Annotated in this window: 71 protein-coding genes and 8 pseudogenes; 29 read left to right on the top strand and 50 right to left on the bottom strand. The window is 47.8% G+C overall.

The window, feature by feature from the left end:
* The first annotated feature begins 561 nt into the window (after window positions 1-561).
* Window positions 562-1,488 carry a magnesium transporter CorA family protein gene (locus DW083_RS13120; protein ID WP_122332671.1) on the top strand — a complete coding sequence of 309 codons (927 nt, stop codon included), beginning with the start codon at window positions 562-564 and terminating at the stop codon, window positions 1,486-1,488.
* Between the two features lie 60 nt (window positions 1,489-1,548).
* On the opposite strand, the gene DW083_RS13115 is transcribed toward DW083_RS13120, so the two are convergent.
* The 6 genes from DW083_RS13115 to DW083_RS13090 all read right to left on the bottom strand — a co-directional run bounded on the left by DW083_RS13115 (window position 1,549) and on the right by DW083_RS13090 (window position 6,947).
* Window positions 1,549-1,914 carry a type II toxin-antitoxin system HigA family antitoxin gene (locus DW083_RS13115; RefSeq protein WP_122332670.1) on the bottom strand — a complete coding sequence of 122 codons (366 nt, stop codon included), beginning with the start codon at window positions 1,912-1,914 and terminating at the stop codon, window positions 1,549-1,551.
* 10 nt (window positions 1,915-1,924) lie between these two features.
* Entirely contained in the window at window positions 1,925-2,218 is a 294-nt protein-coding gene (locus DW083_RS13110) for a type II toxin-antitoxin system HigB family toxin (protein ID WP_122332669.1), read from the bottom strand.
* 115 nt (window positions 2,219-2,333) lie between these two features.
* Window positions 2,334-3,545 carry a hypothetical protein gene (locus tag DW083_RS13105; RefSeq protein WP_122332668.1) on the bottom strand — a complete coding sequence of 404 codons (1,212 nt, stop codon included), beginning with the start codon at window positions 3,543-3,545 and terminating at the stop codon, window positions 2,334-2,336.
* Window positions 3,546-3,885: 340 nt separating this feature from the next.
* On the bottom strand, window positions 3,886-4,941 hold the full coding sequence (locus DW083_RS13100; RefSeq protein ID WP_122332667.1) for a winged helix DNA-binding domain-containing protein: 1,056 nt from the start codon (window positions 4,939-4,941) through the stop codon (window positions 3,886-3,888).
* An 11-nt stretch (window positions 4,942-4,952) separates the two neighbouring features.
* Window positions 4,953-6,245: a serine dehydratase subunit alpha family protein gene (locus DW083_RS13095; protein ID WP_122332666.1), complete on the bottom strand. Its 1,293-nt coding sequence runs from the start codon at window positions 6,243-6,245 to the stop codon at window positions 4,953-4,955.
* Window positions 6,246-6,284: 39 nt separating this feature from the next.
* Entirely contained in the window at window positions 6,285-6,947 is a 663-nt protein-coding gene (locus tag DW083_RS13090) for a glycine zipper family protein (protein ID WP_115497736.1), read from the bottom strand.
* A gap of 135 nt (window positions 6,948-7,082) precedes the next feature.
* On the opposite strand from DW083_RS13090, the gene DW083_RS13085 reads away from it, so the two are divergent.
* From DW083_RS13085 to cysK, 4 genes and pseudogenes are all read left to right on the top strand, one after another.
* Window positions 7,083-8,996, top strand: coding sequence for an AAA domain-containing protein (locus DW083_RS13085; protein ID WP_122332665.1), 1,914 nt, complete (start codon window positions 7,083-7,085; stop codon window positions 8,994-8,996).
* Window positions 8,997-9,068: 72 nt separating this feature from the next.
* Entirely contained in the window at window positions 9,069-10,301 is a 1,233-nt protein-coding gene (locus tag DW083_RS13080) for a Cof-type HAD-IIB family hydrolase (protein WP_122332664.1), read from the top strand.
* Window positions 10,298-11,354: pseudogene (locus DW083_RS13075) on the top strand (isochorismate synthase). Before DW083_RS13080 ends, DW083_RS13075 begins: the two are co-directional and overlap by 4 nt.
* Window positions 11,355-11,380: 26 nt before the next feature.
* The gene (gene cysK, locus DW083_RS13070) at window positions 11,381-12,331 is read left to right on the top strand and encodes a cysteine synthase A (RefSeq protein ID WP_122332663.1); all 951 of its coding nucleotides are present in this window, start codon (window positions 11,381-11,383) and stop codon (window positions 12,329-12,331) included.
* An 82-nt stretch (window positions 12,332-12,413) separates the two neighbouring features.
* Here the strand turns inward: cysK and DW083_RS13065 are convergent, their stop codons facing one another.
* A complete protein-coding gene (locus DW083_RS13065; protein ID WP_115497741.1) occupies window positions 12,414-13,328 on the bottom strand; it encodes a ThuA domain-containing protein in 915 nt (304 codons plus the stop codon).
* Between the two features lie 92 nt (window positions 13,329-13,420).
* Between DW083_RS13065 and DW083_RS13060 the strand changes: the two genes are divergently transcribed.
* From DW083_RS13060 to DW083_RS13035, 6 genes are all read left to right on the top strand, one after another.
* The gene (locus DW083_RS13060) at window positions 13,421-14,281 is read left to right on the top strand and encodes a hypothetical protein (RefSeq protein WP_122332662.1); all 861 of its coding nucleotides are present in this window, start codon (window positions 13,421-13,423) and stop codon (window positions 14,279-14,281) included.
* 32 nt (window positions 14,282-14,313) lie between these two features.
* The gene (locus DW083_RS13055) at window positions 14,314-15,855 is read left to right on the top strand and encodes a ClC family H(+)/Cl(-) exchange transporter (RefSeq protein WP_122332661.1); all 1,542 of its coding nucleotides are present in this window, start codon (window positions 14,314-14,316) and stop codon (window positions 15,853-15,855) included.
* Between the two features lie 178 nt (window positions 15,856-16,033).
* A complete protein-coding gene (locus DW083_RS13050; RefSeq protein WP_122332660.1) occupies window positions 16,034-17,164 on the top strand; it encodes a sensor histidine kinase in 1,131 nt (376 codons plus the stop codon).
* The gene (locus DW083_RS13045; protein WP_122332659.1) at window positions 17,161-17,910 is read left to right on the top strand and encodes a LytTR family DNA-binding domain-containing protein; all 750 of its coding nucleotides are present in this window, start codon (window positions 17,161-17,163) and stop codon (window positions 17,908-17,910) included. Before DW083_RS13050 ends, DW083_RS13045 begins: the two co-directional genes overlap by 4 nt.
* Window positions 17,911-17,976: 66 nt before the next feature.
* Window positions 17,977-18,627 (top strand): DUF2490 domain-containing protein, encoded by a 651-nt coding sequence (locus tag DW083_RS13040; protein WP_122332658.1) that lies wholly within the window; start codon window positions 17,977-17,979, stop codon window positions 18,625-18,627.
* Window positions 18,628-18,738: 111 nt separating this feature from the next.
* Window positions 18,739-19,425 carry a queuosine precursor transporter gene (locus DW083_RS13035; protein WP_115497747.1) on the top strand — a complete coding sequence of 229 codons (687 nt, stop codon included), beginning with the start codon at window positions 18,739-18,741 and terminating at the stop codon, window positions 19,423-19,425.
* Window positions 19,426-19,481: 56 nt separating this feature from the next.
* On the opposite strand, the gene DW083_RS13030 is transcribed toward DW083_RS13035, so the two are convergent.
* From DW083_RS13030 to DW083_RS12980, 11 genes are read right to left on the bottom strand one after another with little or no spacing between them, the layout of a single operon-like run.
* Window positions 19,482-20,513, bottom strand: coding sequence for a zinc ribbon domain-containing protein (locus DW083_RS13030; RefSeq protein ID WP_122332657.1), 1,032 nt, complete (start codon window positions 20,511-20,513; stop codon window positions 19,482-19,484).
* Window positions 20,514-20,535: 22 nt separating this feature from the next.
* A complete protein-coding gene (locus DW083_RS13025) occupies window positions 20,536-21,057 on the bottom strand; it encodes a zinc-ribbon domain-containing protein (protein WP_122332656.1) in 522 nt (173 codons plus the stop codon).
* Window positions 21,058-21,114: 57 nt separating this feature from the next.
* The gene (locus tag DW083_RS13020) at window positions 21,115-21,645 is read right to left on the bottom strand and encodes a zinc-ribbon domain-containing protein (RefSeq protein ID WP_233552196.1); all 531 of its coding nucleotides are present in this window, start codon (window positions 21,643-21,645) and stop codon (window positions 21,115-21,117) included.
* A gap of 45 nt (window positions 21,646-21,690) precedes the next feature.
* A complete protein-coding gene (locus tag DW083_RS22115; RefSeq protein ID WP_158582114.1) occupies window positions 21,691-22,185 on the bottom strand; it encodes a zinc ribbon domain-containing protein in 495 nt (164 codons plus the stop codon).
* Between the two features lie 51 nt (window positions 22,186-22,236).
* Window positions 22,237-23,037 (bottom strand): hypothetical protein, encoded by an 801-nt coding sequence (locus DW083_RS13010; protein ID WP_122332655.1) that lies wholly within the window; start codon window positions 23,035-23,037, stop codon window positions 22,237-22,239.
* 36 nt (window positions 23,038-23,073) lie between these two features.
* On the bottom strand, window positions 23,074-24,369 hold the full coding sequence (locus tag DW083_RS13005; protein WP_122332654.1) for an OmpA family protein: 1,296 nt from the start codon (window positions 24,367-24,369) through the stop codon (window positions 23,074-23,076).
* A 2-nt stretch (window positions 24,370-24,371) separates the two neighbouring features.
* Entirely contained in the window at window positions 24,372-24,884 is a 513-nt protein-coding gene (locus tag DW083_RS13000) for a hypothetical protein (RefSeq protein WP_122332653.1), read from the bottom strand.
* Window positions 24,885-24,905: 21 nt separating this feature from the next.
* Entirely contained in the window at window positions 24,906-25,202 is a 297-nt protein-coding gene (locus DW083_RS12995; protein WP_122332652.1) for a hypothetical protein, read from the bottom strand.
* A complete protein-coding gene (locus DW083_RS12990; RefSeq protein ID WP_122332651.1) occupies window positions 25,199-26,227 on the bottom strand; it encodes a hypothetical protein in 1,029 nt (342 codons plus the stop codon). The genes DW083_RS12995 and DW083_RS12990 overlap by 4 nt, the downstream gene beginning before the upstream one ends.
* 1 nt (window position 26,228) lies before the next feature.
* Window positions 26,229-26,903: a DUF3108 domain-containing protein gene (locus DW083_RS12985; RefSeq protein WP_147382139.1), complete on the bottom strand. Its 675-nt coding sequence runs from the start codon at window positions 26,901-26,903 to the stop codon at window positions 26,229-26,231.
* A gap of 30 nt (window positions 26,904-26,933) precedes the next feature.
* Complete coding sequence (locus DW083_RS12980; RefSeq protein WP_122332649.1) at window positions 26,934-27,353, bottom strand: AraC family transcriptional regulator; 420 nt, start codon at window positions 27,351-27,353, stop codon at window positions 26,934-26,936.
* Between the two features lie 298 nt (window positions 27,354-27,651).
* Here DW083_RS12980 and DW083_RS12975 point away from each other — a divergent pair, with 298 nt between their 5' ends.
* The 4 genes from DW083_RS12975 to DW083_RS12965 are packed head-to-tail and all read left to right on the top strand — an operon-like array spanning window position 27,652 to window position 30,157.
* The gene (locus tag DW083_RS12975) at window positions 27,652-28,911 is read left to right on the top strand and encodes a tetratricopeptide repeat protein (protein ID WP_233552195.1); all 1,260 of its coding nucleotides are present in this window, start codon (window positions 27,652-27,654) and stop codon (window positions 28,909-28,911) included.
* A gap of 41 nt (window positions 28,912-28,952) precedes the next feature.
* The gene (locus tag DW083_RS12970) at window positions 28,953-29,531 is read left to right on the top strand and encodes a sensor histidine kinase (protein ID WP_122332647.1); all 579 of its coding nucleotides are present in this window, start codon (window positions 28,953-28,955) and stop codon (window positions 29,529-29,531) included.
* A gap of 12 nt (window positions 29,532-29,543) precedes the next feature.
* Entirely contained in the window at window positions 29,544-29,672 is a 129-nt protein-coding gene (locus DW083_RS23380) for a hypothetical protein (protein ID WP_255419826.1), read from the top strand.
* Entirely contained in the window at window positions 29,621-30,157 is a 537-nt protein-coding gene (locus tag DW083_RS12965; RefSeq protein WP_122332646.1) for a response regulator transcription factor, read from the top strand. Before DW083_RS23380 ends, DW083_RS12965 begins: the two co-directional genes overlap by 52 nt.
* 39 nt (window positions 30,158-30,196) lie before the next feature.
* Here the strand turns inward: DW083_RS12965 and DW083_RS12960 are convergent, their stop codons facing one another.
* The 6 genes from DW083_RS12960 to potA form a co-directional block, all read right to left on the bottom strand.
* Entirely contained in the window at window positions 30,197-31,174 is a 978-nt protein-coding gene (locus DW083_RS12960; protein WP_122332645.1) for a FimB/Mfa2 family fimbrial subunit, read from the bottom strand.
* A gap of 90 nt (window positions 31,175-31,264) precedes the next feature.
* Entirely contained in the window at window positions 31,265-31,879 is a 615-nt protein-coding gene (locus DW083_RS12955; RefSeq protein ID WP_122332644.1) for an HAD family phosphatase, read from the bottom strand.
* A 38-nt stretch (window positions 31,880-31,917) separates the two neighbouring features.
* Window positions 31,918-33,195 carry an ABC transporter substrate-binding protein gene (locus tag DW083_RS12950; RefSeq protein ID WP_122332643.1) on the bottom strand — a complete coding sequence of 426 codons (1,278 nt, stop codon included), beginning with the start codon at window positions 33,193-33,195 and terminating at the stop codon, window positions 31,918-31,920.
* Window positions 33,196-33,262: 67 nt separating this feature from the next.
* Window positions 33,263-34,051, bottom strand: a complete 789-nt coding sequence (locus DW083_RS12945; protein ID WP_122332642.1) for an ABC transporter permease — start codon at window positions 34,049-34,051, stop codon at window positions 33,263-33,265.
* Complete coding sequence (locus tag DW083_RS12940) at window positions 34,048-34,821, bottom strand: ABC transporter permease (protein ID WP_115497752.1); 774 nt, start codon at window positions 34,819-34,821, stop codon at window positions 34,048-34,050. The genes DW083_RS12945 and DW083_RS12940 overlap by 4 nt, the downstream gene beginning before the upstream one ends.
* A gap of 16 nt (window positions 34,822-34,837) precedes the next feature.
* The gene (gene potA / locus DW083_RS12935; protein ID WP_122332641.1) at window positions 34,838-36,247 is read right to left on the bottom strand and encodes a polyamine ABC transporter ATP-binding protein; all 1,410 of its coding nucleotides are present in this window, start codon (window positions 36,245-36,247) and stop codon (window positions 34,838-34,840) included.
* 184 nt (window positions 36,248-36,431) lie between these two features.
* Between potA and DW083_RS12930 the strand changes: the two genes are divergently transcribed.
* From DW083_RS12930 to DW083_RS12910, 4 genes and pseudogenes are all read left to right on the top strand, one after another.
* Window positions 36,432-37,559, top strand: a complete 1,128-nt coding sequence (locus DW083_RS12930; protein ID WP_122332640.1) for a 6-bladed beta-propeller — start codon at window positions 36,432-36,434, stop codon at window positions 37,557-37,559.
* Window positions 37,560-38,188: 629 nt separating this feature from the next.
* The gene (ispE, locus tag DW083_RS12920; protein WP_122332638.1) at window positions 38,189-38,998 is read left to right on the top strand and encodes a 4-(cytidine 5'-diphospho)-2-C-methyl-D-erythritol kinase; all 810 of its coding nucleotides are present in this window, start codon (window positions 38,189-38,191) and stop codon (window positions 38,996-38,998) included.
* Window positions 38,995-39,579 carry a bifunctional 2-polyprenyl-6-hydroxyphenol methylase/3-demethylubiquinol 3-O-methyltransferase UbiG gene (locus tag DW083_RS12915; protein ID WP_122332637.1) on the top strand — a complete coding sequence of 195 codons (585 nt, stop codon included), beginning with the start codon at window positions 38,995-38,997 and terminating at the stop codon, window positions 39,577-39,579. Before ispE ends, DW083_RS12915 begins: the two co-directional genes overlap by 4 nt.
* 12 nt (window positions 39,580-39,591) lie before the next feature.
* Window positions 39,592-42,082: pseudogene (locus DW083_RS12910) on the top strand (prolyl oligopeptidase family serine peptidase).
* A gap of 85 nt (window positions 42,083-42,167) precedes the next feature.
* On the opposite strand, the pseudogene DW083_RS12905 reads toward DW083_RS12910, so the two are convergent.
* The 3 genes and pseudogenes from DW083_RS12905 to DW083_RS12895 all read right to left on the bottom strand — a co-directional run bounded on the left by DW083_RS12905 (window position 42,168) and on the right by DW083_RS12895 (window position 44,010).
* Window positions 42,168-43,168 (bottom strand): annotated as a pseudogene (locus tag DW083_RS12905) (malate dehydrogenase).
* A 160-nt stretch (window positions 43,169-43,328) separates the two neighbouring features.
* The gene (locus DW083_RS12900) at window positions 43,329-43,529 is read right to left on the bottom strand and encodes a helix-turn-helix transcriptional regulator (RefSeq protein WP_115497760.1); all 201 of its coding nucleotides are present in this window, start codon (window positions 43,527-43,529) and stop codon (window positions 43,329-43,331) included.
* Window positions 43,522-44,010: a hypothetical protein gene (locus tag DW083_RS12895; protein WP_115497811.1), complete on the bottom strand. Its 489-nt coding sequence runs from the start codon at window positions 44,008-44,010 to the stop codon at window positions 43,522-43,524. Before DW083_RS12895 ends, DW083_RS12900 begins: the two co-directional genes overlap by 8 nt.
* Before the next feature lie 172 nt (window positions 44,011-44,182).
* Between DW083_RS12895 and DW083_RS12890 the strand changes: the two genes are divergently transcribed.
* From DW083_RS12890 to DW083_RS12880, 3 genes and pseudogenes are all read left to right on the top strand, one after another.
* Window positions 44,183-45,988, top strand: coding sequence for a YgiQ family radical SAM protein (locus DW083_RS12890; protein ID WP_122332636.1), 1,806 nt, complete (start codon window positions 44,183-44,185; stop codon window positions 45,986-45,988).
* Between the two features lie 17 nt (window positions 45,989-46,005).
* A pseudogene (locus tag DW083_RS12885) lies at window positions 46,006-46,649 on the top strand (GNAT family N-acetyltransferase).
* Between the two features lie 21 nt (window positions 46,650-46,670).
* Window positions 46,671-46,856, top strand: coding sequence for a hypothetical protein (locus tag DW083_RS12880; protein ID WP_115497762.1), 186 nt, complete (start codon window positions 46,671-46,673; stop codon window positions 46,854-46,856).
* Between the two features lie 119 nt (window positions 46,857-46,975).
* Here DW083_RS12880 and DW083_RS12875 read toward each other — a convergent pair whose 3' ends face one another.
* The 14 genes and pseudogenes from DW083_RS12875 to DW083_RS12810 form a co-directional block, all read right to left on the bottom strand.
* Window positions 46,976-47,356 carry a RidA family protein gene (locus tag DW083_RS12875; protein ID WP_122332634.1) on the bottom strand — a complete coding sequence of 127 codons (381 nt, stop codon included), beginning with the start codon at window positions 47,354-47,356 and terminating at the stop codon, window positions 46,976-46,978.
* A 22-nt stretch (window positions 47,357-47,378) separates the two neighbouring features.
* Window positions 47,379-48,128 carry a 23S rRNA (guanosine(2251)-2'-O)-methyltransferase RlmB gene (gene rlmB, locus DW083_RS12870; protein WP_122332633.1) on the bottom strand — a complete coding sequence of 250 codons (750 nt, stop codon included), beginning with the start codon at window positions 48,126-48,128 and terminating at the stop codon, window positions 47,379-47,381.
* A gap of 65 nt (window positions 48,129-48,193) precedes the next feature.
* Window positions 48,194-48,634: a hypothetical protein gene (locus tag DW083_RS12865; protein WP_122332632.1), complete on the bottom strand. Its 441-nt coding sequence runs from the start codon at window positions 48,632-48,634 to the stop codon at window positions 48,194-48,196.
* A gap of 3 nt (window positions 48,635-48,637) precedes the next feature.
* Window positions 48,638-49,441, bottom strand: a complete 804-nt coding sequence (locus tag DW083_RS12860) for a hypothetical protein (RefSeq protein ID WP_122332631.1) — start codon at window positions 49,439-49,441, stop codon at window positions 48,638-48,640.
* Window positions 49,442-49,508: 67 nt separating this feature from the next.
* On the bottom strand, window positions 49,509-51,173 hold the full coding sequence (gene recN / locus DW083_RS12855) for a DNA repair protein RecN (protein WP_122332630.1): 1,665 nt from the start codon (window positions 51,171-51,173) through the stop codon (window positions 49,509-49,511).
* Window positions 51,174-51,185: 12 nt separating this feature from the next.
* Window positions 51,186-52,091 carry a DUF4835 family protein gene (locus DW083_RS12850; RefSeq protein ID WP_122332629.1) on the bottom strand — a complete coding sequence of 302 codons (906 nt, stop codon included), beginning with the start codon at window positions 52,089-52,091 and terminating at the stop codon, window positions 51,186-51,188.
* A pseudogene (gene coaBC, locus DW083_RS12845) lies at window positions 52,088-53,298 on the bottom strand (bifunctional phosphopantothenoylcysteine decarboxylase/phosphopantothenate--cysteine ligase CoaBC). Before coaBC ends, DW083_RS12850 begins: the two are co-directional and overlap by 4 nt.
* Window positions 53,299-53,443: 145 nt before the next feature.
* Window positions 53,444-54,595 carry an iron-containing alcohol dehydrogenase gene (locus tag DW083_RS12840; protein ID WP_122332628.1) on the bottom strand — a complete coding sequence of 384 codons (1,152 nt, stop codon included), beginning with the start codon at window positions 54,593-54,595 and terminating at the stop codon, window positions 53,444-53,446.
* Window positions 54,596-54,600: 5 nt separating this feature from the next.
* Complete coding sequence (locus DW083_RS12835) at window positions 54,601-55,371, bottom strand: 3'-5' exonuclease (RefSeq protein ID WP_115497771.1); 771 nt, start codon at window positions 55,369-55,371, stop codon at window positions 54,601-54,603.
* A 10-nt stretch (window positions 55,372-55,381) separates the two neighbouring features.
* Window positions 55,382-56,506, bottom strand: a complete 1,125-nt coding sequence (gene dnaN / locus DW083_RS12830) for a DNA polymerase III subunit beta (RefSeq protein ID WP_122332627.1) — start codon at window positions 56,504-56,506, stop codon at window positions 55,382-55,384.
* 135 nt (window positions 56,507-56,641) lie between these two features.
* Window positions 56,642-56,803 carry a DUF4295 domain-containing protein gene (locus tag DW083_RS12825; RefSeq protein ID WP_122332626.1) on the bottom strand — a complete coding sequence of 54 codons (162 nt, stop codon included), beginning with the start codon at window positions 56,801-56,803 and terminating at the stop codon, window positions 56,642-56,644.
* 14 nt (window positions 56,804-56,817) lie between these two features.
* Window positions 56,818-57,006, bottom strand: a complete 189-nt coding sequence (rpmG, locus tag DW083_RS12820; RefSeq protein WP_005642977.1) for a 50S ribosomal protein L33 — start codon at window positions 57,004-57,006, stop codon at window positions 56,818-56,820.
* A gap of 19 nt (window positions 57,007-57,025) precedes the next feature.
* Window positions 57,026-57,265 (bottom strand): 50S ribosomal protein L28, encoded by a 240-nt coding sequence (rpmB, locus tag DW083_RS12815; RefSeq protein ID WP_005638129.1) that lies wholly within the window; start codon window positions 57,263-57,265, stop codon window positions 57,026-57,028.
* Window positions 57,266-57,436: 171 nt separating this feature from the next.
* Complete coding sequence (locus DW083_RS12810) at window positions 57,437-58,699, bottom strand: glycosyltransferase family 39 protein (protein ID WP_122332625.1); 1,263 nt, start codon at window positions 58,697-58,699, stop codon at window positions 57,437-57,439.
* Window positions 58,700-58,864: 165 nt separating this feature from the next.
* Here DW083_RS12810 and DW083_RS12805 point away from each other — a divergent pair, with 165 nt between their 5' ends.
* On the top strand, window positions 58,865-59,467 hold the full coding sequence (locus DW083_RS12805) for a nitroreductase family protein (protein ID WP_122332624.1): 603 nt from the start codon (window positions 58,865-58,867) through the stop codon (window positions 59,465-59,467).
* Between the two features lie 25 nt (window positions 59,468-59,492).
* Here DW083_RS12805 and DW083_RS12800 read toward each other — a convergent pair whose 3' ends face one another.
* Window positions 59,493-60,470, bottom strand: coding sequence for a helix-turn-helix domain-containing protein (locus DW083_RS12800; RefSeq protein ID WP_115497775.1), 978 nt, complete (start codon window positions 60,468-60,470; stop codon window positions 59,493-59,495).
* A gap of 400 nt (window positions 60,471-60,870) precedes the next feature.
* On the opposite strand from DW083_RS12800, the gene DW083_RS12790 reads away from it, so the two are divergent.
* The 6 genes from DW083_RS12790 (at window position 60,871) to DW083_RS12765 (ending at window position 69,013) form a co-directional block, all read left to right on the top strand.
* Window positions 60,871-62,412, top strand: a complete 1,542-nt coding sequence (locus tag DW083_RS12790; protein ID WP_122332622.1) for an Mfa1 family fimbria major subunit — start codon at window positions 60,871-60,873, stop codon at window positions 62,410-62,412.
* A 110-nt stretch (window positions 62,413-62,522) separates the two neighbouring features.
* Window positions 62,523-63,548, top strand: coding sequence for a FimB/Mfa2 family fimbrial subunit (locus DW083_RS12785; RefSeq protein WP_122332621.1), 1,026 nt, complete (start codon window positions 62,523-62,525; stop codon window positions 63,546-63,548).
* Window positions 63,549-63,568: 20 nt separating this feature from the next.
* The gene (locus DW083_RS12780) at window positions 63,569-64,945 is read left to right on the top strand and encodes a hypothetical protein (protein WP_122332620.1); all 1,377 of its coding nucleotides are present in this window, start codon (window positions 63,569-63,571) and stop codon (window positions 64,943-64,945) included.
* Window positions 64,946-64,975: 30 nt separating this feature from the next.
* Window positions 64,976-67,216, top strand: a complete 2,241-nt coding sequence (locus tag DW083_RS12775; RefSeq protein ID WP_122332619.1) for a DUF1566 domain-containing protein — start codon at window positions 64,976-64,978, stop codon at window positions 67,214-67,216.
* A gap of 586 nt (window positions 67,217-67,802) precedes the next feature.
* On the top strand, window positions 67,803-68,705 hold the full coding sequence (locus DW083_RS12770; RefSeq protein ID WP_122332618.1) for a DMT family transporter: 903 nt from the start codon (window positions 67,803-67,805) through the stop codon (window positions 68,703-68,705).
* A gap of 38 nt (window positions 68,706-68,743) precedes the next feature.
* Window positions 68,744-69,013, top strand: a complete 270-nt coding sequence (locus DW083_RS12765) for a hypothetical protein (protein WP_199659177.1) — start codon at window positions 68,744-68,746, stop codon at window positions 69,011-69,013.
* Between the two features lie 275 nt (window positions 69,014-69,288).
* On the opposite strand, the gene DW083_RS12760 is transcribed toward DW083_RS12765, so the two are convergent.
* The 8 genes and pseudogenes from DW083_RS12760 to DW083_RS12730 form a co-directional block, all read right to left on the bottom strand.
* On the bottom strand, window positions 69,289-70,584 hold the full coding sequence (locus DW083_RS12760; RefSeq protein WP_122332616.1) for a TolC family protein: 1,296 nt from the start codon (window positions 70,582-70,584) through the stop codon (window positions 69,289-69,291).
* 1 nt (window position 70,585) lies between these two features.
* The gene (locus DW083_RS12755; protein WP_122332615.1) at window positions 70,586-73,627 is read right to left on the bottom strand and encodes an efflux RND transporter permease subunit; all 3,042 of its coding nucleotides are present in this window, start codon (window positions 73,625-73,627) and stop codon (window positions 70,586-70,588) included.
* A gap of 11 nt (window positions 73,628-73,638) precedes the next feature.
* Window positions 73,639-74,688: an efflux RND transporter periplasmic adaptor subunit gene (locus DW083_RS12750; protein WP_115497814.1), complete on the bottom strand. Its 1,050-nt coding sequence runs from the start codon at window positions 74,686-74,688 to the stop codon at window positions 73,639-73,641.
* Between the two features lie 127 nt (window positions 74,689-74,815).
* Window positions 74,816-75,823 (bottom strand): DNA/RNA non-specific endonuclease, encoded by a 1,008-nt coding sequence (locus tag DW083_RS12745; RefSeq protein WP_122332614.1) that lies wholly within the window; start codon window positions 75,821-75,823, stop codon window positions 74,816-74,818.
* A gap of 130 nt (window positions 75,824-75,953) precedes the next feature.
* Window positions 75,954-78,166, bottom strand: a pseudogene (locus DW083_RS12740) (alpha-L-rhamnosidase C-terminal domain-containing protein).
* Window positions 78,167-78,189: 23 nt separating this feature from the next.
* Window positions 78,190-78,450 (bottom strand): alpha-L-rhamnosidase C-terminal domain-containing protein, encoded by a 261-nt coding sequence (locus tag DW083_RS23635; RefSeq protein ID WP_370039115.1) that lies wholly within the window; start codon window positions 78,448-78,450, stop codon window positions 78,190-78,192.
* A 51-nt stretch (window positions 78,451-78,501) separates the two neighbouring features.
* Window positions 78,502-80,342 (bottom strand): annotated as a pseudogene (locus tag DW083_RS12735) (family 78 glycoside hydrolase catalytic domain); the annotation flags it as partial.
* A 443-nt stretch (window positions 80,343-80,785) separates the two neighbouring features.
* Window positions 80,786-82,533: pseudogene (locus DW083_RS12730) on the bottom strand (alpha-L-rhamnosidase C-terminal domain-containing protein).
* Between the last annotated feature and the right edge of the window lie 205 nt (window positions 82,534-82,738).

The following is an 82,738-nucleotide window of genomic DNA, read 5'->3' as shown; positions in this document are numbered from 1 at the left end:
GTCCTAATTTCCATTGCGACCGTGCTAATAGGTAGTGCACTCGGCACCTCACGAAGATTAGGACGGTCGTAATGGCGATTTGCACGGTCGTAATTGAAAAGAGGACCGTCTTTAGGGCAAAAAAGCACCTGAATTTCCTTGCGATATTTGGGACGCCGTCCGTTTTATTTTTAAATATTCGATTCTCCGGGAGTTAAGCTTTATCACTTTGTCGCTGTTTCCGGTTTTCGACAAACAAATTGCATACTTTTTGGAATGGGTTCGGCAGCTCATTTTCTCTGTTGTCAGCCGGAGAGGTTAAAACCGTGAAAAGAGTCAATCCAAAATCGATCAAGATTTCGGACGAAATAGAAAAACGGCTGAAATAGGGGGTTATTGTAATCTTTTTATTAGCAATAAGGTTCAGTATTGCCGATTTTTTCTATCTTTGCAGCCGTAAAAAGTAATTATAAATTATGGACGACAGTATTCCGCGAGAAACAAAAACAGTAAGTAACAAGTAACGTCGGAGAGGTTGTAGCATTGCCTCTGCGCGTTGTAAAACAACGAAAGGAGGCAATAATGAGATCATTTCTTTATTGTGAAGCCGGTTTTGTGGAAAAAGACCAATGGCTTCCAAACAGCTGGATTAATGTAGAATGTCCCACACCGGAAGATATCCATTACCTGACAAACGAATTCAATGTTCCCGAATCTTTTTTAAGTGATGTGGCCGATACGGACGAACGCCCGCGTATCGAATACGAAGGTAACTGGTTACTGACGATTATCCGTATCCCGGTACAAAGCCAGGAGCACGGCATCCCTTTTACGACTATTCCTTTGGGAATCATGACTAACAACGAAGTGATCGTTTCTGTCTGCTATTACAAGACGGAACTGATCCCCGATTTCATTCGCTATACACGTCGTAAGGAAGTGGTGGTACGCCATAAATATGATTTGATCCTGCGACTTATCCACTCGTCTGCCGTCTGGTTCCTGAAGTATCTGAAACAGATCAATAATGAGGTGGCACATGCTGAGAAAGCCCTGGAAAAAAGTATCCGGAATGAAGACTTGCTTCGGCTGATGAAACTGGAAAAAAGTATGGTTTATTTCAACACTTCCATTCGTGGCAATGAAGTGATGCTTACCAAACTGCAAAGTATTTTCCAGGAGCCGATCTATATGGATAACGAGCTATTGGAGGATGTGGAAACCGAGTTGAAACAGGCGCACCTGACAGTCAATATCTACAGTGATATCCTGACCGGTACAATGGATGCTTTCGCCTCCATCATTTCCAACAATGTGAACACCATTATGAAGCGCATGACCTCGATCTCTATCATCCTGATGGTTCCCACTCTTATCGCCAGTTTCTACGGGATGAACGTCCCGGTTTATGGTGAAGGTATGCCCCACGCCTTTGCCCTGATCGTCCTGGTATCGATCGCATTGTCTGCGTTGTCGTTCCTTATTTTCAGAAAGATCAAATGGTTCTAAGAACAATCTATTTTTGATTACCAATATGGTTTAGGCTGTATTGGTAATCAATTCCAACAATTACACTCCCAACACAATATTAGCATCAATATTCAGTTTCCGGCTTATCTCCCTGGCAACTTTCAAAGTCGGTTCACACTTACCGGAAACATAATCACTAAGTCGGGAAGGGCTGACTCCTATCAAAGTAGACAACGCTTTCTGGGTTAGTCCCATTTCATACATACGAAGTTTCAAAACATCCACAAGAGTCGGTTCTCCCATTGCAAAATGCTCATCCGAATAATCAGCAACAAGGTTTGATAAAAGTTCCAACTCGATACTATTCGGATCATTCAGAGGAGTTTTGTCATCGACCAACGGAAGAAGCTCCTCTACTCTTTTTACCGCCCATTCATACTGAGCTCGATTTTCGATCTTTGTCATAAGTCCAATTTTAAATCCTCGAACAATCTATTTTATCATATTCTTTATGAGTACCAATGAAACGGATATAAACAAACTTAATGGTAAATTTTATCACAACAACCAAACGATAGTTATTACCTTTGATATTGAAGACATAATGCTGATTACCAACATTATCCACACTATTAAAAGTCTTCTTCACATCTGCAAAGCATACCCAATCACTCTTTTTGACTATTGTAGCCCATTCTTGTAAAGCGACCTTTGAATCAGGATGTTCTTCAGAATATTCTTTTATCGCTTGTTCCGTAAATATTCTCATTGTTACTCACTTTTATAGACACAAAGATAAGAACGCAATTCTACTTTTCAAAATAATATTCCATTATTTACAATCATCATAGTAAAATAGCAGATCAAATGGTTCTAAGATCAATCTACTTTTGATTACCAATATGGCTCGAACCGTATTGGTAATCAATTTCGATGTTCATGCCGCTATATCTTTTGTATTTTATTTGTCTGGTAACCCAAATACCTTGAAACATTAAAATATACTGAAGCGATACATCGTCCACGCGGGTAAAAAATTTAATGGTCATTTTCGTATCTCCACTGACCTTTGCGATACCCAATGGGACATCTGTTTCGCTAATCCCCGCTAAAGAGCCGTTGACAGAGGCTAAAACTTTGTATAAGGATTTAGTTGTATATTCGCAATCACTGTCTATCAGCCCCGGATAAGTAGAATAATAGGAATCCATATCAGACGTAATCTCCCAGCCCATTTTTTGTTTTGACATGATCTCGACCTCTTTGGCAAACAAACTACCCAAGTTATCGATGACCACCTCTCCCGCACTTTCGAAAGATGTTAGAATAGTGTCCACCTCTAATTTAGGCCCTATCGAATGTATCGCATAAGAGGACTGTATAGTCGCCTCATGAATATTACGCAGCCAGTTAAAAGTTCCAATCGTTCCCGCCATCTCTTTCCATTGCCCGTCCACTTCTACGCAATGCACAAGCTGTCCGACGTGCAACAGAGGGTTCGCCTGGTTTATTATTTCTACCGGGAGCGTTTTCTCCGGCCCGGACACTTCCAGATCAAAGGTAACCAAACCAGCATGCTCGATATCTACCATAGGACCGTTGATAAACTCTGTTGCAGAAACATCTATCGGTTGATCGGATATACCGGCGGGGAATATAATGGAAGTCAGTTTATCCGCCCCCGGATAAACAATAACCGTATCCCTGGACGGATCAATCGTAATAACAGGATTCTTTTTTGCCATCTGCAAGGGAAGTGCCACACTGCTTCTGGTTTGCATTTCTTCCGGTATCGAGACTGTTGTAGTAATCGGAATATACCCTTCTTTCATATACGAAACGGTACATTTTCCCTTTTGGTTTACAGGCAATTGATACCATCCCTCGTGTGAGGTTTCAACCTGGGTGCCGGAAGAACTCACCACTACACCTTCAACAGGGCTATTTTCCTCTTTTATTTGCCCGATAATATAATAGACTTCTTCTTCTAACGGGTTATTCACGATCTCCGGCCTATAGCCTCTGTTACAAGATATAAACCCCATGCCTGCCACAAGCACAGATATGATAGCCATTATTAATTTCTTGAATTTCATATTAGATTTATTTATTCTGTAAATGTAGTAAAAAAACGGTAGCAACCCCTTGTTTTTCAATAAAAAATCCGCTTTACCTTCACAGGCGAAGCGGATTTAATCGATAAGCTTTTTCTAATCAAATATCTAATCAGAAAACAATATCTCGGGAAGGATAATATCTAATTCTGATAATAATAAAACAAAGAGTGTGCCGGAAGCAGGCAAGGAGATTCCATATATACATCAACAGATTGAAATACAATACGATAAAACATAATTAAAGGAAACTGAGGAAATAAGAAAAGTGTGGAGTAAATTGTGGAATGTGTGTAAAAATTCCACACTCTATGGGGAATGCTTATCCTTTAGCGTAGAAATAACAATAGCGGTCAACCGCTTTTTTCAGCAACTCTTCCGGAATATCGGGAACATCATTGAAGAAAGAGACTTCAGGCGCCAGAGCTTTTTTCTTTACAGCCTTTTTCCAGTTGCCGATGATGCGGCCATTATGGAGGATAACCGGATAAAAAATGCCGAAAGTATTGAACGCCTTGGGATGATGCTCCCGGAGCAGGACGGTTGTCCGGTCTTTGTAGCTGATCAGATATTCGTCGTAGGATGGCAGCAGGTGGAGCACTTGCCGGCAACGGGCTTTCAGGTCACAGGAAGTATGCAGGTAGAAAATTTCCGAATCATACCGTTCCGTAAACAAAACGCATTCGATCAGGCCGACCGCATGGCGGGCGTCGGTCGTTGTCAGGCCGGACCACCAGATAAAATCGGCTAACGTAGCAGGGGAATGGCTTTGGAAATAGAGGGTAGCCAGACGGGCAAGCGCCTCTTCCCGGTGCAGCTCCTTTACCGGCGGCACCCGTTCATCCAAGAGGGCATAAGTAGGCTTTTTCCCTTTGTCGACACCGCTGCAAACAAGTCCATCCACTTCTGCACGGATCAAGAAAAGATGCATGGGGTAATTGCCGGCCTCAAGTCCGGATCGTGCAAACTCCTCTCCCAGCTCTTGCTTGGTTAAGCTCTTATTGCCAGCCAACAGCTTTTCCAAAAGATTATTGCTCTGGATATAAAGACTTTCAGGGATTTCAATTTTATTGCTTCTGGCATACGACTCAAAAGCCGTCTTTATCCGCCCACCGGACAATTGCAGCATCCAACGGATATCCCCGGCAGCAACAAAATGCCAGGTCGGACGCAAGATATGGGTGCGCAAGATTTCGCCTTTGGCAAGTGCATCGTCTACAGCCTGCAACGTGGCAGACTTCAAACGGCAACCGACCGCCCATTTCGCCATTGTGTACTCCTGAGCCTGGATAGCGCCCATCCAGGCAACCACCTCTTCAGGAGTTTTGAACTTTGGTTTTGCCAATTGATGGCTTAACAGGCGGATATCGGTCAGCATATTTCTTTCTATTAGCAGGATTTGCCGGTCATAATGTCCAACACCAACTTATCGGTCGCTTCCATCCCTTTGGAACCGATAGAGGTCAGATTGATGATCGATTTGTCTACATCTTCGTCGATAATGCCTTCAACGGGAGTGACGACTTTGTTTTCCATCGCCATCAACGCAGACAGCATGGCGGTAGAGACACCACTGGACACCTTCATGGCGCAACTGGGCTTTGCGCCGTCGCAGATCATGCCGGTAATGTTACCGATCATATTCTTGATAGCATAAGAAATCTGCACCTTATTACCTCCCATCAGATAGGTAATCCCGCAACTGGCTCCCGTAGCCGCCACCACGCATCCGCAAAGGGCGGACAGACGTCCTAAGCTTTGCTTGATATAAATGACCATCAAGTGGCTTAACATCAGGGCGCGGATCAACTGCTCTTCCGAACATTCGATGTCTTCGGCAAAAGAGAGAACGGGAAGCGTCGCTGCAATTCCCTGGTTACCGCTGCCGGAATTGCTCATTACCGGGATCATCGCCCCGTCCATGCGGGCATCGCAGGCTGCAGCGGTCATAGCCAGCATATGCGTATAGGCGGAATCGCCCATATATTTCCGTCCGTAGGCACCGGAAACAGTCTTGCTCACCGTATGGCCGAAATTACCTTTGAGCGAAGCTTCAGCTGCTTTCCGGTTCAGGTCTGCAGTTTCCAGGATGAAACGGATCTCGTCGAGCGGCATCTCCATCGCAAACTCATAGACGGTCGAGAAAGAGAGTTTCAATTCGTCTTCTTCGGCGGAAGCATCGCAGGTGACACCTTCCTTCCGCAAGTCGGTCAGAACCGAACCGTTCTTCTCCACATAGACGATATTCGTATGCTCGTGGCAGATAATCACCCGGGAAGTTTCGTCTCCGGCAGAACAGAGCACTTCGATATACAGCTTGTCTACATTCTCCTTTAAAGCAATATGAATACATTTATCTTCAATCATCTGCTTACCGTCAGTAAGCGCTTCCGGCGTCAGGTCGCGCAAGACTTCAAGACCATAGGCCGATTTGCCGATCAACGTACCCAAAGCAATCGCGATCGGCAACCCGACCATTCCGGTTCCGGGGATTCCGACACCCATTGCGTTCTTCAGGATATTGGCACTCAGGAATACTTCCGTCTTTTCCGGACGGCACCCTAAAACTTCGGCAGCTTTGGCAGCAGCCAGTGCGACAGCAACAGGTTCCGTACAGCCGATAGCCGGGATTACTTCCTGATGTATAAGCTTGATGATTTGTGTTTGAGTTGTTTTGTTCATGGACTTAGAGTTTTTTCCTTAATTATCCGGCAAAGATAGTTATTTATCATTATTGCCTGCGGTTTCGACGGTGAAAGTTTCTTCATCCGTGCCGTTGCCGCGTCCTTCCAGAAGGCGGACACTGAAGACGGCTTCGCCGGTACGCAACTTCGGTGATGCCTGTACGGTAACGTTGTATGTGATACGGTCTTCACGCGTGATCTTCGCTATCCGCACCGGATCGGACAGTTTGATGTTTTTCCCCTTCTTTACTTTCACTACCGGTTCGACATCCAAAGCATCCTGAAAGCTGTTGTTGACAATCACTAAGGAGATATGGCAGGTTTCCCCGGCATCGATCTTTTGGTTACGGGCGGTGCTGTCTTCCACCAGGAAGATATCTTCTATCTGCAAATCGGGAAGAAGGACATGCGACGAAGGCGTATAGTTTCCGGGCTCTCTTTTCTCTACCTTCACTTCGCCTGCATTGGCGGCAATCGAAGCGCCGGCGATTCCTCCGACAGCTGTCCCGACAAAAGAGCCGATGTCAGCCCCTACTTCGTCGTCAATAGCATATCCGACAGCCCCGCCAAAAAGCCAGCCGACAAACGATCCTATCTGCGCACCAAAGCCAACCCGGTCTTCCCGGCTCATGTTCTTCATCGATCCACAACCCGTCAGAATCAACAAAGACAACGATATAGACAGTACTTTATTTTTCATATTTTCCTATTTTAATCCTTCTTATTCCATGAACAAAGATAATCATCTGTTCGACTTTATGACACCGGAAAGGGCGAAAACCCCTATCCGATTGCATTTTTTTATGTAAGTTTGCGCCCGATTAAAACGAGAATAATGACAATTCAATATAAGACTCCATCCGCAGACTTGCAGCATCAGTTGGATCTTCTGCAAAAAGAATTCGACTATGAAAAGGAGATGTACAGGGAACAGACCGAGCGGACCGGAATACACCGGCGCATCCAGCAGGGACTTTGCTGGTATCCCGTCTTGCCGGGAAGGAGTTACTATAATTCACTTAACCAACTCGTCATCGAGATCGAACGGCGGGAAGACAAAGAGATAGAACACAACTTCGAATACGGACGCCCGGTTTGTTTCTTCACAACGGGCGCAAACGGGAAACCGGAATACCTGAACTTCTCGGCAGTTATCAGCTACGTGCAGGACGACCGCATGGTTGTAGTATTGCCCTCGCCTTCCGCCCTGTTCGACATTCAGGGGAAAAGCGAGATCGGCGTACAGCTCTATTTCGACGAGACCAGCTATAAGACGATGTTCAGCGCCTTATCCGCCGTTATCGGTGCCAAAGGAAACCGCCTGGCTTACCTGCGCGATGTGTTATTAGGAAAGACACCTGCCGGCAGGCGCACGCTTTTCCCGATCCGCTTTCCCTGGCTGAACGGGTCGCAGGAAGAGGCTGTCAACCATGTGCTGGCGGCCAAAGACGTTTCGATCGTACACGGCCCTCCCGGAACCGGAAAGACAACGACTTTGGTAGAGGCGATCTACGAGACTTTGCATCGTGAAAACCAGGTGATGGTCTGTGCACAGAGTAATACGGCCGTAGACTGGATCGCGGAGAAGTTAGTGGACCGCGGCATAAACGTCCTGCGTATCGGCAATCCGACGCGGGTAAACGACAAGATGCTTTCCTTCACCTACGAACGGCGTTTCGAATCGCATCCCGACTATGCCGAACTGTGGGGCATCCGCAAGGCGATCCGCGAGATACAATCCAACCTGAGGAAGAAAAGCCACAGCGAGAAAGAGACGGCACGCAACCGTCTTTCCCGCCTCCGCTTCCGGGCAACGGAGTTAGAGGTGAAAATCGATGCGGAACTGTTTGCCGAAGCGCGCGTCGTTGCCTGCACACTGGTCGGCTCTGCCAACCGGGTGCTGATGAACCGCAACTTCACCTCCCTGTTTATCGACGAAGCGGCACAGGCACTCGAAGCAGCCTGTTGGATCGCCATCGGAAAGGCGGACCGCGTTATCCTGGCCGGCGACCATCACCAGCTCCCGCCTACTATTAAATGTATAGAGGCGGCACGGGGCGGACTGGACTGTACGCTGATGCAAAAGGTAACGGACAGTAAACCGGAAGTTGTCTCGCTGCTGAAAACACAATACCGGATGCACGACGACATCATGCGCTTCCCCTCCCACTGGTTCTATAACGACGAGTTGCAGTCGGCGCCGGAGGTGAAACATCGCGGCATCCTGGAATACGATACGCCTGTCGTCTGGCTCGACACGGCGGACTGCCATTTCACGGAAGACCAGCTTGCCGACAGCATGAGCCGTATCAATAAAGACGAAGCGAACCTGCTGGTCTCGACCTTGCAGACTTATATAGAGAAGATCGGAAAAGAGCGCGTCCTGGACGAGAGCATCGACTTCGGATTGATTTCCCCTTACAAATCCCAGGTGCATTATATCCGGGGACTGATCAAACGCAATGCCTTCTTCAAACCTTTCCGCCGTCTGATCACCGTCCACACGGTAGACGGTTTCCAGGGGCAGGAACGCGACGTGATCATGATCAGCCTCGTCCGTGCCAACGACAAAGGACAGATCGGCTTCCTCGGCGACCTGCGCCGCATGAACGTAGCCATCACCCGCGCCCGGATGAAACTGATAATCTTAGGCGATGCACCGACGATGACGCGGCATGCTTTCTATAAGGCGCTTTTCCAATATATCCGGCAGAACGGGCAAGTGATAACGCTTACACCTGAAGAATAGTTCGCCCGGCAGGAAGGAAGGGAAATAAATTTTCCCTATATTTGTATCATTAACAAAAAATACAGAGAGGCCATGAAGTATAAATTATTAGTTCTCGACGTAGACGGGACGCTGCTCAACAATAACAAAGAGATCAGTCCCCGTACCCAAGCTGCCCTGTTGAAGGTACAGCAAATGGGCGTACATATCGTATTGGCATCAGGAAGACCGACAAATGGCGTCATGCCCATCGCTGAAAAGCTGGAACTGAATCATTACGGAGGTTATATCCTTTCCTACAACGGCGGTCAGATCATCAACGCGCAGACCGGCGAACTTCTATTTGAGAAACGTATCGATCCGGAATGGATTCCCTATTTCGAGAAGAAAGCGAAGAAAAACGACTTTGCCATCTTCACCTATCACAAGGACTTTATCCTGACGGATAAGCCGGACAACAAGTATGTCATCCAGGAAGCAAACCTGAACAAGATGCAGATTATCGGTGTCGATAACTTTGCCGAAGCCGTCGACTTCGCACCCTGCAAATGTATGCTGGCAAGCGATGACGAAGAGGCGCTGGTAGGACTGGAAAACCATTGGAAGAAACGGCTGGACGGAGTTTTGGAAGCTTTCCGCTCGGAACCCTATTTCCTTGAGGTCGTGCCCCAGTTTATCGACAAAGGAAACACGTTAGGCGTGCTGATGACCAAATTGGAGATTCGCCCGGAAGAGGTGATTGCCATGGGCGACGGCGTTTGCGACGTAACGATGTTGCAGTTGGCCGGTGTCGGTATCGCAATGGGCAACGCACAAGATTCGGTGAAGGCCTGTGTGGACAAAACGACGCTCACCAACGAAGAAGACGGTGTTGCCTTTGCCGTAGAAAAAGCAATCCTGGCAGAAATACGTCCGACCGAAGTTCCGCTCGACCAGCTTAATATGCGCGCCAAGCATGCCCTGATGGGAAACCTCGGCATCCAATACACCTACGCATCGGAAGACCGTGTGGAAGCAACGATGCCCGTGGACGAACGGACCCGCCAACCTTTCGGAATCCTGCACGGCGGCGCAACGCTTGCACTGGCTGAAACGGTTGCCGGACTGGGTTCGATGATCCTGGCAAAGCCGGACGAGATCGTTGTCGGCATGCAGGTCAGCGGCAACCATATGTCGTCCGCCCACGAAGGAGACACGGTCCGCGCCGTCGGAACCATCATTCACAAAGGTCGCTCCTCGCACGTATGGAATGTGGATGTCTTCACATCAACCGACAAACTGGTATCATCCATCCGCGTGGTCAACAGTATATTAAAGAAGAAATGACTCCCGACGAAATCAGCACTTGCCATATAATAGACGCATTAATCAACGAGAACCGGAGTTTTGCACTCTGGCGGATACCGGGAGAATCACCCTGTTTCGCCATGCAGACCTCCGGTTCTGCACGTCTTCTCTATAACATCGAGGAACTGGACGGGCAAAGCGGTTTCGTCATCGCTCCGTTCCATGTCAGCGAACAGCATCCGATTGTCCTGATCCGTCCCGACACAACCGTTGTGCCATCGGCATGGCACAACCGTGCCAACAGTGGGAAATGACAAGGAAGACTACGCATATCGCTTCAACCTCTTTATCGAACCGCTCCGCAAGAAGGCATTCGACAAACTCGTCCTGTCGCGCCATCAGGTCGTGGACGGACAGCCGCTCTCCTTCTCGCCTGCCGCCACGTTCTACGAGGCTATCAAGCGGTATCGGTATTCATATGTCTACCTTTGCCATACGCCGGCAACAGGAACCTGGCTCGGCTGCACGCCCGAAATCATCCTCTCCGGGGAAAAGGGCGAATGGCACACGGTGGCCCTTGCCGGGACACAGCCGCTTCAAGACGGAGAGTTGCCGACGGAATGGGACGACAAAAATAGAGAAGAACAGGAATACGTGGCATTCTACATCCGCAAACAGCTACACGCATTAGGCATCAAGCCGGAAGAGTCAGCACCGTCTCCGGTTCGCGCCGGGGAGTTGGCGCATCTGAAAAGTGATTTCAGCTTTCCCCTGCCCGACAATAGAAAGCTGGGCGACCTGTTGAAACGACTACATCCCACACCGGCAGTCTGCGGATTACCAAAAGAAGAAGCATATCGTTTCATCCGGGAGAATGAGGGCTACGACCGGAGCTACTATTCCGGTTTTATCGGCCTCCTGGCTCCCGAAGGCAGAAGCGACCTGTATGTAAATCTACGCTGCATGAACATCCTTGCCGATACGCTTGTTTTGTATGCAGGCGGCGGCATTCTCGCCTCTTCCGAGCCGGAAAGCGAATGGCTGGAAACAGAAGCGAAAATGCAAACCATGAAACGGTTGCTCGATTCTTAATTCTTAATTTTTAATTCTTAATTTATATGGCACACATAGCAAAAAAGCTGACCGACCTCGTCGGTAACACACCGCTGTTGGAGTTCTCTAACTTTAACGCAAGTAAAGGACTGAAAGCAAAAGTAATCGGCAAGCTGGAATATTTCAATCCGGCTGGTAGCGTGAAAGACCGCGTGGCGCTGGCCATGATAGAAGATGCAGAAGAAAAAGGGCTCCTGAAACCAGGCGCTACCATCATAGAGCCGACCAGCGGAAACACGGGTGTCGGACTGGCTTTCGTCTCGGCGGCGAAAGGTTACAAGCTGATCCTGACAATGCCCGAAACCATGAGTCTCGAGCGGCGTAACCTGTTGAAGGCATTGGGTGCAAACCTCGTTCTCACTTCCGGAGCGGAAGGAATGAAAGGTGCTATCGCGAAAGCGGAGGCTCTGCGCGACAGCACACCGGGCTCCATCATCTTGCAGCAGTTTGAGAACCCGGCAAACCCGGCACAGCATGTAAAAACGACTGCACAGGAAATCTGGCGCGACACAGACGGCCAGGTCGATATCTTTGTGGCCGGTGTCGGAACGGGCGGAACTGTCAGCGGTGTCGGCAAAGGCCTGAAAGCCCACAATCCGAACATCAAGATCGTTGCCGTCGAGCCAAGTGACTCGCCTGTCCTCTCCGGCGGCAAACCGGGACCGCATAAGATTCAGGGAATCGGCGCCGGCTTTATCCCCAAAGCTTATGACGGTACGGTTGTCGATGAGATCATACAAGTAGAAGGAGACGATGCGATCCGTACATCCCGCGAACTGGCACAAAAAGAAGGTCTGCTGGTTGGCATCTCATCCGGCGCTGCTGTATATGTTGCTCTCCAACTGGCCCGGTTGCCGGAAAATGAAGGAAAAACGATTGTCGCATTACTGCCCGATACGGGAGAAAGATATCTTTCGACGGTCTTATATGCGTTCGAAGAATATCCGCTTCTTTAATTGACAATGGACAATTGACAATTGACAATTTGAATAACTTTGATGATCGTTTCTTTAATTGTCAATTGTCCATTGTCCATTATCAATTCTCTTTGTAGTTCTTACGAAGAGAGCAACTTGTCTCCGTCGGGAAGTCTTTCGGGACTTTCTGTGTCACCTTGCCGGTGGCAGCCCATTCGGCACCGCGAAGCAAAAGGACCTGGAAACCGGTGCACTGCATGGCGATGTTGTCTTCCGGCGTCGGACCGGCATGGCCGAGCATCGTGTGGAAAATACGGGCGTTACCGTAATCGACCGTAAAGACCAGCGGTTCTTCGCGTCCGGAGCCATTCGTTTCTTTCTCCGAATAAGCGGTGTATAGAATATCCTGGATATTGCCGGGGCCACGCATGCGGTCGTAGAGTTCGTCCTGGGCATGACGCCATTTCACGGGCAGGCCTTTTACGATCGGATGTACTTTGTTACGGCCGTTCAATACATATTCATGCTGACGCCCGTGCGAACCGCCTACGCCTGCCGAACTGTCCTTAATCAATTTGCCATCCTGCCAATAGACATAAGGACCTGCATTCTCATTACGGCCTTCCCAACCGCCCAGAGCGCAAATCTTATTAAATTCCGGCCATTTGGAGAAAGCATTATCGGCGGCATGGTAAATCACGACGCCTCCGCCGTTCTGCACAAACTCCAGAAAGCGTCGGTTTGTTTCTTCCGGCCACGAATCGCCGTTATAATCCAACACGACTAACTGGTAAGGGGTGAAATCGAGCACAAAACCGGACATATCTTTTCCCTGCCCGGGAGAGACTGCAAAGTCGACGTCAAAACGGCCGGAGTTCTCCAATATCTGCTTTAACACGACATGGCTCACTTGCCAGTTATGGTTGTTTTGTCCGGTGATTAATAATGTTTTAATCGGTTTACGCGCTGAAACCGTACAGGCTAACAGAAGGGAAAAGACTACTAATAAGAGCTTTCCTAAGTGTAAATGTCTCATGGTATTTTATGGTTTAAAGATTTGTATGAGACAAATGTAGTAAATCAATATGAAATATGTACTTTTGTTGCCGAAAGAAAAGAACCCTCTATATGAAATATCTATCTCAAACACTACTGATTGCACTTGTAATTCTATTTTCAGCACTTGATTGTCATGCCGATGATTGGCGCGACAAAACAAAACTGCTTATTTACTCCCCTCGTTATTTCGGTCCGAATGCATTCCCGATTCCGGAAATGAGGGACGGACAGGTCAGCCAGCGCTATGAAGTGGAAGTGCGGGGCGAATATCATTATTATACAGGCGATAAGACCTCGGATATAATAGGACGCGCCCTGTTGCCGTTCTTCCGGGGACGTGCCGGAATAGAAGTTAACTGGTGCTTTAAAGAAAAATATAAGATGACGCCGGAGACACGCGACGAACGTTTTGCCGTAGAGACGGAAAGCCCAATCAAATATAATGGCGATATCGTCATCAGTTCCTTCTTTCAAGTCCTGAGTAGTGAGAAATGGGTGGATGCTGTTGTCAGCGCCAATATCAAGACAGCCAGTGGCGGACGTTTGTGCGATGCCCGCTTTACGGATGCCGCCTCTTATTGGTTCGATGTAAACGTCGGACGAAACCTCTGGAAAAGCACAGACGGAAAGGCGTCGATCCGTATGCAGGCATTGGCTGGCTTCTACTGCTGGATGACGAACGACATGGTACACCGGCAGAACGATGCAATCTCATACGGAGTCGGTTTCACAGGCAAGTACCGGGGATTTACGCTCGCAACCAACCTGGCAGGTTTCTACGGATATGAAAACAATGGCGACCGCCCCATCCATTGGCGAAACAACCTGAGATATGAGATCAAGAAGAACATTATCTCTTTCCGCTACACACACGGGATGAAAGACAACCTCTATGAAACCTATTCGTTAGGATATATCCGCTGCTTCTAAACCAACCGGAACGCTCCCTTGTTTAAAGGGGAATGAAGGTTAATCGGATAGTAAAGCTGAAACTGGTAGACGCCAGGCTCTATTTCGTGAGCCTGATCGTGGGGCTGCTGACCGGACTGGTGGCAGTGCCCTATCACTATTTGCTGCAACTATTCTTTGATATGCGGAAAGAGTTCTTCCGCTCTTCCCCTCCCTGGTATTATCACGTCGCCCTGTTCCTTGCCTTGTGGGGAATACTTTGCTTTGTCGCCTGGCTGGTCAGGCGATGGCCGTACATATCGGGCGGAGGTATTTCCCAAACACGCGGGGCCATCAACGGACGGATCGAATATAAGCATTCCCTCCGGCAATTGCTGGCCAAATTTACAGGCGGCGTCCTGACACTCAGCAGCGGATTGTCGATGGGCCGTGAAGGCCCTTCCGTACAGATGGGTTCCTACATCGGAGATCTGGTTAGCAAATGGGGACATATCCTAAGCGGAGAACGCAAACAGCTTCTTGCGGCAGGCGCAGGTGCCGGGTTAGCTGCCGCTTTCGCAGCTCCTCTTGCGGCAGCCACCTTGGTTATCGAGTCGATCGAACGTTTCGATGCACCCAAAACAGCCATTACAACGATTCTGGCAGGTGTCGTCGCCGGAACGATTGCGAGCACTATCTTCCCGATCAACCCGTATCACGAGATACAAGCCATTGTCCCTGATCTTGCGTTAGGGCTACATATAAAGCTGTATCTACTCTTTGCGGTTATCGTATCGGTTTTCGGTAAGTTCTATTCCCTCCTGATGCTCTATGCCAAACGTATGTATCCGGCTATCCGGCAACCGGAATATATCAAACTGTTGGCCCTTCTGGTCATGGCTTACGTCATCTCGCTGACAATAACCGACCTGACGGGCGGAGGCGAACAGTTTCTGATGCAACAGGCGGAAGGGGGCAACAACAATATTTACTGGATTGCAGGCATGATGCTCCTTCATATGGTGTTTACCGTTTTTTCCTTCTCTTCGGGACTGCCGGGAGGAAGTTTCATTCCGACACTGGTGACAGGCGGACTGATCGGCAAACTGTTCGCCCTCGTGTTGGTGCAGCATGGCGTGATCGGGATGGAGAATGTAAGCTATGTCATGCTGATCGGAATGGCTGCATTCCTAATCGCCGTCGTCCGTACACCTATCACGGCAATCATACTTATCACGGAGATAACTGCACATTTCGAGGTGTTCTATCCTTCCATCGTGGTCGGAGGCCTCACCTATTATTTCACGGAACTGCTGGAGATAAAGCCGTTCAACGTCATGTTCTACGAAGAGATGATCAATAAGCCGGTCTTCCGTGAACAGAAACGACTGATCCTGAATATCGAAATCATGGCAGGCGCTTACTTCGACGGGAAAGACGTTAACACACTCGAACTGCCCAACCATTGTGTAATCCAAAATATCCACCGCGACCATAAAGACATCTCTCCCGCCGGGCAAACCATTCTCCCCGGCGACCAGCTCACGATCGAACTGGATGCCCAGGATATAGAGAAGCTGTATGAGCCGTTAGTGAGTATGGCTAATATCCACTAAAGGCTTTCTACAGGCAAAAAGTCCCCGTTCATTGATTTGTTTTTCTCTTCTCGCAATAAGCCCCTACATTCGTTTCCGGCAAAATATTAGCGAACGGCTTATAGTGCCCGGTGTGTTTTTACGTACCTTTGCAGGATACGGACAGAGATACCGGTTACCCGTATAAATTCTGACAGATATGGAAAGACAGGAACGCAGGCTCCGGCTATTGGAAAATCTCATCTACCTGATTATTTGGGTAGTGGTGCTGGTCGCGCCTATATGGGATTTTAATGCGACAGAAAACTCATCCGGAATTGACTGGAAAGCGACTATTTATGCATGGAAAATGGTCTGCCCGCTCCTGATATTATTCCTGGTTAACAACTACATCCTGCTCCCGTTCCTGCTGATCCGTAAGAAATCATGGCTATATTTGCTGTTCACCCTTTGTGCGATCGCATTGACTGTGACCGTCTGTGTCTATAACAGGCCTAACCGGGATATGCCCAATCGTCCTCCCTGGGAAAACCGGCAACCGGAACAAATGATATCGGGACAGCGTCCTCCGGCTCCATCCATGCTGGCTCCCCAGTTCAGGCCGGAAGACCGCCCGATGCGGGGATTCTGGTTTCCTCTACTTTTCCATTTCCATATTCCGACAATCCTGTTGATTATAGGACTGAACGTGGCAATTAAGTTCCTCTTCAAGTCCATCCGTGACGACCATCGGATGAAGGATTTGGAAAAACAGACCTCGGAGACGGAACTGGCTTATCTGAAACACCAGATCAACCCGCATTTCTTCATGAATACGCTGAACAATATTCATGCACTGATCGATATAGACAAGGAAAAGGCCCAGCAGACCGTTTTGGAATTATCGAAGATCATGCGATATGTCCTATACGAGGCATCCCTTCCTTCCGTCCCACTCGAGAAAGAGATTCATTTCCTCTCGAATTACATCGAGTTGATGAAGATCAGATACACGAAACAGGTCGATATCCGTGTCTCCCTGCCCGAACAGATCCCGGATGCACAAATCCCGCCGCTGCTCTTCATCTCGTTTTTGGAAAATGCTTTCAAGCATGGCATCAGCTACCAGAAAGCCTCTTTTATCCACCTCTCGATGGAGATAAAAGAGCTGGAGTTGCATTGCCTGTTCGTAAACAGTAACTTCGATACGCAAAAGGCACAGGAGGCAGGCTTCGGATTGGAAAACACCCGCAAACGTCTCCATCTGCTTTATAATACGAATTACACATTGCACATAGAGAATAAAGACAATCAATATCGCGTACTTCTGATAATCCCCATACAATTATGATACGATGCATAACTATTGACGACGAGCCCCTGGCACTCATACAGCTGACAGGATATATACAGAAAGTTCCTTTCCTGGAACTGGTCAAGGCCTGCAACAGTGCGCTTGAAGCACTCGACCTGTTGGCACGGGAACCTGTCGACCTGATCTTTGCCGACATCAACATGCCCGACCTGAACGGGGTCGACTTTGTCAAGTCGTTAGTGAACCGGCCTATCGTTATCTTTACAACCGCTTATACGGAGTATGCCATAGAAGGATTCCGGGTGAATGCCCTCGACTATCTGCTGAAACCATTCGGTTACAACGAATTTCTTACGGCTGCCAACAAAGCGTTGCACCAGTACGAGCTTCAGTCGAAAGTACAGCTTCCTTCCACGCCCTCCGCTCAGGAAACACCGGCTGAAAAAGAAAGCCTCAATCTGTTTATCAAAGCTGACTATAAAATGATCCGGCTGGACATGAATAAGATTATCTATATGGAAAGCCAGAACGAATACATCCGTATCTTCCTGGAAGAACAAAAACCGATCATGACGTTGCTGAGCATGAAGAAACTGGAAGAGCGGCTTCCGGCAAGCCAGTTTATGCGCGTCCACCGTTCCTATATCGTCAACCTCGAAAAAATAACGGCCGTAGCGAACAACCGCATCATATACGGCAAGGATACTTACATCCCCATCGGCAATCAATACAAGGATAAGTTCAACGAATACCTGGAAAAACATTATTTAGGGAAATTATAAGGCAACTATAGGCATTGACTCCATTATTTTATACTTTTGTCAGAATAACAAACGCCATATGCTGCCATGAAAGTATTTATTTGCTGTTTCACCCTTCTGCTCCTGTTCCTGTTTCCCCCGCTTTTTGCCATAGAGGGCGCCGGTGTCGCTTTTAAGGTCAGCTTATCCGGGAAAATATACAAACGGTTTTCATTCCTGCTGGAAGAAGATGTCCGTCCCCGTGATGATTTCCGGGAAGCCGGCTGGTTTCTCTCCACAGGGGAAATTAATTACCGTATCCTGCCGAACCTGCGGGCGGGTGCAGGTTATATGTCGCTGGTGCGGTATAAGGCTTCGGAAGAGGTACGCAACCGTTATTACCTGTATGCATCCGGCTCACACCGGTTCGGGGCATTCAAGATCGCCCTTCGGGAACGCTTCCAAAGCACTTATAAAAAGGGATGCCTGCATCCGACCAACTACCTGCGCAGTATGCTCACACTTTCCTATCGCATCGCCTCTTCAGGATTCGAGCCGTTTGTCTATATCGAGCCATTTAATAATACGGGTTATAAAGGAAAGATGCGCGCCGACAAAATTCGTTACTCTACAGGTTGCGACTACCGGATGAACCCCAAAAACAATTTGCAGCTGTACTACCGTTACCATACATTTAACGTATATGATCCGGTCAACTACCGCCACGCGATCGGGCTGACCTATTCACACAGGTTCTAATATTGCGATCAATCAGGAAATAAATTACTATCTTTGCCGCCTGAAAAAGCAATCCTTTTTCTTATTATTTATTCACCGAGTGCTTGATAAACCTCGTTAAAAACAAGAATTATGCAGAAGACATCTACTGTAACCGTACCGTTCATGCTGTTGGGCATCCTGTTCAACATCTGCCTGGTAGCTTCCAACCTGTTAGAAACCAAAGTAGTCCAGGTATTCGGGATCACCGCTACCGCCGGACTGATCGTATTCCCGATTTCCTATATCATCAACGACTGTATTGCCGAAGTGTGGGGATTCAAAAAAGCGCGTCTGATTATATGGAGCGGATTCGCCTCCAACTTCCTGGTAATCGGGTTTGCACAACTGGCCGTCATGTTGCCGGCAGCCCCGTTTTGGGAAGGCGAAGAAGGGTTTAACTTTGTATTCGGCATGGCGCCGCGTATCGCTATTGCCAGCCTGATAGCCTTTTTGGTCGGTTCGTTCCTGAATGCTTATGTGATGAGCAAAATGAAAATTGCTTCCGCCGGAAAGAATTTCTCGTTGCGTGCCATCGCCTCTACGCTTGTCGGTGAGAGTGCCGACTCATTGATCTTTTTCCCGATTGCTTTTGCCGGACTAATTCCTGCAGGTGAATTGTTTATTATGATCGGGACGCAGGCAGTCCTGAAATCGCTCTATGAAGTAATAATCCTTCCCGTCACCATCCGTGTAGTGAAATACATCAAGAAGGTAGACGGGAATGATGTGTACGATGTGGGGACATCATACAATATATTGAGGGTAAAGGATATATAAAAACGTTAAAGAGAGGCTTCACCTTCTGCTTTTAGTAGCGCGGGGGGCTTATTTGCTCACACTACCTGTCCTCCGCAATTCCCGCAGAACGGCTTGCCCGCTGTTAGCGGAGTGCCGCATAAGGGACAGAAGTGTGGCTGCTCTATTGCTGCTGCGGGTTGCACCAGGCTGTTATCCGACTTTGGGGAGGAAGCCTCGCCGCTACGCTTGAACAGTTCGCGAAACTTTCCGGATAACCCGCTCAGTTTGCCATACAGGTCGAACGTGATTACCGTGGTTGGAGCCACCTGCATATAGCTGCACATCATCTTTACCAGGATCCAACTGTCGATAAAGGCGTACTTCACCGTCCATGCCAGCAGCAGGGAGAGGATGAACGCCACGAATCCGCTCCATCCGAAGAGCCGGAACAGTCCGCCGAAGAGGACGAATGCCACCAATGTTACCACCGTCAGTGAGAGGATAACCACCAATGTGGTCTTTGCGGCGTCCTTCAGCAGCGTTTTCCAGTTCTGGGCGTAGATTACCACGCCGTCCGCCGCGCTCTTGTACGGATTCTGGTCGTTGCGGTAGAAGGTGTAGCCGAGGCAACACTCGTCGATGTAGCCCAGCGAGATGTTCAGGAACAGTTCGGTAAGCTTCTGTATGCTCCCGCCGCCGGGCAGCGCGCCGAGCAGTCCGCCCGTGACGCGCCCCAGCGTACGCTGCAACTGTTTCACCGAACCTGTTACCAGATTGTCCAGCAGGAAATAGACATTGCTCGTGCCAAAACACTCCTTTACCATCTCCTTTCCCACGGCCACGGGGTTGTCCGGTATCGTGCCGCTCTTGAAGGCACGGGAGATGACCGCCACGTGCCCCGCTTTTACCAGATAGCCGATGTAGTGGTTCAGCGCGTAGTTTACGATGCCCGCCAGCGCCAGCCAAACGAGGAACATCACCGCCCCCACGCCTTCGTTCTTGAACAGCACGGAGATGCCCATCAGAAGGGCGAACAGGACGATGTCTATCACGATATTCAATACTCCCAAGCCCAGCTTCACCCAACTGAAGGCGAGGGTTTTCAGATATATTTCTTTTGCTGTCATAACAGGATCGATTAATAGGGTGTTATTTCAAGATACGGTATTTACCGACGAACGGTAATTCTTTCGCACGTCCGTTGAGTACGTTGACGATACCGATGATCGCCAGTACGCCGATCACGAGATAAACCAAGTTCAAAATCGATGAGACAGCGCGGTAGATATCCCATAGCGACAGCGCACGCCACAGGATGGCACGCAGTATCGCGGTCAGTATCCCGTCTGCGATCACCCAGACGATCCATGCCAGGCAGAGCAGTAGCCCTTGGTTGGCATGGAAACGAATGTATTTCGATGCTTTGCCTGCCAAGATAGGAACGAGTACCAGTATTCCCAGATAGGCGAGGATTGACATCACCTTGCCTTCCTCGATTTCTTGCGGGGTGAATTGGGCGGTGTTATCGACCGTGTCGTTCAGTTTGCTGAATGCCGGTTCCTGAACCGGTTCCGGAGCAGATGGCTGGGCCACGTCCATCGGAGCTCCGCAAGAGGGGCAAAACTTTACCCCTTCGTTTACTTGTTGTCCACATTTTCCACAGAATGCCATAGTTGTTTCCTCCTATAATTAATTGTTATTGAATATTGTATCGTTACTCTGCCGGGATCAGATCCTTGAGCCCTCCGTAATCTTGCAGCAGGCTGTCGATGGTTTCTTCCAGAGCGACTGGAAAACGAAGGTTACGACTGCCCCGAGAATGATCCCGATCAGCAACAGGATAAGCATGGCACGGGCGAAGTTGGCTTGGTTCACTTTCCGGCAACCGCCGCACGCCCAGACCAAGAGCAAGATGATGTTGACGATGGGGATCAGCATCAAGAGCATTATTCCGATAAATCCTCCGGTTGTTACCGGCTCGTATTTGCTTCCCGGGGGAAGCGGAGCGTTCGGGTCGGCAGCCGTGCTGTAAGGCGGTGCTGCGTAGGGCTGTCCCTGCGGGATGCCGTATGCGGGCGGCGGCTGTTGGGGATAGACCGGTTGTTGCATGGGCTGCGGTGCCGGTTGCGGCGTTGGCTGTACCGGCTGCGGCGGTTGCGTGATAGGTCGGTCTGCCTTGGAAGCCATCGGTTTTCCGCATGCGGTGCAGAATTTTATGCCATCGGGAACTTGCGTTCCGCAAAAAGAACAAAATGCCATAATGTCTCCTTTCGTTATTGTTTATTTATTTATAAATACTTCCCTTCAGTCCGCTTTTGTGCCGCAAGCGCTGCAAAAGCGATAGCCGACGGCTATTTCACTTCCGCAGTTCGAACAGAACCGTTTGGCGGCCTGTGCGGCGGGCGGCGCGAGCTTTGTGCCGCATTCGCTGCAGAAGTTGGTGCCTTCGGGGTTGATGTGGCCGCAGTTGGGGCAACTTCTTGCCTGTTCTTCGGCTTCACGTCGGGCACGTTCTTCGGCGGCGGCCCGTTCAGCCGCTTCTTTTTCGTCTTTGGCTGCCCGGAGGCGTTCTTCGGCTTCGCGGCGGCCGGCGGCAAGCAGGTCGAGTTCGGTTTTCATCTCCGGATAGCTTTCGCCACCGTCGGCTTCATATACCTGCCGTCCGAGGCGGGCGTAGGCTTTCTCTTCTTTAGCGACGAGTTCTTTCAGCTCGGTTTGCGCATTCAGTATCTTTACATCCGGGTCGTCTTGCGGCAAGATACCGGACAATCCTTTTACGATTCCATCGAGTATAGACATAGAGGTCAATTATTTGTGGCGACACACGGGGTGCCGCCGGTTAGTAATCTTTTATCGGCTATTCGGCAACGAATTGATATATGAGATATCGGTTTCCGTCAGCCCCGTATTATCCGTCACCAGCCAGACTATATTCTGAAGACTGCTCCTCTGCGCATTGTAAGTATTATAATCTTCTACATCTGTCGGATCGAACTCTTCGATATTGATCTTTTTATCCTTGACCCTGTCACAGAGATCGAGCAGCGGTTTGGCATCGCTTACCACTCCCAGCAAGTAACGGTCGTCACTGCCAGCCGCCCCTTTGTGGGCATTGCCACAATAAAAGGCCAGATTCAGGTGATAGTCGGCTCCGGCAGGAATCGTTACGGTTACTTTCTTGATCAGCACACCGTTCTGGCAGTCGCCTGCATCGTTACGAAGAATGAGTGCCGCGGGGAAGGTGACCGTTACGGGGGATGATTGAGAGTTTCGCATCGGGATCAGCAGATCGACATAGCCGTAGCCGCTTCCCAAATAGCAGACATTCTCCCCGGCACGAGTCTTTGGCGCAAAGGAACGGGTGGTAACCGTACCGTCTTTGGCGGTAAAGGCGTAACTCATGGAAGATTCGCCGTACAAATTCCAGTATCCGTCCTGATCACCGCTACCGGTAATCTCCCCCGTCAGCTCCACGCCGTCGGGCAGCTTGAATGGCGTACCGGTCAGTTCCCCTTCGGCCTCGCCCAGCCCGGGGATTTCCCCGGGTGCATAGTCCTTCGGTTGCAGTTGCGGTTCATCCTCGTCCTTACTACATGAAATCGTAGTACAGCATAACAAAGCTGCTATAAGAAAAAAATAAGTCGTTTTCATTTTACATAATTTTTAGATGATTAATAAACTGAGGTATTACATCTTCACGAACTCCACCCGCCGGTTCTTGGCACGGCCTTCGTCGGTTCCGTTGTCGGCGATGGGGTTGCTTTGTCCTTTGCCGGAAGAGGTGAGACGATCGGCGGCGATGCCCATTTCCACCAGCTTGTCGACGACGGCTTTCGAGCGGGCGTCGCTGAGGGTCTGGTTGGTGGCTTCGTTGCCGGTGCTGTCGGTATGGCCTTCGACGGAGAATTTCAGGTCGGGATTATCCTGCATCAGTTTGACGATGCGGTTGATCTCGCCCATCGATTCGGGCTTGATGGTGCTCTTGCCTACATCGAAAGTGATGCCGTAGGTGATGAATTTGCCGTCGGTCATCATGCGGTCGTAGAGGGGGACGGCGCCTTTGGCGATGCGGACGTTCTTGATGAATGCGGCGTTTTCGCTGTAGCCATAATGCTTAATCAAGAACCAATCGGGCTTCGTGACGTTCGGTACGTTGGCATAGCGGACGCCATCGATATATACTTTCAGCGCACGTTTGTTGAAAGAGATCGCCAACCGGTTGAATACCTCCCGACCGAGGTTCGATATCTCTGTCTCTCCGCGGCGACGATCATCTCCCACGGACCAATTCCAGGTGAGCTCCAATGTTTCTCGAGACGGGCTCGGGCGTAAATTGATATCGAATGCCCTGGTATTCGTGCCTTCTCCCTGATAGAAGTAAAGCGTGTAATCGTCATTAAGCTCATATCTTTCTTCTCCGTAATTAAAGAAATCGAGTTCCACGGTAAACTCGTCGGTCAGGTAAGCATAACCGTCTTTCATAAGCGGAGTGATCTCCGTATCCTTTTGCAGGTTGATGCATTTTTCCCCGTTTATGGTTACCACATCGGCAACGCCTTCGCGTAGATCCCACATACTGGGAAACTCGCCGAGCTGTTCCTGCGTGACATTGTCCTCGAAAATAACCACGTCGCCCGCCACGAAGTCGCTCTTGGCATAGGCCATTTCCACGGCTTTCGGATCGTTCGTGTTTACCGCAGCGGTAGCCTGCTTGTTCTGCTGGTTCGTTTGTTTGTCCTGTTGGCTCGTTTGTTCGGTCTGCTGGTCTTGATCCTTGTCGTTGCCGGTAATAATATTTTCTCCGGTTTCAAAAACCTTATCGACGGTTTTATCCACTTTCTCGTTCACCTTGTCTTCCACTTTCTGCTTCGAGCGGTCTTTGGCACGCTCTACTGCCTTTTCTCCTAATTTCTTAAGCCACTGGCTTTGTGCAGCCGGGGCAGCTATCAGCATTGCGATAGCGATTATGAGTATCTTTTTCATGACTATTTCCTCCTTTTTAATGATTTGAGTAGCTGCTTGCTGTCTTCCACTTCTTGCTTCACCTTCTCGCGTATCTGGGCTTTGGTCATGCTTCCGTAGACCAGATCGAGGGTTTCCTGGTTGTAATCCCCGCTAACCGTATTGCCATCGAGCTTAACGTTGACAAGGGTGTTTTGGTACACTTCATACACCTCCTTCGCTTGGGCTTCGGGCATGGTGCATATAATCCGGTATCCGGTGCATTTGTCCCCCTTAAAGGTGTAAATCTCAATGTTCTTGCTTCCGAGCGCGGAGCTGGTCTTGATGATCTGATTGCCTTTTTCTTTAAAATCGATGCCAAAGTCGTCGAGTGCTGCCGATAGGGCTTTCTTTTCGTCTTTCGACAGATTTTTATCTATCGCCTCCTCCAGTAGTAGCGCTTCCGCGTCTGTCTCTTTATTACTGCCGCTGTTGCCGCAGGATGTTGCGCCCACGATTGCGAGAACGCAAACTAAAATGGTAAATATCCGTTTCATATTCGTATGTTTTTTAGGTGGTTATTTTTCTTCTTCCGGGCCGTGGCCGTTCAGTTCTTTGCTATATTCGATGTAGAATTCCTTGAGAGCTTGCATTTCGGGCAAATTCATGAAAGGCTCCGTATGTTTCCGGAGTGTCTTGTCTCCCTCTTTGGTTATGGCATCTACCTCCTTCTGGTATTCGGCGAGCGGGCGGTAGCCTTTCGGCACTCCGAAAATGCCGGCAGGGACGCTCTCGCTGAAACTCTCCACCCGGCCATAAACAACGCCTTTCATGCCGCCGCCGAAGTGGATGTTCTTCCAGCTGTAGTAGGTCATCGCCATGCCGCTCTCCGGATCGCGGAACTCGAGGCCACGCAGGGTTTGCCGGCAATGGTCGTGGTGCCCGGCAGCCTGCGGCCGTTCGACCGGGCGAGGAGTTGCTCCGGCATCGCCTCGAAGTCGCTGATGAACGGGCAAGCCAGTTTCCCGGCGAGGTCGAGGTTCTCGTGGATTTCGTAGACATGCTCCATATCTTTGGGCCCGTTCTTCAACGCGTCTTCCAGTTCTTTCTCAAAAGACTTCAGTTCGTTTATCCGCAAGTCGGCTGCATTGAGCACCTCTTTCCGAAGGCTTTCGATGTTCTTGACGGCGATGAGCACGATGAGTTTCCCGTTGGTGTAATCACAGATCATACCGGCCCCTATATCGTAGAGCATGGCGAACTGCTGGCCGTAGTTATCGAAATAGTAAGTGATTCTCACGTCCGGGTAGCCGCCCTGCATGCTGTTTACCATCCGCAATGTCCCTTGCTTGATTCCGGGACGGATATTTTTCCTGTCCATTCCCCGGATATGGAGAACCACTTCGTAGACGCAGGTGCGCCCTTTGCTGTCGCGTACGGTAAAATAGGGATCGGAATCCGCCTTGAGAAGTTTGCCCGATGCGGGAACTCCGGTGATATCGCCGCTTCCGCCGGTGGTATAGACCGGCACGACATGCTCGAAATCGAAGGTCTGGCTGACCGTTATCTCTATCTTTCCGTTTTTATGGTCGATGATGCCTTGTTCTTCCCCAAGTGAGAAGGTGAGGATACGCGGGGCGTTGGGATCGGTGCTGCCGAGTTTGGGAGCTTGGGGGGAAGATGCTTCATCCCCGTGCGTGTCGGCAGCATAGATGTTTTCTTCTGTCGGCATGTCGAAGGTTGCCTCTTCTTCCTGCACGGCTTCCTTTTTCTCGTCCTCGCCCAGTACGGACTTGCTGATTTCCTGTGCTTTCTTGCCGAGCTTTTTCAGGAAACCTTGTCCGCTGGCAGACGGGCTGGCGATGAAGGCTATTATTAATAATGTATATATGCGTTTCATATCAGTTGCCCTCCATCTCTATCAGTTCGCCCGAGCTTGCCAGCTTGCCTTTCTTGTCGTACGTTTCGGTACGGATCATTCCGATGTTGCGGGCATACCAGGTATAAACGGTGCTTTCTGTTTTGAAGCCCATCGCTTTTCCGCTGACCAGGCTTTGCACCTTGTAGCATTCGAAGGTGCCGGCAGGCGTGGTGAGTTCTTCTTTGGCAACCACTTTCGTGTCGGTCATTTTGGAAGAAACGACCGTCATGGTTTCCATTTTTATTGTGACATCGGAGTCGTCCAGCTTCATGCCTTCTTCCAGCGTGACGGGGATAATGGCTCCCGTGCCGGTGATGGTTACTCCTTCCATCAGTTTGCCGGCGCCTGCCGAGGGGTCAAGGTAGACTGTCCCGTTTTTCACCCGGACGGTTGCGGGAAGCTTGAGCTCTACTTTTTTCTTTTTATCCAGCGATTCCGTGTCGTAGGTGACCTCAAAGTTCAGAGCGTCCGTTCCTGCTACTTTTGTGATCGTATAGCGGACATAGCCGGTAGGTTTCCCCTTTTTGTCCATATTCGCGTAAGTGAGTACGATTCCTTCCTTGCCGGGGAAGAACGGGTTCTGTGCATGACCGGTTACCGGTATTAACCAAGCGGTTAAAACAACTGTAACGAATAATTTGAATAAAGCTTTCATAATGTCAATGTATTGAAGGTTCATATTTCATCATCCACCCGGAGGTATCTGTTTATTTGCTTTATTTGTTTTCAAAGCCACTTTCAGCCATTTGGCAGGCGAGGTTCCTTCCAGCTTGTTGAACGCTGTGTAGAAGGTGGAACGGGAGCGGAAGCCGCAATCGCTGGCGACGCTCTCAATCGTGAAACTGCTGGTGTTGTCCGATAACAGGATACGCTTCACCTCTTCCAGCCGTCTACTGTTCACCACATCAAAGAAGTTTTGTTTCAAAAAACGATTCAACGACTGAGAGATAGCGGCCGGCGTAATACCTGTTGCCCGGGAGATATCCCAGATGCAGAGGTTCGGATTCTTATAATCATCCGAGTACCGGAGGAAGGATTGTATTTTCTCACAATTCCGCTCCATTTCCTCTTCGCTCAATCTCGATTTTGCATAGCGTATACTCATGCTTTTATCTTTTATTTACAAAAGAAAGTATTTCTTATTTAACAAAAGGGTAATCTAAGCCGCTCTGATGTCCGTTCAAATTTATACGGACAAGTTTGTAGTTCAGTCCTTACCTTTCGAGATCAAATTTAGAGGATTCAAAGGGTGGTTTTTACCCCCAAAAAGGGGTATCTGTTTTTTGTTGGTACAGAAACCCCTTTTTGGGGGTATGGGTTCGGATATTATTCGTTACATTTGTTGTGAAAGTTTTCTTAAAATACAATCGGTTATGAGTACACGTTTTTATATATCCATAATTATGTCGTTAATTATGTCGTTGTTTGTTTTCTTTCCGGCGTATGCCCAAGAGCATCTGGTGGAAATGGAAAAGGAACTGGAGAATACGTCCTTGAGTGTGGAGGAGAAGTTACAGCTTTATGACGACTTGAGCTGGGAGTATTTGGGAAGCGACTTCGCTAAATCCTCGTTTTACGCCCGCGAAGGCATACGGCTTGCGCATAAGGAGAATAACTTGCTGAAAGAAGGACTGCTATATCGCAATCTGGGTGTGGCTTATTACATGAAAAGCTCGTATGACACGGCATCTGTTTATTATGATAAGGCGTTGAGAATAGCGGAAGAAGAGAAAAATATCCATTTGCAGGCGGCGGTAAGCCTGGCTTTCGCGAATATGTACAATGTGCAATGCCAGCCGGAAAAAGCATTGGCGCAATACCAAAAAGCCATCTCATTGTATGAGAAGGAGGATGACCGGCAAAGAATTTGTGCCATATTGGGTAATATCGGGGCGATGTATAATAATTTGAGGAATTACGCCCAGGCAGAATCGTATATATTGCAGGCACAAAAGATCGCTAAGGAGTTAAACGATACGTTAAGCATAGCCCAAGCGTGTAATAATCTGAAAATAATCCGTTATGCGCAAGATCAATATGAGGAAGGGTTACAACTGGCGGAAGAAGCGCGTTCTTTGTACAAGGCAAAAGGGGATATGCTGAATGAGGCTTTTGCTTTGCATGGGATAGCGACTGTCTATTTTGATTATTATAAGGATTATGCGAAAGCCCGGGCATATGCGGAAGAAGCATTGGGCTTGACTGAAAATACGGGTTATCCTGTATATAGTGTGGCTAGTTACCGTATTTTGGCGCGGGTTCATGAGTTGGCCGGTAATATACCGGAAGCCGAAAGATATGCGAACAAGGCGCTGGCTGCCGTAGATTCGACTGATTTGGATCAGCTTATATCTATACATAATATATTGATGGATATCGCTATCGATAAAGGTGAAAAAGAAAAGGCTAAGACTGCTTTTCAGGTTTTGTATAAGCTCATGTTGGATAATAACAGTGAGATAACCCATGCCGCGTTGGCGGATATGGAAGTCAAATATGAGACGGAGAAGAAAGAGGCTTTGATTGAAACATTGCATGCGTCGGAACGGCTTTATCTGATTATCGCGGTGATCGGTTTGGTGTCTTTTGTTCTTGCCTTGACTGTTTTATTACTGCTTAACCGTTATCAACGACAAAAGCAGCTTCGTATGAAGGAGGTCTAAAACAACTGGAACAGGAAAAACAACTAGTTGCGGTAGAGGCTTTGCTTAGCGGAGAGAATCAGGAGCGCGGACGCCTTTCCCGCGAACTGCACGACGGACTGGGTGGATTACTGACCATGGCAAAACTAGACCTTTCCAAGTTACGGCAGGAGAAAGAGAAAGAAAAAGATCGCTTGGAACATATTATCGGCTTGATGGACCGCTCCATTACGGAAATGCGTCGTCTGGCTCATAACCTGATGCCTGAGTCGCTGGCCCGTTTCGGCCTTCGTCCGGTCTTGGAGGAGTTTTGTTCCGGCTCATCGAATGTAGAGTTCTATTTCTATGGAAAGGAGCGGAGGTTGGATAAGGACGTGGAGATAAATATTTACCGCATAGCCTGCGAACTGATCAATAACGCGTTGAAACATGCCGAAGCCACTCAGATTAATGTGCAGTTGATACAGGCGGACGACAGCTTGTCGCTAACTGTGCAGGATGACGGCAAAGGCTTTGAGGGTTCGGCGGAAGGACAAGGATTGACAACGGTCCGTTCACGTGCCGAACTGCTCGGCGCTACACTCAATATTGTTTCCGGTAAAGGCCGGGGAACTGAAATCACAATAGGGTTAAACTGCTAAATCTTGCGGGTCATGATTAAAATAGTGATAGTAGACGATCATCCTATCGTTGCCGATGGAATCCGTCAGCTGATAGAAGAGCTGAGGGGATGGAAGTGGCCGGCACAGCCATGTGCGGGAGCGACTGCAAAGAACTGCTGAAGCGGGTTATCCCCGATATCATATTGCTCGATATCAATTTGCCGGACATAAGCGGGATGGATCTTTGCGGTTATATCCACGACCGTTATCCTTTCATCCGTATCATTGCGCTAACAGGTTTCAATGAATACTTTTACATGCAGAAGATGCTTCAAAACGGTGCCAGCGGGTATCTGCTGAAAAACGCCTTGCCGGAGGAGATAACGGAAGGAATCCGTACGGTTTTCGAGGGGGGCGAGTATCTCAGCGAGGAGGTAAGCGCGGTATTCAAGGCCCGTAAAGAGAAAGGGAAGATATTTCTTACGGTACGCGAGATGGAATTGCTAAGCTTTATTGTAGAAGGCTTAACAAACCGGGAAATTGCAGAAAAACTCTTTCTCGGAGTGGAAACGATTAACAGTTACCGCAAAAATCTCCTGCTTAAACTCGGAGTAAAAAACACGGCTGCAATGGTTAAATTAGCTCTAACAGAGAAGCTGATATAACTTAAGAACAGACCGTGTTCAAATACCGGATGCTCCAACCTATATCGCAGGAGGAAAATCGATTATCTCGGTACTTTCCGTCCAATTCTCTACCTCAAAACCGTCGGCAGAGGTCTCTTCGGAATACAAATCACCCAAGGTAATACTGAGATTTAAGCGGTTTCCGGCAGTCAAAGCATCTGTTAACGGCTTCCGGAAATGCTTTACCTGCCCGTTTTTCAACGTCAGTAAGATTGTGAGCGGAGGATTGGCAGAAGATGGGAAAACCATCACTGTTGAATTGGCTGACATCGAAAGGCTGTCGGCAGACATACTCAGTGGGAAAGCGATCGTCTTGGTGAAATCGCTGGGTTCGGCTGTATAATAATCCAGTTGGGATGCGATATTGCCAATCAGAATGCGGGCGGATGCGATACTGGAATCCATCTTCGTACCGTTTTTATTAGTCAACGTTACTCTCAAACCGGCCGAGGCATGCTTCAGAGTTGCTCGCATCTTGTCGGTACCCACCTTGATCGGGCTTACGGCATGCAGGAAATCGTAAACCGGCATATAAGTCGTATCAGAATAATTATTCAGATATAAAGTCATATATAATCCGGATAAATTAGCCCCCAGGCGCAACCCCGGTTCTCTGATGGCAGCGGCAGCATATACAGAGTCGGTCTGGCTATTCTTGGATAAACCCCAGTACAGGAAATTATAATTTCCTAAAGGAAGCCTGACAGGAGCTGTCGCTTTATAGATAGAACCATCTTTTATGGTGTATGTCGCGTTGACCGGCATTAAAGTTCCATTACTTGCATAATTCCCATAATAAAGGCTGGTGTCTTCCGAACAAGGATAGACCATCAAAACGCCGGTAAATGAAGTAGTCTGACCACCGGATGTGACCGTCATTTCTGCTAATTCCGGACTGATCAGATCGTCATTATTCACACATCGGCAGTCATCATCTTTTGAACAACTACCCAGAAACAGGGCCAGCAACAGCGCATAAAAAACCATCTTATTCATAATCACCAAATGTTTGTTTAGATTTGTGCTTATTAAACAGCTAACCTGCTATTTGGTTTTTAGAATAAGGCGAATTAACAGTGCCCGGCGTTACTTAAACAGGAAAGACCAGTCTTCGCGAGGTTCCGGCGTGTAGGTATGAAGCCCTAATGATTCTGCGGTGCGGCAGTTGGGCATGGCGTCGTCGATGAACAGGGTTTCTTCGGCTTTTATCCCGGCATCCTGCAAGACATATTCGAAGATATCGGCATTCGGCTTCAGCATGTGGAGCTTATAGGAGAGATAGATGCGGTTGAAAAAATCGGAAACATGGTGGCCTTTATAAGAGAAGCAAGTCCGCTCGGACCATTCCCAATGGATTTCATTCGTGTTACTGAGCAGCATCGTGTTATAATGCTTACGGAGGTCGAGCAGCAGATTCAGCTTATAATCGGGTACATCGTCGAGCATCGCAATCCAGGCGGCATCGATCTGTTCGTCCGTCAGCGCCTGTCCGGACAAGCGACGGATACCGTCACGGAATCCGGCAGTTGTGATGGAACCGATCTCCACCTGCATAAAGAGATCCTTATGCTGATAGTTGTTTACGATCTGTTCCCGGATATCCTGGACACCCAGACTCTCGAACGCTTCAATGCAGCGGTTACGGGTGAGATTGATAATCACACCGCCAAAATCAATAATCAAATTCTTAATGCCTTCCATATTATACTCCTTATGCGGAAACTTATCCCCTTCCCTGTTTACCAGCGGCGACGGCGCCTGTGGTGGCGTTTCCGCTGTTTATATTCACGTATCCTGCGATATACCAACCATACGAACAAAACACCGAATACGGCAAATATTAATAATACGATTCCTGTATTCAGATTATCGCCCTTTACACGACTCCACATCTCAAGCACCAGTTCCGTCCTGTCTCCGAAATCCCGGATCATGGCACAACGTTCCACCACCTGCCGGTCGGGATATTGCACCGGATTGATCCGGATGCTGTCGGCCCCCGGACCAAAGAAATAGCTCAGGTCGGAAACCTTCTCCACAGTCGAATCGATCTTGGCTTCCAATATCTCGGGAGTGGCAATGGCACTGACATAACCGATTGCATCCATGTTACGCAAAGCCACATCCGGACGACAAAGATAATCAATAAAATAACTGGCAGCCTTCACATTGCGGGCATATTTTGGGATTGCCCAGCCGTCGTACCAGATATTACTGCCTTCGCGGGGGACCTCGTAGTCCAGCTCCACACCGACCGCCTCCGCTTCCTCCATTGCCCAGACTGCATCGCCACTCCAGGTAAAGTTGAGCCAGGCCTTGTTTTTCGTCATCATCTCCTTACCGAAGTCGGCTTCCCAACCGGCGATATTCGGTTTCATCTTTTTAAGGTAGTCCTCTGCAATGGCAATCGCTTCGGGAGAGTTATCGTTCATTAGCTGCTCGACTGTCACCGTTCCGTCTGCTAACTCTTTCGCGTGGGCATAGATAATGGCCGTGCCATAGGCGTCACGGTAACTGTCCTTCATCAGGATCTTATTCTTGTATTTGGGGTCCCAAAGGCATTCCCAGCTCTCGACAATATCTTCGGTAACAAACTTCTTGTTATACAGCAGACCGGCCGTTCCCCACATATAGGGCACGACATAATCAGTCGTTTTCCTTCCCGGTTGGCTCAGTTTGTTCAACTGTTCCCGGATATAAGGAGAGACGTTATCCAGATAGTCCGGCGTTTTACCGAAGTTCCGGTCTATCGGAACGAGCAGGTTCTTCTTTAACATCCGCTCGATGATATATTCAGAGGGACAGATCAGGTCGAAATCCTCATGCCCGCGCTCAATCTTGGTCAACATGATTTCATTGATATCGAATACTTGATAGATGATGCGGATATCCTCGCCGGTCTGTTCCTTATACCAGGCGGGGAACTCGGCCAGGACATCTTCGTCGATATAGTCCGCCCAGTTATAGACTTTCAGGATATGGCTACGTTCTTCCTCCGAACGTCCGCATGAAGACATGATGCCTAAAAAGAGAATCAGCCTGTTGCTATTTTTAATAATCTGTTCATTTCCTGTTTTCCCTTTATTAGCTTTCGGATTTCTCCGCCCGTTTATTAATCACAATCAGAAGGACGAGTACCGTCACAAAGATAATCGTCGACAACGGACGCAGTTCCGGAGTCAATCCGCCTTTACGGGCATCCGCATAAATAAAGGTCGAGAGAGTTTCCAATCCTTCATTGCCGATCGTAAAGATTGTTACGGCAAAATCGTCGATCGAAAGCGTAAAAGCAAGTATAAACCCGCTGATCATTCCCGGGCGTATCTCCGGCAATATCACCTTGCGCAATGCCTGGAAAGGCGTTGCTCCCAAATCGAGCGCCGCCTCATAGACATTCTGGTTCATCTTCTTCAAGCGCGGCATCACACTCAGCACGACATAGGGAGTACAGAACGTGATATGCGCCAATACGACTGTCGTAAAGCCCTGCGAAACGCCAAAGCTCACAAACAGCAGGAAGAGGGAAACACCCGTAATGATATCGGCGTTCATCATCGGGATGGCATTTGCGAAATTCATCACCTGACGCGTCCGTGACCGCAGGTTAAAAATCCCGATTGCCGCAATACTGCCTAACAGTGTGGAAACGGTTGCTGCAATCATTGCAATCGCAAACGTATTCCAAAGAGCGCTCACCAATGAACGTTGTACACCGCCTGTAAACAACGAACTATACAGTTTGATTGAAAATCCCGTCCAATTCCCCAGCACCTTGGCTTCGGTGAACGAGAAAATCATAATAATCAGAATCGGGGAATAGAGCAGCACCAACAGGAGCCAGAGGTATCCTTTCGCCATTAACTTCGTCATCATATCACACCTCCTCCTTCGTTAGAAGCGTTGTCCTCTTCATTGGTAAAGAGAATGGTAACGCCGATGAGCAACAACATGATCAGGGAAAGCGCCGCCCCATAGTTCCACATACCGTTATAGATATTCTCCTGCACGGTCGTACCGAACAGTTTGATATTATTCATCGTCAGCAACTCGGCAATGGCAAAAGTAGAGACAGTCGGCATAAAGACCATCACGATCCCGCTCATCACACCAGGCATGGAAAGCGGCAATATCGTTTTCATAAAGACCTGGAAAGGGTTTGCCCCCAAATCCTGCGCCGCCTCGATCAGGCTGCGATCCATCTTCTGCAACGTATTATAAATCGGATAAATCATAAACGGAAGGAAGTTATAGACCATGCCGAACACCAACGCCCCCTCTCCCAACGGCAGGTTCAGGAAGTCGAACAACGCCACGGTTGCCAGCGTACGGATCAGGATATTCACCCACATCGGCAGGATAAAAAGAACGACCATCGTACGGGAAGTATTGAAACGCTCATGGCTCAGGATATAAGCCGCCGGATAACCCAGAACCAGACAGGCCAATGTCGTGATAATAGCAATCCCGATCGAATACACAAACGTATTGATAGCCTCGGGATGAATCATAAACTTACGGAAATTGGCAAAGGTGAAAGCGCCGTCGGCATCTGTGAAAGCATAGAGCACGATCAGCAACAAAGGCATCACCACAAAGACTGCCAGAAACAGGGCATAGGGAATCGTCCAGTTCCTGCGCCGCATGAAAAAAGACGAAATTTTACTTATTATCACTTCCTTCCTTATTAATAGATTGAACAATCCGTATATTTTCGGGTGCGATGGTAATGCCGACCCGGTCGCCGTCGTCCCAGACATCGTTCGTATCGACAAAGATATCCTCGTCCCAGTCGGTAAACACCGTCAGGTGATAATGGTTGCCTTTATACAGGATAAACTTAACTTCACCGGTCAGACGTCCGTCTTCCTCATTATCTTCCAGGATAACATCTCCGAAGTCGATCTCCACCCGGACCGGAGTCTCAGGCTCGATACCGGACACTTCCCTACATTCGAACGTACATCCTAAGAACTCCACATGCGTGGCATCGATCATCTTTCCTTCGAACGTATTGCAGACACGTTCCTTTTTCATCACATGGATGTCGAATGGCTTTACTAACAAACCGACCTCCTGTCCGGCATCGAAGCAATGGTAATCCTGTACCATGAACTCAAAGCCTTCGGGCGTCTGTACCATCATTTCATAATGAACACCTTTAAAGATGGAGGAAGTAACCGTTCCGGTAAGCATTGCCGCTTCCGAAGGTTCGAATATATAGATATCTTCCGGACGGATCACGACATCCACCGGTGTCTGCTCACCAAAACCTTCGTCCACACACTCGAACTCGTGTCCGGCAAAAGAAACCGATTTATCTTTAATCATCAACCCGTTCAGGATATTGCTCTCGCCGATAAAGTCGGCGACAAACGAATTGATCGGTTCGTTATAGATGTCGATCGGTGTCCCGATCTGCTGTATCTTTCCTTCACTCATCACCACGATGGTATCGCTCAAGGTAAGCGCCTCTTCCTGGTCATGGGTAACATAAATAAAGGTTATCCCTAAGGATTTATGCATCTCTTTCAGCTCCATCTGCATATCCTTACGCATCTTGAGGTCGAGAGCCGCCAACGGTTCGTCCAGCAAAAGCACCTCCGGTTCATTCACGATGGCACGGGCAATGGCTACACGCTGCTGTTGCCCGCCGGAAAGGGAATCGACATCGCGGTCCTCGTAATCGGTCATCCCCACCATTTTCAACGCTTGCTTCACTTTCTTTTCAATAACGGCAGCCGGCAACTTCTTCAACTTCAGCCCGAAAGCAATATTATTGAAGACATTCAAGTGAGGAAAAAGGGCATACTTCTGGAATACGGTATTGACCGGGCGTTTATGAGGAGGCGTTTGCGTGATTTCCTTTCCCGCAATGGTGATCACACCCTCCGAAGCGGTCTGAAATCCGGCAATCAGACGCAACAACGTCGTCTTTCCACAACCGGACGGCCCCAGAATAGTTACGAACTCGCCCTTACGGACAGACAAATTGACATCATTCAATACGGCCTTGTCCCCGAAAAACTTCGAGACATGCTCTACACCAATGATGCAGTCAGACTTTTGCATAGACTATACCTCTTTTTACCAATACAGATTAAACATATTCCGATTTTTCTTGCCTAAAGCGGCACAAAGGTATAGTAATAAATTGAAAATCGAGAATTGAGAAATAAACTATTTTGTTGTCCAGACTTCGCAATCCGATTTCTTTTCCTAATTTTGCCTGTACTACAAATAATACACAAACATTATGAAAACAATCCCATTCGCCATTGTCTTAGTCTTCCTGTCAATAAGTACCGGATGCAAGATGAATCCTGAAAAAAAAGAAAGACCTCTTCCCGTCTTCGATTTAGGTGAAGCTATCACAAAGCATGTTCCGGACACATTTACCTGGAACAGCATCACTAAACATATCACCTATATTCCCATATCGAGTACATCCGACCTTCTCTTCGCATCGGCCCAGCCAGTATATAGCGGCAAAGATTTCTACTGTGTGGTCGATCATAGAACCAGTACAATCTTCTGTACTGATAAAAACGGGAAAGTGATCCATTCTTTTTCAAAGAAGGGACAAGGTCCCGGTGAATATACCATGATCACATACGTACATGTCAACCCGCAAGAATCAACCATCCGGGTTTTCGACCAAAGAAGCAATAAATATATTGTTTATGACCTGGATGGAAACATGAAACAGGAGATTTTCCTGAAAGATAAAGAGATCACCACCCCTCTTTTCATCTCCGACAATTACACCGTAGCCAAAGGTCAAAACGATGCGCCTTATAGACTGTATATCACCGATAAAGAATTGAATATCCGGGAAGGTATGTTTCCTGCAGATACATCTCTAACAGAAATGGAACGTATGTGTATGACCTGGCAACTTAATTTCTGCCGAAACCGAGACCAAGCAATTGTCCATTATGTAAACGAAGACACGGTATTTACCGTCAACGGAACCGGTTTACAACCCCTCTGTATCTTTAAAAAAGGAGAATACAAACTTCCTGAAGAAGAAGCGAAGAAACCGATGGAGATGACTACCAGTGGTTCACCTTATATCCGGAGCATGTGGTTATCCTCCGTACCGGGCTATTATCTGATTGCCTATTTGCGGGAAAACCATTTCTTTTATGAAGTATGGGACCAGACTAATAATGAGATAATATCACGTTTTTCGAATGAAAAAGGAGAATGGGGCTTGCCTTTATGCCTTCCTTCCGGAAAAAAGGTACGGATAGATACAAGAAATATCTATATTAATGGCAATACGGTTATCTCCTATATCGATGCAGCAACAGCTGCTGAAGGAAAAGTCCCGGGAGTAAATGAAGATGATAATCCGGTTCTGGTCGTAATGGAATTATAGTAATAAGCCGACAGGACAGTTCATGTCGTTTAATACAATAACCCCCTTTTGATGCTATTTTTCTATTTCGTCCGAAATCTTGATCGATTTTGGATTGACTCTTTTTGCGGTTTAAGCTCCCCTTTCTGACAACAAGAAAAACGAGGTGCGCAGCTCATTTCGAAAAGCGTGCAATTTGATTGCCGAAAGACGGAAACGCCGACAAAGTGATAAACCTTAACTCCCGGAGAATCGCCTGTAGCAAAACGAAGACGGACTGCGTCTCAAATATGCAAGGAAAATTTCGGGAGCTTGTCGCCACGACGACCGTCTTCATCGCCCTCGCGACCGTCTTCATTGGAATGGCGACCGTCTTCATAGGGTACGGCGACCGTCTTCATGGCGATAAAGTACCTCGAAAATGAAATAAAGGTTGACTTCCCTGCCTAAAGACTCCCGGGAAAGAGGACAAAGTCCCTTTTTGAAGTCAAAAAAGCGGATTAACATTTGTTTTGTTTCGGATGCTTTTTAAGCCTGAAAAATGCGTTTTATACAATAAGCCCCCCAGGCAATCCCAATAAAAAAGCGGTTTGTGTGAAAAAGTTTTCAGAATTACTTACATTTGTCGATTATATTAAAATGAATCAGTTATGATCTGTTTTCCTAATGCCAAAATAAATCTGGGACTGAATGTCGTAAGCAAGCGCCCGGACGGCTACCACAATATCGAAACTATTTTCTATCCGGTTCCGGTGAAAGATGCACTGGAAATAGTCGGAGCCGACAGTTTTTCCTTCACGCAGACCGGGATTCCCGTCGATGCCCCGGCAGAAAAGAACCTGGTAATAAAAGCGATAAATCTGCTGAAAAGCCGGTACGAAATTCCTGAATTGAATGTCCATCTGTTGAAAGCAATCCCTTTCGGGGCCGGACTGGGCGGAGGATCGGCTGATGCCGCTTTTATGCTAAAGCTGCTCAATGATTTTTGCAAATTGGATATTTCGCAGGAAGAGCTGGAAAAGTTAGCATCCTCTATTGGGGCGGACTGCCCGTTCTTTATCCGCAATACACCGGTATTTGCTTCCGGCACGGGGAACATATTCGAGCCGGTGAAATTGTCGTTGAAAGGTTACCACCTTTGCCTGGTGAAACCGGATGTAGCAGTCTCCACACCCGAAGCCTATGCAAACGTGACACCGCAAGCGCCCCATGTCTCGCTAAAAGAGATTGCCGAAAAACCGGTGACGGACTGGAAAGAGCTGATGATAAACGATTTTGAAAAGAGCGTTTTCCCGAAATATCCGGTGATCGGGGAAATAAAAGAGACGCTCTACAGGGAAGGTGCGCTCTATGCCTCGATGTCCGGTTCCGGTTCATCCGTCTTCGGACTGTTCAGGGAAGCAACCGGATTGAAAGGACTGTTCCCGGATTGTTTTGTCTGGGAGGGACAATTGCCATGAATAAAATAGCGGAATTCTTCGATACCCTGGCAGACCGCTGGGACGAATTGTGCACGCATGATCCGGAGAAGCTGAACCATATCCTGCAAAACACCGGACTCCGGAAGGGGCTTCGTATCCTGGATGTGGGGTGCGGCACGGGAGTATTGGAAAGTTATCTCCTGCCTTATTCTCCGCAACGGATTGTCGGAGTCGACATATCGCCGGGCATGATTGAAAAGGCACGGAGCAAGTATGCGACACCGATTGTCGATTTCCGTTGCCTGGACGTGCTGGATCTGCAGGGAGAGTCGTTCGACTATATCATTGCCTACAGTGTCTTTCCTCATTTTCCGGAACCGGAAAAGCTTATCTCCCACCTCGCCGGACTGCTTACGGCAGGGGGCGAACTGGTGATTTGCCACAGTGAAAGCCGTGATAAGATCAACGGTCATCATGATAAACACGCCGGAAAACTATCCGAAGGATTGCCTCCGGTGGAAGAATTGGCCGGCATGTTGTCCCCTTTCTTCACCGTGAAGACGGCTGAAGACAACGAGCGACTCTATATGATCAGCGCTACACGTAAACAAACATTATAAACATACACAAATATGAATCAAAAGATTAAACTTATCCCGGTACTCCTCTTCTCGGCTTTCGCGGCACAAGCTGCGGACGACGTCAAGGTGATGCAGTACCTTCATGCCGGCCCTGTTGCGGTGAACAAGCCCATCCTAACAGACAGCCTGAACGTCAACGGCAAACCTTTCGAAGCAAAAAACCTGGTCAAGTCGACTGTCCCGTTCGACCGGGCATTGAGTAATGCAACCGTTATCGATGCAGACACGGCAGGACTGATCACCGTTCCTGCCCCCGAAAAAGGATATGCCCTGCATCTTTACTCTTTCTACCTGAACAGTGACCGCTACACCAAAGGTTCATTGGAGGTATCCGCCGGGCACATTCGAGGTGTTCGTCAACAACAAACCGGTCGGCGCGACTTCCGAGCTGACACTGGAACCGCACCGCTATGAAGTGGTAGTGAAATATCTGACTGCAGAGACCGACACTTGCCCCTCCACGCTGAAAGCGCTTTTCAAAAGTGAAGAAGAGGCTCTGGTTACAGCATCCCTCGATCCGGAGAAACGATATACCTCGCGCGACATCCTCGAAGGAACACAGTTTCGCGGGACGAGCGTCTCCCCGAACGGTAAATATGTATTGGTAAAATACTATACCCGCATGGAAGGCGGCAAGAGCGAACAGTATGCCCAACTGCGGGACGCGGCAACCGGACGTGTATTGCTGCAGGACAAAGGCTTTATCCTGAGTGCCGACTGGATGCCGACCAGCAATAAAATGTATTTCACCCGTACGGGATTGAACGGAAGCGAGCTGGTCACCGTAGATCCTGCCACCATGCAGGAAGAAGTACTGGCTGAAAACCTGCCGGAAGGAAGTTTCAGCTTTACGCCGGACGAAAAGACTCTGCTCTACACGATCCAGGAGGAAGGACCGAAAGACGGGCCGGATATGCTCCGCATACTGGAGCCGAACGACCGCCTGCCCGGTTTCCGTAACCGCTATTTCATCTGGCGTTACGACCTTCAGACCGGCTTGTACGAGCAGTTGACATACGGGCATAACAACACGTTCATCAACGATGTAAGTGCAGACAGCCGTTACCTGCTGTTCAGCACCAGCGAACAGGATTACACTGCGCTGCCCAGCTCAAGCAATTCGATGTATAAACTGGACTTGCAGACAATGGCTGTCGACACATTGTGGGAAGGCGCCAAATACATCAACGCAGCCACTTTCTCGCCGGACGGCAAACAACTGCTGGTATTCGGCTCCGGTAACGCATTCGACAATATCGGTCTGAACATCAAAGAAGGACAAATCTCCAACACATACGACGGACAGATTTTCCTGTATGATCCGGCAACCCGGAAAGCGAAAGCGCTCACCAAAGACTTCAATCCGAACGTCACGACCGCACAGTGGAGCAAATATGACGGACAAATCTATATGCTGACGGAAGACCAGGATTACCAGCGCGTCTATACCTGCAATCCGGCAAACGGGAAGATTCGCCGGATAAACCTGCCGGAAGATGTGATTTACAACTATTCGTTGGCCGAAGCCGCCCCGGTAATGTACTATTACGGCCAGAGCGTATCCAATGCCAACCGCCTGTACTGCTATAATACGAAGAGCAATAAGAACCAGCTGATCTACGACCTGTCTGCCGACAAGCTGAAAGACGTCAAGTTCGGCGAAGTCCATGACTGGAACTTTACCTCTGCCGACGGAACCGTGATCCAGGGACGCTACTACCTCCCGCCCAATTTCGATGCGGCAAAGAAATATCCGATGATCGTCTACTATTACGGAGGTACATCCCCGACGAACCGCGCGCTGGAATTTAGCTATTCCATGCATATGTACGCAGCTCTCGGCTATGTGGTCTATACGCTGAATCCAAGCGGTACGACCGGCTTCGGACAGGAATTTGCAGCCCGCCATGTCAATGCGTGGGGAACCAAGACTGCCGACGAGATCATCCAAGGCACGGAACAGTTCTGCAAGGAACATACCTTCGTCAATCCGAAAAAGATCGGTTGTGCAGGCGCCAGCTACGGTGGTTTCATGACCCAGTATCTGCAAACCAAAACCGATCTGTTTGCCGCCGCCGTCAGCCATGCCGGCATCAGTGCCCTGAGCAGTTACTGGGGCGAAGGATATTGGGGATACGGATATTGCTCGGTTGCCAATACGGGCACTTATCCCTGGAACAATCCGGAGTTCTTCACCCGACACAGTCCGCTGTTCAACGCCGACAAGATCAAAACTCCGCTCCTGCTGCTCCACGGCAATGCAGATACAAACGTACCTATCGGCGAAAGCATCCAGATGTTCCTGGCGTTGAAGATACTTGGAAAGACAGTTGAGTTTGTCCAGGTAGACGGCGAGAACCACGGAGTGGCCGATTATAAGAAACGGCTGGAATGGCAGAACACGATCTTCGCCTGGTTTGCCAAATACCTGAAAGACGAACCGCAATGGTGGGACGCTCTTTATCCGGAAAGACATCTATAAACCAAAAAGGTACATCTAAAGGGAAAGCCCCTCCGGATGTACCTTTTTTTAATAACCTAAATCTTTTTACCTAATTACAACCTTCTTATTTAATATTCGGATTCAATGCATGCCATTCGGAGATCGGAGGCAACACGCCCATTGCGATCACCTCGTCACGCAAAGCGCAAAGGTGTTCGTAGCTCTTTTCCAAAGCAGCCTCTTCTTCCGGAGTTCCTTTCACATCCTTCAGGCTACACCGTCTTTTGTAATGGAAGTTTCCCATGCCATCATGATATGGTCGAACTTGCCATTCGATACGTAAGCGCCTGCCGGCCAGCGGAACGGTTTGCCTCCCATAGCGGCGGCGATCATTTCGATAGAAACATAAGACGGGCTCTGGAAAGAAGAACGGCCACGCAAAGCAATGATGTTGGCACCGCCTTTTGTCACCTTCGTCTGGATTTCAGCCCACTGTTCTTTGGTCAACTTATCAGTTCCGATCATATCTGTCAACGGTTTGCCGCTGACTTTTGCCGTAGAAGCGTAGACAGCCATCTGTTCGCCATGACCTCCGTATGTGCGGCAGTTTTCGACTACATCCATAGATACGCCGAAATGTTTTGCCAGTTCGCTACGCAGGCGGGTAGAATCCAAAGCGGCCAATGTCGTTACCTGCGACGGTTTCAAACCGGCATACAATAAAGTGATCAGACCGGTAATATCAGCCGGGTTGAATATCACGACAATATGTTTAACATCCGGACAGTAAGCCTTTACGTTCTTTCCGAACTCTTCCGCGATAGCAGCATTGCCTTTCAGCAAATCTTCACGGGTCATGCCGGCTTTACGGGCAGCACCACCTGAATTTACGATATACTTGGCACCGGTCAGCGCTTCTTTGATATCGGAAGTGAACGTTATATTCACACCTTCAAAACCACAATGGAATAATTCTTCCGCCACTCCTTCCAAACCCGGAGCATACGGGTCATACAAGCAAATATTGGAAGTAAGTCCCATCATGATGGCAGTCTGTGCCATGTTTGAACCAATCATACCTGCTGCACCTACGATCGTGAGCTTTTCGTCTGTTAATGTTTTCATATTGTATTGTTTTTAAATATATATCTTCTTATGTAACACTTCCGGCTCCATAAAGTTCGCCCGGAAACCTTAATTCTTATTTCCTTTGCAAAGATAAACAGTTTAAAAATCCCTTGCCAATCATTAATTCCTATCTCCCATAAGAAAAAGTTATATCGGCTCAGTCCGTATCTTCCAGTTGGAAGATTTCATCCACATGCTTCCCGAAAATACCGGCAATCTTCAATGCCAGGACAGTAGAGGGAATATACTTGCCCGACTCTATCGCATTGATCGTTTGGCGGCTCACACTTGTCGCTTCCGCCAACTGCTGTTGCGTCATCTTCTTGATTGCTCTTTCCACCCGTATCGTATTATTCATCTTCTACTCCATTCTTTTTAAATTGATACAAATCCCATCTGTATTTTACAATAAAAAATATCAGGACAGTGAACAACCCGACAAATGCGACACTCAGATAGGCAGCGCCATATATAAATATGGTAGCCAGGATCAGCAATAAATAATTAACCAATATAGCCCAAACCAAAGAGTTCATACGAATCCTGGCTATGCACTCATCTTCATCTTTCTCTCTTGAAAAACCTACAAACAAGAGAGAAACGGCCAAACCGATCGATGCAATTTCATCCAAAGCCCCATTTTCACCCACATCCAGCAAAACATCGATAAAACCCCTTTGCTCGGGAGAATGGTTAAACGGCGGAAACTGAAACAATTGAAATCCATCCGATCCGTAATTAAATACATACAAACAATAAATGCTTAACAACCCGAACGGGATTAATAAGCTCCAGCCTATCTTCCTGAAGACGGCAGGAAAAAGATAATTTGCTTTCATAATATTCAAGTATTTGTAATGCCACAAATGTAAAGTGTATTTTACATTAAAACAAATAAAACAGACAAAAAGTAAAGCAAACTTTACTTTTAAGCAAACTCTCTCTTCTCTACAATCTTAATCTTGTAACTCTATTTCGGCAGGAAATTCGTATCTTTGCAGATATGAAGACATCAGACCGGAGGCTTGGTTGCCGACTACCAAGAAAGAAGTTGAAGCTCGCGGATGGGATTATATAGATGTGGTGCTTTTCAGCGGGGATGCGTATGTAGACCATCCTTCGTTCGGGGCGGCTGTTGTCGGACGGACACTCGAGTCGATGGGACTGCGCGTTGCCATTGTGCCGCAACCGGACTGGCGCGGAGATTATCGTGATTTCAAGAAGTTAGGAGCTCCCCGCCTCTTCTTTGGCGTCTCTGCCGGAGCGATGGATTCGATGATCAATCACTATACGGCCAACAAACGACTGCGCAGCGACGATGCTTACACACCGGATCGCCGGGCAGGGATGCGCCCGGATTATCCCAGTATTGTTTATACAAAGATATTGAAAGAGATTTACCCGGATGTTCCTGTCGTATTGGGAGGTATCGAAGCCTCCTTGCGACGTGTTACGCATTATGATTATTGGCAGGACAAATTGCTTCCGGGTATTCTGAAGGACAGCCCGGCCGACTTGCTGATTTATGGCATGGGAGAACTTCCCCTCAAAGAACTGGTCACCCGGCTACAGGCGGGAACTCCTTTCCATGAGCTCAAAGACATTCGCCAGACAGCTTATCTGACTGATACGGTAGAATCGCTACCGGACGACATCAATCTCTTTTCGCACGAAGAATGTCTGCGCGACAAGCTGAAACAGGCAAAGAACTTCAAGCATATAGAAGAAGAATCCAACAAGCAACATGCCTCGCGTATCCTGCAAAAAGCGGGGAAACAGACCATAGTCGTGAACCCTCCCTTCCCGCCGATGACGGAAGAAGAGATCGACGCTTCATTCGATCTGCCCTACACGCGCCTGCCCCATCCCAAGTATAAAGGAAAGACGATACCGGCTTTCGAGATGATCAAGTTCTCGGTAAATATCCACCGGGGATGCTTCGGCGGCTGCGCATTCTGCACGATCTCGGCGCATCAGGGAAAGTTTATTGCATCCCGCAGCAAGGAATCTATCCTGAAAGAAGTGAAAGAGATTACCCAAATGCCCGACTTCAAAGGCTACCTGAGCGATCTCGGAGGCCCTTCCGCCAATATGTACCGGATGAAAGGGAAGAATCCGGACATCTGCGCCCAATGCAAGAAACCGTCCTGCATCTCTCCCGTCGTCTGCAAAAACCTGAATGCAGACCATTCACCGTTATTAGATATCTATAAAGAGGTGGACAGCCTGCCGGGAATCAAGCGTTCTTTTATCGGAAGCGGTGTACGTTACGACCTGCTCCTGCATCGCTATGCAAATGAGAATCTGAATAAGACGGCCCAGAGCTATACGGAAGAGCTAATCGCCCGCCATGTATCCGGCCGCCTCAAAGTGGCGCCCGAACACACCGAAGATAATGTATTGAAGATGATGCGTAAGCCCTCTTTCGAGCTTTTCGGACAATTCAAAAAGATATTCGACCGTGTAAACAAGCAACACGGCCTGAACCAACAGCTGATTCCCTATTTCATCTCCAGCCATCCCGGTTGTACGGAGGCGGACATGGCAAACTTAGCTATCCAGACCAAGAAACTGCATTTCCAACTGGAACAGGTACAGGATTTCACGCCTACGCCTATGACGCTGGCAACCGAGATGTATTACACAGGCTATCATCCCTATACGCTCGAAAAAGTGTACACCGCCCATACCAAAGAACAGAAGCTGGCACAACGGCAGTTCTTCTTCTGGTATAAGCCGGAGTTCCGCCGCCAAATCACGCAGGCGTTGCAAAAGATCGGGAAGAAAGACTTGGTCGGGAAATTATTTGGTAAATGAAATCTTATATAACCAATATGAATATAACACTTAGACTTGAGCAACCTCGGATTATTCCGAAACGGAATATGTAACACGGGAAGCCTTTTGGAACCACTATTCCCCGGGCTGTTATGAACATTACTTACTGCACATCATGCGCAACTGCCCGAGTTTCGTGCCCGAGCTTGACATCATTGCAGAATGCGACGGCAAAATCGTCGGAAACGCCGTCTGCCTCAAAGCAGCGATCAAGGCGGATAATGGCAATGATTATGAAGTGCTGAGCTTAGGCCCGATCTCCGTCCTTCCCGAATACCAACGTAAAGGTATTGGCGGCAAGCTGATAGAACAGACCAAAGACACCGCCCGTAAAATGGGATTCCGTGCCATCTTGTTGTGCGGAGACCCGGACTATTACCTGCGGCAAGGATTTATACCGGCCGAAACCTTGGGCATACGGACTGCCGATAATATGTATATGACCGCACTCCACGTTTGCGAATTATATGATAACGCACTGGCTGATGCCAAAGGGCGTTATTTTGAAGATACGATCTATGAGATTGATGAAACCGCAGCCACTGCGTTCGACAAGAATTTCCCTCATAAAGAATTGGTAACCGGAACACCGATGCAACGACGCTTCGAGGAGCTTTCGGCCATGATAAGAAAAGCGTAACACTTTTAAATTTTAATTCTCATGAAACATGTATGCACTAAGTGCCCGTTACGGGCCAAGTATGACAAAGCCCCAAAATCATTAATCGGAAGATTCTGGCGTTGGCACATCGACTATTGTCCGGGATGGAGAAAGTATTTTACTTCCTTGAGCAAGGAAGAGCAGGCGGAACTGCGTAAACAGTATAAATTCACCAGATATGCTTAAGTAAAAGAAAAGTTTCACGCCGAAGAAACTTTTGTTCCCTCTGGGAGAAACTTTTGTTTCATGCCGGAGAAACTAAAGTTTCACCCTAAGGAAACAGGTGAAACTTTAGTGTCCTATTTTTATGCTTTTACGGCAATCACTTCGATCTCGACCAGGCCATTCTTCGGCAGCGTCTTGACAGCTACAGCCGAACGGGCAGGAAATGTTCCTTCGAACTGGGAAGCATAAACTTCATTCATGGCGGCAAAGTCACCCATGTCGGCCAGGAAAACAGTCGTCTTCACAACATCGTTGATGCTGAGTCCGGCTTCTGCCAGGATTGCATGGACATTCTTGAATGCTTGCACAGTCTGTTCTTTTACTCCGCCTTCAACGAAGTTGCCTGTTGCCGGATCCATGCCTAACTGGCCGGAAGCAAAAAGCATATTTCCTACTTGTACAGCCTGGCTGTACGGGCCGATAGCGGCAGGCGCGTTTTTTGTTGCGATTACTTTCTTCATTGTCTCTTTATTTTAGTGATGTTTATTGTGCTTGTTCATTCATCCGCTGGCGGACTACTTCATAAATCAGGATGGAAGAGGCCACCGAGACGTTCAACGAGCCGATCGTGCCAAACTGCGGTATCTTCACCATGCTGTCGCAGATGCGGAGGTTATCCATGGAAACACCCGTATCTTCAGCTCCCATCACAATGGCAACAGGACCTTCATATTTAATAGCGGTATAATTCTCGTAAGCCTTTTCGCTGGCGGCATAGACTTTCACTCCGGATTCCTGCAGGAAACGGATTGCCTGCGAAATACTCTTCTCTTTGCAGACGGGCAAAACGTGAAGCGCACCAGCCGACGTCTTGATCGCATCGGCATTCACCGTAACGCTTCCTTTCTGGGGAATCACAATGGCGTCCACACCGGCACACTCGCAGGTACGGGCTATCGCTCCGAAATTGCGGACATCGGTAATACCGTCCAGCAACACAATAAAAGGATTCTTCCCTTGTTCATACACAAACGGTATGATATCTTCCAGACGCTGATAGGTCACAGCCGGGATGAACGCGATCACTCCCTGGTGGTTCTTGCGTGTCAGACGATCCAGACGTTCAGCCGGCACACGCTGCACGGGTATGTCGCGCCCTTTCAACACGTCGAAAAGTTCACGGGACAGATCACCCTGCAATTCGCGTTTCACCAATATTTTATCAATCTCTTTATCGGCCTGGACAGCCTCGATCACGGCACGGATGCCAAACACCATTTCGTTTTCCTTCATTATTCTATGTCTTTTCTTTTCGTCGGGCAAAGATACAAAGATTTAGCTATATCAGCTACTTTATCTTAGCTATCGCCCTCCAGCTTTTGGTGGGAAAATAAATAAGCCCGCCGCAGAAACAGCAGGCCGGTAATGATCAATGCAGACGAAAGACCGGTATAGAAAACGGAAATAAACGAGTTGGGAAGCAGATGGAAGTGACGGATGGTGATTCCGAAAGTAATCATAAAGATCATCACGATCCAGCCTTTGACATCAAAAAAGGAGAAAGGACAATTCTTTTCTCCTTTTTGTGAAATACGCTCCGAATGCTTGACAAACAGGCGGCGGAATACGAATTGGAAGAAGAGCAGAAAAACAACAGTCGCCTCTCCCATCTTAAATAACCAATAATGGGCATCATTCAGCCAAGTGACGATGCCGATCCGTAAGATATTGACGCCTGCTATTATCCAAATGCACCCGGCTATAAAAAGCAGGGTGCGTCTGTTCACTCTAAAACCCATTTATCAAACACTTTTCTCCATGCTCTTTCGGGTGTTCGTACGTTGACGACTGTTTGTACGATCCTTGTCCGAGCGTTTATTATCCTTTTTATCCTTTTTATTCTTGTCGTAATGTTTGTCTTTATCGCGGTCCGGGCGCTTCTTGTCGTATTTGCCGTTATCGCGATTATCCTTGTTCTGTTTATTTTTATGGTCATCGAAATGGGGACGACCTCCGTCATGATTGGGGCGATTGTTATTGTGAGGCGGACGGACATTATTAGGAGCCGGTTTAGAATGGTTATGCCCCGGGCGGTCATACTTGCCGGGATACCATTTGCCATCGTCAAAGTGATTAGTCCACCGGTTGTTCGTATATTCCCACTGGCCATGCCAGTAATGATCCTCATACCGATGACAGATATTCGACGGGCGGTAATTCGGATAATGCGGATTATCATACCAACCGCGCCAATCATGGATACGTGTCGGTGTTTCGCGGACGAAACGGACATACAACCGGAACTGCGAAGGCGAAAGGATACGCTGCAATTTCCGGTCGCGTTCCATCCTTAACTTGTATATCTTCTGGGCAGACTGGTCCCAATAGCGGTAATTCCGGCATGCCTCACGTTCTATCTTCTCTCCGTATTTATGGATGATCTTGTGATACTCGGCTGCCTGGCGGTTTGTCATACGGATTGCCTGTTCCATCCAAAGGCAATTCTGGCAATGCGGTTCGTTCCATCCGAAGCTGATCCAGAATTGTGCGTGTCCCTGCAAGCTGCAGAAAAGGACTACCATTAATATAATACTCAATCTCTTCATGTCACTCTACTTTTTAAGTTAGCAATTATATCATCTTGCTATTATGACCATCCATCGATGGAAAGGTTTAATTCTTCGCTTTCAATAATTCTTTCGCATTGGCAATGGAAGCACCGGTCAACGAAGCACCACTCAGCATGCGCGCGATCTCTTTCACACGTTCTTCCTTATTCAATTTCTTGATACGGGTTACTGTCCGGTCCTCCGTATCTTCCTTATAAACAAAATAATGCTCTTTTCCTTTTGCTGCGATCTGGGGAAGATGGGTAATGGCGAATACCTGCATCTTTGTACCTAATTCCTGCATGATATCGCCCATTTTATCGGCAATATCACCGGATACTCCCGTATCGACTTCATCAAAGATAATAGCAGGCAAAGCCGTAAATCCGGCAATCATAGCCTTGATGCATAACATCAGGCGCGATATTTCACCACCGGAAGCCGTCTGCGCCACCGGTTGCAGTTCCGCACTCTTATTGGCGGAGAACATAAACCGGATTTCGTCCATTCCATCGCTTTCCGGCTCCGGTCGGGCAACAAAATCGATGGCAAAACGCGTATTCGGCATCCCTAACGGAACGATCATCTCCACCAGTTGCGAAGCGATTGCCCTTGATGCGATCTTACGCTGTTCGCTCAACACGGCGGCTTGCTGAAGCAGCTCCTGATGAGAGACCTCCAATTGCTTCTTCAACGATTCGATCTGATCGTCAAACGAATCGATCTCCTTCAACTGTTCCTCGTATTTATCCTGTTGCTCGATCAACTCTTCGACGGTCGAGACACGGTGTTTCTGTTCCAGGGAATAAAGTGTATTGAGACGGTCGTTTACCCAATCCAGGCGTTCCGGGTTAAACTCGATGTCTTCCTTTTGCACCTCCGTTTCGGATGCCAGGTCGTTCATGTCGATATAAGCAGAGCGCAGTCGTTCCGCGATTTCCTTTGCTTTCGGATAGTAGCGTTCCAGGCTGTCTGCGGTGGAAAGGGCTTCTTTAATCAGTTGGACAGCTCCCTGCTCTTCTCCGTTCAGCAATTGTGTGATCTTATAGAGAGAACCTTTTATCTCTTCCGCATGGGAAAGAGTTTCCAGTTCCTGTTCGAGTTCTTCCTGTTCGCCGACAACAAGATTGGCTTCCGTCAACTGTTCCAACTGGAAACGGACGTAATCTTCTTCCTGTTTGGTTTGAGCTGCTTTTTCTGTCAGTTCCTTTAACTCCCTTTTCAGAGACAGGTAACGGGTGTATTCCTTGCGGTAAAGGATCAGCAATATATCATTTTCAGCCATTACATCGATCACTTTCAGCTGGAAACGGTTATCCCCTAACAAAAGATTCTGGTGTTGCGAATGGATATCGATCAGGCGGCTTCCCAGTTCCTTTATTACCGTGAGTGAAACGGGAGAATCATTTACAAAAGCCCGGGATTTACCCGAAGCAAACAGTTCCCGGCGAAGGATACAGACCTCTGCGTCATATTCCAAGTCGTTGGACTGGAAGAATTCTTCTAACTTATATCGGGACACATCAAAGACTGCCTCTATCACGCATTTTTCAGAACCGTTCTTAATACTCTTTCCGTCCGCACGCTGTCCGAGCACCAGCGACAGGGCACCCAATATGATGGACTTTCCGGCTCCCGTCTCACCGGTTATTACCGAAAAGCCTTTGTCAAACTTAATATCCAGGCTATCTATCAGAACAAAGTTCCGTATAAATAAAGACTTCAGCATAGTTGTTTCAGATTACTTTTTAAGCGATTCCATACGTGTCGTAAGAGCCGGATAGAGGTTGGACAGCATTTTATAACCATCCTGCTTCTCCTGTGTCGTTGCCTTCGAATAGATCAGGACAACTTCATCCAGCTTCGCATCGGCAAACATCTGGAGCAATGGAGAGGTCGGACGGGCACTTTTGATCTGTTCCAGGACAGGAAGCAGACCGATGATGGTCGTACGTCCGCGATCCGGATTTGCCGCCATTTCATCGAGACCTTTACGGTGATAATTATACCACATATCACGAAAAAGATCGGAAGTATTATCGCTCAGCGCCGTTGCCAATGCGTGACGGTTCCGATCGTTTTCGAAGGCTTTCCAGCCGGTCCACGAAGGCTGTGACTGTGCCAGGCTGACGATCTGTTGCGCCTGCTGCAGGAAAGCGCTGCCGCCTTTCGGTGAAAAGCTGTCGAAATCGAGTCCGAGGATCGTGTAAATATAATATACAACGGTAGCAATCAGATTGTTGCTCAACGTATTTTCCGTATATTCCAACGGCTCGAATTCGGTATAATCAAAAGAAAGCTCCGTATCGCGATAGTTCAATATCGTAGTCGTATAACTGGAATTATAGACCGGGCGGCGGGCCTGTACCTGAATCTCGCCCTTAAAACTATTGTCCGACACGACTTCATTGATGATAAGAGTCATGGTACAGTCGATGCGTTCGTTCACCGCGAAAGTTGCGTCCGTCCACTTCTTGTTATTGACAAACTCGTTCAGCGCAGTTTGCAGGGTGGTGAATACCTGTTTGTTGGTACTCTGTATCTTATCACTGTTGATCGTGATACGGGCATTCAACTCCTGCGCCTCGCCCCAAAAGGGAGCTGCGCCCAGCAAGCATATACATAACAATCTCTTAATCATTTTCATTTTAATAACGTTGCCAATTTGTTTACGATATCGACAGCCACTCCCTGTTTGCTCTTCAGCGGATAAGCGACCGACTCTCCTTCCTTGTCGATGATGGTGATCTTGTTCGTATCGCAACGGAAACCGGCACCTGCATCTCTCAACGAGTTGAGCACGATGAAATCGAGATTTTTCCGCTTCAGCTTGCCTTCTGCATGAGCGGCTTCATCATTCGTTTCGAGCGCGAACCCGACCAACACCTGCCCTTCCCGCTTGATGGCTCCCAGCGAGGCAGCAATGTCCTTGTTCGGGACCAGGCGAAGCGTCATCTCTCCTTTCGTCTCCCGCTTGATCTTTTCGGCAGCCTGCACATCCGGACGATAATCCGCGACAGCAGCACAAAGGATACCAGCATCTGCCTTCGGGAAAGCCGCCATAGCAGCCTGATACATCTCTTCGGCAGACTCGACATCGACCCTTTTGATGTTCGGATGAACCGTTTTCAAGGAAACCGGACCCGCTATTAGCGTTACCTCCGCTCCCTGCTGCACACAGGCTTCCGCCAGTGCAAATCCCATCTTTCCGGAAGAATAGTTACCTATAAAACGTACAGGATCTATCTTTTCATATGTCGGACCGGCAGTTATTACAATCTTTTTTTTTTCGAGTTGTGTTTGGGAAGCAAAGAAATCCTCCAATGCAGCCACGATCTTATCCGGTTCTTCCATGCGCCCTTTGCCAACCAAGTGACTGGCAAGTTCTCCTTCGGCAGGCTCGATGATACGGTTTCCGAATGAACGGAGACGATCCAGGTTCTGCTGTGTGGAAGGATGTGCGAACATATCCAGATCCATTGCCGGAGCAACGAATACAGGCGCTTTACAAGACAGGTAAGTGGTGATCAGCATATTGTCGGCAATGCCGTTTGCCATCTTCCCGATCGTCGAAGCCGTAGCCGGAGCGATCAGCATGACATCCGCCCAAAGGCCGAGATCGACATGGCTGTTCCACGTCCCGTCGCGGTTCGAGAAAAACTCGCTGATCACCGGATGGCTGCTCAAAGTCGATAAAGTAAGCGGCGTAATAAATTCTTTTCCGGCAGGCGTAATGACAACCTGGACCTCCGCCCCTTTCTTGACCAGCGAACGGATGATATAGCTGCTTTATATGCTGCAATACTCCCCGTGATTCCTAATATGATATGTTTACCTTTCAAATTATTCTCCATAACCCATTTCTGTATCTCTCCGGACGAAACCGGAATTTCATAAGCATGAAACTTTTGTTCCATGGGCATGAAACTTTATTTCCATAGGCATGGAACTTTTGTTTCATAGGCATGGAACTTTTTTCCCATAAGAACGGGAGAGTGATTACAAGCGCAGCGCCATAATCTCGCGAGCCACCTTACTGTCGATGTTATGATGTTCGCCTAACTTCCATCCCTGCTTGTCGACAGGGGCAGCCAGTGCATCCAGATCTTTTTCCGTGATGCCGCACTCGCCGAGGCGTGTTTTCAATCCCATCCGGCGGAAGAAGTCTTCACAGGCTGCAATGGTTTTATGCGCACGTTCCTCTTCCGAACCTTCGGTAATACCGAATACGACCTCACCCATACGAGCCAGTTTCACCTGTTTCTCTTTAAACATATAAGTCATGACGCCCGGTAAAAGAATAGCCAGTGTCTGTGCGTGATCCAACCCGAACTGTGCCGTCAGCGAATAGCCCATGCGATGGGATGACCAGTCTTGCGGAACTCCCTGGCCGATCCAGACATTCAGCGCATTGGTTGCCGCCCACATCAGATTGGCACGGATATCGTAATCATTCGGCTGATCCAGCACTTTCAATCCTTCTTCGTGGATGACACGCATCAGGCCTTCCGAGAAAGCATCCTGCACTTTCGCATTGACCGGATAGGTCAGATATTGTTCTACGACATGAATAAAGGAGTCGACAACCCCGTTCGCCACCTGACGGGCAGGCAATGAATAGGTTACTTCCGGGTCCAGGACAGAGAATTTCGGGAAGATCAGCGGACTGGCGAAATTCAGTTTCTCACGGGTCGACACACGCGAAATAACCGAACGTTCGTTCATCTCCGAGCCGGTAGCCGCCAACGTAAGCACCGTTCCCAAAGGCAACGCGCTCTTTATCTGGCCGCCTTTTGAAAGAATATCCCAGGGATCGCCTTCAAAACCGACGGAAACGGCAATAAACTTCGTAGCGTCGATCACCGAACCACCGCCTACAGCCAACAGAAAATCGATATTCTTTTCCCTGACGATCTCCACTGCCTTCATGCAGGTCTCGTAATGCGGATTCGCCTCTATGCCGGGAAATTCCGTTACGTCAAAACCTTTCAAGGCATCCGTCACTTGCTCATAGATGCCATTCTTCTTGATGCTTCCGCCTCCATACACCATCAAAACCTTGCTCCCTTCGGGAATCAAAGCAGACAAACGGGCAATGGAACCTTTACCAAAAACAACCTTTACAGGGTTACAGAACTCAAAATTATTCATTATTCTTATTTTGAATTAAAACCTCTCAATTTAATTTCTGTCAACATCTTCTTGGTGTTCAATGGGAAATCGCCATTCATGATCCAGGAATAATAGCCCGGATCGTTCTTCAGCACCTCTTCCACCAAACGGCCTTTATATTTACCGAAGTTAATCACCTCTTCTCCCTTGTCGTTGTAAACCATACGGCCTGCAAAGTCCACATTATTGCCATAGCTCGAATATTGGGAAAGGAAATTGATGTCGTTCTGCAACTCCGGATAGCGGTCCAATTGCGCCTTCAGCACTTCATAAGTCGCCATCGTATCGGCCTCCGCCGTATGCGCATTTTCAAGGCTTTTGTCGCAATAGAACTTATAGGCTGCGGCAAGTGTACGCTGTTCCATCTTATGGAAAATGGTCTGCACATCCACAAACTTGCGTTTATTGAGGTCGATATCGACACCGGCACGAAGAAACTCTTCTGCCAACAATGGAATATCAAAACGGTTGGAGTTGTATCCGGCCAGGTCGCACCCTTCAATCTGGGCTGCCAGCGATTTGGCTATTTCTTTAAAAGTAGGACAGTCTTTTACATCTTCATCCGTAATGCCATGGATAGCCGTAGATTCCGGTGGAATGGGCATTTCCGGATTGATCCGTCTCGTTTTAGACTCTTCTTTTCCGTTCGGGTGAACCTTCACAAAAGAGATTTCGACGATACGGTCTTTTACAATATTAATACCCGTAGTCTCCAAATCAAAGAAGACTAACGGGTTTTTCAGGTTTAACTGCATTTCTTATGTATTAATCATTCAACATCATAGGCATCAGCAGCATCAGCAGGTCTTCATTCTCTTCGTTTTCAGAAGGAACGATCAGGCCGGCGCGTGAAGGATCAGCCAGTTCGAGTATCACCTCTTCCGAGTTGATGTTGCTCAATATTTCAATCAGGTAAGTAGCTTTAAAGCCAATGCTCAATTCCGTTCCGTCGAAGTTGCAAACGATCTTTTCTTCAGCGGAAGTAGAGAAATCGATGTCCTGGGCGGAAACCACCATCTCGCTTTCTTTCAACTGCAACTTCACAAGGCTACTTGCCGGATTGGAGAAAACGGAAACACGCTTCAGGGCGTTCAGGAAAGACACGCGGTCAATCGTCACCTTGAACGGGTTTTCCTGCGGGATCACACTGTTATAGTTCGGATAACGTCCTTCAATCAGGCGGCAAACCATTTCGAAGTTCGAACAGCGTACATAGGCGTTGTTGTCGTCGAACTTGATGACAACCGCCTCTTCCTCTTTCGAAAGCAACCCTTTCAGGATGTTAGCCGGCTTCTTCGGTAAAATGAAAGATGCTCTTTCCGGCGATTTCACCGAAAGATTGCGCAGGCGCACCAGTTTATGTCCGTCGGAAGCGACAAAAGTCAGGTCGTCCGTATGGATATCGAAGTAAACACCGTTCATAACCGGACGAAGCTCGTCGTCAGCAGTGGCAAAGAGGGAACGGCTGATACCGTTCAACAACATCTGCGCATCCATCGTAACGGAAATAGCATTCTCGTTCAAGGGTTTCTGCTGCGGATAAGTATCCCCTTTCTGCCCGATAAAATTATATTTACCATTCTGGAAATGGATAAAGATCTCCAGGTTTCCGTCGTTGATATCGAAAGTCAACGGTTGCTCGGGCAACTCTTTCAACGGGTCAAGTAAGATTTTTGCAGAAACGGCAAAAAGCCCGCTTCCCTGTGCATTCATCACGTCGACAGATGTCACCAGACGTGTTTCAGCATCCGAAGCTGTTATAGTCAGTTTATTACCTTCCAGGTTAAAAAGGAAACTGTCCAGGATAGGCAATGAATTCTTAGAAGCAATAACTTTGCTAATAGACTGCAAGCGTGATAACAGCGCAGTGCTGGATACATCAAATCTCATGGTTCTTAATTATTATATTGTTTTTATTATATTCGGCCACACAAAATTAGGAAAATATTCCATATAACCATCCGTACGGGAACAAAAAAAGAGGTTTCTCCCATCATCGGGAAAAACCTCTCTTTCTATTATCTATTACGCTCTATTATTTCGCGAATAATCTTTAACAGCTTCGTTAGGAATCATTTCTTCCTGGAAGATGTAAGCACCGGTCTTCGGGGACTTAACCATCTTGATTACTTTAGAATAGGTACGACCGTCACCTTTCTTAAATGTTGCAACCGCTTTTTTTGCCATTGTTTAATCTCCTCTTACTTAATTTCTTTGTGTAACGTCATCTTCTTCAGGATAGGATTGTACTTCATCAGCTCCAATCTCTGAGTTGTATTCTTTCTGTTCTTAGTTGTGATATAACGAGAAGTACCCGGCATACCACTTTCTTTGTGCTCAGTGCATTCAAGAATCACCTGAACTCTGTTACCTTTTGCTTTCTTTGCCATTTCTTATTTCCTCCTCAAATTAAGCGTTTAAATAACCTTTTTCAGCAGCTTTCTTAATTGCTGCATCCAAACCAAGTTTATTGATAGTACGCAAGCCAGCGGCTGAAATATTCAGGCTAACCCAACAGTCCTGTTCTACCCAGTAGAACTTTTTAGTAAACAGGTTCACATCAAACTTACGTTTCGTTCTTCTCTTAGAGTGAGAAACGTTGTTGCCAACCATTGCTTTCTTTCCGGTAATTTGACAAATTTTAGACATCGCTAATCTTTCTTTTTAATATTACGAAATTTAAGTCAACTCCTGCTATCTGTCTTCCCTTTTTGCACTGCATCTTGAACAAAAACAAAGATTCTAATAGAGTTTCTCTTCTTTTACGGGGCACAAAGGTACTAATTATTTTGATTTAAACACAAGAAATCAATAAATAAATCAGCTCTTTCTGCTATTTTTCCTTAATTTATTCTGTATAAGAGTATCAAACCCTGCTGCCGCATAAACCGTTATCGCAAAAAGATAGGGATAATGATAGCGGGATGTGATCACAAAAAGCAACGTCACAGCCGTTCCCAAAACAGGGATCAGCAAGTAGACATTCCGCTGCCGCAACAGGTCGCGCCGGTTCACCCAGACATAGTAAAGGAAAAAGAGAAGGACCAGATAATAGACCAGACTCTTCAAGAAAAGCACTGCTATTAACTCCATCATTTTTAACCTATTGCCCTCTACATTCGAAAGTACCACTCTAAATCCCATATCCGGCTTTACACGTTCCGTCCAAGTATCTTCGCAATACAAAGCCGCCAACTTGAACGGCATCTGCGAAAGATATTTCAACGGATTATCCAGTATCCAGCGAACCGACGCACGCTTCAGCAAACTGTCGCGCTCCATGTAGGTATAATCGCCGGGAGGCAGATAAATGTAATTATCCGGATCAGCGAAACCCTTAAAGTTAACCAGCCCGTTTGCATTGTCAAATGAGCTCATCGCCAGATTAAATCCGCCGGAAACCGCCTGATAAACGAAATGGCCAGTCCTTGCCTTTGCACTCTGCCCGATCAGGAAAACAGTCAACACGAGCGGTAATGCCAATGCCGCATACTGGCGCCATCCCCTCTTTTCCACGATGAAATGGACAATTATCACCAATAAAAAGACAATCGCCAACGGCCGGAACCAGTTCGCCAGACTGATCATCACACCCGCCACCGCTATCGGCAACAGCTTACGGCTGGTACACAGCAGCAACGCTGTCAGCAACAGGAACGTAAACGGCAGATCGGTCAACATGGCAATCGGAGTATAAAGATTCGAATAGATCAACATATAAATAATGGAAGAGATATACCCGATTCGCTCATTAAACAGTTTCCGGGCCAGCATCAACACCTCGAACACCATCACAATGTTCAATAACAGATTCAGCAGGCGGACAAAAGAGAATGATCCGAAAAGAGAATGGATACCGATAAGCAGATTGACATATCCGGGGCCAAAAATAAACGGGTTATACAGGTTATGCGGCGCCGGATACCAAGTCCCCGCCTCTATACATTCCGTCGCATATTTGGCATAAAAATAGGCATCATCATGGTTCGGCATATCCCAATACTTCACCACCAGGCAAACCTGTATGATCACCCACACCACAAACACAATCCCAAAAACAGCAGGTAACTTCCTCCCAATCATTATCTTTCTATTTTTGCCAGACAAAGATAGCCCTTTTCACCGGAAATCTTTCTATCATAGATTATTTCTATGGCATCATATCAAAAACGGCCGGTCTTTTTCGCAACAAATCCAATCATCCGAAGGTTCTTATTTAAAAGGAACATAAAATAAAACAAATTAATTATGGCACGAGATTTTAAAGAAGCATTGAGACATCGCAGAACGTATTACCATATCACGAACAGTTCTCCGATATCAGACGAACAGATCAAAGAAATAATAGACTTCGCTGTTATGAACGTCCCTTCCGCCTTTAACTCACAATCAACCCGCATTGTGTTGTTATTAGGCAGGAACCATAAACGCCTTTGGGAGATCACAAAGGAGACACTGCAACGGCTGGTTTCAGCCGAAGTATTCAAAGGGACAGAAGCCAAAATCAACGGTAGCCTGGCTGCCGGATACGGAACAATTCTGTTTTTCGAAGATAAAGCCGTAATCGAACAATTGCAGGATTCATTCCCGACCTACCACGATAAATTCCCCATCTGGGCGCAGCAGACTTCCGCCATGCACCAATTGGCCATCTGGACCATGTTGGAAGATGCCGGCCTGGGCGCATCCCTGCAACATTACAATCCGCTAATCGATGACACCGTATGCGCAGAATGGAAACTCGACCCTAAATGGGAACTCATCGCCCAAATGCCTTTCGGAACGCCGACAGAAGAACCGGGACCGAAAGAGATCAAACCGTTGGACAAAAGAGTGCTGGTATTCAAATAAAAAACGAGGGGCTTGTAAAAGCTCCTCATTTCAACACCTCATCTATGATCTTATGCTGTTTATTGAAAAACAGGCGCCTTTCGATACGTCCGCCTTCGGAGAGCAAGGTGGAGAGTTTGCAGAATGACCGGACCCACTCCTGCATCTTTTTAAAGTTACCACTGGTATCTGTAGACATGGAAAAGCTGAAATTCGTTTTAAACAAGGCCAGTGACTGCTTTTCGGAAGTAAAATAACCGGTTGTAAACCCTAAATTCATAGCTGAAACATAAAACTTATAATCCGGCGGCAAGGCAAATTCCGGAGTATAAGTCCCGTTCAAAAACATTTCCAACTTGACCAAAAACTCTTTGAGTTCATTTTTGATTTCGTCTTTCTCTTGCGTACTGATAATACGCATCTTATGGAAATTATGTATTTCTATACTTATATTCCATATCAAGGCATTATCCCAGACATAAAACCCTTTCTGGAAATTATATATATCATAGAATTTCTCCACGATTTTAAGCAACCGGCCTGGTGGTTCCCAGCTGGCAAAATCACTGAATTCTTCCGACTGAACAAAATAACTGCCCCATTTGAAAAACACAAACTTCATAAGAATCGGAGAATGCACATAACATTCCAACGGCAAGGCATGGTACACATTGCCGGTTTCACTTTCTTCATCCAGACCGATTTCCCTCACTTTCTCGATATTGGAATCCAATAAGTCATACAACGGATCCATAGATTGATATGCCGACGGCAGCCCCAAAATGACAGGCACCCATTGAAGTCCTAAATCCTGGTACAAAAGACTGTCCAAGGATATGTTCAAAGCTTTAGCCAGGATCCCCATTTCCCTGACGGAAAAGTTTACTTTGCCTGCCAGCCTTCTATAGGCAGACTCCTTCTCCAGTTTGAGAATGTCAGATATGAGGTAGACAAGATCAGCTTTCTTAATTCCCCTATTCTGCAATTCTTCGATAAATATATCATGTAGATCTTTCTTTTTCATATTTGTTACATTATTATATATGAATAGAAAACACAAAATTACGGGTATCGAAATATAAGAAAAATTATCAAAAGGCACAAGGTCCAAACTGCTAAAAAAAGACAGAGTTTCAAACTTAGCCCCATCGCCCTATTTTTTTCTCCTTTTCTGTCAATATCCGGACAGGCTTCCTCCAAAAAGTCCACAAACAACATCTTTATTCCCATCGTTTTGCAGAATAATCTATGCTCGAACATCTTCCTCCTCAAAAAAGGTTCTAACCCTTCATTTTCACCTGATAAAGTTGTCTTTTTTCGCACTTCATAATAGCTGAACTTTGCCCTTGAAAACAAAAAGAATTTTATGCGTATGCAAAAAGTTATATTATCATTTACTTAATCACAATTAAAAAAACAAGACAATGAAACTGAGAACTATTTTTATGTCAATGTTGGTGATAGCCGCCTTGACCAGTTGTAACAACGATGACGTAGATCATCACGGCGGTCCGCAGATGGCAGACGTAGACGTGGCGTATCTTTCCATCAAAATCGAAACGCAGCCGACGACCCGCGCTTCCGGTTCCGCCGAAAGACCCGGGGCAAACGAGAGCGATCTGAAAGCTCTTTACCTGATTACTTTTGATGATAATGGCATGGTTGTGGGAATCCCCGGAACAACAAATTATTTCACGATGCTCTCTACATCCTCGACAACACCAGAAGCGATCAAAGTGTCGAAAAACGCAAAACAACTATTGGTGATTGCCAATCCTGACGGAATGCTTAAAAACGCAATCAACAATATCAGCGTGACATCGAGCTTCAGCTCTATCAATGCTGCAATCACCGGTACGACAAAAGACGAGGTTATAGACAACCCCAACAGTATCAGCAAAGGTTTCACGATGATCAACAGTGGCCCCGATGAAGAGGCAGAGGGTAAAGTAACCAATCTGCTCATCGACATCTCAAACAGTCTTAAAGATAATGAGAATGAAGCTGAAGCCGACAGAGTGCCTGTCAGCCTTGAGCGTCTGGCAGCCAAACTCGACTTGCAGGAAAAAAAGGATGGAGCCACAACAAAACAAGAAGGAGCGTCTTTTACGTTCGGTCGATGGACACTCGACGCAGTGAACTCGACCTACTTCCCATGCGCCGAAAAACACATACTTGGAAGTACGCATACCCAGGGTATCTATAAAAAGAATTTCTATACATACGATCCAAACTTCAACGGAGCTTCCGGACTTGTATTTGCAACAATCGATACAAACAACGATTATAGCCCGTTGCTGGCTGAATCTTATGACTGGCAGAATAAGGGGACAACCGCTTATTGCATCGAAAACACAATGGATGCTGACGATCAGCTATTCGGAAATGCAACCCGTCTGGTGATAAAAGCGACCTATTTTCCACAGGGTTTCAATACTGATGGCGACTGGTTCAACTATGCCGGTAAGAATTATAACGGTCTCGAGGAGTTGAAAGAGGCTTATAACGAAGCCGGAGATGACTCAAACTTAAAGAAGGCTTGTGACAAAATGTTTGATAAAATCAAAGCGTATCCAGGAAGCAATATCGCTGTGAGTAAATTCAGTGATCTTACAGAAGGTGATTTAAATGGGATACCTAACGGCGGACAAGTGATCAAAGATGGTAAGAACGACGTGATCCGCTGGTATCAGAAAGGCCTCTGTTACTATTACTATATGATCCGTCATGACAATACATTAAACGACGAAATGGTTTTCGGAAAATACGGTGTTGTACGCAACAACTGGTATTCGCTGACATTGAATTCCGTTGGCGGACCTGGAAGCCCCTGGTATCCGGAAGCAAACAACCCCGGCCCGGGTGATCCGGACCCGAAAGATCCTATCGATGAAGCAGCAGGTTATCTGGGCATCACCGTATCGGTTGCTCCATGGATTGTATGGGAAAATGAGATTGATATTTAAGACTGTCAAGTCCTTGATGTAATAATAGTTTCATTCGGAAGAAACTTTAGTTCCACCCTCATGAAACAAAGGTTTCTTCCGAAAGTACTTTTTAATAATAACACAGGAGTATGAACACGAACAGAATATATCGGAATTTTAGTGCATTGGCCTTGACAGTCTTCGTGTCTGTCTTCCTGTTGTCTTGCATCAGAGAGTATATAGATGAATGCAGGACATACCTCGAGTTTATCTACGACCATAATATGGAGTACACAGACTCTTTTGATCCGCATGTCGGCTCCGTCGACCTGTTTATCTTCGATGCGCAGGATAAATACCTGTTCACCATGCAATCTTCGCGGGAAGAACTTATTGGAAACAAAAGAATGCCTTTTGGCTACAACCTCCCTTTCGGGAAATATAAGATATTGACAGTCGGCGGACTCTCCGACAACTTCCGTGTCACAGGAAAAAACGGAAGCCGGCTTATTCCCGGAGAAACAACGCCATACGAAACACAAATAGCACTGGCGCGTAACTCGAATACCGTTTCCCATGAATTTCCGTCGTTATGGATCGGGACAACAAAGGAAATCGATTACCAGGCAAATGAGACCGTTCATCCCATACACCTCATAAAAGCAACCAATCTCTTCAATCTGGTGTTGGCAAGTTCGGACTACGGGCAAGAGACAAAGGCCGATACGAATGCTGCCGCTTATACATTCGAGATCACTACTCCCGAAGGCGCAGTCTACGGACATGACAACAGCCCGAAAAATAAAGAAACAGTGAAGTACACCCCCTATTCCCTGACAGCCGGCGATGCCGCATCCGGAGCAATAGCGGAAGCCCATATCAATACCGGGCGGCTACTTCATGAAGAAGAATATGATTACCGGCTCACCGTCTGCAGTACGGAAACCGGAAAGGTCGTATGGGATTACGACCTGATGAAATTATTGGAACATACCAAGCCCGCTTCGCGCCCTGACGGCAGCCCGTTGCCCATGCAGGAATATCTGGACAGACAAAGCGAATGGCATATTGTAGTTATATATAAAGGAGATGAGCCGGGTGGTCCTGAGAACTTTGTCGCTGTCAAAGTGATTGTCAACGACTGGATCATATGGCTCAACGATATAGGAATTTGAATATTTGAAAAAGGAATTTTATGAAAACGATATTGAACCTGATATACATAGTTATTGCGACCATAACCCTTTATGCTTGCACAGCAGAGCACGCAATAGGCGAACCTGTCCTGCAAGATACAAAGGGGATGATGGCTATAAATATCATTACAGGCGATGTGCAGGTCGATGAGTATGTATATTCCGCCCGCTTTATTGTATTCGATAACGTATCGACTTATCCCACTGTCGATATCAACCAAATGGTAATACTGGACAAAAACAACGTCTGGTCATTCAATACCTATTTGAAAGTTCGCCATAACCAGGACAAAGCGCTCATCGTCATCCTGAACGAACCGGATGCATTAACCAGGACATTAGAGTCGGTAAGCTCTCCTTACGATCTGAACACGATAAAATTCCAAATGGCAGATATTTTCAATCAAAACCATACAGTTATCGGGACAAAAGGAATACCGATGACGGGCATCGTCCATAACATCTCCATAACAGAAAGTCATGCAAACGAAAACAGCGCCCTTGCACAAGAATTAAGGGTCGAACGTGCAGTCGCACGGGTCGATATTTGGTTCAAAACCTATCCGTGGTTTGAAGCAGCTGTTACAGAGAATACTAAAATCACCTTGTCGAGATCATACGACGAAGGCTACCTGGTTGGTCCCGACATATTTTTCGGTTCCGATATGCAGACTGTCATACCCAATAAGGAGGTTGTCTGGCAGCATACGGGAGTTCCTTTGAATATCGGGTATGAAGCAAAACGATATTGTTCTTTCTATACACCGGAGAGAACCTGCGACGCGGCAAACCATAACGATAAACTAATCTTAACCATTGAAGGCATAGACACCGAAGAAGGACAAAGAAGAGCCGTTACGACCTTGTTGGACTTTACCGATATGACCAACTTAGAACCCCTGACCATGCGAGAGGTAAGGCGTAACTATGTCTATAAAACAATCGCAAATATACATAGAGAAAAGATAGAGTTTTACACCACTATCAGTCCATGGACAAATGTCAAGCAAGACGTTATTATCGATCCGCAATATTTCCTGACCGTGAGTGAAGATAACCTCTACTTGCCGAATTACCAAGACAGAGCCGATGTGATTGCCATAACCAATTATGACCATAGTGATCGAAATTACCCGGATGGCATCTGTATTGGAGAAACACGATATTATACCAAGACAGGCGAACCGGTCACCGACACTAACAGCCTTTTATATGGTTGGCTGCATGTAGCTCTTGACGAGAAGGAGGGTTATCTCCGCCGGGAAATAGAATACTCGAATATGCAAGAGATAAAAATTCCAGAGCATAACGGTTGCTATGCAATAGCAGAAGTCAAAGCCGGCAACCTGACAAAGCTGATCAGGATCAACCGCTAAGATGATTTACAATTAAATACATATAACAGTATGAAACAATATAATATCCTGACAAGAATAATAAGCGCAATCATCCTTTTGCTGTGCATAATGGGATGTACCGACGAGTCCATAATCAGTGGCGTTATACCGACAGAAAATAAAATAACGGTAAAAATGACTATTCCCGGCTTGGAAATCCCTATGCTGACCCGTTCAGGTGAAGATAGAATTTGGGAAAGAAAAATTGAGGAGGTAGACCTGATGTTCTTCGACGATTCATCTCCAAGCGAATTAATCAAACACGTTCATATCAATCAATTTTCAGAGGAGACGTGGGGTGATGATCGCTTCGTCTTATTCCATTTGGCATTAGGGGAAGGTGAAGATCTCAGCCATGCCCGCACCGTTGTCACAGTTGCCAACGCTCATGACAAAGTAATGGATGTATTAGGACAATATCCTCCCAAGAGTATATCCAAAACAGATTTATTGAATAATCTGATATTTCAGAGTTCCGGTCAATGGGACACTTCCGTCCCGATACCTATGTATGGGGAAGTATTTGTAGACGGCATTTACAAAGGAGTACCGGTACCCAATATCGAAATGAAACGTATGCTGGCGCGAATCGATGTAGAAAACAAGGTAAACGGAAGTATTTTCAAATTGGAAAAAATCCACTTGGCAAACTACCGTACAAGCGGATTTATCGCCCCCGCCTGGAGCCATCATACCGGACTGATAATCGGAGAATGGGAGCATACATATCCTTATTCGAAAAATATGGACCCGATGGTTCCGTCGGGCTTTACAGTAAATCCCCCTATCGAATACAGCTATTCGCAGTACGATAATCTCCCGGGACCGCTAATGGAAGGACTAATATATACATACGAAGCTCCAAAAGCTACTCCAAATGAAAAAGTATGCCTTGTGTTGGAAGGTCTTTATAAGGGAGTGCGCACCTATTACCGTGTCGATTTCACTTCCGACCGGGAGGCACATGAAGATTATGAAGTCTTTCGCGGAGACGATGTCCCGTTATATCGCAACCATAAATATGTCGTAGCGATTACCGCTGCCGAAGGAATCGGTTACCCGAGTTTTGATGAGGCAATTAAGGCCTCATCCGTACTGTCGAACCTGAAGACCTCCATCCTGATTGTGGATATGGCAGGAATAAATAACATTGTTTACGACGGGCAATACTTCATGGGAACCGAAAAAAAGGTAATCGACGTGCCCTGGAAGACAAGCAAAGAATTAAAGGTCAAGATTGTTTCTGATTATCAAGGTAGCTGGGAAGCTGAAATCCTCGATCCGGAAAAAGCATACTGGCTAAAGTTTGCAAACGGTACGACTTCCGACAGAGGCGAGAACCTCTCCGGCTTGGACCTTCTTGTGGCAGAGTCTACCCCTCCTCTTGAAGATTATTATGCAACCGGCCAAGTCGTATTCTCTACCGGAAGACTCCGCGATACCCTTACTATCCGAAGAGTCACATTGGCAGAAATGTTTGCACACAGTAATATTATGATTATCGACAAGAGTTTGACATTCGCCACTTCGGATATAGATAGAGAGAGACTTAGGCCGACTGCGCAAGGAGTACTCTTCAAATGGGGATCGCTTTATCCGATCAGACCGGCAGGCAATCCTTACGAATCGCACAAATACGAGAGGTGGGAGGATATACCCTATGCCCACTGGAGTTTCAATTTCACGACAACTCCGACAGATAAAAAAGATGCCGATGCATTCAAAACATATAACAATAACCTGGGCTTCAAAAAGGAAGCCGATATTGGCGATATATGCCGCTATATTTCAAGCCAAAAGACCTGGGGCGGAGGCAAATGGCGTTTGCCGACTAATGAGGAGCTAAGGTCACTGCTTGCAGAAACGACAAAAGACCCTCATATATATCGTTTTGGTGAATTCGGAAATCTAACGAATAGCCTCAACAATGCGGTCGACAGTGTGTTTTTCAATATGGTCATGACAGGTACTTTTACTTATTTGAGCGGATTACAATTAGGAATCACAGCAAAAGACCATGTTAATGATACAAATTATCCGCCCGCCGGATCTATTATGCTTCCGGCTTCCGGTGGCCGGTATTTAGACGGCAAAGTTCAACATATTGGAGAGATAGGCGTTTACTGGTCTTCAACACCCGGCATTAATAATGAGACCGTCAGTTGCCTTCATTTCAAGCATGATGAGATTGAGTTTTACGATATAAACCGTTCATGTGCATTTCCGGTCCGCTGTGTCAGGGACTATTGATTGACGCATACGATTTTTCCAGCATCCGCGCCTGGAAATTTATTCCGTATTTCTCCGCTCCTGTCCCATATTTTCCCGGACAGGGGCGGTTTTTTTCGGACAGGAGCGAAAAAAGGGGCACGAGGGGCACGTTAAAAGGCTTTTTCCGTAACTTTTATAAATATACAAGACGAGATATACTCTTCTGTAGCATATCTCGTCTCGCGTTATGATAAATGTTTAGAAAAAGGCCTTTTAACGTGCCCCTCGTGCCCCTTTTTACTAAAATGGAATAGATGAATTTGAGTCAGTGTGCTCTTTTTCAACAGTTTGACTAATCTCGTCTTTCGACAGTATTTCGTCTGTAATTCCCATCTGACGGGCCTAAACCGGGTCAAAAGTCATCTCTATGACCGCAAAAAGGCGTCTGACGTTCCGCTTTAACTGTTCAAAATCGCCCCTTTTTAGCATCTTGCCCAGGTTATTTACGTTCAGATTAGTGATCTACAGACGTGTTTTTCGACTAATTTGGCCCATATTTCACTGCTCGAGAGATATAATGGCGCATCGAAACAAAAAGTGTATATTTGCAACAAAATATACAAATATGACCGCAAATAACAAGCAAATGTATCGCTTTCACTTTCTGGCAATCCTTACCGTTATAATATGGGGTACTACTTTTGTCTCGACTAAAATACTAATAGGCAACGGACTGACGCCGGTCGAGATTCTCCTCTACCGCTTTGCACTGGCGTACGCCGGTATCTGGTTCTTCTGCCCGCGTAAGCTGCTGGCCAAATCTTGGCGGGACGAACTGCTCTTTCTCGGGTTAGGGCTTTGTGGAGGTTCCCTTTATTTTATTGCCGAGAACACGGCGTTAGGGATTACCCTTGCGTCGAATGTGTCGCTGATTATCTGTACAACCCCTATCCTGACCGCTCTCCTTTCACGCCTGTTCAATAAAGGGGAACGGCTGAAAAGGCATTTGATATATGGTTCCCTGATGGCTCTGCTCGGAGTGGCGCTCGTCGTTTTCAACGGTAGCTTTATCCTGCAAATTAACCCGCTGGGCGATATGTTGACCTTATTGGCTGCCCTGATGTGGGCGTTCTACGGGTTAATACTGAAACGGCTGGGAAACCGGTATCCGACTCTTTTTGTCACCCGGAAAGTATTCTTTTACGGAATCATCACCCTGATTCCCGTCCTGATAATCTCTCCTATCCATCCGCAAATGGAAGTACTGACAGCGCCTGCCGTTATCGGAAACTTACTGTTCCTCGGCGTTATCGCTTCCCTGCTCTGCTATATCATGTGGAACACCGCCGTGAAAGAATTAGGGGTTGTCCGCACAACAAATTATATTTATGTCGTTCCCTTAGTCACCCTTCTGACTTCGGCCATCGTCATCAACGAAACCATTACAGTAATTGCGCTAATCGGTTCCGCTTTCATCCTTTCGGGTGTATATGTAGCAGAGAAAGGATTCACACTGCGGCGAAAGTGATTGAATCAAAATTAATTCACTATCTAAATATGACATCCATGGATTTAAACGCGGAACTGTTCCGCCAACTAAGCATTATTGCAGAGGACGAAGGACTGATGAAGAAAGCAGTCAATGCCCTCAAAAGGATTACGGGCAATGGTAAGACAAAAACAGCTATTGCATCAAAAGAATTTGCACCATACACAATCAGTGAACTTCAGGCACGTATTGCACGTTCCGAAGCAGATATTGCAGAAGGACGTATATACACAGAAGATGAACTGGATGAAATTGAATTAAAAGAGATGCCATGGCTTACCGAATAGCATGGACTAATGAATAAGACGGTCTACGTTGTCGATGTTTGGGATACCCGTCGGGAACCCGGTTCCCTTTCAAACCGAATCAAATAGCTGACAAAAAAAGGGGATGTGTCAAAAGTAAGTTCTAACGCTTTAGCGTGTCATTGCGGGCTTGACCCGCAACCTCATACTAAACTGATTGACAGCAATTAGGATGAGATGGCGGGTCAAGCCCGCCAGGACACAGACGCTATAAATAGGACTTTTGACACATCCCCCTTTTTTATATATCCGTAATATTATTGCAACCGGCGAAGCCCCACAGCCTTGTTATATTGGGCAAGGGAAGCTTTCTGCTGGTACCAGGTTTGGATCAGGCTGCTGTAGGACTGAATCCAGGAGAGTTGGGCGGAAAGCACGTCGAGGATCGGAAGTTTACCTTCGTTGTAACTGAATGTATTCAGGTCGAGGTTTTCTTCGGCAATCTGGCAGGCTTCTTCGGCCATATTGATCTGCTTGGTATTCTCCGTCAGGCTGGTCCAGGAGTTGGCCACTTCCTGCGAAATCTGGTCGCGGGTGTTGTCCATTGCATATTCCTTACTGCGCAGGATCGCTTTCTGCGAATTGACTTCCTTGAAACGGGCGCCCCAACGGAACAAAGGAATCTTCAACGAGGCAAATACGGCGGGTGTCCAAAGCTGGTCGGAACCTTTTACATTCAGCATCGGAGTACCCCAGGTTCCCTGGAAACCGATTGCCAGTGTCGGGTTGTATTTAGCCTTTGACAAATTGATCTGCCGCTTCTGGTACTCGATATTCAGTTTGGAGATCATAAAATCCGGACGGTTTTCCAAAGCAGCCTCCTCTCCTATATGCAACGGTAAAGGCTGAACCTTTGTGATGGAATCGGCTATATCCACCGGAGTCATAGGAGGAAGCCCCATAAGAATATTCAGGTTTTGCAGAGCAATCTGGTAATCCTTATACGCAGAACTTTTATTCAACTCGGCTTCTTTCAGGCGAGATTGAACTTGCAGCAGGTCTGTCTTACTGATCTGCCCGTCCTCAAAACGGGTAGTCAAGACATTCGCAAGCGTTTGCACAATATCAACATACTGGCACATCACGTCGTACATACCTTTACGGGCAGCGGCAGACCAATAGTTCAAGTCGGCGGCATAAATAACATTATCCGTCGTCAGTTCTTCGGCCTCGGAAGCGATCTGTCCCTGGACCTGGGCGGCTTTGTAGTTATTGTAAATCTGTCCGCCGGCATAGATCGGCTGGCTTACCGTAGCTCCCAGACTATAAGTGTTATGGTCCATTTCAATGCCGGGAATACCATCTCCCATTGCTAAGTCGTACTTATTGATACGATACTGATAACTGCCGGAGAAGTCCACAGCCGGGAAGAAACCCGTTTTTGCGGCCTTTACAGCCTGTTGCATCGCAATGCGTTCTTCGGCACTTTGTTTTATCTGGCGGCTATATTCAAGCACTTTCTGCTTGTAGTCTGCTACTGTGATGGGCTTTTCCTGTGCTCCCACAGACAAAGCCCCCAACAGCATACAACCGATAATTATTCTATTTCTCATATTATTCCGATTTAATCTTAAAGAATATACAATAGGTCACCGGAAGGACGAAGATGGTCAGGACTGTCGAGATAAACAAACCTCCCATAATCGTAGCAGCCATACCGGCAAACATGGCGTCGCCCAACAACGGCAACATACCTAAAATCGTCGTACCCGAAGCCATCGTCACCGGAACGATACGCGTCTTGGTAGCCTCGATGACAGCATTCACCGGCGCCAAGCCACTGTTGAGCTGCAAACCGATTTCGTCCACCAGTACGATCGCATTCTTGATGTTCATACCGATCAAGCCCAGCAAGCCCAACATGGCAAAGAAGTCGAGCGATTTGCCGAACACCAGCAATCCCAATACCACACCGATAAAGATCAACGGCAACATACACATGATCAGCACCGGCTTCCGGTAGAATTTCGGGAAGAGGAACAACAGGGTAATGTAGATCAAACCGAACATCAACGGGATGTTGGCAGCGATCGCCTTGTTTCCTTTATCCTGTTCGGACTGTTCACCGAAGTATTGCAGTTTATAGCCTTCAGGCACCTGTACTTCCTGTTGTATCTGTTGCCACAACTGGCTGAAGGCGGCCATCGTATTGGCTCCGCGTTTCGGTTCACACTGCATCATCATATAACGCTGGCGGTTATAACGCTTGACAACACTGAACTCGTAATCGAGTGAGAAATCGTCAATCACCTGTTCCACTTTTACAGAACGCCCTTTGGCGCTGTAAACCGGAAGCGTTTTAAGATCGTTCAGGTTCATGGAGTCGCGATCGGCATCTTTCATCAGGATCGGCATAAAGACGTCTCCTTCGCGGTATTCGCCCAACGGCACACCGTTCGTGGCCGAACGGAGCGAATAGGCCATCTGCTGGCGCGTAATACCCAAGCGAAGCCCCTTCTCCTGCGAGTATAAGGGTTTCCATACCGGGACTTTATTTCCCCAGCTATTACGCACTTCCATCACCATATCGTTCTTGCGTGCTATCTCCTGTGCCCGTTGCGTCAAAGCTACCAACGTGTCGATATTGTCACCCACAAAGCCGATTTCAATAGCGGCATCCGGCACGGGAGACAAAGCGAACAGGGCTGAACGGGTCAGGATGTCCGGATAGTTGGCAACCATATATTCATAGAACTTGCTTTCCTCGCTTTGTGCATCCTTGGCATCCTTCGTTTCGATCAGCACGTTAGCAAAGTTCGGCTTCGGACCGATAGAAGAACTTGCCAGATAGTAACGGACCGGAGAGCCTCCCAAGGTGAACGAATAAGACTTGATCTTATCATTATTCTTCAGATAGTCTTCAATCTTGATCACGTTCTTCTCCACATCATCGATGCCATATCCTTCCGGGAAGATCAGGTCGGCACGGAAATAGGGCTTGCTCATGATCGGGAAGAAGCTCTGCGGCATGATGCTCATAATAAACAGAGATAGGAACAAGGTTGCGACAACCGAAGTAAGCGTGACATAACGGCGTTTGATCAAACGGCTCAATACCTTCTCGAACTTATGGTACAGTTTGGTATCGTACGGATCTTTGGATTCGCCCGGCTTTGCCTCTTTCAGGATGAAATTACCGAAAGTAGTCGTCTGTGTCAAAGCCAGCACCCAGCTTAAACCCAGAGAGACAGCCAAGACGATAAACAACGGTTTCACGATCTCGGCAACCGAAGCCGGAGCCAGATACATCGGCAGGAAGGAGCAAACGGCGATAAAGGTTGCGCCAAGCAGCGCCCACTGCGGTTTTGTCGCACCGTCGACCAAAGCCTGGTAACGGGAAAGACCGCGTTTGATGCCGACCTGTGCATTATCTGTCACCACAATCGCATTATCCACCAACATACCCATCGCGATAATAAAGGCTGCAAGCGAGGTTCGGTTCAGCCCGACGCCCCAGATCAACATGATCAGCAACGTACCGCCTACCGAGAAAAGCAACGAGCTTCCCACCAACATACCGGCCCGGGAGCCCATCACAAGGAAAATAATCACGATTACGATCAGCAACGATTCGATCAGGTTCAGGATAAAGCCGTTGTTTGCTTCGTCGGCAATCTGGTTCTCCGGATAGATAGTTTTTAGTTCCATGCCGATCGGGAAAAGCTGCTCCATCTCTTTCAGGTGGTCGGCAACAGCATTACCGACAGCCACTACGTCATCCTTTGCACCTGTAGCCACACCGATACCGATAGCCCGTTTACCGTCCACCCGCATCAGGTTGGAAGGCGGATCCATATAGCCGCGTTCGATAGTGGCGATATCGCCCAAACGGACTTCACTGCCTCCTTTAGTCACGATCAGCTGGTCGCGGATATCCTGTATGCTTTTATAAGTACCTTCGGCACGTACACGAAGCTGGTAAGTTCCCGTCAGGATCTCACCGGTATTGACCAAGAGGTTTTGTGTTTGGAGAACCTGCTGGATCGAATTGGGATCGATTCCCAGGTTTGCCAGCTTAGGAACAGAGATACGGACATTTACAACCTGTGTCTGTTCGGCAAACAGATAAACTTTCTGTACACCGGGGATAGGAGTCAGCTCCGTTTTGATCTTCTGCGCCCAGTCGCGCATATCGTCGTAGGTAAAACCATCGTCGGCCGTCAGGGCATAATAGATACCGAACACATCCCCGAAGTCGTCACTCACATTAATGGCGGAAGCTCCACTCGGGAGGCGGGGTTGTATGTTGGCTACTTTACGGCGCAACTCGTCCCACTTGACGGGCATATAATCCGGCGACAGGGTCGGTTGCAGTTCGATCGAGATTTTCGACATGCCGAAATAAGATTCAGACTTGATCTGAAAAACATCAGACATGGACTGAATTTCCCGTTCGATAGGTTCCGTTATCAATTTCTCTACCTCTAAAGGAGTGGCGCCCGGATATTGTGTAACCAAAACAGCCTGTTTGATTACAAAGGGCGAGTCCTCCTTCTTCGGTAATTTGAAGAAAGAATATATACCTCCTATCAGCATCACTGCCAAAAAGAAATATATAATCTTCTTATTCTCTAAGGAATATTTTGGAAGATTCATTGTTTATCAGCTTAATCTGTTAATACTTTTACCTGTTGTCCGTCTACCAGGCGGGTAGCTCCAGCCGAGACAACCTGGTCGCCGGCTTTCAGCCCTTCGGTAATGACAACATTGTCTTTCCCGACCAGTTCGACTTCCTTAATCTGGCGACGTTCCACTTTCTGCGTCTGGCTGTTGTAGACGAAGACATACTTATCTTGGTTCTCTTCGTTGGCAACAATTGCGGAAAGCGGCACCAATACGGCTCCTTCGTTAAAGCTTTCGCTTTCGATATGCAGAACCACACGGCAGGAAAAGCCGACAGCCACTTTATATTTCTTCAGATTAAACTCCGGATCATCTATGTACAGAAATACCGGTACGCCGGAACCGTCGGGAGAAGCTTCCACGTATTCTTTCACCTTTGCTTTGAAACGGACGCCTTTGTAGTTGTCAAACTCTACGTATATATTATAAGGCGTAGAGAAATAAGTGATGTTCGTCTCCGGCATCGTAAACTGCACTTGCAGCTTGTTCGGGTTGATCAGGCAGACAATTCCCTGCCCGGCCTGTACCTTTTGATAGTTTTCCACATATTTCTTCTGGATGAAACCATCGAAAGGTGCACGCAGTTTCGTTTGTTCCAATTGGTTCTGGGCATACTCGAAGGCTGCTTTGGCGTTTGAATAAGAGGCTTCGGTCGTTTCATATTCCTGCTTGGAAATAGCCTGTTTGGAAAGCAACTTCTTGGCACGCTGCAATTGCGCTTCGGCCGTTTGAAAAGAAGCTTTCTTTGCTTCATATTCCCATTTGAAGTCTTGTGGGTCGATTTCAGCTACGATCTGTCCCGTACGGACTTTTTGCCCTTCGTCTACATTCAGCGAGATCAGCGGTCCGGACATCTTAAAGGCCAGGTCACTGAACTGGTCCGGCGAAACCACGCCGCTAAACGACTTTTCCACAACATTCAAAGAGGTCACTTCCGCCAGTTTCACCGGACGGGGACCTTGCTCCTTCACCGGCGGCTGACTACATGACATCAATGCTGCCAATACAAAAACGGGGATTAATTTACCATTCATGATAACTTGCATTTAGTTATTTGTTATTACTATTTATAATCTGATTTGTAATTGCATAACTCTGGTTTATTATGCCATAGTTATACAACATCCTTTTAAATTCTATTGTTCCGATTCACATCGGATTTCAAAAAGACCAACTGTCCCAATCGACAGTCCGTTCCATTTCTTTTTCCTTTCCATCGGGGATGGATGGGAAAAAGTCGATACCTGTTACCCTCTCAACGCTATCGATAGGAATTGCCATCGATTTCAACGAGTTTTCTTTATAGTCCCTATTTTCGAAAAGGAAAGCGATACCTTTATAACCGCTTCCCGTATGATAACATAATACTTTATAAAATGATTTAGGTATGGCTACCCTGTTTTTACCCAAACGTTTCATATCGTCTGTCATGACCGGGCCTGTAACGATCAGCAACGAACCGTTGTCCATCGCCCATAAACGGCACTGTTCTTCCAGGTCTTTCCAGATTCCCCGGTTCAGTTTCGGCTTTTGAGGACAGATATTACTCAGGTAGAAAGATTCACGCATGGCCTTTTCCGACCATTTCATATCGCCTGCCGGAGCCAGATGCCCCCGGTCGTAACCTGTACGGGAATAGTCTTCATTCGTCGCAGTCGCCCCTTTCACTAAGGGGTCGGGAACGAACTTGTTCGAACGTTCCGTCTTCCGGCTTTTGGCTTCCGTAGCGGTCAGCTCGTAGGCCACCCAGTTTGCGATACGATATTCGGAATTATAAGACACAGTGTATCCTTCATGCTTGATTACCTGCTCCTGGCGTTTTGCCTTCAGGCGGGGAATCTCAGTATTGGCAGGGATTTTAAATGTCTTTGTGGAAGTAGCAACCGGAGCTTTACCGGCCGGTGTCTTTTTGGGCGTTTGCTGCTGTTTCGGCGCATCCTTCTTGGGAGTAGTTACAGGTTTCCTGGCTGGGGCAGCCGTCCGTTCCTTCTTTTCCTTCACTGCCGGCTTTTGATTTGCGACAGCAAAGTAGTCATAAATAAACAGTACCCCTATCAAACAAGCAACCACGATAAAGGCACCGATAAACACCCGCTTCACCGTTGAAAGGAAAGCTGAAGTCTTTTGAGTCTTTTTTCGCGGTTTTCTTACACTCTTTCTTTTTGCCATTTCTCTTGATAAACCGATTCCTATTGGGCGCAAAAGTAGGCAATATCAATATTCTACACAATATCAAGAGAATAATTGTATTGGTCTGTATTGTTATAAAAAGTGCCCCGATTAAAAGGGGCACCTTCATTTATAACGTCCGGGATGAAATTGTCAATATATGTTCTCCCGCTTCCAACCGCTTCACTTTCCCCTTTGAGACAGGGACTTCGGCAGTTGTTCCTGCCGGGACGGACAGTGTCATCCGAATCTTACTGCCTTTCCGGTTCAAGGAAACCTGTATTTTACCGTAATGGGTGTCAACCGTTGCAGACGCATCGGTCAGGGTTCCCATCTGCGGACAGACCTTAAACGACCGGAAACCGGGAGAGGTCGGTTCTATGCCGCATACTTTCTGGCTCAAAAGGGTAAGCGGCCCTCCACTCCAGGCATGATTAGTCGTTCCGCCTCCGAAACCATCCGGACCGATCCCCCAGCCTCGAACAAGGTGGTGCAATCAGGATACTGGTCGATCATCTTGGCATAACGCTGCCGGGTGCGTTCAAGGGCAAATGCCGGTTCATTCATCTGGAAAAGCGCTTCGAGCACATACTTCTCCATATAAGGGCTGGCATGGTATTCCTTTTTCAGCACCTTCACCAATGCCGGGTATTTATCGGCGGAAGCCAGGCCGGAAACAACAGCCATAGCCTGTGCACGATCGTCCGTCTCACCCTTATAGCCGGGAGAGCGGTAGGCGGTTCCTGTCCAGAACTTCGTATCGAAACATTTCTCTATGCTGTACATCATACGGCTTATGTCTTCAGCATCGGCCGTCTTGCCCAATTGAAGGGCAAAAGCCTTTTCGGCTTTCAGCGCCAAGTAATACCAGCAGTTCGTGAGGACGCCCATATCGATCTCTTCGCCCCAGTCGCCCCAGCTCCAGTCGCCGTCACGCTCGATAGCCAGGCCGCTCTTGTCGACCTGCCAAACCTGGTGCAGATAACGGTGCAGGCGATCGTAGATACCGGCAACGAAACTACTGTCGCCACTATAATAATACTGCGTATAGAAACCATACCAGCCGACAGACGCCAACATCTGCAAAGGCAATTCCTTCCGCCAGTTTCCGGCAGGCGAAGGAGCGAAAATCACGCCATCCTCCCGTTGCCAGTTCATCAGCTCATGGATACCCTTCAGCGCTATCTTATGGCTGGACGGGGAAAGAGCATAGAAGGCTTCGCCTAACTCATTCACTTCATCGCCCCACCATTGTGCACGCTCGCGGTCCGGACAATCCATATAGCTGTCGCGCATCGTTATGTACAAGGTACGTGCCGAACGCTTCCACAGCTCATTCATAAACGGATCGTTGCACTGGAAAGAGCCGGTGAACTCCGTATTGTAGCCCGTCTCCCGGAACTTCACATCGAGCACCTTCACCCCTTCCGGCAGGATATACCGCATCTCGTGCCCATTCATCCAACCATAGCTCTCGTATTCCTGGACACCGTCGCGGGTGATATATTCGGCACGGACATTGTTCGCGCTGCCTCCTTCATAATTATCGGTCAGGATATGAACCGTCTTACCTGCTGTAGCTTCCACTTTCAGATAAGGCGTCACCTGGCAGTTATAAGGCAGGCGGCAATAAAGCGTATCGCCGGCAGCCGATTTACGGACATCGACATACGGCTTCAGGCCATAGTCTTTAAACAACGGGATCGGACGTTCCACCAGCTTACCTAACGGCGCCACTCCTACCTCGGAAATCACGACGGCAACTCCCATCCTGCCCTTATAACCCGGCTGGTTCCAACCGGCCATTTCCATCCGTGCATCAAAACGGATATTACTTTCCGGCAAACGGTAGTTCGGGAAAGGAGCTTCCGTATTCTGATACGCATCATAGAGAGAACAGAACCAACTTGCATCGGACACGATCTCCACACCCGGCGCAATGGCTTCAAACAGCAGGGCGGCCAGCCCGCTGTTTACATGGCTGAACCCGCTCTTACCGAAATGCCAGACCAGGACGGCTATCGTATTCTCGCCGGCAGTCAGGTAGGGAGCGATCTCCACCGAATCATAATAAGTATCGTACAGGGACGGACCGCGCTTCAACCCACCTTCGAACACAACCAGCTTGCCGTTGATCCACAGCCAGTATTTGCTATCGGCGGCAATATGGGCGGTAAGCGTCTGCGGCACCTTCTCTATATCGACGGTCTTACGGTACGCTAACCAGGTGTTTGCGGCACTCTGGCAACGCTCCGTATTGATCCAACGGGCTTTCCAGTCGGACTTGGCCTGAACGGAGGCGAAACATCCGATCAATAGCAGCATCAGAAAGTATTTTTTCATCGTATTCTTATTTATCAGGTTAATCAGTATATGTTAACGTGTGTACCGGAGCCGACTGTTTTCGTCTGGTCGCCTACCCGGATATCGGCTGTACAACCGGAGGGTATCGTAACCGTAAGCGTCACCTTTCCTCCTTCCCGCTTCCATTCGCTGGTAATCAGCCCGCGTACAGAATGGTATTCACCTTTCGCCCAGTCCAGTCCTTCCACAAAATGAGGGGTGATCAAGATATGGCTGAATCCCGGCCCTGCGGCGTCATGATTGATACCGGCAAGCTGGTTCATCATCCAGGCAGAAACATCGCCCATAAAGACATGGTTAAGGGAAGCATCCCTGAATTGCGGACTCAGCGTCCAGGTCTCGGCCAATGTCGAATAGCCCATCGTCTCCACCCAATAACCCCATGAAGGCGCTTCTGTCTTCGTAACCATCTTCATGGCATCTTCTACGTATCCGTAACGGGTCAGCATGGCCGGGACAGATTTACTGCCTAACAGACCGAAATCGAGGAAATGATTGTTGCCACGTACAACCTCGCAGAGTTTATCGGCAACCAACTGTTCCTTGCCTTCGGGAACGATACCTAAATAGAGGGCGATGGCCTGTGCCGTCTGTGTCCCTTCCGCATAGATGCCTGTCTCCGGATTAAAGAATTTATTGTTGACCAAAGCCTTCAACTCATCCGCTTTCTGCTGGAAAGGAGTGGCATCCTTACCCAATAAGCGGGCAAAACGGGCCATCAGCGTATAATCCAGATAGTAGTAGGCTGTGGAAGTGTAGGTATTATTGGTGGTAGACTTCCAGTACACCCAGTCGCCCAATCCGAAAGTCAGGTAACCGTCTTTCTCCTTTGTCTTCAGATAATCCAGGTAGCGGAGCATGGTCGGATAGAGATTCTCGATACTGCGTGTCTCCCCGTAATAATCATACAGGCATTCGGAATGATGAACATAGCTGCATCCCAAACCGGACCGGGCCATTCGCCGTATCCCCAACCGCTGGACGGGATAATGCCGGAGATATCGCCGGCTTCACGCTGGTTATCGATAAAGTCGTTCATCCATTTCTCATACAACGTGATCCCGTCGAAGCCCCACAGACCGAGGTCGACTGCCACATGTGCATCGGCCGTCCATCCGTTCTTTTCGCGCTGCGGGCAATCGGTCGGAATGCTGTGCAGATTACTGCGATAGGCCTCCATCGTAGCGTTCCATATCTTATTCAGCAACGGGTCGGAGCAGGAGAACGAGCCGACCGGATCCACCGCCGTATGCATAAACAAACCGGTCAGGCTTTCTTTTGTCAGCTTGACGGGAGCGGAACTTTCCACTTCCACATACTGGAATCCGTGGTAAGCGAACGAAGGCATGAAGACCTCTTCCTCACCGGTTCCCTTCAGCGTAAAGACATCCATCTGGAACACTTCACCCGGTTTCACAGGATGATAATAGACATTGATATTGCCCTGTTCCAGGCGGCCGTCAGCCTTTAACAGCTCGCCGTGCTTCAGCGTGATGCGTGTGCCGGGAGCGCCCTTCACCTTCAAGCGAGACAGGCCGGCAAAGTTCTTCTCGAAAGAGAATACATAGAGTTTGTCGCTGAATGCCTTCATCGAGACAGGAGACAGTTCTTCCGTAATCCGGATGCCGGGCATTTGCTGGGCAACCAACAGAGGAGCCGGAGCCTCAGTCACAACGGCCTGCGCCCATTTGGCGTCATCGAAACCGGCGGCATTCCAACCCGCTTCTTCCAGGGTGGCATCATACTTGTCACCGCTGTATATGCTGTTATACGTGTATGGGCCTGTCGCCGTACGCCAGGTTCCGTCGGTAGCGATCACATCTGTAGTTCCATCCGTATATTGGACGCGTAATTCGCAAAGCATTTCCGGACGCTGACGCCAGCGTGCCGTCTCGAAATTCCAGACGGCAACGGACTGCTCGTTGAACCAACCGTTACCCAACACCGTTGCCACAGCGTTTTCACCCGTCTTCAGCAACGGGGTGACATCGTGCGTCACATACAGGATACGTTTGTCGAAATGCGTATAACCCGGATCGAGGTAGTTTTCCCCTACCCGCTTTCCGTTCACAAAGAGATCGTAATATCCGGCGGCGGCGATGTAAACGCGGGCATCCTTTACCTCCTTATCGAGTGTAAACGATTTCCGGAACATCGGGGCCGGTTCAAATTCCTTGTCATTATTATCGGTAATCCACTGTCCCGACCAGTCGGACGGCTCGAACTTAGCAGTCTCGAAAGTAGCCGTTTCAGATGTTTCACAGATATTTCCACCTTTATCCCATACCGTGACATTCCAATAATAACGGGTATGCGGTGCTAACTTCATGCCGTCCGTATAGGGTTGCAGGTTGTCGGGGGAAGTACCAATCCTTATTTCCGAACGGGAGGCGAGGAAGTTGTCCTCATTTCCTTTATATTCCCAGGTAAAGCGCGGGCTTTTCGTGTCCAAACCGATCGGTTCGCGCAGGTACTCCGTACGCAGGTTAACCGGTACCGTCAACTCGTTCTTACCCTTGCAACCTAATAACGAGAGGAAGGCAAGCGAGCAAATAACTAATGTGTTTCTTTTTCCCATTATATCTTTATTTGATTTGATTATTGTATGATCTTTACTTCTGCCGGAGCGTCGATCCGGCTCTTTACCTGACCGCCGGCACCTATCTCGTGACGGATCGTAATGACGCCGTACGGAGTCGGGAAAGTACCTTCCACCCACTCCAAGTCACCCAGGTGAGGCGTAATCCGGACAGTCCGCAACCCGGCTCCACGACCTGGACGCCCAACACATATTCGCTCAGCCAGGAGGTCGGCCCGGAAGCCCAGCCATGACAAAGGCTATGGCGGAAACCCTTATAGCAATAAGCGCCGTAATCGCCATGAATATCTTTCTTGCCTGCCGGAACCGGCTCGTCGATGCGCGAGGCATCCGGTAACCATTCCATATTGAAATCTTCCCAGAAAGTAGTCGCTCCAAGATCGATCATCGCACCCCAATATTGGCGGATCACATCGATAGCGCCCCGGTAATCGCCGGCGGCTGCCATTGCACGGAGCATATAGTAACCGTAAAAAGTGGAGAAACCTTTCGCCCCGTTCACAGACAGGTATTTCCGGTTTGCTTCTTCCGGCTTCATCAGCCCGGCAAGCGCCAACAGGGAAGCGGCCTGCTTGGAACCGGGGGCATCAGGGGCAACACCGGACTTCAACAACGGTTTCGTTACTTTCGGAGCGGCTTTGACCATCTTGTCCATCATAGCCTGGCATTCGGAGGCGAGAGCGTTTTCCCCTAAGACTGTGCAGAGTTCGTTGCCCGCCTTCATCGCCTGCACCATCAAAGCCTGCAAGCCGGCATTTATCGCCATCGGGTTTGCATTGGAAGGCCAGTCGAGGAAACGGTTTCCGTCGAGTTTCTCCACCCCGTCTTCATCCACTTTGGAGATAAGGTGACGGAGAAGGGCGGTCATATAGGGCTTCTGTTCTTTCAGGTAAACCAAGTCGCCATGGTAGTAATACCAGTCGCGGTGAATCAGCAGCCACCAGATCGAATAGGAACTGATGCCGTTCATCCATTCGGGCAGCGGGGTGATATCACGTATCAGGTCGAGGCTTTTCGGAACCACTTCATTGTAACCGAAGACCGTATTCACCGTCATCACTTCCGGATGCAAGTCGCCCACCCAGACCAGGCGGTCGCGTTTGATCCCGTCCCACAGGTATTCCTGCATATTCAGATGCACGGTATAAGCGCCGGTTTGCCAGATTTTATTCAGCCGCTCGTCATTGCAACGGAAAGAACCTTTATATGGAATATCGCGGAAAGTCGATATGGCGCGGACCTCCTTCAAGTGCAGCTCGGCCGAATCATCCAACAGGTCGATGCGGACAAAACGGAAACCGGAATTACCCACTTCCATGACTCCCAACCAGGGAAGGCGAATCGTAAAATCGCGCATGGCATGATCGTTAGTAGCTCCGTTTACTCCGTCAATCTCGCACATGGCTTCGCTCACCGACTCGCCGAAACGGACACGGATGGCAACCGGCTCGTGTGAAGCCGGCATCCCGGTCACAATCTGCAAGCCGCCTTGCAGTTCCTTTCCGAAATCGAGCAGGATGGCAGGGTGTTGCTTGTCGGTACTGGTCATCTTACAAATGGTATGGTTTGCAAGGTCGGACTGCCCGTTACCGGGAAGAAGCAGATGGTCCGCCCCCCGGATCAATCCGCTTTCCTGTTGCCAGACAATACGCACGGGAGGAAGATATTCACGCACACGGCTATCGCGCTGCTGTGCGGACAACGAAACGGTGAGGAATAGAGAGATGAGAATTAACTGTATTTTCATGGTAATATATGGTATTAATATATAAAGATGATTTAGCAGAATGTTTCTTTATGGGGCATTGCTCCATGCCGCAGGCTCTCTTTTGCCGTTCGTTTTAGAGACTGTGTGAAAAAGACTTATTCTCCAATCAGATCAATACGCAGCCACGTTGTTTTTTGAAAAGTGAGATAGCCCCAAAAAGGCTGTTTAGAACGATAAAAGTCGA

This window comes from Parabacteroides sp. AF48-14 (assembly GCF_003477465.1).
Lineage (GTDB): Bacteria > Bacteroidota > Bacteroidia > Bacteroidales > Tannerellaceae > Parabacteroides > Parabacteroides acidifaciens.
Note: the sequence above shows the minus strand (reverse complement) of the source record. Positions and strands in the feature narration are given on the sequence as shown.

Coding starts and splice junctions, on each gene's coding strand:
- DW083_RS13120 (WP_122332671.1), top strand. CDS start 562: ATGAGATCATTTCTTTATTGTGAAGCCGGTTTTGTGGAAAAAGACCAA.
- DW083_RS13115 (WP_122332670.1), bottom strand. CDS start 1,914: ATGACAAAGATCGAAAATCGAGCTCAGTATGAATGGGCGGTAAAAAGA.
- DW083_RS13110 (WP_122332669.1), bottom strand. CDS start 2,218: ATGAGAATATTTACGGAACAAGCGATAAAAGAATATTCTGAAGAACAT.
- DW083_RS13105 (WP_122332668.1), bottom strand. CDS start 3,545: ATGAAATTCAAGAAATTAATAATGGCTATCATATCTGTGCTTGTGGCA.
- DW083_RS13100 (WP_122332667.1), bottom strand. CDS start 4,941: ATGCTGACCGATATCCGCCTGTTAAGCCATCAATTGGCAAAACCAAAG.
- DW083_RS13095 (WP_122332666.1), bottom strand. CDS start 6,245: ATGAACAAAACAACTCAAACACAAATCATCAAGCTTATACATCAGGAA.
- DW083_RS13090 (WP_115497736.1), bottom strand. CDS start 6,947: ATGAAAAATAAAGTACTGTCTATATCGTTGTCTTTGTTGATTCTGACG.
- DW083_RS13085 (WP_122332665.1), top strand. CDS start 7,083: ATGACAATTCAATATAAGACTCCATCCGCAGACTTGCAGCATCAGTTG.
- DW083_RS13080 (WP_122332664.1), top strand. CDS start 9,069: ATGAAGTATAAATTATTAGTTCTCGACGTAGACGGGACGCTGCTCAAC.
- cysK (WP_122332663.1), top strand. CDS start 11,381: ATGGCACACATAGCAAAAAAGCTGACCGACCTCGTCGGTAACACACCG.
- DW083_RS13065 (WP_115497741.1), bottom strand. CDS start 13,328: ATGAGACATTTACACTTAGGAAAGCTCTTATTAGTAGTCTTTTCCCTT.
- DW083_RS13060 (WP_122332662.1), top strand. CDS start 13,421: ATGAAATATCTATCTCAAACACTACTGATTGCACTTGTAATTCTATTT.
- DW083_RS13055 (WP_122332661.1), top strand. CDS start 14,314: ATGAAGGTTAATCGGATAGTAAAGCTGAAACTGGTAGACGCCAGGCTC.
- DW083_RS13050 (WP_122332660.1), top strand. CDS start 16,034: ATGGAAAGACAGGAACGCAGGCTCCGGCTATTGGAAAATCTCATCTAC.
- DW083_RS13045 (WP_122332659.1), top strand. CDS start 17,161: ATGATACGATGCATAACTATTGACGACGAGCCCCTGGCACTCATACAG.
- DW083_RS13040 (WP_122332658.1), top strand. CDS start 17,977: ATGAAAGTATTTATTTGCTGTTTCACCCTTCTGCTCCTGTTCCTGTTT.
- DW083_RS13035 (WP_115497747.1), top strand. CDS start 18,739: ATGCAGAAGACATCTACTGTAACCGTACCGTTCATGCTGTTGGGCATC.
- DW083_RS13030 (WP_122332657.1), bottom strand. CDS start 20,513: ATGACAGCAAAAGAAATATATCTGAAAACCCTCGCCTTCAGTTGGGTG.
- DW083_RS13025 (WP_122332656.1), bottom strand. CDS start 21,057: ATGGCATTCTGTGGAAAATGTGGACAACAAGTAAACGAAGGGGTAAAG.
- DW083_RS13020 (WP_233552196.1), bottom strand. CDS start 21,645: ATGGCATTTTGTTCTTTTTGCGGAACGCAAGTTCCCGATGGCATAAAA.
- DW083_RS22115 (WP_158582114.1), bottom strand. CDS start 22,185: ATGTCTATACTCGATGGAATCGTAAAAGGATTGTCCGGTATCTTGCCG.
- DW083_RS13010 (WP_122332655.1), bottom strand. CDS start 23,037: ATGAAAACGACTTATTTTTTTCTTATAGCAGCTTTGTTATGCTGTACT.
- DW083_RS13005 (WP_122332654.1), bottom strand. CDS start 24,369: ATGAAAAAGATACTCATAATCGCTATCGCAATGCTGATAGCTGCCCCG.
- DW083_RS13000 (WP_122332653.1), bottom strand. CDS start 24,884: ATGAAACGGATATTTACCATTTTAGTTTGCGTTCTCGCAATCGTGGGC.
- DW083_RS12995 (WP_122332652.1), bottom strand. CDS start 25,202: ATGACCTACTACAGCTGGAAGAACATCCACTTCGGCGGCGGCATGAAA.
- DW083_RS12990 (WP_122332651.1), bottom strand. CDS start 26,227: ATGAAACGCATATATACATTATTAATAATAGCCTTCATCGCCAGCCCG.
- DW083_RS12985 (WP_147382139.1), bottom strand. CDS start 26,903: ATGAAAGCTTTATTCAAATTATTCGTTACAGTTGTTTTAACCGCTTGG.
- DW083_RS12980 (WP_122332649.1), bottom strand. CDS start 27,353: ATGAGTATACGCTATGCAAAATCGAGATTGAGCGAAGAGGAAATGGAG.
- DW083_RS12975 (WP_233552195.1), top strand. CDS start 27,652: ATGTCGTTAATTATGTCGTTGTTTGTTTTCTTTCCGGCGTATGCCCAA.
- DW083_RS23380 (WP_255419826.1), top strand. CDS start 29,544: ATGATTAAAATAGTGATAGTAGACGATCATCCTATCGTTGCCGATGGA.
- DW083_RS12965 (WP_122332646.1), top strand. CDS start 29,621: ATGGAAGTGGCCGGCACAGCCATGTGCGGGAGCGACTGCAAAGAACTG.
- DW083_RS12960 (WP_122332645.1), bottom strand. CDS start 31,174: ATGAATAAGATGGTTTTTTATGCGCTGTTGCTGGCCCTGTTTCTGGGT.
- DW083_RS12955 (WP_122332644.1), bottom strand. CDS start 31,879: ATGGAAGGCATTAAGAATTTGATTATTGATTTTGGCGGTGTGATTATC.
- DW083_RS12950 (WP_122332643.1), bottom strand. CDS start 33,195: ATGTCTTCATGCGGACGTTCGGAGGAAGAACGTAGCCATATCCTGAAA.
- DW083_RS12945 (WP_122332642.1), bottom strand. CDS start 34,051: ATGATGACGAAGTTAATGGCGAAAGGATACCTCTGGCTCCTGTTGGTG.
- DW083_RS12940 (WP_115497752.1), bottom strand. CDS start 34,821: ATGCGGCGCAGGAACTGGACGATTCCCTATGCCCTGTTTCTGGCAGTC.
- potA (WP_122332641.1), bottom strand. CDS start 36,247: ATGCAAAAGTCTGACTGCATCATTGGTGTAGAGCATGTCTCGAAGTTT.
- DW083_RS12930 (WP_122332640.1), top strand. CDS start 36,432: ATGAAAACAATCCCATTCGCCATTGTCTTAGTCTTCCTGTCAATAAGT.
- ispE (WP_122332638.1), top strand. CDS start 38,189: ATGATCTGTTTTCCTAATGCCAAAATAAATCTGGGACTGAATGTCGTA.
- DW083_RS12915 (WP_122332637.1), top strand. CDS start 38,995: ATGAATAAAATAGCGGAATTCTTCGATACCCTGGCAGACCGCTGGGAC.
- DW083_RS12900 (WP_115497760.1), bottom strand. CDS start 43,529: ATGAATAATACGATACGGGTGGAAAGAGCAATCAAGAAGATGACGCAA.
- DW083_RS12895 (WP_115497811.1), bottom strand. CDS start 44,010: ATGAAAGCAAATTATCTTTTTCCTGCCGTCTTCAGGAAGATAGGCTGG.
- DW083_RS12880 (WP_115497762.1), top strand. CDS start 46,671: ATGAAACATGTATGCACTAAGTGCCCGTTACGGGCCAAGTATGACAAA.
- DW083_RS12875 (WP_122332634.1), bottom strand. CDS start 47,356: ATGAAGAAAGTAATCGCAACAAAAAACGCGCCTGCCGCTATCGGCCCG.
- rlmB (WP_122332633.1), bottom strand. CDS start 48,128: ATGAAGGAAAACGAAATGGTGTTTGGCATCCGTGCCGTGATCGAGGCT.
- DW083_RS12865 (WP_122332632.1), bottom strand. CDS start 48,634: ATGGGTTTTAGAGTGAACAGACGCACCCTGCTTTTTATAGCCGGGTGC.
- DW083_RS12860 (WP_122332631.1), bottom strand. CDS start 49,441: ATGAAGAGATTGAGTATTATATTAATGGTAGTCCTTTTCTGCAGCTTG.
- recN (WP_122332630.1), bottom strand. CDS start 51,173: ATGCTGAAGTCTTTATTTATACGGAACTTTGTTCTGATAGATAGCCTG.
- DW083_RS12850 (WP_122332629.1), bottom strand. CDS start 52,091: ATGAAAATGATTAAGAGATTGTTATGTATATGCTTGCTGGGCGCAGCT.
- DW083_RS12840 (WP_122332628.1), bottom strand. CDS start 54,595: ATGAATAATTTTGAGTTCTGTAACCCTGTAAAGGTTGTTTTTGGTAAA.
- DW083_RS12835 (WP_115497771.1), bottom strand. CDS start 55,371: ATGCAGTTAAACCTGAAAAACCCGTTAGTCTTCTTTGATTTGGAGACT.
- dnaN (WP_122332627.1), bottom strand. CDS start 56,506: ATGAGATTTGATGTATCCAGCACTGCGCTGTTATCACGCTTGCAGTCT.
- DW083_RS12825 (WP_122332626.1), bottom strand. CDS start 56,803: ATGGCAAAAAAAGCGGTTGCAACATTTAAGAAAGGTGACGGTCGTACC.
- rpmG (WP_005642977.1), bottom strand. CDS start 57,006: ATGGCAAAGAAAGCAAAAGGTAACAGAGTTCAGGTGATTCTTGAATGC.
- rpmB (WP_005638129.1), bottom strand. CDS start 57,265: ATGTCTAAAATTTGTCAAATTACCGGAAAGAAAGCAATGGTTGGCAAC.
- DW083_RS12810 (WP_122332625.1), bottom strand. CDS start 58,699: ATGATTGGGAGGAAGTTACCTGCTGTTTTTGGGATTGTGTTTGTGGTG.
- DW083_RS12805 (WP_122332624.1), top strand. CDS start 58,865: ATGGCACGAGATTTTAAAGAAGCATTGAGACATCGCAGAACGTATTAC.
- DW083_RS12800 (WP_115497775.1), bottom strand. CDS start 60,470: ATGAAAAAGAAAGATCTACATGATATATTTATCGAAGAATTGCAGAAT.
- DW083_RS12790 (WP_122332622.1), top strand. CDS start 60,871: ATGAAACTGAGAACTATTTTTATGTCAATGTTGGTGATAGCCGCCTTG.
- DW083_RS12785 (WP_122332621.1), top strand. CDS start 62,523: ATGAACACGAACAGAATATATCGGAATTTTAGTGCATTGGCCTTGACA.
- DW083_RS12780 (WP_122332620.1), top strand. CDS start 63,569: ATGAAAACGATATTGAACCTGATATACATAGTTATTGCGACCATAACC.
- DW083_RS12775 (WP_122332619.1), top strand. CDS start 64,976: ATGAAACAATATAATATCCTGACAAGAATAATAAGCGCAATCATCCTT.
- DW083_RS12770 (WP_122332618.1), top strand. CDS start 67,803: ATGACCGCAAATAACAAGCAAATGTATCGCTTTCACTTTCTGGCAATC.
- DW083_RS12765 (WP_199659177.1), top strand. CDS start 68,744: ATGGATTTAAACGCGGAACTGTTCCGCCAACTAAGCATTATTGCAGAG.
- DW083_RS12760 (WP_122332616.1), bottom strand. CDS start 70,584: ATGAGAAATAGAATAATTATCGGTTGTATGCTGTTGGGGGCTTTGTCT.
- DW083_RS12755 (WP_122332615.1), bottom strand. CDS start 73,627: ATGAATCTTCCAAAATATTCCTTAGAGAATAAGAAGATTATATATTTC.
- DW083_RS12750 (WP_115497814.1), bottom strand. CDS start 74,688: ATGAATGGTAAATTAATCCCCGTTTTTGTATTGGCAGCATTGATGTCA.
- DW083_RS12745 (WP_122332614.1), bottom strand. CDS start 75,823: ATGGCAAAAAGAAAGAGTGTAAGAAAACCGCGAAAAAAGACTCAAAAG.
- DW083_RS23635 (WP_370039115.1), bottom strand. CDS start 78,450: ATGAACCAGCTTGCCGGTATCAATCATGACGCCGCAGGGCCGGGATTC.